The organism is Rhodococcus sp. 1R11 (genome assembly GCF_004563845.1).
Classification (GTDB): Bacteria; Actinomycetota; Actinomycetes; order Mycobacteriales; family Mycobacteriaceae; genus Rhodococcoides.
Window position 1 is genome coordinate 54,720 of sequence record NZ_SPNG01000015.1, and the last position, 84,400, is coordinate 139,119.

An 84,400-nucleotide genomic window follows, 5' to 3' on the forward strand; every position below is an offset into this window, starting at 1 on the left:
GACCCGGTACACCGACCCGACTTTCGCGAGGCTTACCCGCGACGACGTCGAGATCCACTTGTGGGCCGCCGACGACGACAGCTGGAATACCCGTTCAGACCGTGCGGCATGGCCGGTATGCAGCGGAGCCGAGACGTTCCTTGCCGGCACAGCCAGCTGCCGCATCGCCGTGGACGAGATCAACGACCTTTACGCCGAGATGTCCCGCGCGGGAGTTCTCCATCCCGCAGACGCGGGTCGTCCCGTCTCGACGGACTGGGGAACGACGGAGTTCGCAACTGTCGACACCGACGGCAATCTGATCACTTTCCATACCAATGAAAAAAGCCAACACGAGCCCGCCACGGCAAGCAACGGCGCACCCTGACCCCACCCTCGAGCAGAAACTCGATGACCCGGACGCCCGTCGATGCGCTACGCGTGTGAAATAAGCGCATGCTCGACACGTCCACCCGCGCGCAGTCAGGCCACGGTCAGATAGATCAGTGCAATGTTGAGTGCGACGACGATTCCCGCGATGAGCCATGCCGCGTATGCCGTGATCCGGTGATTGACATCGCCGCCCATCAGGATGCGGTCCGAGGTGAACCGCACCAAGGGAATCAACGCGAACGGGATACCGAACGACAGTACGACCTGCGAGACGACCAGTGCCCGACTGGGGTCGACTCCTGCTGCCAGAATTGCCAGTGCGGGAACAAGTGTTACCAGTCGTCGCACCAGAATCGGAATGCGCTTACGTAGTAGGCCGTCCATGATCATCGCGCCGGCGTACGCCCCGACCGATGTCGATGCAAGGCCCGAGGCCAGCAGGCCCACCGCGAACAGCAGTGCTACCACCGGCCCCAGAGTGTCCCCTACTGCTGCGTGGGCTCCTTCGATGGAATCGACGCCCTCGCGGCCCCCCAATGTCGATGCCGCCAACAGCAGCATCGACATGTTCACTGCACCGGCCAGCAGCATCGCCAACCCGACATCGATCCGGGTGATCCGCAACAACCGCTGACGGACAGGCCCTGCCTCGGGGTGTCCGTGCCGGTCACGTGCAAGGCCGGAGTGCAGGTACACCGCGTGCGGCATGATCGTCGCACCGAGCATCGCGGCGGCGATCAACACGCTTTCCGCGCCGTCGAACCGCGGAATCAGACCGGCCGCGGCCTCGGTGAACGATGGCGGTTCCACGACGACGCTGGCAAGAAATCCGACGGCTATGACACCGAGTAGCCCGAGAATCACGAACTCGAAGGGCCGTTGGCCCCGCCGATCCTGGACCATCAGCAAGATCATCGATACGGCCCCGGTGATGAGGCCGCCGATCAGGAGCGGCAGGTCGAAGAGCAAGAAGAGGGCGATCGCACCGCCGACGATTTCGGCGAGGTCGGTCGCCATGGCAACCACCTCTGCTTGCCCCCAATATGCCAGTCGCACAGTCCTGCTCGACTTCTCGCGAACGACTTCGGGCAGTGTCATTCCGGTGACGATGCCGAGTTTGGCGGAGAGGAACTGCACGAGACCGGCCATCACATTCGCGGCAACGATCACCCAGACCAGCAGGTATCCGAACTGCGCACCGGCACTGACATTGGAGGCGACATTGCCGGGGTCGACGTAGGCGATCGCTGCGACGAAAGCGGGTCCGAGCAGAACGAGGCCCGACCGAAACCTCGAGGGCGGCCGAGACGATCGGCGCTGCAGCACAGACATGACCACACCCTCCGGCACCAACAGTATGTCAGGACCCTGAAAATATAGTTCGGCTACCCGAACAATGCAACGCGGCGTGGTGGTTCGGCGACATCTCGATCAGATGGGCAGGACCACTGCACTGACGAATTCGTTGCGGATCCAGGCGATGAACAATCCCCACACTCCGGTCAGCAGCGCGATGCCGACGGCGATCATGATGACACCGCCCGCGACCTTGATCTTCTGTGAGTTCCTCCGAAGCCACCCCACCCCGCGCATCGCCGAACTCGAACCGAACGCGAGGACGACGAACGGTAGGCCGAGCCCCATGCAGTACGCGACGATGAGAGTGACCCCGCGAGCTGCGGTTGCACCTTCGGTTCCTGCTGCAACAGACAGAACGCCGGCGAGGGTGGGGCCCAGACACGGTGTCCAGCCGAGCGCGAACACACCGCCGAGCAGCGGCGCTCCAGCGAGGGACGAGATCTGCTGAGGTGCGAATCGGGTGTCGCGTTGCAGAACGGGTATCAATCCGATGAACGCCGCACCCATGATGATCGTGATGACGCCGCCGACTCGTTGGAGCACTTGCTCGTTGATGCGCAAGGTGCCGATGACTCCGAAGATCGAGGCTGTGGCGAGGACGAAGACGATCGTGAATCCGGCGACGAACAACGACGCTGCGCCGGCCACACGCCAGCGATTCGCCAGCTCCGTCGACGACGTGCCGGTGGTCGAGGTGCCGGGCGATCGGGTCTCGGCTGATTGGGCGTCGGCACCGGCGATTCCCGCCAGGTAGGACAGGTATCCCGGCACCAGCGGCACCACGCACGGGGAGGCGAACGAGACCAACCCGGCGAGCATGCATGCCGCGATCGCGAGCAGAAGGGGCCCGCTCGATGCCGCGTTCTGGAAGGCCGACCCGATGTCCTGGGCGAGAAGAGTCGTCATTCCGCGGCTATCCGTTCGACGACGGGAAGGAGATCGTCGGTGAGCAAGGCGCGCATGAAGACCGCGGCCACGCGGTGCTGACGGTCGAGTACCAGCGTCGAAGGGATCACGCTGGTCGGGTAGTTCCCGCCGAGAGCGATCAGGGTCCGCATCGAAGGGTCGTAGATCGAGGGGTAGGAGACGTCGTTGTCGACCACGAAGTCCTGCGCTTTGTCCTTCTGTGGATCTCTGACGTTGAGGCCGAGGAACTGCACGCCGCGCTCGCGGGTGGTCTCGTAGACCTCTTCGAGGTCGTCGGCTTCGCCGCGGCAGGGGCCACACCACTGACCCCAGAGATTGATCACCACCACCTTGCCGTCGTAGTCCGACAGAGCGGTCGTCTTGCCTTCCTCCATCAGATCGGGGCCGGCGAGTTCGCCTATGGTACCGCGTGTTTCGGGGGGATCGTAGACGATGTCGGTTCGACCGCCGGGGGCGACGAAGTCGAAGCTACCTCCCGTGGATGCAGCCTGTGCGCCGTCGGAGCATCCGGAGATCAGTAGTACGACGGCAAGAATCGATCCAATTGCCGCGGTGGGCGTGGTGCCTTGACGGCGCGCACCGACCCGCGCAGGGAAAAAACGTGTCATGAGGTGAAATCCTTTACTGCAGTGCGGATCTGGTCTGTCGTCTCGAACACTGTCGGGTCGGTGACGCGCTCGATCGTTCCGTCCGGGTGGAGGAAAAAGCTCAGGGGAAGGACCGGCGGTGCCGAGAGCGCGTCCAGGACGCTGCCGCCGTCGATGTAGTTCGGATAGCGGACGCCCAGTTGCGTGAGCAGCGCGGCCGCGTCCTCGGGTCGGTCCTCGACGTCGATTCCGATGACTGGGATCGCGTCGGGTTCTGCGGCGTAGGCATCGAGTACGGGCATCTCGGTGCGGCACGGGCCGCACCAGGATGCCCACAGGTTGATCAGCGTCGCCTCGCTGCCGAGAACATCGGCGAGATCGACATAGCTGTCGCTGCCGATGCAGCGCGCTATCACTCCCGCCAGCGGACCGCCTTCGCGTGGTACCGGCGGCGGACACATCGGTAGCGCTGTTGCTCGTGCCGCGTCATCCGGCGGGCGGGACAATGTGGGTTCGGGTCCGACCGGAGCGACATTGTTGGCGATGACGTCGGACGGGCCGCCCTCGACGCCACCGGAGCGGGGCCACAGTGCGACGATCGATGCAACGACAACGACGAGCATGACGATCGACCAGCCGCGCGTCATCGCCGTGACCTTCTTTCTCGAGAGGGCGGCAGAGGGGCGAACGGTACGTCGCGGATCATAGGAGCGTGGACCAGTACGACCAGAAACGCTGCGCGATCAGGGCGATGAGGACGAGAAACCACACGGTCAGCGGAATCGAGTGATTGCGAATCAGCGAGTCAAGCCGTAGCCGAAACCATTGCCCAAGAGCGGATTTCGACCTGGCGCGGTCGAGGTTGCGCAGCGTGACGTACCAGAAGACCGGTACGGTGACCGCCCACACCGCCATGCAGTACGGGCACAGGGCGCCGATCTCGTACAGGCTCTGCGCGATCAGCCAGTGCACGAAGACTGCGGCAGCAGTGACACCGACCTGCACTGCGCCCCAGAACCACTGCGCGAACATCGCACCGGCGAGAAGGGCGGCACCCACTGCCGCCACGACGGCGAAGCCTGCGATCCCGAGAAGGGAATTGGGAAATCCTAACGCAGACGCCTGCGGGGTGTCCATCACCGATCCGCAGTTGAGCACCGGGTTGATGCTGCAGGTCGGGGCGTAGGCGGGATCGAGCGCCAGAGCGAACTTTTCTACCGTGAGCACGAACGCGGCAGTCAGGCCGATCAGGCCGCCCACCAACAGCAGCCAGGGCAGGCTCCGGCCGAACGAACCACCGGGTCGGGTCTCGGCCGCTGGAAGGTCAGCCGAGTGCAGCGTCGAGGGCATCGGCGAGGTCTCCGTAGGTGGTGGGTTCGATCTTGGTGCCGTTGAGGAAGAACGTCGGGGTGCCCTGCACGCCGAGCGCGATCCCGTCCGCGACGTCGGCCTCGATGCGCGCGAGCGTCGCAGGGTCGGTGTAGGCGGCATCGAAGGCGCTCATGTCGAGCCCTTGCTCGACGGCGAAGCTGCGGAACAACTCGTCCTGCGGAACCTGCTGTTCGCCCCACTGCGCCTGCGTTTCGTACATGCGCTGATACATCGCCTCGAATCCGCCCTGCTGGGCCGCGGCCTCGACTGCGCGTGCGGCTCGTTCGGCATTGAAGTGGGAGGCGATCGGAAAGTAGCGGGCCACGAAGCTCACCCGGTCGCCGTACTCTTCACGCAATTGCTCGATCGCCGGGTAGGCCGATCGGCAGGCCTCGCACTCGAAGTCGAGGAACTCCACGAACGTGACCCGGCCGTCGGGCACCGAGTTCAACCGATGACTGTTCTCGCGCACCGCAATCGAGGCAGGGTCGGTCGCGGCCTGCTCGGCGGCGGCAGCATCCGGAGACCCCGATCGATCCACCACCAGAAATACAGCCAACGCGGCGGCGAACACGATCACCAGGGACAAGGAAATCTTCAACGCTCGGCTCATACAACTACCTTCTCGATTCGTTCGGACTGATCAATGGGCCCGATATGGGCGTTTCGACTCGCTGTGACACTAACAATCGTACGAACGTTGACCGGCGGGCATTCCCTAACGATCGCATGATTGTTAGATTGTGCCCATGGCCTTGGAACCTCTGGACTCGTGCGATCTGTTGTGTATGGACCTCCCTCACGCCGAGAGGGTTCGCGCTACTCTGCCCGCGCTCGGCGATATCGAACCGGTCGCCGACGCTGCCCGAGCATTCGGCGACCCCACCCGACTGACCATCGCGCTCGCGTTGAACGCCGGCGGGCAGATGTGCGGCTGCGACATCGCGTGGATCGTGGGACAGAGCCAGAAGCTGGTCTCCCACCATCTCCGCAAACTCAAAGCCGCGGACGCCGTCACATCGAACAGAGAGGGAAAGTTGGTCATGTATTCGCTCACCGACCGCGGCACCCGACTGCTCGCGACACTGACCGAGGTACTGCCCACCGCCTCGGCCACCACCGAAGTCACCGGGGTCGATCATGGCTGACGCGTGCTGCGGACCTACCCCGGCAGCGCCGACCACCGAATCCACTGCTGACGGTGCGGGCACGGGAGGTCCGGCTCCGACCGATGCACTCCCGAGGTTGTGGCAGGTCCGCGAGCTGCAACTCGCCTCGGCCGCCGCGATCATCCTGGGCGCATCGTGGTTGCTCGGTCGAACGGGTGCCGATGCGGTTGCGACCGTCGGCGCTCTGATCGCTGCCGCGATCGCCGCCGTCACCTTCGTTCCCGCGACGGTGAGAAATCTGCGACACGGACGCATCGGTGTCGGCACGCTGATGACGATCGCGCTCCTCGGTGCCATCGCATTGGGCCAGATCCCCGAGGCCGCGATGCTCGGCATCTTGTTCTCCGTCGCCGAGGGACTCGAGGAATACGCGGTCACCAAGACCCGTCGCGGACTGCGCGCACTCCTGTCCTTGGTGCCGCCGACGGTATCTGTCCTGCGCGGTGGAACCGAGCAGGCCCTGTCCCCCGACGAGGTCGTGATCGGGGACATCATGGTGCTGCGGCCGGGTGAGCGAGCTGCCACGGACGGCACCATCGCTCGCGGTTCGACGAATCTGGACGTATCTGCGATCACCGGCGAGTCCGTGCCCATCGAAGCCGGTGTCGGTGACGAGGTGCATGCCGGTGCCATCAACGGCGGCGGGGCCATCGAGGTCACCGTCACCGCGCCGGCATCGGAGAGTTCGCTTGCTCGCATCGTCCGCATCGTCGAACAGGCCCAGGACCGCAAAGGGGCCGGCCAACGGCTGGCGGACCGTATCGCACGTCCGCTCGTGCCCTCGATCATGATTCTCGCCGTACTCGTCGCCGGCGTCGGTGCGGTGCTCGGTGACCCCATGTTGTGGCTCGAACGCGCACTGGTGGTCCTGGTCGCGGCATCACCGTGCGCGTTGGCCATCTCGGTGCCGCTGTCGGTGGTGGCGGCGATCGGGGCTGCGAGCCGCAACGGGGCATTGATCAAAGGCGGTGCAGCAGTGGAAGAGCTGGGCCGCATTCGCGTCGTCGCCTTGGACAAGACCGGCACCCTCACCGCAGGACGACCGGAGGTCGTCGACGTCGTCACCGCTGCGGGAATCAGCCGCGACGACGCGCTGGCCGTTGCTGCTGCGCTCGAAGCGCGCAGCGAGCATCCACTCGCCCGCGCCGTACTGGCCTCCGTATCGACCGTCGCGGCAGCCGATGATGTCACTGCCATCGCCGGGCACGGCCTGACCGGCACCCTCGACGGAGCCGCGATCAGGCTCGGGAAACCGAGCTGGTTCGACACACACCCCAGCTCCGAGGAGTTCCACGCCGACGTCGCTCGTCTCCAAAGCAGCGGTGCCACAGTCGTTCTCGTCGAACGCGCCGGAGTTCTGATCGCTGCGATCGCCGTCCGCGACGAACTGCGGCCCGAGGCCGCCGAGGCTGTCCGCCAACTCACCGCGCTCGGTATCGACACTGCGATGCTCACCGGCGACAACGCGCTCACTGCGCAGGCTCTGGCGACCCAGGCGGGCATCACCGCCGTCCACGCCGAACTACTGCCCGAGGACAAAGCGGCCCTGCTGACCGACATCGCGGCCGGACGCAAGCTTGCCATGGTCGGCGACGGCATCAACGACGCTCCCGCCTTGGCGACCGCAGATGTCGGTATCGCCATGGGCGCGATGGGAACCGACGTTGCCATCGAGACCGCCGATGTTGCCCTCATGGGGGAAGACCTCCGGCATCTACCGCAGGTGCTGGCCCACGCTCGACGCGCCCGGCGCATCATGATCGAGAACATCGCCTTGTCGATTGCCATCATCGGCGTGCTCGTCCCACTGGCTGCTACCGGTGTCCTGGGCTTGGCCACCGTGGTGCTCGTCCACGAACTCGCCGAAGTCCTGGTCATAGCCAATGCGATTCGCGCCGCCCGCACCACGCCCTTGGACGGTTTCGTGCCCCCGCCCGCGGCGTCCGGTGCCCTCAACGTAACGATCGCGCCCGCAGCGGCCTTCGCGGATGCCTGCTGCGCTCCGGCTCCGACGCCGAGGAACACCGCACCTGCATCTGGGAACCTACTGGCCTCCACCACCGCAACGTCACCGTCGGCGATCGGAGCAGACGATGGCAGCTCCGGGTGCTCGGATGGATGTACCTGCTGCACATCGACCCCCGCGTACGGCGAACTCTTCCGCGGAAAGAGGTAGAGACCGGTGAGCGGTGATCGAACTGCACGCAGGCTCTACGGGATAGAAATGACCGCAGCAGCAGGGGCATCGACAACAGAGGTGCGCTGGTACCACCTCGAACGAGCACACATCCTCTCGCAGCCCTATCCGTGGTTGCATACTCGCAACCACGCCGCGATGTTGAAAGCTGCGGTGACAGAACATGATCGGCGCGAATCCTGGGGCCAGTTGATTCGGATCGTGGTCGCTGCTCCAGGATCGTGGTCGGGGCGATACCCGGCCGGTAACACCGGCCGGGTCGAGGCGGGACTGATGTCGCCGATGCCCATTCCGCAGGACCTTGCGGACGCGCTGGGGGGCACGTAGCGGGAGTCATCAGTTCAGGCCTGCGTAGGAGTGCAGGCCTGAGACGACCATGTTGATGATGAACAGGTTGAACAGCATCGCCACGAATCCGGCGATGTTGATCCATGCTGCGCGGGTGTTGCGCCATCCGCTGGTGGCTCGGGCGTGCAGGTAGGAGGCGTACACGATCCAGGTGATGAAGGAGACCGTTTCTTTCGGGTCCCAGCCCCAGAATCGGCCCCATGCGGCTTCGGCCCAAATGGCACCGAGGATGACGCCGACGCCGAAGAGTGGAAATGCGAAGATCGTGGTCTTGTACGCCAGGATGTCCAGTGTCTGCGCGGAAGGCAGACGGGCGACGATTCGGCTCATTCTGCTCCCCGAGGCCTCGGGATGCTTCATGCGGATCAGGAACAGCGCGCTCGCAACCCCGGAGATCAAGAACACCCCGCTGCCGAGCGAGACGATCGAGACGTGCACCGGCAGCCAGTACGACTGCAGTGCCGGTACCACCGGTGCTGCGTTGGCGTACAGCACGGTGCCAGCGACGAACAGGAGGATCAACGTCGGCACCAGGACGAACAACCACAGGGTGCGCAGTTGCTTGGAGCGCAGCACCACCAGTGCAGCCAGTACACCGGCCGCGCAGGTGACCGAGACGAATTCGTACATGTTGCCCCACGGCGGGCGGCCGGCGGCGATCCCGCGAAGAACGATCGACCCGACATGCAACGTCAGCGCCACCATCACCAGCCCGAGTCCGGTACGGCCCATGCGTTCGGACGGAACCCGCCGGGGTGCGTCGGGAATGCGACCAGGCGTCGACGATGTCACTGCGATCACCCGCGTGCGCAGTCGCTCCATATTGTGCAGCTCCGCGCTACGGGTCGACGCGAGCTGACCGAGGAATGCGATTGCTGCGAGGAGATAGACCACGAAGGCGGTCTCGAAGCTGATGTCGCTCCAACGAGCGAGGGTGTCGTCGATCGGCATGGTGCTACACCGTTTCTCTGTCGTGGGTCTCGGAGTCGCTCGGGGTTGCCTGCGGCCAGATCTGTGACCGGAGGGTCTGGAATTCGGGTCCCCAGCCGGCGTGATCTGTGCGAGCCAGGCCGCCCATGTCCACTCGCGAGAGACCGGGTTCGCCAAGGTGGGCCCGGAACCAGATGCGACGGCGTGTGATGACCAGGGACACCAGCAGTCCGGTCATCATCGTGACCGCGAACACGAGCACCCACCGCTGCGCGGGGTCGTATCCGACCTGCAGGTTCGCGAATTCCTTGGCACCGTCGAACCGGACGAGAGTGCCGTCGGAGAGGGTTGTCGATTCTCCGGGCCGCAGGTTGACCCGGTCCTGCTTGACCAGCCGACCCTGGTTGATCATCTCCTGGTCCAGGGAGAAGATCGACTGCGGGATGCCGGTGTCGAGACCGGTGTCGCCCTTGTAGATGTCCACTGCCACAGCGGGATCGACCAATTCCGGGAAGCGAGAGGAGAGCAGATTCCCGTTGAATTGCGCGGTGGGCGCGAAGAGTCCTTCGATGGCGATCTGGCCTCGGCGGCGTTCGTCGGCGGTGGCGTAGGTCCCCCCGGGTGGGTCGAATCGCAGCGCGCCGCTGCTGAGGAACGTGGTGGCGTCGTCGGGGCGGAACTGCAGGGCTTCGGTGCGGGTCTGGCCGTCGGGGAAGGTGACGGTGAACTCGGGGGCATAGCCGTGTCCGGTGAGGTAGATGCGTTCGTCGCCGAGCCGGAGAGGTTCGTTGACTTTGAGTTGATAATCGCGCCAGGTGTCGGCGGCGATGTCGTCGGCGCTCTGGTAGGAGATGTTCGAGGTGAACATCTCGGCCTGACCGTTCTCGAGGTAGTCGGCGGTGAAGTCCTTGACCCGGATACAGAACGGCTCGAGTCCGGTGCCGTCAGTGCTGTTGCCAGCACGGAAGGAGTCGTAGACGGCGGGAGAGGTGTTGCAGAAACCGGGTCCGTTGTCGGCGATGACGATGACCGAGCCTTCGTAGCCGAACAGTTTGCCGATGGCGATAGCGGCGAGCAGACCGATCAGCGAGAAGTGGAAGAGCAAGTTCCCGGCCTCGCGGGTATAGCCCTTCTCGGCCGAGAGAGTCAGTGCCCCATCGGGCTCGGGCCGAACGACGGTACGCCACCCTTTCAAGTGCGGCGCGATGTCGGCAATCACCTTCTCGGGGTCACCGGCGAGGGTGCCCGAATGATGCAACGGTAGTCGAGTGAGATTTCGGGGCACTCGAACAGGTTGTGCGCGAAGAGCTTTACCGTGCTCGATCAACCGCGGAGTCAGACAGCCGATCAGCGACACGAACAGCAGGACGTAGATCGCGGTGAACCAGGAACTTGCAAACACGTCGAACAATTCCAGTGTGTCCATCACCGGCCCGAGAGCCGGGCGCGCGGCGATGTAGGCATCGACGGCCTGGGTATTGAGATTGCGCTGCGGCAGCAGTGCGCCGGGGATTGCTGCGGCGGCGAGAAGAAACAGCAGCACCAACGCTGTACGCATCGACGTCAGTTGTCGCCACCGGTTGCGCAGCATCGCCACCGTTCTGCGCACCAGTCTCGGCGAGTGCGCACCGGGGTGTTCGTCGATCGTCATCTCCGCACGCCCTTCACCGACCACCATCTAAATACTACGCGACATAGTAGTTTGCGGGTTCGGTGCGGTGGGGCGTGGTCGGCGCAGCAGCGAGAACGCCAGTGCCGCAACAGCGCCGGTGGCGGCAATCCATTCCGGAACGCTGCCGGTGATCGTCGCCGGGGTGAGCGTGGTGCTCAGTGACACCTCGGTGACGACAGCTGCGGGGGTGAACAGCTCCGTGCGCTCGACGACCTCCCCGCGTGCATCGATGACGGCGCTGACGCCGCTGGTGGCCGAAACGACGACGCTGCGCCCGTGTTCGACCGCTCGTACCCGCGACATGGCGAGTTGTTGATAGGTCATGTTCGTCCGACCGAAGGTGGCGTTGTTGGTCGGCACTGCGATCAGCTGGGCACCGGCGCGAACGGAGTCGGTGAGCAATGCGTCGAAGGCGACCTCGTAGCAGGTGGCCACCGCCACGGGCACTCCGGCGAGGTCGACGACGCCGTTGCCCTGACCCGGAACGAAGCGTCCTGCTTGGGCGGCGTAGGGAGAGAGTGCGGTGACGATCGTGCGGAGCGGCAGGTATTCGCCGAACGGCACCAGTTGCCGCTTGTCGTGCCTCTGCCCTGGGCCGGTGACCGGATCCCACACGATCGAGGTGTTCGTGGTGGTGCCGTCGCCCTGGCGTAGTACCGTGCCGACGAGAATGGGCACACCGACGGCGCGGGCCGCGGCGTCGATACGTGCGGCGGCATCGGGGTTGCGCAGGGGGTCGATGTCGGAGGAGTTCTCCGGCCAGATGACCAGATCGGGTGCGCGTACGCGGCCGGAGTCGATGTCGTCGGCGAGCTCGATGGTGCGCTGAACGTGGTTGTCGAGCACCGCTCGTCGTTGGGCGTTGAAGTCGAGACCGAGCCGCGGGACGTTGCCTTGCACCAAGGCGACGGTGACCGTGTCCTGCTGCGGCGGAGCGAACAGTGGAGCTACCACCGTGAGCGCCCCTACAGCAGTGGCCGCACCGATGCACGACGCTGCTGCAGTTCTGCGGGTGATGCGATCGGAAGCGATGGCACCGGCCAGAGCGGACCCGATCAGCACCACGACGAACGACAACCCCGGCGCGCCGATCAACGCAGCCAGAGGCAGCAGCGGCCCGTCGGATTGACCGAATGCGATGCGGCCCCAGGGGAATCCGCCGAACGGGATCCTAGATCGTGCCGCTTCCATCGCCACCCAGGCGCTCGCCACCCAGACCGGCCCCCACGGCAGTCGCGACATCCGATCCGCTACTGCGCCGAACATCGCCACGAAGAGGGCTTGAACCACGGCCAGCGCCAGCCACGGCACCGATCCGACGTACTCCCCCACCCACGGCAGCAGAGGCACGAAGAACGCCGAGCCGGCAACGAAGCCGTAGCCGGCCCCCGCACGCGCCCCTCGCCCGCGCACAGCCAACAGCAGCATTGCAAGTGCTACCGGAGCGAGAAACCACAGATCTAGGGGCGGGAACGTGGCGTACAACATCAGCCCGGATGAGGCAGCCGCGAGGAGCCGGATCCAGGCACGGACTCCGTTGCTGCCGGTCACCCACCGCGCCCGGTTCGGGTCGTCGCCGGGTCGTCGAGGTCCGGGTTCTGTGTCAGGAGCGGCCCTCATGACGACATGAGCGTGCAGCCGGTACCGGAGAAATCTCTGCCGTTCATCAACTACTATGGTGCATAGTATTTTATGTGATGGCAACTCTGCGGCGGTGACCGATCCCCTTCCGTCGACACCCAGCACCTGTCCGAGGTACACACCCGAGAACGAGGATCCGTGAACCGCTCCCCCACCACGTCTCCCACGCGGCTGCGTGCTTACGCAGTGACTCTCGTGCTGACATTGGTCGTTACCGCGCTGACCGTCGACTACTGGGCGCAAGAAGCATTGGTCGGCTCTCCGATCCCACTACCGATCCTCGAATTGCGACTCGCCTTCAACCGCGGAATGGCCTTCAGTCTGGGCAATTCGCTGCCCCTATGGGTGATCGTGTCGGTCACGGCGACGATCACCGCCGGGGTCGCGGCCTACGGATGGCACAGCGCTCGGCACGGGGAGCAGTGGACCACGGTGGCGCTGGCGTTGATCCTCGCCGGCGCGCTGTCCAACGTTCTGGACCGGCTTGTCGACGGTGCGGTCACGGACTACTTTCACACCGGTTGGTGGCCGACATTCAACCTCGCCGACATCTACATCACCTGCGGGGTGGTGCTGATGATCGGGGCGGCACTGTTCACGCGAGAGGCCACAAAGATTACCCCTCGGCCCGCAGTGCCCGACAGCGCCGAATCGTGAACGTGCATGAGATACCTCGGCGGTCGAATCGAATGCCCTGCAGTGCAGACACATTCGCGACAGGACAATCTTGCTGATTCGCTCGAACAGTGAGAGTGATCGACACCGGAACGGCTCGAAACATATTCGACCACAACCACCGACAAGCGATCGTCGCCTCTCGCTCACCGAGGCGCACCGAGGCGCACCGAGGGGAACCTGCTGCATGAGCGACAACATCCCGGCGCTACCGCGCCGTATTTTTCTCGCTACGAGCTGCGCTACAGCGTGCCTGGCTGCCGCCGGATGCAGCGTCGGCGAAGCCCCGTCCGGTGAGGACACCGCTTCCGACGGTCCCATCACCTTGTCGGTGAACGATGTTCCTGTCGGCGGTGGAATCGTGCTCGCCGACCGGCAGGTCGTCGTCACCCAACCGGAACCCGGTACCTTCCGGGCCTTCTCGGCTATCTGTTCTCACCAAGGGTGCACAGTGAACCGAGTCCGCAACGGCACGATCGAGTGCCCCTGCCACAACAGTGCCTTCTCGATCACCGACGGGGTGGTCGTGCGCAGCCCCGCTACCGAGCCACTGCCGAACCGCGCCGTGACCAGAACCGTAGATACCCTCACAGTCGACTGATCCATCACCGGGCGGCCGAACATGCGAGGTGGACGGGTTCGGGGTGAACGGTGTCGACCGGGCCGATGTGCGGCAATCGAGGACCCACTCTGTGCCCCCACCCGACTGGTGCCGGTTCGGTACATCGCTGCCGTGTCGACGACAGCACGGCGTGCCGATCGCGCACCGGGTCGAGACCTGCCTACCAGAGACCTGCCTACCAATTGACCTCTCGGCAACGGCCTTCGCCTTCCTGAGGTTCGACCTGCACAGTGGCGTGTTCGAGACCGAACTCGTCGCGGAGAACCTGCTGCGCTGCAGCGAGCACCCGGGGTGTCTCGGCCTCCGGGGCGACCGTCAGATGCGCCGAAGCGACCTCCATCCCCGACGTCAGTGTCCAGATGTGCAGATCGTGTACCTCTTCGACATCGTCGACACCGGTCAGGGCCTTTTCCACGGCGGCGACATCGATGCCCGACGGAGCGTGTTGCAGCAGAATTCGTACGGCATGACGCCCCAGAGTGAATGCACGCGGCAAAACGAACAACCCGATGGCGACCGCGATGACCGGGTCGGCGTACCGCCACCCGAACACGACGGTGACCAGTCCGCTGACGAGCACTCCGATCGAGCCGAGCATGTCCGCCATCACCTCCAGATACGCACCCCGAACATTGAGGCTCTCTTTCGCACCACTACGCAGAAGGAGGAACGCGATCAGGTTCATGGCCAGACCGAGCAGCGCCACCAACATGACCGGAATCCCGGGCACCTCCGGTGGGTTCGTGATGCGTTGCGCGGCTTCGTAGAGAATCCACCCAGCGACACCGAAGAGCAGCACTGCATTGAACAGAGCCGCGAACACTTCGGCTCGATACAGTCCGAACGTGCGGCCGGTCTTGCGAGACTGCCGCTGTGCGAGTGTGATCGCCACGATCGCCATCAAGACCCCGAACACGTCGGTGAACACGTGTGCGGAATCGGACAACAACGCCAGCGACGAGGTGGACAGACCCACTACCACCTGCGTCACCAACGTAACCGCCCCGAGACCGACAGCAATCCACAGTCGCCCGAGGTGCTTACCGGACGCGCTCGCCGGCGATCCCGGCTCTATCCCGTGGCCATGTCCGTGTCCCATCGTGGGTACCCCTTCTCGGCGAGATTCGATAACAGGAACACAACATATTGCGATATGCGCATATATGCAAGTGTTGTGTTCGCCGGAAGCTGCTGCCCGCGGCCGCACTGCGTCGGCGCAGAACTATGATTCGTAGTAGTTCGATCTCGGTTGCGCGACTCGGTCGCGCAGCCGTGCCGATATTGCCGGCCGACAGTTGTCCCGCCACACATCATCCACGTAAGGGGTGCCGCGTCATGGCCACCGACGACATGGCCACCGAAGCCGCACTCTCGACCCGCGGTCCGGTGAATCGACGCTCCGGTTCGCAGGTGATGCTGCTGTGGGCCGCGATCGCGGCAGTGGTGGCCGCTGCGCTCGCGGCGTTGTCGACGTCGCAGGCGCTGATTCTGCTCGGGCTTCCCGATCCGGGACCGATCACGACCTACGGTATTCCGGCGCTGACCGCGCTCGGAGAGGTAGCCGCGGTCGTGGCGGTGGGGTCGTTGCTTCTCGCAGCGTTCCTCGTTCCTCCCCAAATGTCGGGTGTGCTCGACATCGACGGGTACATCGCCGTCCGCACCGCGGCGAAGGCCTCCGCAGTGTGGGCGGTGTGCGCAGCGGCGTTGGTGCCGCTGACACTCTCGGACGCGTCGGGTCAACCTGTCGGATCCGTTGCGGCGCAACCGGTGCAGTTCCTCGGTGCGATCGGCGATGTCGAGGCCTCCACTGCATGGGCCATCACCGCCGCGATCGCGGCGATCACCGCCGCAGCATGCGCGGCAGTGTTGCGGCATCGATGGACCCCCGCCTTGTTCGCCCTGTCGATGCTCGCGTTGATCCCGCGCGCGGTCACCGGCCACTCCTCGACCGGCGGCAATCACGACATCGCGACGAACTCGTTGATCCTGCACATCCTCGCCGCCGCACTGTGGGTGGGCGGACTCCTCGCACTTCTCGCTCACGCGCTGCGCGGGGGTGGACACCTTGCCGTCGCGACCCGCCGCTACTCGACGCTCGCTCTGGTTGCGTTCGTGATCATGGCGGTCTCCGGAGTGGTCAACGCTGCCGTGCGAGTACCCGTGACGTCGCTGTGGGATTCGACGTACGGCGCTCTGATACTGGCGAAGATCGCAGCCCTGGCGATCGTGGGGACCCTCGGGTGGATACAGCGACGACGAACGGTCGGCGCTCTGGCCCACGATCCCGAGAACCGCAGATCCCTGATCACGTTGTCGATGATCGAGACCCTCGTTCTCGTCACCACCGTGGGCCTGGCGGTCGCACTCGGTCGCACCCCCCCGCCCCCGCCGCAGAACGCCTCGCTACCTCAGGCGCACGAAGAAGCCTTGGGCTACGTGTTGGACGGCCCGCCCACCGCAGCGCGGTTGGCGTTCGAGTGGCGTTTCGACCTGGTGTCCGGCTCCGCGGCGGTGATCGCGGCCGTCCTGTACCTGGTGGCCGTGCGGCGCCGCCGGCGGGCAGGCCTGCCCTGGCGGCGGCGGTGGACCGCGAGCTGGTTGATGGGCACTGCGGTGCTGCTCGTGGCGACCTCGTCCGGGGTCGGGCTCTACAGCCCGGCGATGTTCAGCGTGCACATGGCGGGACTGACCGCGGTCGCCATCGCCGTGCCGTTGCTGTTGGTCCTCGGCCGACCGGCCACCTTGTTCGCCTCGGTCCTGCCGACCGCGCCGGCAGCCGACGCACCGGGCTCGCGCGAATGGCTCCGGGCTGCATGGCACAGCCGAGCAGCCCGGATCGCGATCCACCCGTGGGTCAGCACCACGGTGTTCCTGAGCAGCTTCTACCTGCTCTACCCCGGCGGAGTGTTCGACACCGTCGCCGACTCGCATGTGGCACACATGGTGATGAAGGGCTGGTTCCTGACCGTCGGGATGGTGATGTTCTGGGGCACGGTCGGCGAAGACCCGGTACCGAGACCGATCGCGGGACTGACGAAGTTGCTCGCGAGTATCACCGCGTTGGCCGGGTTCGCATTCTTCCTCGTCGTGACGATCGATCTCGAGACCGCGCTCGGAGCGAGCTTCTACAGCGGACTGCGTCTGGATTGGAACGCAGACCTGCTGGCCGACCAGCGGCGCGGCGGCACTCTTGCGTGGGGCATCGGCGAGTTGCCGTTGCTCGCTGCCGCGGTTCTCGCCGCGGTCCGGTGGTCGGCGGCCGACGAGAGCGCTGCACGGCAACGAGATCGCCGAATCGACGATCAAGGCGATACCGAACTCGAGGCGTACAACACCATGCTCGGTGGCCTGTCCTCTCGGCGGGATCACCCCTGATACCCGAAGAATCCGTTCTCGGTCAGGGTCGCCGCAGCCCGCGGGATGTCCTCCCAGGACCGTGACCAGCGGTATGGGCGAATCCGGGTCGAGTGGGATGGAAAAACTATGCTCGATAGTAGTAACCTGTGGCCTGACCGTCACCATTTCGTTATCTCGAGCGAGGCCTCGGCCTCGTAGCCACCAAGGATTGTGATCTTGGCCCGACACCGCACACCCGATCCGATCGACGACGACTGCGCAGCGACGGCGCGCGGCGGCGTGATGTCGATGCCCGTCGGCACCAGGCCGCTGGCGCTCACCGATCGCCCCCGTCATCGACGGGCCGACTTCGCACCCTCACGTTTCGTGACCGAGTCGCCCGCCGATGCCGGGTACTCCGAGACTCTGCCGGAGTACGAGCGCACGCCCTCGGCGCAGACGCCCGCACCGGATGGAACCGCTCACGCGGTCAGCGACGCCTGGGACACCGCGGGCGCGGGCGCTACCGCGTCGATGTGGGCGGCGCACGTGGCCGGTCCGGACGAGACGACGCACAGCGAGGGTGACCGCGATGTAGTCCAGCCCGTGTCGCGAAGTGCTCGCCGCGGACTTCATCGCCGCCGGGTGCCGAAGCCGGGTGGCCGCGCCATCGCTGCGTCGGTCGCGGTCGGTGCCTTTCTTTCCGCGGCAGCGACGGCTCCGAACACCGGGTCGCAGGACAGTGTGGCGCTCAGCGCTGCGAGTATCGATCGACCTCCCGCCGGCGTCCTGCCGCCGAGCCCGGTCGTTGCCTCACCCCCGCAGGTGTTGCAGTTGCCCGATCTCGACGTCGGCCGACTCGCGCAGCGCATGACCGAGCAACTCGCCGAGGGGGGAGTTCGGGCGGCGGAGCGCGCAGCACGCGACGCCGAGGCGCGGCGCCCGCTCTCGGTGGTGCCGGTCTCGGGCACATTGACCTCCAGTTCTGGGCCACGTTGGGGGACAACGCATTACGGACTCGACATCGCCAACACGATCGGGACGCCGATCGTATCGGTGACCGACGGCGAGGTCATCGAAGCAGGTCCGGCGCAAGGGTTCGGCCTGTGGGTGCGTATACGTCAGGACGACGGCACGATCGGGGTGTACGGCCACATAGACCAGGCGCTCGTCACCGCCGGTCAACGCGTGAAAGCCGGCGAGCTCATTGCTACGGTAGGCAACCGAGGCCAATCCACCGGACCCCACCTGCATTACGAAGTGTGGCAACCCGACGGTGCCAAGTCCGACCCGACGGCGTGGCTGTCGGCACGCGGAGTCGATATCAGCTGACACGACAAGGAAGAAGAACTGGCGATGAAAAGGCTCGGTGATCTCGAAGCGGAGGTGATGAACGTGCTCTGGGAATGCGATGGACCGCAGTCGGTCCACGACCTGCGTGAACTCATGGCCGACAGAAACCCCGCCTACACCACGATCCTGACCGTCGTGACCCATCTCCACGAGAAGGGGTGGGTCGAGCGGACCAAGCAGTCACGCGCGTACCTGTACTCCCCGGTGCAGTCGCGCGCGGAGGCCACCTCGCAGGCGCTGCGCGAAATCCTCGACACCAGTACCGATTCGGCCGCGGTGCTGATGCATTTCGCGAAAACCGTCACCGACGACGAGCTCGACGCTCTGCGGGGGAACCTGCCGGACGTGAACCGGTGATCGTCGCGCTGGCGTTGCTCCTCGCTGCGATCATCGCGGCCGTCGCCCTGCCGCAGCCGTTGACCTCTCTCACCCGCACCGTGAGCCCCACTCTCGCCTTGACCGCATGGATCGGCAGCATCGCCGGGGTGCTGTTTCTCGTGGGATCCGCGGTGACCGTGTTGCTCTGGCCCGGCCATGCGCCCGCCGAGGGCATGGTCGAACTTGCCGTCCGCTGTCTGGGATCGCTGCAACACGCGGCGCAGCCGTGGATCGGGGAAGCTGTAGCCGGGGCATCGGTCGTCCTCGCGGCGTCGGCGTCGGCGCGCGTCCTGCGCTCGACTCGCCGTCAGCTTCGAGCCCGGTCCAAAGTCCGCGACTATCACCGCGATGTCATCGCCGTCGTCGCGCGCACGGACCCCGGACCCGAACCGATCATGTGGCTCGACCACCCGCTCCCGCTGGCCTACAGCATCGACGGTCGCCCCGGCTACGTCGTGGCCACCGAAGGCCTGCTCGCCCATCTCGATCCCGATCAACAGCGAGCTGTGATCGCACACGAACGTGCCCACCTGCGCGGGCGACACCACCGCATCGTCAACATCTGCGAGATCCTGGCCAAAGCACTTCCTCGCGTTCCCCTGTTCGCCGCAGCACCTGCAGCGGTGCGGGTTCTGGTCGAGGTCGCAGCCGACCGGACCGCGGCCGCGGTCACCAGCGCCGACACTGTGCGTTCGGCACTGTCGACGGTCTCGCAGGCGCATTCAGCGCGGCCACTGTGGGCACTGGGCCTGATCGGGGACTCGACCGCCGCGCGGTTGCATCACCTCGACACGAGCGCGCAAACACCGAGCCGAACCGGAGCAGGCGCTTACGCTGCCGCCGCCGTGCTGCCGCTCGTGGTGCCGGCCGCCATTGCAATCCTCACCCTCAGTGCGGTCTCCGCCGCAGCGTGCGCGGTCCTGCTGACTTGAACCACCCCTAAATACTATGGTGCATAGTATTTGAGCTAGGCTGTCGGACGCGTCCTGTAATTCGCGTGCGATTCGAAGGTGGTTCCATGACGGCGCTGACATCTCCTCCGGCTGCGCCGGCGGTTCGCCCCTATCCACCCCGCGGGGCACGCAAGGGGTCGTTCCTGCACACGATGGTCACCACCACCGATCCGAAGGTCATCGGATTGATGTACCTGGTGACCTCGTTCGGATTCTTCCTCGTCGGCGGCCTCATGGCCTTGATCATGCGCTCCGAACTCGCCGTTCCGGGAATGCAGTTCCTCTCCAACGAGCAGTACAACCAGCTCTTCACCATGCACGGCACGATCATGCTGCTGCTCTACGCCACCCCGATCGTCTTCGGCTTCGGCAACTACATCTTGCCGCTGCAGATCGGCGCACCCGATGTCGCCTTCCCCCGGCTCAATGCCTTCTCCTACTGGCTCTATCTGTTCGGCGCACTGGTCACCACCGCCGGGTTCATCAGCCCCGGCGGTGCCGCCGACTTCGGCTGGACCGCGTACACCCCGTTGAGCAGCGCCGTCTACTCCCCCGGTATTGGATCCGACCTGTGGATCGTGGGCTTGCTCGTCGCAGGCCTGGGCACCATCCTGGGCGGGGTCAACATGGTCACCACCGTGGTGTGCCTGCGCGCACCGGGAATGACGATGTTCCGCATGCCGATCTTCACCTGGAACATCCTGGTGACCTCGATCCTGATCCTGCTGGCGTTCCCACTGCTGACCGCAGCACTGATGGGCCTGCTCGCCGACCGTAAACTCGGCACCCACATCTTCGATCCCGCCAACGGCGGAGCGTTGCTCTGGCAGCACCTGTTCTGGTTCTTCGGTCACCCCGAGGTCTACATCATCGCGCTACCGTTCTTCGGCATCGTCTCGGAGATCTTCCCGGTCTTCTCCCGCAAACCCATCTTCGGGTACAAGGGTCTGATCTACGCCACCGTCGGCATCGCAGCTCTGTCCATCGCGGTGTGGGCGCACCACATGTATGCCACCGGCGCCGTGCTGCTGCCGTTCTTCTCGTTCATGACCTTCCTCATCGCCGTGCCGACCGGGGTGAAGATCTTCAACTGGATCGGCACCATGTGGCGCGGGCAGGTCACCCTCGAATCCCCCATGCTCTTCTCCATCGGATTCCTGATCACGTTCGTCTTCGGCGGGTTGTCCGGAGTGCTCCTGGCGAGCCCGCCCATCGATTTCAACGTCACCGACACCTATTTCGTCGTCGCGCACTTCCACTACGTCGTCTTCGGAACGGTCGTGTTCGCGACCTATGCGGGGATCTACTTCTGGTTCCCGAAGATGACCGGCCGCATGCTCGACGAACGACTGGGCAAGTGGCATTTCTGGATGACGTTCCTCGGATTCCACGCCACCTTCCTCGTTCAGCACTGGCTCGGAGCGCAAGGAATGCCGCGCCGCTACGCCGACTATCTCCCGTCCGACGGGTTCACCACCCTCAACCAGGTCTCGACCGTGGGATCGTTCGTTCTCGGAGCCTCGACGCTGCCGTTCATCTGGAACGTCTTCAAGAGCTACCGCTACGGCGAAGTGGTCACCGTCGACGACCCCTGGGGATTCGGTAACTCCCTCGAGTGGGCGACCAGTTGCCCACCACCGCGGCACAACTTCACCGAGATGCCCCGAATCCGCTCCGAGCGGCCGGCGTTCGAGCTTCACTATCCGCACATGGTCGAACGCATCCGCGCCGAGCAGCACGTCGGTGGCCCGCACTCGGATTCGATCGCGCCCTCGGAAGTGATCACCGAAGCCATCGCCGGCCGTGAACGATCCGATCCGCCGGACCCGGTGAAATAACCATCGCCGCAGAAGTGACCCACCGCTAAACCGCCCTCCCTACTACTATGTCCCGTAGTTGTTGGGTCGGGCTCGATACAGAGGAGTACCCCACGTGAGACGTCTGATGCTGATCGCTGTGATGATCTGCGGGACAGCATTGTTCGCTGCAGCGCCGGCGTCGGCGCACAGTGAGCTGGTCAGCTCCGACCCGCCCGCCGATGCCACACTCGAGTTCGCGCCGATCGGTGTCGGTCTGGTGTTCAACCAGGACATCAACGAATCGTTCGCGACCATCAGCGTCGTGGGTCCTGGCGACACTCAGTGGGCACAGGGAACGGCCACGGTCGAGGGCCCCGACGTATCGGTCCTGCTCCAGGACGGACTCCCCAACGGGGAGTACACCGTCGGCTACCGTGTCACCTCCGCGGACGGGCACCCGATCACCGGGTCGTACGGTTTCTCCGTCGACGTTGCGGCGACCGCCACCCCTCAGGACGCCGCTGCACAGCAATCGCAGAGCGGTGCGACCTCGACCTCGCCGACTCCTGCTACCACGGCAACGCAGCCCTACGATCCCAACAATCCCTCCGCCAGCGAAGACCGGCCACCGAAACAGAACACCATGATGCTGCTCTCCATCGTGGGCATCACGGTTATCGCGCTCGCCGCTATCGCCCTGACCCTGGTGATCCGAGGCAAGAACAAACAATGACAGGGTGCCGATGAACATCGCTGCCGTCGATCCCCCACAGGCTCCCCCGACGCTGGCAGCGCTACTGAGCTGGGATCTTCCACCGCTCCCGATCCTGCCGATCGCCGGCATCGTGATGGCCGGGCTGTACTGCTGGGGACTGATTCGGATCCAACGCCGCGGTATCGAATGGTCGCGCGGGCGCAGTTTCAGCTTCCTCATCGGCTGCGCGGCGCTGGTCCTGGTGACCGGACTGCAGATCGAACGCTACGGCTACAGCCTGTTCAGCGTGTTCATGTTCCAGCATCTGACGTTGTCGATGCTTGTTCCACCCTTGCTGGTGGTCGGCTCCCCTGGACGGCTACTGCTGCGGGCCACCTCCCACTACGGCGTCGGCCGATGGGTACTCATCGCCGCCTTGACAGGTTTGCGGAGCCGCGCCGGGCGCATCGCACTACATCCAGGTCTGACGATCCCGCTGTTCCTCTTCAGTTACTACGGCCTGTATCTGTCGTCGATCTTCGATGTTCTCGCGGTCACAGTCATCGGCCACGTGTCGATGGAGATCTTCTTCTTCGCCAGCGGGCTGCTGTTCATCATCCCTGTGCTCGCCGTCGGCCCCCTCCCCGTTCGGCAGAGCAATCTGGGCCGTTTGTTCGACCTGTTCGTCGAGATGCCGCTGCATGTGTTCTTCGGTGTCATCTTGATGATGTCGAGCACCCCCATGCTGGCCACATTCGCCTTCCCACCCCCGGACTGGGGTGTCGATCCGGTAGCCGATCAGAAGCTCGCCGGAGCGCTGGCGTGGTCCTACGGTGAGCCGGTGGCATTGCTGGTCGTGCTCATCTTCTGTATTCGGTGGAACCGGGACGAAAAAGAGGAATCGGCTGCCGCGGACCGGCACGCCGAAGAGGACGGGTACAGCGAACTCAACGCCTACAACGATTTCCTGAAAAAGATCGGTAGCGAGACCAGTCAACGCACCTGAGCTGTCGCGGCCGTCCTGCGCTCGGGGACTGCCGCGACCTCATCGCCTGATCGCGCTTACTGGCAAGGGCACGATCGGGCGCATTCATCGCGCACGTGTGCCCGCCCCGATTCTGGCTCCCCGCTCACCGAGCCAGGCTTGCGGATCGACCTTCTGCCCCGCGGGAGATGTGGTCTCGAAATGCAGGTGCGGACCCGTCGAATTACCGCGGTTCCCGACCTCTGCAATCCGATCGCCCTTACGGACGCGCTGACCCACCGTGACCGAATTTCCGTTGTTGTGCCCGTAGGTGGTGATCGATCCATCGTCGTGTCTGATCCGAACCCACAGCCCGAAGCCCTGCGCGGGCCCGGCGCTGATGACAGTCCCGTCGGCCGCGGCGACGATCGGCGAGCCCAGTGAGTCGGCGATGTCGACACCGCCGTGTTGTGTCCCGCTCCGGGTGCCGAAGTTCGAGGTGACCAGTCCACCGCTGGGTGCGACAGCAGACGCAGTACCTCGGGAGGTGGCCGAGCCACCGGACGTGGAACCTCGCTGCTGTGCTGCATCAGGAACAGAATCTTCGGGCGCAGTCGTCTCAGGCACACTCGTCTCAGGCGCAGTGGTGTCTGGCACGGGCGAATCGCGGCCGGTGTTGCCCGTCACCGGATCCTGTTCCCCCCCTCGGTCGCCGTCGTGCGGGACCGCGGGGTCGAGGGCGTCGACCTGGAGCGATGTGGCGATACGAAGGGCCAGGAGTGGGTCGAGAGTAGCCAACGGGGCCAGGCAGGACAGGGACTGCGCCGGGGCATTCGACACTCCTCGGGCGATGGCGTCGACGATGCATCCTGCCGACGCGGACACGGGGCCGGCGGTGTCCGCGATGACACCGCCGGCCTGGGCGGCGGCCCACGACGAGGATGCGAAAGCTGCGAGATCTGCCACCGCGATCGGATCGGTACCGATTGTCGCGGCCCGATCGGCCAGGCGGATCAACCGGCTGACGGCGTCGGCGGTCTGCTGACCTTCGACCTCGTCCCCGGACTTCGCGGCCGGTTGACCCGGATTCGCTCCGGCTACCGGGGCGTGCAGGAACACCGCACCGAGTGCGACACCGACGATCACGTATGTCCGCGCACCTCGGCATGCGCGACGTCGACCGCCGCTCGGCGTCGTCTTTCCCGCGTTGTTCACGTGGTCACCCTTCTCGTTGAATGCCGGTCGCGACCGCAGTGGATGCCGTGTCGGCCGTGGGTCAGTGTTGCGTGGTCCCATCGACACCACAAGCCCTTCTGTCACACGCTCGACTGAATTCATCGCTGTTTCGCCTATCGCGTCGGCGTCGAAAGTGAGTGCATTGCACAGTAACTCGACGATTCGACGCCGTTCCATGCGTGCCGGTGCCGGTCATGGGGGTCATCCCAATCGTTATTACTATGCAACATAGTATTTCGATATGGGCGTCAGCTCTCCGGCAACGGTGAGACCCCGTGTGCGCTCAGTAGGGCATCGATCTGACCGACCTCGGCGGTTTGGGTCGAGGCGATCGAGCCTGCGAGCGCGGCGACAGCGGGAACTGTCGCGTTCGCCGCTCCCTGCTCTGCCATCGGGATTCCCCCACGATGGTGGCGGCGGAGCAGTTGCAGATACCGGCCGTCGAATTCTTCGGCGTTCATCCGGCGAAGTGCCGTCAGCTCGGCGGTACTGGCCATGCCGGGCATCGACCTCGCGTCCTGTCCGCTGTCGTTCGCGGACGCGCTCATGTCCATCGGGTGACCCTCTGTCGAGCTGGCCTCGGTCATCCACGTCATCGGCGGGCCGTCTGGCAGATATGGCCTGTCCCACAGTGTCAACCAGCCTTGCATAGTGCCGACTTGGCTCTGCTGCGAGGTCAACACGTCGAAGGCGAGGGTCCGGATGACCGGATCCGTCGAGCGTCCCAACGCCATCGCCGACATCTCGATCGCCTGGTTGTGATGGAGCGACATGTCCTGCGCGAAACCCACATCCACCGAATCCGATGCGGGTACGGCCACTCGTGCGCCGTCCGGTGTGAGCAGTACGCCGATGAGGACGCCGGACAGGACGAGGGCTGTCACCGCCAAGCCGATGAGCAGTGCCCTGGGCCTGGATCTGGGTCCCGTTTCCGCGGCGTCATTCTGTGCATCGTCGATCTGGGCATCGTCGGTCCGGCCGTGCACGGTCATCGACTCCCCTCCCCCATCGGCGCTGGCGCACTGTCGAGGGCCGGGTCTTCCTCGAGGGGCACCGCGTCCGGTCCTGGCTCGCTGGCGTCGAACGGCGGCGGGTTGTCGGGATCGAACGCGCCGGGAATGGTCGAGCAACTGGCTCCGCTCTCGGGGTGGGTCGAGGGGTTCTGTCGCAGAGCAGCGACGAACTGAGTGATGCGCCGGTCGGAGGCATTGTCGAGCTCGAGTCGATGACCCCACGACTGCAGCGTGATCGGTGCCGTCAGGCCCGGGTAGGGCGACATCATCGTGTAGGGCTCGCCCTCGACCCGCCCGGCGAGTGAACCGACCTCGTCGGAGGAGACCCGGTTCGGGTCGTACGTCACCCACACCGCCCCGTGTTCGAGCGAATGAACCGCGTTCTCGCTGCGTAGCGGGACGGGGTACACCACTCCGGTACACGTCGCCCAGGTCTGGTCGTGAGGGCCGCCGAACGGCGGACTCCGATCGTAGGCAACTCTCTGAGCTGGTTCGACGTGCCGCGCTGCCGGATACTCGACCTCGACGACGCCGTCGATGCCGCGCGAGGGGTCCGGGTCGTCGGCGGTCGGCGCGAACCGCTCGGCCTGATTGCGTTCGAGGACGCGGGGGGCCAGGTTGTATCCGATCGCACCGACGAGCACGACGATGACGACACCCGCGCCGATCACCGTCCAGGGAGCGCGTACGCCCCCGGGCACTCCGGCTGGGCGTGATCGCCGAGTCGAGCTCCGTCGGCCTCGGGCGGGGTTTCTGCTGCTGTTCATATTGCTCCTCCGTCAAATACTATGCACCATAGTATTTGATGGAAGGTCCAAGAAAGTCCCTACGCACGACAGGACGGCCCATGCCGGTGTTCCGCGCACCCTCAACTGCTCGCGGGCAGCTTGCCCTTCATGTACTGGCGTACAACGGTGCACGCCTGCTCTTCGTGTGTGTCGCCGCAGGAGTACTTTTGGCCGTCGACGCGCTGACGAGCCTTGACATTTCCTTCGTGTTGGTTCTTCTTGGCGCACTTGCAGCAAGCCTGCCGCTGTCGGCACTGACCCTGAGGAAGCTTCGCCGAACCATCAATGCGGACATCGAAGCAGTCGATCGCACGCGCTCGATCAAGAAACGAGGCCCCGCGGCGGGACGACCCGGCACCGACAAACCGTGACGTCGGCGTACGGACTTCGGCGTTGGCGTTGGCGTTGGCGTTGGCGGATCGTCCGTGTCGGTCACTGTTCGCCAACCCACTCGATGGGTGCTTCGGCGTCCGGCTCGATGTCTAGTAGTTCCAGGGTGCGGTGCATCAGAGCCTCGATTCGATACTCGAGATCGTCGACGAGGTCAGGCACATCAGCCAGAGCGGCGTGGGCACGGCCGCGGGCTTCGACACCGATTCGGTAGTAGTCCGAGCCTGGTGCAGCTGACACCGGGTGCGGTGGTGGGACGGTCACGTCCGTTTCCCGCTCGCCACGACCGCGTCGCCACGACAGGGGCGGGCGCGGGTCGTGCCGGGGCGGTCGCCCGGAGCGGTGAGCAGCGATGACCGCCCCGACCGCTGCCGGGGTCATCGGGTCGGCGGGGAACGGCATGTGACCCCACCGGTCGATCGGAACGGCGACGGGGCCTGGACGCACCGGCCACCTGGACATATCGGGAAAAGTGTCCCCCTGTACGTGCTCTGTGAGTAGTGCCGTCGAGGGGTAGCGATCCGAGAACCGCAGGACAGTACGCCAGCGTTCCCAGATCTCGGCGGGGTTGAAGCCTTCCGACTCATCGGCTGCGATCCAGATACTGTGCCGCCCATCGATCCACACACCATCGCCGTCGACTGCGATGTCCGAGCGATCGAGCGACGCAATAGCTCTGTGCGACAGGCCAGCTCCGGACAGCAGAAGTAGAACTGCGTCCCTGCGGCCGAACAGCGCCTGCGTCGATCCCAGGAAGGGCAGCGCTGTGGCCAGTTCCCGGTAGTGTTCGGCGCGACGTGCCACGCGTGCGGTCCGTCCGGAGTCGAGCGCCATACGCAGCGCTGCCGCACGCCCGGGCGGGGTGTGACCGGCATCGAGATGTCGGCGGTTGATCGCGGCGACCCTGCGGAGCTGCACAGGATCACTGGCTGGATTACCGGTCAGGAACTGCGCCAACGTCATAGCCGAGGCAGGGAGTGGCTCGACGTCGGTTGCGGCGCACCAGTCGGCAAACAGTGACCACTCGTAGCGGTAACCGCTCGGCGGAGTAGCGCTGCGTTCGGGCGACACGGTCAATGACGCTACCCACCTGCACCGACACCGCTGAGTCGAAACACTCAAAACTCGTTTCCCGCCAGAGCAGATTCCGACCATCCCCGGGGGTGCTGCGCCGGTCTGGCGCAATATTGAACCGCCGAACATGCCCAGGGATGGAACTGACCACGCGCGGTTGGGCGGCGAGTTCGTGTTGCGTGAGCACGCAAATCACACCCCTGGGTGGGCTTGTCACTGTCGTCGGCAGGCGAGGGCCAGGCGGCAGTTCGATTGCTCCCGAAGTGAATACGAAGACCGAAGAGCCACCGAGTGAGCTGCACCTCATCGACTTGCGGCACCGTCCACAGCCCGGAGACTCGAAACATGACATCTTTTGTGGCGCTCAGCCGCGAAACAGCCATCGGCGCGGAGGCTCGACTGTCGTGGATACTGTCCGCGCTGGCCGGAATGGTGGGTGCTGTCGCATTTCTGCATTCGGCGGGGTATTTCGTGACGTTCATGACCGGCAACACCGAACGCGCCGTCATCGGCCATTTCGGCAGTCCGGAAGGAAAGCCCGTTGCACCCGGCGCATCGCCGTGGGCCGCACTGGCGTTGATGGGTGCCTTTCTGGCGGGAGTGGTGATCGCGTCGATCTGCCGCCGCCGATACTGGTCAAATCACCCGCACGGAGCAACGGTTGTCACGACCATCGCGCTCGCCGTGGCAGGACTCATCGACATCGGAGTTTCCGGCTGGTCGTCCGACGGCGTAGATTTTTATCCCATTTTGTTGGTTGCGTTCGCCCTCGGCGCGCTGAACACTGCATTCACGAAACGAGAAGAAACCTACATTCCCCTGAGCTACGTCACCGGCACCGTCGTCAAACTGGGCCAAGGGATCGAGAGACACCTACTGGGAGGCGGTACCTACCTCGACTGGCTTTGCTACGCAATGCTTCTCGGCTCCTTCGCAGCCGGAGGTGCAGCCGGGGCTCTGATCGGTGTCGTGATCACCGGACCTCAAGTACTCCTGGTTACCGCAGCCATCAGCCTGCTGGCAACCATCTTCACCTTCACCCACACCGAGCGACGATCCCTGTGGGGATAGGCCCTCTTCCCGTCCGGCGAAAATCTACGGGTCCGCACTCCCGAGACTGTTCTGCTCGAACCGGTTGAACCCGCCCGGACTCGACCGACGTAACACTGGCGCAACGTGAACCGATCGGTTCGGACGTGTGGAGAGGATGCTCGGCTCGATACACATCATTTCTCACTTGGTCCTGATCTCGATGCCACGCGTCAGCGATGCCGTTAGTTGCATCGGATGGAGTTGCGCTCGGCCGTCACGGACCGAGTTCGGTGACGGCGTTGCCGACGAGCGGAGCGTTCTCGCGGGCATAGATTTCGACCAGGCCCGGGGTGGCGTGTCCGGTTTGACGCATGATCGCGTGTGCGTCGGCGAAGTTCCAGATCAGGCCGTCGGTGAGGACGACGTCGGCGTTCTTCCTGGTGTCGTTGTGGAATGGCGCAGAGGGAGTCGTCGACGCCGGCAGCGAGCTCGACTTCAAGATCTACAGCAACCAGAGTTCGGTTGCCCCGGGTGGATTGCGGTCCTGCTCGTGCGCCAGCCGCGCGGTTCTGCGCGACAACGACAACTACGACCACAATGCTCGCGCCGAAGTCAGCGTGAGCATCCAAGGCCAGCAGGGCTTCTGGTACTTCTACGTGCGTAGCCCCGTCGCGCACCGGGACGGCCCGCCCGCCGGCCAGGCGACGATCTACCGGTTCCGGCCGGCGGACCATTTGTCCGGCGACTCACTCGGTGGGGACCACTCGTTCTAGCAATCAGGTGTGGGATGCGACAAGATCGTGGTCGCATCCCACACCTGTGCATGACCTTCGGATGGAGAACTGGTTCAGATGGCCGACTACACGTTGCTCCTCCCTGCGTCCGGACTCGTCGCGCAGTACCGCAGTGACGACGACACGATGCGCGTGGTGCCGGCCGCTGCCGTCGACAGTGACCTGGATTGGGGCTCTACGACCGACCTTTCGACGACCGACCCGGAGTCGTTTCCCTTCGAGCTGAAACAGCAGGTGTGGCCCGGTGACGCACCTGGACCTACCTGGTGGGTTCTGATCACTTCTTTGCCGCCCGCAGTCGGGGTGAAAGCGCATGCCGTCGACGGCGAGGAGCTCGCGGTGCTGAGAATGGGTCCGGTGACGGTCATCGAATGGGTGAGCACCCCGAAGACCATCATCGTCACAGCGGGGTCTCATACCCACAAAATCTCGCCGTTTCGTTCGGGATCTCGCGGCCCAGCCGCGTACTCGTTCGACGAGAAGCCCAAGTCGGAAGACGACAATGGGGTGGATTTCGGAAGACTGGACTGACCGCTACGGGTACCCGGCATGCCGGGGACGCAACGCCTCTCAGACGCACCGTCCCACATCAAGTACGCACTCCATATGTGCCTCTACACAACACTTCTCGCGCATTCGTTCGATAGCGAGTGGAGGGGCAGCCTCTTTCTGGTGGGCGGTAACGTCAGCGTCGACCGCTCACGTTCCCGTCGGCCGATGCGGAGGCCTCTGCTGCCGGGTCGGTGGTCGGTGCCGGCGTCGCCGCCACCTGAGTTCGGCCTTCGCCACGAGCGGAACACGCATAAGCCGTTTGGGTAGTCGACCTCGATACGGTCCAACCCAGAGTGGGCTTTGGAAGTGCCCATCGGCCCACTTCTGCCATGCGTAGCCGTCCGAGTCGGTGAAGCCGACGTTCGCTCTGAGTTTGTCGTTACCGTCGACCGGGTAGGGATCGGGCTCCGCGAGAAGGAGTTCGTCGTAGTTCAGAGTCGCTCCGGGTTCGACGGTGTGTGCGCCAGTGAAAGGCGTTTGACCAGGCTTGACGTACTGACTATCGACCCACAAGGTTACGGCCGTGATAGGTCTGTCCCCGTGGTTTGTGACGCTGCTCTGGGCTCGCACGACGCCTTCGCCCGCGCTCTGGATGTGCGTCGGTGAGACGGTCACAGCTTCGACGTGTCGCTGCATTCTTTCGCGTACTTCTCTCCGCGATTTGCGGACGTTGTGCACTTGAAAGCTGACTGTTGCCACCAGTGAGATGACAGCAACTATCAGGGAACACACTGCAATCTCAGTGGGCGTCATTGGAAACTCCAGTCCGGCTTTGGTGTGCGGCTTTCTCGAAGTGGCGATAGAGGGTGCGTTTGCTGACCCCGAGTGCGTCGGCGATGTCACCGATTGTGTTGCCTTGGTTCCGCATTCGCGTTGCCTCCCGCTTCTTCGTAACCGTGAGTGCAGGTGGGCGGCCGCCGACCTTTCCTCGTTCGCGGGCTGCTGCGAGGCCGGCGTGGGTGCGTTCGCGGAGTAGTTGGCGCTCGAAGCTGGCGAGGGCCCCGAAGATGTGGAAGGTGAGTTCTCCGCCGGCGGTGGTGGTGTCGATCTGTTCGGTGACCGACGCGAACGCCACTCCCCTGGTTTTCAGGTCTGCGATGAGTTCGATGAGATGTGGGAGGTTGCGGCCGAGTCGGTCGAGTCGCCAGACGGCGAGCACGTCGCCGGGCAGAAGGACGTCGAGGAGTTCGGTCAGTGCCGGCCGGGTGGTGGTGGATCCGCTCGCGGTGTCGGTGAAGATGCGTTCGCAGCCGAAGGCGCTCAGGGCGTCGCTCTGTAGGTCGAGGTTCTGTTCGGCGGTTGAGACCCTGGCGTATCCGTATTTGTGGCCCACGATGGTTCACTGTGCCACAACTCATCGGTTTCAATGTTTTGACATGCGCGGGTTTCGCGTACGTTTTTGGCACTACTCAACGGCTGGTCGACGGATCGGCTGATTGTCAGTTTCAGAAGACGACTGCACTAGTTCAGAAGACGACTGCACTTACCCACCACACGGGAGCGCCGGTCAGTAGCATTCATCCCGCCGAGCTACGCGTACAACCACCATATAGAACAGCTTCTGTGATCGAAAAGTCCTCGATCTACCAGTGAACATGATTGCCCTCGACACGTCGTGTGTGTTCCCTTGGAGTCTTTGACTTTGACGTAGCTCGTCACCGGTATGTTGAGTGCGCTTGTGCGCCAGACGTTCTATGCGTTCGATTCGAAGTATCCCGATTCACTCTCGACCTACTGCAGTGGGGTTAAATTGGGTGGCGCAGTTCATGTTCGAGTGTGGTCTAGTCGACTGCGTGTCGATGCGGCGTGGCAATGAACCTCGGTTCCGAGCCTGGTGCCCGCTCTGAGTTCGACGACAATGCTGTGTTCGGCGAAATGTTCAGCGTCTTGGTGACGCCGTGTGCCACGTACCCGTGTTGAGAAGATCGCGGTGGTCGGCGGATCGGGAATACCGGGCTTGATACGCGAACACAGGTGTCCAATCCGACCCGTTGCACGGCCGGTGCCGTCGTGGCCGGTGCCGTCGTGGCCGTTAGTCGAGCTCAACAACCGGGTTCGGTTGTTGAGCTGCAGCGCTGGCACATAGACACCTCGGCCTGCTGACCGAGAATCTCGAACGTACATCGGATCTGCTTGGGTCGATCCCTGGTCAGGCTATAGTGGTGTCCGGCGATGGATCTCCGCCGAGACCGCCCCGTAGGGGGTTGTCTGAACCGCCCCAACCCTGGGGCTGATGGCTCCTTTCCCTGAGTGGAAGGAGTCTGTCCATGAACGGCCATCACGACCCGAATCCGACCCTACCGGTCGATCCCGACAGTGCGCCCCCAAGCCCGCTGCATGCGCGAGCGTCCGCGATCGCCGCCGTCGGTGTCGGTGGATTGGTCGGGGCCCCGCTCCGATACCAACTCGGACTGTGGTGTTCCTCTGCCGCGAGTGGCTGGCCGGTGACGACCTTCGCTATCAACATCGTCGGGGCGTTCCTGCTCGGAATGCTGCTGGAGGGATTGGCTCGCCTGGGCCCGGACACAGGGTGGCGGCAGCGGGTCCGGCTGTTGGTGGGCACCGGGATGCTCGGTTCGTTCACTACCTACAGCACACTGGCCGTCGATACCGATCTGTTTCTGCGCAGCCATCAGTGGTGGGCCGCCGGCAGCTACGCGGCCGGCACCGTACTGGTGGGTCTGGTCGCCACCACCGCCGGAATCGCGATCGCCGCGCGACTGCGGACACGGCCCGCGGAGGCAACACAATGACGACACTCTGGATCGCCTGCGCGGGCAGTGCAGGGGCGATCGTCCGTTTTGTGCTCGACGGGGCCATCAGGCACCGCCGGGCGTCGGATTTTCCCTGGGCGACAGCGATCATCAACGTGACCGGATCACTGCTCCTCGGATTCGTCACCGGACTGATCCTTTTCCACGGACTACCCCAGGAACTTCAGCTGATCGTGGGCATCGGTTTCTGCGGCGGGTACACCACCTTCAGCACCGCCAGTTTCGAGACGGTGCGGCTGATCCAACGTCAGAAGTACATCGCTGGCGTGTTGAACGCGGTCGGCACCCTGCTGGTGACTGTCGTCGCCGGCGGTGCCGGTCTCGTCCTGGCTTCCGTATGAGGAGAAAACAATATGAGGAGAAAACAATGACCGAGGACGATCCCAGCCACGCCTCCTGCGACGACCTAGGGGACTGGCGCGCTCCGCTACAGGTGGACGGCCCCGCCGCCTCGGTAGAACCGGTGTGCCACCTGGTCGTGGGGTTCGACCGGCACCCAGCAAGCCACGCTGCCTTGACCTACGCGATGGACCTTGCCGGTCGACTGAACGCGTTCCTGCATGTAGCGCACATCGTCGACACCGATGACCTGCCGATCGACCCGGACAGCGACGACTGGGAACAACGCATCGCCGACGCTGTCGAACAAGAGCGCCGCGAGGCATGCGCGATGCTGGCCGCCATCCCCGGGAACTGGGCGTTCTACTCGAGGCGGGGCAACCCGGCTCGACTGTTGACCACGATCGCCGACGCCAACGACGCCCTGATGATCATCATCGGTACCACCCGCGGCGGGATGATGTCACTGGTGGAGAGGGCCGTCGGCGAATCGGTGTCCGCGACACTCGCCCGCCACGCCCACCGCCCGGTCCTCCTCGTCCCCGCTACCGATAGGCAGCATAGTGACGCAGCCCAAACACGCCGGTGACCCATCCGCCGCACCGGGTTCCCGCCGCGCGCTTCCAGAAAGAAATCCACCGAACCGCCACGACCATCGATGGGGGGCGTGTCGGTTCGTTGTCGCGTTCGGGACGGTCAGCATGCTCGCGGACTTCGTCTACGAAGGTGCCCGCTCGATCACCGGCCCCCTCGCCTCGCGGGGGGCTACCGCCTTCGTCGTCGGGGTGTGGTCACCGCATCCGACGAGGTCGCAGCGCTGATGGTGCGCTCGGTCTCCGGCCCGGTGGCATACACCAAGCCGCCGCTTCTGGGCGTCGACGTTTCCGGTTACGCCCACCCCGTCATCGCCGTGCACTTCCTCTGGATCGCCGGCGCACTGGCGCGTCTGCGTTCTCGTGATCGACGAACGGAGCGGCAAAGCCATCCGTTCCCCAGCCGAAAACCGATCTGCTCTACGACATTCGATTCCCGCGTCGCTCACCGTCGTTCCCGCAATCCAGGTCATCGCAGTGGCCGCCCTACTCGCCACCGGTCGTCGCCGCACCTGGCACCCCACCGTCCATCCCACGCAACCCAACCAAGGAAAGTCACCTATGTTTCCTGCTCGTCCGTGGATTCGGCCGTTTGCCGCCGCTCTGCTCGCATTTGCCGCACTGCTCGCCGCCGGCACTCTCGCCTCCACCACTGCTGTGACAGAGGCGGGTCTGCGGTTCCACGACCGTATCGCCCTTCATCGCGCCGGCTGGGCCACTGCCCTCGCCGAATTTGTCACGGACTGCGCACAACCGGTCGTCGGAATCGTGGTGGCGATCGGTATCGCCGCATGGCTCACGTGGAGAGGCCGACGGGTCGACGCGGCATGGGCCCTGGCAGTGATGGCATCTACCCTCGTCGTGTCGACAATCGCGAAATACAGCATCCGCGAACCCCGTCCCCCGCAACGGTTCTGGCTGATTCCTCCCGACACCGTGTGGTCGTTCCCGTCTGGACATACAGCGGTGGCTGCGGCCATGATCGGGCTTGTGGTCCTGCTCACCGCTCGGGCGCACGTAATTGTCCGGCGGTTGGCCCGCACGACATCAGTGCTGTTCGCGCTCGCCGTCGCTGCCTCCCGGCTGTACCTCGGCGTACATTTCCCGCTCGACGTCGCCGCGAGCATTCTTGCCGCCAGCACTGCGCTCCTCGCACTGTGGACCATGTGGTCGATCCCTCCGGTCCGACACTGGGTCAATGTCCGGCTCGGACCGACCCCTCAGGCAGCCTCACCCGACTGATCGCGGACCCACTCCGACTCCGAGCACTACGTGACGGGAAGGTGAATACAAGTCCGCCGTCGACCGTCCGCGGCTGGTAGCGCAGGTGAGGATCGTTGCCCACAACTCGATACCCTCAGGTTGGTCAGCCGTTGAGAGCGTGCACGCCGACGGGGCCTTCATCTCGCTGAGAGGCGTCAGGTCTAGACGGATGAGCGCCCGGACGTCCGGGCGCGGTCTCGCTGGGAACATGGCCCGACGTTAGCCCCAGCACCTGCGTGGAAGGTCAAGGATTTGACCTTCCACCCGACTCGAAGGTTTATCCTCGTGCGCATGTCCGCTCTGCGCATTTCACAGCTGTCATCGGCGACCGGCGTCCCGGCGACCACGCTACGGTTCTACGAAAGCGAGGGCCTGCTCCCGGCGGACCGTTCGGCGAACGGTTACCGCGTTTACGACGACCGCGCTCGGCAACGCTTGGCGTTCATCACCGCCGCCAAGAGCCTGAACCTGTCGCTGCCGGAGATCAAACTTCTCCTTCGTGTCTGGGAGAAAGACTCCTGCGCAGCAGTCAAAGCCGAACTCGGCCCCGCCATCGAGTCCCACATCGCGCACGCCAACGAATCGATCGCTCAATTGACCGCTCTGCGTGAGAGTTTGACCGACGCGCTGGCCCGGCTCGGGGACACACCCGACGCGCCGACGCCATGCAATCCGGACTGCACCTGGCTGATCTCAGCGAACACCGCGGTGGGCACCGCATGAACATATCGAGCACCACCTCGGTGGTGGCGTGGCTGGAGAAGTTCCAGATCCCGCTCTACCTGCTGGCCCTGCTCATCGGTGGCGGTGTCGGTTTGGGTGCGCCGTCGTCGGCGCATGCGTTCGAGATTGCTATCAATCCGGTACTGATCGTGTTGCTCTACGCTACGTTCCTCGCGGTTCCGTTCTCCGCCATCGGCGCATCGCTGCGCGACGGCACATTCTTGCTCAGCGTCGTAGTACTGAATTTCGTGCTCGTTCCAATCGTCGTATTCGCTCTGACCCGGTTCGTTGCTGCTGATCAGGCGGTACTCGTCGGTGTGCTGTTGGTGTTGTTGGCTCCCTGCATCGACTACGTCATCGTCTTCAGTGGGTTGGCCGGTGCAGCGTCGGAACGGCTCCTCGCGAGCGCGCCGCTGTTGATGTTGTTGCAGATCGCGTTCCTGCCGCTCTACCTGTGGTTGTTCGTCGGGTCCGAGCTGGTGGAGATCATCGACATTGCACCGTTCGTCGAAGCGTTCGTGCTGTTGATCGTTGTTCCTCTGGTGTTGGCGGCCCTGACGCAAGCACTTGCGCGTCGTCGGCGTATCGGCACCCAGATCATGGATGTGATGGCCGCGGCGATGGTGCCGGTCATGATGGCCACTCTTGCCGTCGTCGTGGCGTCGCAGATCGACGCAGTCCGCTCCGAAGGCTCCCAGCTGTTTGCCGCGGTGCCGATCTTCGTCGCGTTCCTGGTCATCATGGCGGTTGTCGGATGGGCGACGGCCAGAGTGACCCGCCTGGACGTCCCGGACGCTCGGGCCTTGATCTTCTCCGGTGCCACCCGAAATTCGTTGGTCGTTCTGCCGCTGGCGCTCGCGCTGCCACCAGCACTGTCTCTTGCTGCCGTGGTCGTGGTGACGCAGACACTGGTGGAGCTGATCGGAATGGTCGCCTACGTCCGACTCATCCCCTGCCTTGTCCCAGCTCACGCTGCGAGAGCACCGGTGAAGTTCGAAACAACTCGCACGAACCAAGGCAATCCTGGGTGACGAGAACTGGATAAAAGCAGGTGGCGTCAGTGAGGGTGAACGAACCACGGGATCCAGTGCCGCGACCCCGTTCCACTTCCCGCGAGCATTGAGCATCGAATGGGGACTTTTCCGGCAAACGCGCCTGTGGGCTCCGCGCCCGCTACGACTGCAGTCTCTACGCTGGCACCGTGCCCCTGCCGACCCATGTGACCGACCTGATCAGCTACGAATTATTGCTGTCCGTCGCCGAGCTGGGAAGCATCGGACGCGCAGGGGAGGCGCATGACATGTCGCAGCCAGCGGCGAGCGCACGCCTGAAAGCACTCGAAAGCCGCATCGGGGTAGCACTCCTGCATCGCGGGCAGCGAGGTGCCACCCTCACCGCAACCGGCGAACTGGTCGCCGGCTGGGCCGAGCGCGTCATCGCCGAAGCCGCCGAGCTCGCCACGAGCATCGCAATGCTGCGCACCGACCGCCACAGCCACATTCGTATCGCCGCAAGCCTCACCATCGCCGAATACCTCATACCGCGATGGCTCATCACACTGCGCTCCCACGACACTTCCATCACACCGACTCTCACCTCCGGAAACTCTGTCGACGTAGCCGCATCGGTGCTCGACGGCCGCGCCGACATCGGATTCGTCGAAAGCCCCGATCTGCCCAGCGGACTCCACTCGAAGGACGTTGCCCGCGACGAACTCGTCGTCGTCGTCGCCCCCGATCATCAATGGGCTCGACGAACGATCACGGCGAGCGAACTGGCCGCGACACCGCTGGTCACCCGCGAACCCGGGTCCGGCACACGTCTCGCGCTCGAACGTGCGCTCCGGACTGCGGGCCCACTCGCCGCGCCACTGCTCGAGGTGTCCTCCACCACTGCCATCAAAGCTGCCGTCATCGGCGGCCTCGCACCGGCCGTACTCAGCTCCCTCGCGGTATCCGCCGAGATCGCCGCCGGAACGCTGGCCCGCGTTCACACAGAGGGGCTCGACCTGCGCCGGTTCCTGCGTGCCGTGTGGCCCGCGGGCCGTGAACTGCGAGGACCGTCGAGCGACCTGCTCGTCGTCGCCCTCAAATCCCCGCAGTCATAACCTGAGGTTGGGACCGGCCAGGTAATCGGTGTCTACCGGTGACGACTGTGTGCGAGGACGCTGGAAGTCATGACCACGACAGCTCTGCACCGCTCCTCCATCACGTCTCGGCGCGGCGACGATACCGAGCGGCCGCGCAAGTGGCCGGTGCTCTCCGACCTCGACCACCCGAGCCAGATCTTCGAACACATCACCCCCAACTGGTTCGCCTCGGTCATGGGCACCGGTATCGTCGCCAACGCCGCCGCCACCCTGCCCGCCCACATCCCCGGACTGCACGTGTTCGCAACGATCGTGTGGATCGCAGCGTCGGTCGCCTTGATCACACTCTCCGGTGCCTTCGCAGTGCACTGGATCCGACACCGGCAGTATGCGCGTGAGCACGCCGCGCATCCGGTGATGGTGCAGTTCTACGGCGCACCCCCCATGGCGCTGCTGACCGTCGGTGCCGGGACGATGCTGCTGGGCAAAGACGTCATCGGAGCGGCGCCCGCAACCGTGATTTTTGCCGTCCTGTGGACCGCTGGCACAGCCCTCGGGCTGATCACCAGCATTCTCGTGCCCTACCTGATGATCACCGCCCACGATCACCAGACCGCCGTCGCACTCCCGGCGTGGTTGATGCCCGTCGTACCGCCGATGGTGTCCGCCTCCACCGGTGCGCTGCTGCTCCCTCATATCGCGGATGGGCAATGGCGCCTGGCCATGCTGTCCGGTTGCTACGCGATGTTCGGGCTGTCACTGATCATCGGAATGCTGACCATGACGCTCATCTACGGACGGCTCGTCCACGGCGGAATCCCGCCGGTCCAGGCAGCACCGACGGTGTGGATCACCCTCGGCATGATCGGTCAATCGATCACCGCCGCGAACCTGCTCGGCAACGATGCACCCTTGGTGTTCACCGGCGAGACCGCCTCCGTCGCAACCGGCCTGCACGTGTTCGGCATTCTGTACGGACTGACGATGGGCGGCTTCGGCGTCTTGATGTTCACCCTCGCAACCGCCCTCACCATCCATGCCGCCCAGAAGGGACTGACATTCTCACTGACCTGGTGGTCGTTCACCTTCCCCATCGGCACCTGCGTCACCGGTGCCACTGCCCTCGGCGGCGCTCTGGGGTCGGCCGCGGTCGAGGCCCTTGCAATCGGACTGTATGCGGCCTTGCTCGCAGCCTGGGGCACAGTCGCCGCCCACACTCTCCGCGGCAGCGTGCAAGGAAAACTTTTTCAACCCAGCTGAACCGACCGCCGGGTAGTACCCACTCGGAACGCTGATACCGAACGAACAGCGTTGATCCAATCGACCACTGACCCCGGAAAGGACTCACGATCACGATGAACACACCGAATGCAGACACACCGACTTCCGATACCCCGAGACGGGGCAGCCGCGGACGCGTCTGGGCACGAGTCACCGAAAATTATCTGACCTGGCTGTTGCTGATGGCGGGAACAGCTGCTGCGGGGGCCTTTCTCACGGCCCTCGCCGGCGGGTTCGAGGGCTGGACCGTCGTCGCAGCGATCGTGACAGTGGTGCTGTTCGCGGGATGTTGGTTCTCATATCGAGACGGTGCACGCCGGGGTGCCGCCGAACCACACATCATCCAGTACCACCCCGACAGCCCGGACGAGGTGATCGACATCGACACCGACACCGGCGAACGCCAGCCCCACCAGGACTGACCGGTCGGAGGCAGCAGCAGCACGATCCGCCCTACCTCAGCACAGTGCGGGGTTCAGGTGCCTTCTCCAGGTGCGTTGCGACCGACAGTGCTGCGTTGATCAACCGCTGGCGAGCAGCCGCCGGTGCGTGTGCGTTGCGAGCCGAGGGGTGCGGTGCCGCTATCACCGGGAGGAGGCGGGTGGGAGCAGATGCAGTGATGACGCGCATGTAGCCATCGAGAGCCTTCGCACCAAGAACGAAAACCACCTCCAGTTTCGGCAGCAAGGCCATAAGCTCGCCGACATATGGGCCCGCCTCACCGAGAACGGATGCCGTCGGCGATACCGGATGACCGGCGTCATCGAGCACTGCCCACGGCACAATATTCCACTTGACGCACTGCACCCGGTCGATACCCGCGTCGGCGAACACCGATTTCAGCACGGGGTTCGTTCGATCTGGATTGTCGAACGAACACATGTTGGTCCCGCCCGGACGTATCGTTTTCGGCCCCGGAGACTCCAACAGCACCAGACAGCGAGCCGCGTCGCCGCCGTCGTCGGGATCGAACAGTGGAATGGACCGTGCAGTGTCGATCCTCCATCGCAACACCGACGCATTGAGTGAGCGGACCGGGGCATCGTGCGCTCGGGCGTGCTTTCCGGACCACACGTCATCATCTGTCATACGCCGCACTCACTGCTGACCCACGCCACACGTACTGCTGGCCATGGGGAAACGCACCGTGAGCCGTAGACGCCAGCTCTCGGTGGCTCGCCTCGACGACCACTGCTGAGCGTTTGACGACTCCGCTGCCTGAACACACCTATGAGATAACCACGACAGGCCGTGTGGTGCCTATTGCACCCGTCTTCTCATCGACTTCGATTCCAGATCAGGTCGGATACCCCCTAGGGTACTTACATACCCCCCTTGGTATATGCCACAGTGGGTACCGAACCGACCGAAAGTATGCACGACTTTTCTGGAATGAGTCCGGAAAACGAGCGACGGACCGATGCGGTGCGGCGAACGCAGAGCCAGCGCGTTCGGACTCGGATGTCGATCCGGGGTACGTCGTCAGCGTCCCGATCTCACTCGACCGCGGTCCAGCCGTTCGGGCGGCCACGCGACCGACACGCTGTCCGAGGCACCGCATCGAAACCTGCCCGTGTCCGTGACGACTCGGTCTCAGCGAGAGGCCCGCGCGATCGTGTTGCCCGCCGGATCGTCGATCACGATCGAGTGGATGTCCTCGACAGAAAGGGACGTTGCGCCGGTCACCGCTGCTGCTCGGCTCGCGGTGACCGACCATTGAGCTGCTTGTTGTCGAGTCCCGTCGTTGCCGACCACTTGCAGAGTGAGGATGCCTGCGCCGGGGAGTTGTTGAACGTCGACGTCGATCGATGTGCCCCAGGCTTTCGTGGTGAGCTCGAGGTCACCTGTGGCCCCGACGGTGCTCGACAGAACGAGCGGGCGGGCACCCGCATCGTTCACCGTTGTCGAATCGTCGGAGCGGGCGAGGGTACTGAGCGGGACGATCGCCGCAGCGACTCCCAGAACGAGGGTCGCCGACACCGCAGTCCACACTCGCCGCCGCCTCTTCTCGGAGGTCCGTTGATGCCTCATCGCGCTCAGCAGGTGGTCGAGTCGCTGGTCTGCACCGGCCGTCGAGTGCACCGGTGAGAGATCTGCTGGCTGCCTGCGACGTCGAAGCACTCCTGCGACGGGTGCCAGGACGTCGATTTCGGTTCGGCAGGCAAGGCAGTCGTCGAGGTGTCGTCGTACCGCTGCTCGGTCGTCGCGCTCGAGTCCGTCGAGTACGTACGCCCCGAGCAGTGGTCGGATCTCGTCGTGCGCTGAGCTCATGGAATCAATCCCAACTCGTCGAAGATCCGGCGTAGGGCACGCACAGCGTAATAGGAGCGGGACTTGACCGTGCCGACCGCGATATCGAGGTGCGCGGCCACTTCGGAGACGGTTCGACCCTCGTAGTAGATGAGCACGATGACTGCTCGATGCTCCTCGGACAACCGACGCAGCGACTCGTCTATGAGCCACCCGTCGAGGACCCCGCCCAATTCGTCGTCGATGCACTCGGCGGCGAGTGCGATCTGATCGTGGACGAGAGTCGGCCTGCTCGTGCTCGCCCGCCACTGATCGGTGAGTACGTTTCGCGCGATGGTCATGAGATAGGACCGCGTCGATGCTGCCGTCACATCGATGCGGTCGATCCCGCGCCACGCGCGCAACATCGTCTCCTGGACGATGTCCTCACACTGCTCGCGGGTCTGGGTGTAGCGGCTGACGAATCGAGTCACTGCGTGCTGGTGCTCGCGGAAGAGCGCCGACATGGCGACTTCGGACGCATCGACGAGCTGGTGGTTGTGCTGTGAGCCGGATTCGACACCGTCCACCTAACTGCCCGAGCCGGAAGCGGCATCGGTGAAACCGGTCGTGGCGGCGGCGACCATGTCGAGAACAGGATTGGTCGGCGAGATCGAATGCCGAGCGGCGAGTACACGGATATCGGGGTGAGCCACGTGAACGATCCCTTCGGCATCCTGCCACGCCACGTATCGGGCGGGGAGGTCGATCCCCATGGTCTGCTGCGCTCCGACCAGCGCAGTCGAGACCGCAGGATTACCGACGTAGGTGACCATGGTGGGCCTCAGAGGTGTCTCGGCAGCGGCGGACGCGAGATCGACGGTTGCGACTGTGGGCTGATTCTTGGCCGCGAACGCTGCCTCGTATCGGGCAATGGACGCTGCAACCGATGCATCACTGGTCTTCTCGACCAGGTATCCCGGCGCTGCGGACACATCGGTGCCCTCTGCGGCGGCCGCCGAGGATCCCGTCGCATCGGACGCGGTCGATGCCGAGCCGGCCCGGAGTCCGTCGAGGGCGTCGGACGAGACCGGGATGCCTGCGAGCGTCGCGATGTACTCGGCGGAGTTGTATGCCAGAAACACCGTTCCGTTGGCGGCCTGCCAGACCAGGTACTTCTGTGGAAGGTCGATCGCGGCCCGTTGGTCCGCGGCGATCAACGGCGACGCCGCTTTCGGATTCCCCCCGATCACCACGGTGGTCGGGCGGATCGTCTCACCTGCTCCCTGTGCCAACTTCTCGAAATCCACAGTGGCTGCCACAGCTCCCGCCGTCTCCAGCGCGCGCTGTACCCGAGAGACCGTGTCACTCACAGAGTAGTTACTGGCGTACACCACCAGTCCGGGTTCGGACGGTGCCACATCGGGTGTCGCAGCCTTCGCGTCCGCCGACGTGGACACCGGAGTGCTCGACACCGCCACCGAACCGGTGGGTTCGGTGGAACCGCACCCGGCGAGGGCGATCACCGCCGCCGACGCGAGCAGCGACGTTGCCATACGGAACCTTGAAGTGCTCATCACGTGTCCTGTCCTCGTGCCCACGCCAGCGGTGGGCTTCACTGTGGTGTACGCACACCGAGCCTGAGGGGTTCACCCGAACCGAAGTTCCCTCCGGCGATTGCTCCCGGAATGTCGGTGCACCGGAGGGCGACACAGTCGAGTTCACGCAAGCGGAGATCTGATCGATCGGTTCACCCCGGTCTCGTCGAGCGTCTCCACGCCACAGAAGCGGCCTGAACGGGTGCAGGGACCATCTTCGCGGCACGAACGGCCGACCTCACGGCGGCACTTCTGCCTCGACGAATTCGAGAAGCCGCTTCAACAGTGAATCCGCACGCTCTTCGACGTCGTCGAGCGTCGAATCGACGCCACCGAGTAGCTGGTGTGCGTCTCGGCGTGCCCGAGTCCCGTGTTCGTAGTAGCCGGGGTCGAGTAGCGAAGCCGAGGCGGGCTTGGGTACGAGATCTGTGCTCGGCTGCCGTGCCTGCACCGAATGGTGTCGGTGCACAGGTGCTCGTCCGTCCAGGTGCGCTCGAACGATGTCGGCGACCGCATGGGCGGTAAGTGCAGTCGCAGTCAGCGGGGTGTGACCCCACCGGTCGATTGCGGTCGACAGCGGCTGTCGACCGGCCGGATCGACGTACCGGTCGAATCCGCTGAGCCCGGTACCGCCCACGGCATCGAGAGCGTCGGCGAGCATTCGAGTGTTCGGGTACCGCGTGTGATGGCCCAGCACCTCCAACCAGCGCTGGAACACCGTCCGCGGCGAGATACCCGTCTCCATCAGTGCGAGAGGAGTGACGGTGCGAACGCCGCGGCCTGTGTCGATACGAAGGGCATCGATCCTCGGATCGGCGGTGACGTCGCAGGGCCGCAGGGCCGCGATCTGGGTGTACGGCAGACCGGTCGAGGCAAAGACCAGGACGAGGGCGTCTCGCCGCGCGAACAGTTCGGACGGCCAACCGGATTCGGGGAGGCGCGCGATGACGCCGCCGATCACGGCTGCCAGCTCGTGCAGGCGCGCCGTACGCGCCACGTCCAGCGCAGCCCGGACGACCTCCGCACGGCCCGGCTGGGGTAACAGGTGCCGGGAATGGGCGGCGTCGATCACCGCGATCCGGCGGCGCTGGGTCGTGGACGCCGCGGGGTGCGCCGAGAGGAACCGAGCAAGTGAATCCGGGGAGGCCGCCAGTGGTGTTTCGTCATGGGCGGTGCACCAGTCCTCGAACAGTGACCACGTGTGCCGATCCCGCTTCGGCACCGCCACGTTCGTGATATCCGCTGGTCGAATCGAACCGGTGCAGTCGTCGTGGTCAGCATCTACCCCGGTCGCCCTATCGGCGTTCACGGGTGAAGTCACACGCCCGGTCATAGACCGAGTTCGGTGACCGCGTTGCCGACCAGAGGGGCGTGCTCGCGGGCATATGTCTCGACCATTGCGGGTGTGGTGTGCCCGGTCTGGCGCATGATCGCATGTGCATCGGCACCGTTACGGAAGGCTTGGGTGACGAATCCTGCCCGCAGGGAATGGCCGCCGAGCTGCATGACAGTCTCGGGGTCGTACCCGGCGTGAGCTGCGCGGCGGCGGATCGCCGCATGGACCGCTGCCCCGGACAACACAGTGTCGGAGAGGTTGCCGTTCTTGCGGACAGACCGGAACAGCGGCGACCGTTTCTCGGCGGTCGGCAGGGTGCCGCGGCAGAGATGGGAGTCGAATTGTGCTGCGCGAGAAAGCAGTCGAATGACGGCGGCTCTGCCCCCGGTGTCGAACGCGGCGACGATCTGCAGCCATCGCACCCACGCGCAGACCGGGCAGGATTCGTGGCAGTCGGTGAACGGAAGCGCTTTCACCGTTCCGATGCCGGTTCCGTCCTGGTCGGTCTTCGATCTTCGGATCCGTACGTGCGCACCGTCGAGACGGTCGCGGCGCACATCGCGGCATTCCAGCGCTACGAGTTCGCTGCGTCGAAATGCGCCGGTGTATCCCATCAGCAGCAGCGCGGTGTCGCGGCGTTCGAGCACCTCCGACGCCCACCCCGCTGTAGTGCGTCGGGCGTGGTCGACGATCGTGGTGATGTCGGAGGTCAGCAGCGGTGCGCGCGGGTTGCGGGGCCGCTCCCCCGCCGACGCGTAGTCCCGCCGGATACCGGCGAGGGTGGCGCGCACCATCTCGTGCCCGCACGGGTTGTCGTGTCCGGTAGCGCGGTGGCGGTCGGCGATCGCCGCAATCCACTTGCCGAACGTCGCGGCCGCGTACGCCCGCGTCCCGTCGACGGTGAGCGTGTCGGCCGCGGCGACGAGGTAGGCCGCCACTGTCGCGGGATGCGCCGGCAACGCGTGGTGCCCGGCGACGGTGCACCAGGTCTCGAAGCGTCGCCACGCCGAGGTGTAGGCCCGGCGGGTACCGGTCGAGCGGGACGCGGCCATGGAACGCTCGATCCGAGCAGCAACCTCGGGCGGTAGGTCTGGAAACACCGCCGCGGCACCCGGCACGACAGCCGGGATCGTGGTCGGGCCGTCTACGAGCTGGCGATCTGTCATGGCTGGACTGTAGCGGGCCCTCCCGACAGACTTCTCAGGCCGAAAGCACGCTGAGCAGGCGTTTCCGCGGAGACGGTGCGGGAAGGAAAATTCTCGTCGGTCACCGCACAAATAACGTTGGTGACTATGACCCCGGCGCGAAAACGGGCTCCTCTGCTATCGCCGCGTGTGCGTCGCGTGTGAAGTGACACGCTGGTTGTCCAATTGACAGCCTTTCTGGCCAATCGTGACCAGGGCATGTCCACTCCTGAAGACCGCCCGCATGAAAGCTCCCCACGGCCGCGCTAGCTTCCTTGTCATCGCCGCAGGTCCAGACCCCCTCATCGCCAACACGAGGACGGGCTCCGGCTGGTCTTCACGTTGGACAACTTCACTGACAACACGCGCAGAGACCGAAGATTTTCGATCATTGGACAGGTTATTTGGCACCCGACCAGGCATTCCCCCAGCAACGCGGTGGACAACTACCTGGTCCGATTGGACAACTTCGGTGTCACTTCACATCGCGGACGACCCCGCTCCATCGGGCGAGAGCTATGTCGGCGGATGGTGCAGCGGGATCCCGTGGTCAAGGAACAGTTGCACCGTCTCATCCAGCTCCGCCGCGGTGCGGCACCCCATGCGCAGGAAGTTGTACAACGAACTGGCGGATGCGGGATCGACACGCGCCGCCGCGATGGCGGCCTCGGCCGCAGCGTGCGCGTCAGCCCACAGGTCGCGCTCGGGTGCGGGATAAGACGAGCGCGTCGGAGCTGTCCCGGGATCGACCGGCTCATAGGGTCGTGGGCTCAGCAGAGATGCGTGCGCACCGCCGGCATCGATCTCACCGCTCTCGACCAACGCAATGGCGATCGCCGCGGCCTTGAGGACTTTCGCCTGCTCGTCCCAGTGCAGGTCCTCGAACGGAACCCACGCGGTCCGCAACGGGCGAGAACGACCGGCGGCCTTCCAGATCGCAACGAGCCTCGTCGCCCACCGTCCGGTGCGAACCAGTGGCGAGGACACTTCGTCGACGACGGTGCGCAGAAGCCGGAACCACACTGCGGCATGTACCCGGCCTGGGCCGAGTTCCACCCATCCCGTCGTCAGGGCCTCGGTGCTGCGCCGATCGAGGTCCGTGACCGCCGAGGGAACCGGAACGGGCGAGACCCGTTCGTCCGAACCGAACCGGACCTGATCCCAGAAGATCGCATGACCAGGGAAAACAGAGCAGGGTTCGAGTCGACAACGGTGGTCGAGGCAGCTGCTCAGCACCGGATATTGCTGCAGCAGAGCCATGTTGATACCAGCAGTGGATTCGAGGCTGTCGACACATGCCGGGCATGCCCGACTACGCGGAGTGCTCGCCCACGGCAACCATGCCTCGCTCGTGGGTGTGCGACGTCGTCGATCCTCCCTCGCGAGGTCGGCCGGTAGCAGGATCGAGAACTGGTGGACGTAGGTGTCGAAGTCGCAGCCGGCGGGGTCGGTGCTGTCGAGCAGCCACGGTGTCCACCCCGCCAACGTCATCATCCGCACCCTCTCTACCGGGACTGCACCGCGACCGGCCAGCTCGGCAAGTATCGGCTCCGGTGTGTAGCGGTCGAGATCTTCGACAGCACAATCGATTTCGAGTTCTGCAAGAAGGTCAGAGGGCCTGATGTGCGGATACAGCTCGCATATCCGGGCCAACCATGACGAGAGGACCTCACCTGGCAGTGGCTGCGGGTGCAGCGGCCACGGGCGAACGTACGCATCACCGGGCATCGGTGCGAGCCGCGCGTTCACGCGAGGTGGCGTTCGAACTGGCGGCGTCGCTCCGTGGGGCCGAGGTACGGAGTGCGCGTGAGCACCGATGAGGTCATCGCTTCCTCTCCGCTGTCGACGGCGGTCACTGCTGCGGCAGTGAGCAACGTTGCCAGTTCACCGATGGTGCCCTCGGAGCGAGTAAGGAGGTAGTCGGTCATCTCCAGTGATGTCACGTGCGAGGGTTTGCGGAGGGGGAAGCTCGTGCTGAAGCTGGCCAGCAGTGATCTGGTGTCGGCAGTGTTGGTCCAGACCGGCAAAGTCATGGGATGGAATCGATTCTCCAACTGGGGATCGGTCCGGATGGCGAGGTAAGCATCACGGGTGCCGACAGCGACAAGAGGAATGCGTAGTTCGTTGCCCAAAAACCGCAGCACGTTCAAGAATTCGCGGCGCACGTTGTCGCGGCCGGCGAGAACATTGTGGAGCTCGTCGATGATCAACATCCGTACGCCGGTGACGCGGAGCAGCATCAATGCTTGCTGTTCGAGTTCGTGGACCCGATTGCGGGGCCTGGTCGGTGTTCCCAACGCTGTGAGCAGTGCGAGGTAGAACCGGCCGGGTGACGGGTCCGGGGGCATCTGCATGCACAACACCGGTATCTGCTCGCGATCGGACAAGCTGATCGGCGGATGAGTGCGCCGGAACTTTTCGATGATCATCGACTTGCCGTTGTTCGTCGGACCGAGCAACAGTAGGTTCGGCATACGCTGTCGGTCCGGCCACGACAACAACGTCTCCAGATGGTCGATGACCGTACGGGCCTGCGGATACCCAATCCACCTCTCCGACCGGATCAACCGGATCCTGTCCGCGTCGTCGAGTGCGGCGAGCGGACGAACCGACTCCCGCAGGTGCCCCAAATCCTCACCGGACGACTCGGTGGCTTCGTCGCTGCTTCCTGTCGATGCGGTCATCGGCTCACCATTCCTCGATATCGCTGAAGACCGGCGTTGCGGTGCCGCCGTCCGCTCGAGGCTCCACCGGCGGGTAGATCGCCGGGATCGGCGCAGACGCGGCGCCGGTGAGATGCATGCGGCGGGCACGGTTGCGCCGGGCTTTGCGGGTGGCTTTCTGCGAGCGGTCGGTGACCTCGCGCATCTGCTCGATCATCGAAAACAGTGCGCCCTCATCGACGTTCGACCGACCTTGTTCGCGGAGACGGGTGATAGCAGCTCTGTGCTCCCACAGTGTCACCGCGGGATGTGACATCGTCCGGTACGGCACCTCGACATAGCCGGCACCGTCTGGTTCGAGGACCCAGATTCTGCTCAAATCGCGTGGGTCACGTCGTATCACGAACCGCCCCAGATCCTCTCGCCGCGCAACCCACGGTTTGAGCGCGTTCGAGAAGTAGTGCACGTGATCGAGAACGAAGCCCGTACGCGTCAGACGTCGCCGGATGACGGGAAGAAAGTCCACCAGGAACGCGGTTTCGCCGAGCACCACACGAGGGGCATGACCAACTGCGGCGACCCCGCCGGCCCACACCGCGGCCGGAGTGTTCCCGATCCCTGCGTGAACACTCGCGTGATACGAGGCTATGGCCAGGACCAGCCAGCGTTCCAACTCACGCAATGTCAACGCCGCATGCTTGTCCGAGTCGTAGCTTCCTCGGTCCGCTGGGTTCGAGAAGGTGGTCCCAGGCAGCTCGTGCACCGCCGTCATCGCCGTCCCGATGATGCGTTCGACGATCCCGCCGTAGTGCGGTCGGCCCGGAGGACGGTATTCGAGGGTGATGGCGTGCTGGGCGCATCCGCGGCGCAGCGCTTCGCTTTTGAACTCGGAGGCGTTGTCGAGATACAACTGCTTCGGCTTCCCTGCCATCGGCCACTGCACCTGCTCAGCGAGCTCGCATGCCTCCAGCCATGTCTGCTTCTCGCAGCACACGCGGCCCAGGCACAACCCGACCGATATCGACGACGGCGGCTCCAAAGTGACGACGAACCCGAGTACGGAACGGCTGAAGACATCAATGGCGATCGTCAGGTAGGGGCGACCGATCGGTTGCCGCTCGTACTCGTCGACGATCATCACATCGACGACGGTGTGGTCGATCTGGACCTGATCGAGAATCCCCGCAACTGTCGGTGGACTGTCGCCGGCGGACTGACGCGGGCGGGCGGCATCGGGTCCTCCGCGGGACCTGGCCACCGATGCCGGATGGAGGGCGGCGATTCGTGCGGTGACGGTGTTTCTGGCCGGCACTGGCAGACCCGCGCGGTGACACGCCAGCGCGATACGTCGATGCAGCGCAGCGACACTCAACTTCTGGCGATGAAGAAAATATCGGGTGAGATGGTCGCCGATCAATTCCTCAACCTCAGCCGCTACTCGGCTGCGGCCACGCCCACCCGACGAGACCTTCGTCAGAAGATCGGTGACTGTCCCCGTCCCGTTCCTGAGCCTGCCGATCAACGTGTAGACCCGCCGCCTGGATAGTCCCAAGCGCTGCGCTGCAGCGTCGACCGCTTCCGAACGCACCGGATGCATCTCCAGCAAGGGAGCCAGGACACCGAAACGGGCCTCGGCCTGGGACCACCGCTCCCCCGACGCTGTCAGCACACCGGTCTCCACGATGGCGAGCTTGTCGGGGTCCATCACAAGCCTCCCCTATCACCGAGAGCCGAACGCGACCGTGCACCGCACTTCTGACATCAGAATGTCAGAAGACACGTGCACTCACCCTCGAAACGCCTGCAAAGAGTGCAGCCGTCTTCTGAAACTGACAGATTCGATGTAACGCAAACCATCGTTTAAGTACACTCATGGAATGAGGATTGGTCTCGCACGTGTGTCCACTCGCGATCAGCACCCGCTTGCGCAGGAGGACGCACTGAAAGCGGCCGGATGCGACGAAGTGTTCACCGATCACGCCTCTGGGGTTCTCGCGCGACGACCTGGTCTCGAGAAAGCACTGTTGATGGCTCGGGCCGGCGATCAGATTGTCGTCACGAAACTCGACAGGCTCGGTCGTTCACTGTCCAACCTGATCGAGCTGGCAGAGCTACTGCGTGAGCGGCAAATCGATCTCGTCGTCCTCGACCAGGGCGTCGACACTTCCACGCCGGTAGGACGCATGTTCTTCTCCATACTCGGTGCGATTGCCGAGTTCGAGCACGCTCTGATGTCGGAGAGGACGGCCGACGGCCTCGCTGCCGCTCGCGCTCGGGGACGTACCGGTGGACGGAAGCCGAAACTCGGTGCGCGACAAGTACAGATGGCTCGCACGATGTACGAAGAGCGCGGAGCCGACGGCAAACGTGCGTACACGGTCGCTCAGATCGCCGATGAATTCGGGGTTACCCGGCCAACGATTTATCGGAATCTGCGAGCTCCGTCGATGCACCAGTCTGAATCTGTGATCAGCCAATGAGCACATTAGACCACCCAATGCTGTCGATCTGGGACAGTTCATCTGTGGACCGCGTCTCGCAATACTCATCCTCCTGGGATCGCGGAGGACAGCGGTACCACCCGATACAGGAAGCACGGCTACATCCGTGGGCGTCCAAAGCTGCAGCTACCTTGCCTGGCGCGAGCAACGGCGTTCTGCTCATCTCCGAAATGATCGGTCCTATCGGCATCCCGGATTTTACGGCCGTCGTAGGCGGAAAGTCTCAGATCACAGCCCGCTTAGCATCCGGAATCGACCCGATCACCAGCCCAATGGACTGCCAACTGCTGGCCAGCCTGTACTCAAGTCGACCCAGACGTCTAGAGACAATTGCCCACGAGCTTTCGGCAGACCTCGAAGCGCTACAGAGTCGACTAGGTGTGCTCGAAAGAAAGGGGGCCGTCCAGCAGCTGCGCAAAGGTCTGTACATACGCGAATCGGCTATGACGCCCGGTGGAACCTTGTACGCCATCGAAGCGAAGATAGGCAACTGGAGGCGGGCAGTACGCCAGGCCCGTGGGTATCGCACGTGGACAAACAACTACGTTCTGATACTCGACGAAGTTGGCGAAAAAGGCCGCCAGGCGGTTCTAGCGGATATAGAGGCAGATAGGGCCGGTCTAGTGATGGGCAACAAGTGGGTGCGCAAACCGTCGCCTCGACTGCCATCCAAAGTCAATCAAATTCTCGGGTTCGAGCACCTGATGGCAGGGCTGCGAGATCACCATCCCTCGTCGACTACGAACTGGTCGACACCAGCTAATAAGGGATCGATCCACTGAGATGCCGCCGAGGTACATCCGGTTATACGTTGCACCTCAACCCATTCCGCTCGTGCGGCCTGCAACCTGTCTCGATAGCGATCAACCCGAGCTTTTCCAGTCAACAGGTTCAGTTCTTCGATGATCGACGTCAAAGTACGCGCGTGATGACTGAAGACATTTCCCGGGCCGCTGGCAATGATTCCCTGCGTCAGCCGCTCGGCACGCGAAAGGTCTTGGTCCAGAAGCACGCTGTATTCGTTGGGCATCAGAGCACCGAGGAGAATCTCCAACGTACGTCGCTCGAACCATCGTCCACCATCAGATCCGCCGTCGCGAGAGGCGTAGTCCGGGTACGCACAGATTCGTTGCCGGACGTCCCATCCAGTTCCCACCGTCGTCGCCCCCGCCGCTACAGCAGGAAGCGCCTGAAGATCACCATGACCGATGATGACCTCGTATTCCTTGCTCAGCGCAAACACTGTTCGCATCAGACCAGCCACCTCGGTCGGGGAGACCACCGAAGGCCATGAATTTTGGGGTCGAGCAACGGTGAGCAACCACCCGGCTGGTTCCAACTGATCCAACAGGCCCATGTGGGCGTCGAGCTCGTTTCCTGCCGACCAGAAGTGAGTGTCCCCCACTACTGACACCCAGACATCGCGCCCGCGTCCCTCTTCCATCGCGATCCGAGCAATCTCGTAGGCATGTTGGCTGGTGGAGCTCTGTGCGCTGTGCAGGAGCCGCGTCGGAGCAAGAAGCGGGGCCGACATCGCGGTCTGGATTGCAAACACGCGCCGAACATGGTCGTGGATCTCCGGTTCTGTCCCGAGCGATCCGCGGCCGGCAGACCACAAGTCCCACTCGTCGTAATACCGGAAGTCGCCGACGTCAGGCATGTCCAGGGCGTGAGTTGCAGCGTCGAACCAGATTTCACCACCGTTGTCACGGATTTTTTGGACCGTAACTGACGCATCGGGCTTGTACCCGGTACCTGACACCGGCGAGGAGAAGGGCGATAGAACGCCCCCACGCGCATGTCCGGCAATTACAGCCCTCGACGTCCAACTAGCCATCGTGTTTCGGGCGGTGTCGTGAATCAAGATGCTCATGATGTCACCTCGACAAGCGCCTCGCGTAGCCGCTTTGCATTCCGGTATCTACGCACAGGTTGCGGATGAAGGCATCTCTCGATTACCTCGGATAACGGTGTCGGAAAATCTGTCCGCAACGTTCCAAGCGGGGTGTGCTTCGCAACGACGAGACGGTTCACATAGTCGATCTCGTCGCCAAGGTACGGAATTGGCGGTGCACCCGTTGCTGCCAGATACATGAGCGCACCTATCGCGAACACATCCGAGGCTGGTGTAGGACCTGAGTAAGCCTGCAGATGCTCGGGCGTCATGAATCCTGGCGTACCTGGCTGTCCGCCGACCGTGATGCCACTCCGTAGCGTGTGCTTAGCGAAGCCCGGGTCCATGACCTTGTATCTCCCATCGACCAGACGACGAATATTGTTCGCGCTGAGGTCTCGATGAATTACTTTCTGTTCGTGGAGGGCTCCTACGCCAGCTGCTACCGCAAGACCCATGGCACCTACGTCGTCGAAGGTCCATTTCGTACCTACGAGGTCACCCAAATCCTCGCCGTCCAAGTACTCCTCAAGCCAGAACGCACCATCGATACTTGAATCTGTATCTGCGAGAACCTCCAGCCCGGATCGAACCTCCACGACGTTGGGATGCTTCGTATCCGCCAACAACCCGAACTCCCGACGTTACCTCTCAAGCGCTGTTGGGTCGGACGCACCGACTTGCACCAGCTTCAGGACCCGTTCCTGGCCTGATTGGTCGACCAGAGCAACTGTCTTTTGACCGCCTGATTTCAACGATCTCTTGACAGTAAGCCCAAGCTGCGAGCAGGCTGCGGCCTGCAAATCGTCGAGGTTCCTCACAAATCAGACAGTACTAGGTAGCCGCCGGAGTGGTCTGTTTTGTGACCCAGTGGCGCAAGTAGCGATAGGTAGTCGTGCACACCCCGACGACCCGTGCCAGAAACGATCGTTTCTGTCACGGTCGTCACCAATTGCCAGAGCGCGACGTTCAGGGTGGGGATCAGACCTGGCACACACACCTCGCCCTGCACCCACCTCAGAGGGACACCGCCAATACCCCCGGCGCTAACGATCTATGGCTCGAACTACAGGCAGCTTTAGATGCTCGTTTTCAGCCCAGTAAGCAGGTCTACGCACTGAAACATCTGCAGTTCAAGCCATTTGACCGCTTGCGAGAAGAGGGCGGTAGTGCAGATGGTTTGTTACGTAAGTGTTTTAAGTTTCCGTTGTAAACCTGTGTGACTTCGTTGAAGATGCCGTGAGCGGACCGATCGGGAACCGCACTGCGAGACAAGGAGACCCCATGAATATTTCGTCGAGACCTATGCGGCCTCCACAGCTCAGACGGCAAACTGTCGCTCGCTCGTTCCTCACGGCCAGTACAGCAATGTTGGTCGTGCTGTCGAGTGGGTCGATAGCACTTGCACAACCCACCACGACAGCACCACCGACAACGACGGCCGTGGCCCCGGATGCTCAGCAGCAAACGGCATCGCCGACGGAACAGTGTGCAGCACCGGTGCCCACGACAACCACGTCACCGACAACGACTCCCCAGACGACCACCACGTCGACTTCTCCTACCCTGGCCTGCGAGACGACGCCCGCTCCGTTGGGCACGACTGTCCCACCTGAAACCCTTTCGTCCACTGTTCCTGAGTCCGCGCCTGAACTGTCCCCGTCGACAGCGACAGATGCCGCACCTAGCGCGGAGAAGATCCCGTATACCGGGCTGCCGACCGAGAACCCCAACGACACTGTCATCCCGGGAAAAATGCGTTCTGATCGCGAAGAACTACCGGAGGGTTTCACGAAAGAAGACGCCGATAAGGCCGAGATCTTCGAGGCTGAGCTCCTCAAGAAGAAGTCGATGCAGCGTGGAATGAGCGCCTTGGCCGCACCGACCGACTGCAGACCCTACTGGCCAGCTGTGAATGTTCAGGTTTGCGGCGAGATCCGAGTCAAGTACGACTCCCTCGGCGGTTCGACCAGTTTCCTCGGGCCCCCAACTGCCAATGATGTCGCGAACCCGGACAACTACGGTCGCCGCCAGACCTTCTTCAACGGACCTATCTACTGGTCTCCTGCTACCGGTGCACATCCTGTGGTCAACAGTTTCCTGTTCCGTTGGGGGCAGAACAACTACGAAGCCGGAAGGCTGAAGTACCCCACCACCGATGAGATTGTGCTCCCTGACGGCGGTCGCCGACAGGAGTTCCAGCAGGGTGCAATCTACGTTGCATTTCAGAACGCCGTCGGTTCCGTTATTCTGAACGGCCCAATTCGGGACAAGTGGAATACAGTAGGTGGATCGGCACCAGGAGGAAGCTTCCTGGGATACCCGATCGAAGACCAAATCGCTCCACTGCCCGACGGACTCGGGCAGATGGCACGCTTTCAAAATGGCGTGATCTACTGGTCACCTGCAACCGGCGCTTATCCCGTCACAGGTCACATACTGAACAGCTGGGCGGAGACTGGCTACGAAACTGGGCAGTTTGGGTACCCAACAACTGATCAAATTACCACCCCGGCGGCAGTGTTCTCGCAGACTTTTCAGGGCGGAACTATTGATATTCAGGCATCGCCAGTTCTCCAACTTCAGATCGCCAGCGGCGGATACTGCGCTTTTACAATTAACAACGACAGGATGCATATATCAACATCCAAGAAAGGTGGTGTAGTCGTTCCGCCAACTGCTTCGAGCCATGGCTGGTGGGAACCCTTAGTAAATTGCCCCCCAAATGCGCGGGCCAATCTGCGAGCGAATCTGCAATACCTCGATGCCAATGGGAACTGGCAAGATCGCGCAGACTCATTCAATACAGAAACAAACCGACGCCCCGGAAGTGGTAGCACCACTTGGGTCGCCGCCAACTCCCGATGCATTCACCTCGGCCCGAGAACCTGGAGGATTGCCGTCGACGCAGCCCTAGTTGGTGCGGCAGATGTATACTCACCGAAGCACTACGGGAATGCCATCGAGCTCAAGTGCTCGTGATCCACAAAGCGAATAGGTGAGAGAATGCTGGCGACGGGCGAACTGTTCATTTCCGTATTTGGCAACGCCCGTCGCCAGCAATCTATAAGCGAACTTTCCTCTGGCAACCCGCATCAAGTTTTCAGTACTTACGCGAATATCCTCGGGTGGGGCGGGTCGGAATCGTCGGATGAGGATTCAAATGACACTACCCTGTGGTATATAGAAGAGGCGGGTGGCGACTGGGATAACAACCAAATTCGGTCAGATTCCGACTGTTTATTATGGGTTCAAGTTGGCATGCCATACAGGACAAAACGCAACATAATTCCCATTATGCAAATAGTCGCTTGTACCGAAAAGACGTGGATACGCATGGGATTCGACATCCCATCGGGTGTACAATTAATGATTCCTCTCGGATGTGGTCCAATAGATAAACCTAGCTGGATAGCGCCGCTTTTTGACCTTCACGAGACGCACGGCTCCGTTTCTACGATTCTATACGAAATAGAATTCGGGGAAAACGATTCATGTGTTCGTTTTGCAAACAAAATTATCGAGGAAGCCAATCGCGATTTAGCGAGAGATGGCATCCGGTTTGAACCACCACGGATCATCGACGGTACGGAATACCTTTTGCAGGAGCCCGGTGAGATGTCGCGTGATCTGTGGATGGGTCATAGCTCAGCGCGAATAAGGACCAAGGTGTACATCCCCGAAGAATTTTCTTTTGACGTAGCTGGACACATTGCAAAGCATGTGGCCAGGTCGTGTCAGAAGCTTGGGATCAACAATCACATTCTAACATCCGCGTCCCCCACTTAGCAAAATGCGTATAGCATACTGGACTGACTAAAACCTAAGCAGGTACTTGAATTGATCGCAAAAGTTATTTTTTCCGCAGCATTTGGTTTCATATTATCACTAGCAGTAAGCATATTTACACTGTGGTCGGTGTTTAACTCCATGGCTCCCGAAAGTTTCGAAATCTCACATTATTCCGAAGAACCGTCGACGGTAGGTGTTGCTTTATATGTCCCGTGGGAATTGGCAGCCGTCCCGGTCGCCGGTGCCATTTTCGGTGCGTTACTTGGATTTTTATTGACGCGAAGAAAGTCCCCTACCGTCGAGGGCTAGTTGTAATGCGCAGGCACGTTGTGGACGGCGAGGCGGCGACAGATAAGTGAGGACCTCCGGTATCGGTGTGGCTACCGGGGACAGCGCGTCAACGAACTCGGCGTAGTTGGCCAGGTCGTCCGGTAAGCCGGTTCGAGCTGGCGGGTATGGAGGTACTTTGCCCTGCGCGGTGCCGGCCGACGGCGTCAGCCAACATCGGGCGGTCTCCGCGGAGTCAGAGCGATACTCCTCGAAACGGTTGCACTTCCTTTGCCAGTAGCGACTGCCAAAAACGTTCGTTTCTGTCACCCCCTCGCTCCGCACTTCAACCGATGTCAGTTTCAGAAGTGGGCGTCATGTTTTCCTGGGGTTTCACCTCCGATTGCAGTGGTCTTCTGACATTCTGAGTGCAGAAGTGGACTGCACAATCGGTCACCTGGGTCGGGTGTTCGGAGGCTGCAATGGATGCGGAGAAGTTCGACGTCGTCGAGGCTGGTGTCTTGACCGCGTCGGCCGAGCAGTGGGAGCAGGCACGGGCACGGTTCGCAGTGCTCAACGAGCTGATGAATCGATCCGCGATCGGTACCTCCGCGGTCGAGGATGCAGCGCAACAGTTGAGTGTCTCGCCCCGGCGGGTGTACGCGCTGCTGTCCATACTCCGGAATGGGGAAGGGGCGGTTACCGATCTACTGGTCTCCGCGCCCGCAGGCGGACGTGGACGCTCCCGCGTGCCAGACGAGGTGGAAGACGTGATCACCGAGCACATCAACCGTGAATTCCTGGCTCGTCAGAAACTCAGTGTCGCTGCACTACATCGTCGTATCGCGCAGGCCTGTCACCGCGCCGGACTCCCGATCCCAGCCCGCAACACAGTCAATGCCCGGATCGCAGCAATGCACCCGGGCCGTGTCGCACGCTCACGTGGCGGACCGGACGCCGCCAGGTCGCGGCAATCCGCGGGCGATGTCCCGCCGCCGGTGACGGCCGTTCTCCAGCAAGTACAGATCGATCACACCGTGGTCGATCTGATGATCGTCGACGAATACGACCGGGCGCCGATCGGACGTCCTTATCTCACGATTGCCATCGATGTCCTCAGCCGCTGCATACCTGGGTTCGTGGTAACTCTCGATCCGCCGTCCGCAGTGTCGGTCGGGTTGTGTCTGGGCCGGGTGTGCTCGGACAAAAGCGTATGGATCGACTCTCTGGGCCTCGGCGCGGATGTGCGGTGGCCGATGGCCGGAAAGCCGCACCGCCTGTACATCGACAACGCTTCCGAGTTCAAAAGTGAAGCGCTCCAGCGCGGTTGCGAGCAACACGGCATCGACCTCGGCTACCGCCCACCCGGCAGGCCGCATTACGGCGGGATCGTCGAACGCATCATCGGCACCGTCATGACCCAGGTCCACGAACTCCCCGGCACCACATTCTCGAACCCAACTCAGCGGGGCAGCTACGACTCGGATAGTAAGGCGGCGTTGACGTTACGAGAACTGGAACGCTGGCTGGTCCTGGCGGTCGCGGCGTATCACGCAGAGGTGCACACCGGCCTCCGGCAGAGCCCGGCTGCGCGGTGGACCAGCAGCACCGACGCTGACAGTGCTCTGGCGAGCTCGACGGTGGTGGACGAGACCGCATTCCTGGTGGACTTCCTTCCCGTCATCCGCCGTCGCCTCACGCGGACGGGGTTCGTCATCGACCACATCCAGTACTTCGCGAACGCTCTGAAACCGTGGATCGCCCGACGAGAGACCCTGGGCCAGTTTGTGATCCGCCGGGACCCACGAGATCTGAGCAGGGTGTGGGTCCTGGACCCCGACAGCGGCGGCGGATACATCGAGGTGCCGTATCGAACGATGTCACATCCAGCGGTGACCTTGTGGGAACATCGCGCAGCAGTGACACGACTGCGCGAACACGGCCGAGCACATATCGACGAACACGCCTTGTTCTCGATGATCGACAAGATGCGAGAGATCGCAACATCGGCGCAGAAGGACACCAGACGGGCTCGACGTAACCGCAGTCGTCGTGCGCACCTGAGCAGCGTCGTGACATCACCGAACGCGATGGGCCCGCCCGAGCTTGGCCCAGGCACCGACGACGTGTCGGTTCCGATCTTCGACGACATCGAAGAATGGTGAAACGGTGAACAACGACCCCCGAATCACGCCCGCAGGCGACGGCGACGACCGTAGCTGCCAAGACATCGACCCCGGTAGTGCGGACCTCAACCATCTGCGCAGTTCGGTCAGACCGATCGCGGTTCTCCCTGCCGCGCAACGCATCAGGCACATTCGCACGGAACGGTGGATCGGGTATCCGCGTGCACGGTCGGTGATCGAGCACCTCGAGACGTTGCTGGGGTGGCCGGATCGGCAACGAATGCCGAACCTGCTTCTGATCGGACCGACGAACAACGGCAAGTCGATGATCATCGAGAAGTTCCGGCGTGCGCACCCTGCGGTCACCTTGCCCGACCGTGAGCAGATACCGGTGCTGTGTATGCAGATGCCCCCGGACCCAGCACCCGGACGGTTCTACCTGGCGATGCTCGCGGCACTCGGAACGCCGATGCGCCCGCGAAGCCGCGTTCACGAACTCGAACAGCAAGCGGTTACGCTGCTGCGAGCGACCGGGGTGCGGATGCTGATCATCGACGAGCTCCACAATGTTCTTGCCGGCCGCGACAACGTGCGCCGAGAATTTCTGAACCTGTTGCGGTTTCTTGGCAACGAGCTGCGGATCCCTCTCGTCGGAGTCGGTACCCGAGAGGCGTACCTCGCTATCCGCAGCGATGGGCAGTTGGAGAACCGTTTTCACCCCATGACGCTGCCGATCTGGACCAACGACACCGACACCCGCTCCCTGCTGGCGAGTTTCACCGCCAGCTTCCCATTGCGTGCGCCCTCGCATCTGACATCGGCGGAGATGACCGACTACCTCCTCACCCGGTGTGAGGGCACCATCGGCGAACTGGCCACGCTGTTGACCGCGGCCGCAGTGACCGCATTAGAGGCCGGAGAGGAAGCGATCACCTCACAGGTGTTGACGCAGACCGTCTACTCCGGGCCTACCGAACGCCGCCGCCACTTCGAGCGGCACCTGGCATGACAATTCCATCCGATGCCCCTGCAGCGCACACAGCGCTCGCCCACAGTGCGTATCCGCGGTGGCCCCTTCACCCGCAACCACTACCTGGTGAGACTCTGATGTCGTGGCTGGCCCGGACCAGCGCACTGTATTCGTTGATCAATACAGCGGACCTTCTCGACGGGCTCGGCTTCGAGAGTCCGGGCGTGGACCTGGACCGCTACACACCCGAGCCGGTGCTGGACGCCCTCGCCCAGAGGAGCACCTGTGCGGCGGAACGGCTGCGTGAGATGACGCTAGCGGGGTGCACGCCCTGGCTCCTCGACAGCACCGACCCCGCCGAATGTGACTTCGACACCTACGCCCATCAGTTCTCTGTCCTACTACCGGCGGGTCTGGCGATGGCAGATCGACGTCGACGCGCACCGCCCGCCGGCATGTGGCTTCCCTGGGTGAGCAAGCTCGATACGCGGGCATGTCCCTTGTGTATCGACGACCTCGACACAGACGCCGATATCGCGGTCATGATGGCTCATCAGTACCCGATGCTGACCAGCTGCACGAAACATCACTGTCGACTGGAATTCTGCAGTGTCGTACCCGGCAGGCTGGTCTTCTGGGAGAGGACACCAGCAGGCTCGGACGATCACGCATCACCGATACCGGTACCGGCAGTCGTCGCAGAAATCGACCGGCGCACCGCCGCCGCATTGACGAGCGGGTCGGTCGAGCTCGGCGCGGGCCGTGTTCATGCCGCAGTGTGGTTCAGGCTGCTGCGTACCGTCGTCGACGAGGTATCGACGCCGCTGGTCCGCACCGGATGGTGGGCGAAGCCACTGAGCGCGATCTGGAAGTCCACCGGCCATTCTCGCCCGCTCCGGACATCATGGGTTCCGTTCGAGCAACTGCGGTGGGACGAGCAAGCGAAGGTTTTGTTTGCCGCCGCGACCGCGATCATCGCGGTGGAGAACGATGAGATGGCCGCGAGCGGTGCTGATGCCTGCTTGCTGCGGCCGCGACGGTACGAGCCGGTCGATCCGGGGACCGCTCCGACAAGGTCTCGCAGTCCGGTACCCGCCCGCAGCGCTTGGGACGGTGTGATTGCGGCGATCGATGCCGCTGTCGCCGCCGCCCGCGTCGACAGCGACGCCGCCCGATCTCTGTTCGGATTGGCGAGAACGGGTTGCCGCACCGAAGAAGACATCGATGAGCTGGCCTATGCCTTCGTCGAGCTCGGCATCCGACTGGACTGGGACTGAAGCGCGCATGATCACCCCACGTTTTTCTACGCCCGCTTTTACGCGGGAATCAATCGCCTCCTGTAGTCACCCACGGTCTGTGTGCGGTGACCGACGAGAATTTCCGTTCCCGCACCGTCTTCGTCTAAATCCCTGCTCAGCGCGTTTCAACTCGAAAGAGCTGTCGGGGGTGCTCGCTACAGTCCCTGTCATGGCAGATCGGCAGCTAGGTGAGGTCCTGGACACGGATTCAGTCGTCCCGGTGAGGAGTGCGGAGGTGTTTCCGGACCTGTCGGGCGAGGTCGCCGCTCGGATCGAACGGTCGATGGCGTCGGCACGGTCCGGTGCTACCCGCCGCGCCTACGATTCGGCGTGGCGACGCTTCGAGACCTGGTGCACCGTCGCCGGGCACCACGCGTTGCCGGCGCATCCCGCTACGGTGGCGGCCTATCTCGTTGCGGCTGCCGACACGCTCACCGTCGACGGGACGCGGGCGTATGCGCCGTCGACGTTCGGCAAATGGATCGCGGCGGTCGCGGACCGCCACCGCGCTACCGGCTACGACAACCCGTGCGGGCACGAGATGGTGCGCGCCACTCTCTCGGGTATTCGGCGGGATTACGCGTCTGCGGGGGAGCGGCCCCGTAACCCGCGCGCACCGCTGCTGACCTCCGACATCACTACGATCGTCGATTACGCGCGTCGAGGTGGGGCCGGGTGGGCGTCGGAGGTCCTCGAACGCCGCGACACTGCGCTGCTCCTGATGGGCTACACCGGCGCATTCCGCCGCAGCGAACTCGTAGCGCTCGAATGCCGCGATGTCCACCGCGACCGCCTCGACGGCGCGCACGTACGTATCCGCAAATCGAAGACCGACCAGGACGGCACCGGAACCGTGAAAGCACTCCCGTTCACCGACCGCCACGAGTCATGTCCGGTCTGCGCGTGGGTGCGATGGCTGCAGATCGTCGCAGCGTTCGACACCGGCGGCAGAGTTGCTGTCATCCGAATACTTTCCCGCGCAGTGGAATTCGACTCCCATATCTGCCGCGGCACCCTTCCTGTAGTCGAGAAACGGTCCCCTCTGTTTCGGTCCGTCCGCAAGAACGGCAACCTCTCCGACACAGCCCTGTCCGGAGCCGCGGTGCACGCGGCGATCCGCCGCCGCGCTACTCGAGCTGGATACGGCCCCGACACCGTCGCCCAGCTCGGCGGGCATTCCCTCCGTTCCGGCTTCGTCACGCAGGCCTTCCGCAACGGTGCCGACGCGCATGCGATCATGCGCCAAACCGGGCACACCACACCCGCAATGGTCGAAACATACGCTCACGAGAATGCGCCACTGGTCGGCAACGCCGTCACCGAGCTCGGCCTATGACCAGGCACCCGACCGAACCAGTGAGCGGCGACGGGACGACAGGGGTAGATGCTGACCACGACGACCGCCCTTGTCCGATACGTGCATCGGACATCACGAACACGTCGATACCGAGGCGGGATCGGCACACGTGGTCACTGTTCGAGGACTGGTGCACCGCCCATGGCGAACCCCCATTGGCGGCCTCTCCTGAGTCACTTGCTCGGTTCCTGTATGCGCACCCCGCCGCGCCGACGACCCAACGCCGCCGGATCGCGGTGATCGACTCCGCTCATCATCGGCATCTATTACCTCCTCCAGGGCGCGCTGAGACCGTCCGGGCTGCGCTGGATGGGGCCCGCACGTCGCGCCTGCAGGAGGTGGCAGCCGTGATCGGCGGAATCATCGCCCGACTCCCCGAATACGGTTGGCCGTCAGCGTTGTTCGCGCGCAGAGACGCGCTGATCCTCACGCTCGCTACGACAGGTCTGCCGTACACGCAGATCGCGGCCCTGCGGGCATGCGATGTCACCGCCGATGCGGGTCTCGACGCCCTTCGCATCGAGACAGGCCGCGGCGTTCATACCCTCACCTCCCTCGCGCTGGCGGGGACGGGCATTTCTCCGCGCACGGTGTACCAGCGCTGGTGTGAGGTGCTCGGCCATCAGGCCCGGTATCCGAGCACCCGAATGCTCGCCGACGCTTTCGATGCCGTGGACGGCACCGGGCTCGGCGGATACGACCGGTATTTCGACCCGGCCGGTCAACATCCGCTGTCGACTGCGATCGACCGGTGGGGCCACACCCCGTTGGCTGCGACCCCGCTGACCGCCCGTGCGGTAGCGGGCATCGTGCGAATGCACTGGGACGGAAGGGCACCCACCCACCTGCAGCCCACTGCGCGGTCACAACATCCGGAGCAGATCGCGGCACCGGATCCAGTACCGCGGGTTCTACTCGACCCCGGCTACTACGAACGCGGAACGCTTGCGCGTAGACACGCCCACGGTCTTCTCGACGACGTGGACTCTGTCCTGGCCGATGTCGAAACCCGCGCGGACAGCCTGTTGGAAGCTCTCGTCGACTTTCTCGAATCGGAGACCGCACGCGTGCCGGCCGACACCGTCGAGTGACTAGTGGTTGGTACTCGGGTTTGCACACACTCTTCTTCTCACGGCAGGGAGGCGGTGACGTCTCAGAAATCTCCGAGATGAAGATCGATCAGGCCGCGAACGAACGAGGCATCGATCTCGACCCCGTTCTGCGGGGTCTACGTCGAATCCGGGTCGTCTGAGAGTCGGGGATTTCGGAAATCTTTCGGAGAGCGTCCGGTCCAGCGTTTGAAGGCGTGAGAGAAGTTGGCGAGGTCGCTGTATCCGAGTTCGGTAGCGATCTCGCTGACCGAAACCGATCGGTCGAGGAGCCGTAGCATCGCGCGCTCGTACAGCAGCGAGTGGCGCACCTTGCTATAGGTGGTTCCTTCTTCGGCAAGCCGCCGTTTCAACGTGCTACTCGACATCGACAATGCTTGTGCAACATCATGGTTGGTTCGCTGTCCGAGGTCCTTTTCCAACTGTTGCCTCACCTTCTCGGCGGATGACATGGACCCACTCCGCTGGGCGAGTGTTCGCTGCAGATCAGCGATAGCGAGACGATATGCGAGGGGGTCCGAGAAGCGACAAGCCTTGTTGAGGGTCTCCTCGGGTACGTGGACGAAGGAAATCGGAGCGTCGAAGAACCGGCGATTCGCCCCCGGACCTTCGTCGTGGCTCACCTCGGCCGGCTCCGGCCAGCTCAGATGGAGTGTCACCGGCGATATGTCACCGGCGAGCATGTCCAGCAGTCGTAGTAACGCCGACCCACCGTAGGTGATGACCAAGCAGTCCAGTGCGGAATCGCCTGTGTGCGCAGTGAGCCCGACGATCAGACCGTAGTCGCCGGTGTGGAACTGCGACTTCAACGCCGTGGAGATCAATGGTAGGTATGTCAGGAGATCGACGATCTCGGCGACCGAACCAGCGCTGATCAAAGGTGAACTCAGAGGCCCGAACGATGTCAACTGGGCCTGCTCGGCAAACGCAAATCCGAGTCGAGTGGCCTGGGCGATATCGAGTTCGGGATAGACCTCCCGAAACCACCGTATCGGTGCCTGAACGTCATGCTGAATGAGCGTCGCTTCACTGGTTCCTTCGCGGTGCATGATCACACGAAGCCGCGCGGCGGCGTCAGGGTCGAGTGCGCGGCGTTCGAGCAACTGAACGAACGCAAGCGGTGGCACGCCCTCGTCGCTCAGCTTCACGGTGACCCCTTTGACCCGAATTCACAAGTTTATGACTCCACCGAACATAGCCGTCACCCGCGTTTGCGACGACACTTTCGTCAATCACGCCGGAAAACGAGGAGTTGACATGGCAGCTGTAATTTTCGTCGCCCACGATGGTGAGAAGCACGAGGCGGCTCTGGTCGAAGGTCGCTCGCTGATGCAGATTGCAACCGACAATGCTGTGCCGGGGATCGATGGAGACTGTGGGGGCGAAACGGCCTGTGGCACCTGCCATGTGATCGTCGACCCGCAGTGGTCAGGAGAGGTGGGTCTGTCCGGCGCCGACGAGGAGGAGATGCTGGCGATGAACCCCGAGCGTGAACCCACGTCTCGGTTGTCGTGCCAGATGGTGGCCTCGGAAGCGTGGGATGGCCTGATCGTTCGAACACCTGAATTCCAATTGTGATGTGCGAAAGGCAGGCACGACAGCATGAAAGTTTCTGAGTCGATCGCCGACAAGGTCCAGTCGACCATCCCGATAGGGCTGCAGATCCAGGGCGCTCATTTGTACGACAAGACCCGACGGTGGGTGACTGGCACGAATGGCAAGAAGATCTTCGTCGAAAGTCCCATCCCACCGGTCGAGGATGTCGAGCTCGCCGACATCGACCTCAGTAACCCCTTTCTTTACAGACAAGGGCGGTGGCAGTCGTACTTCGAGCGCGTGCGGAACGAGGCACCGGTGCACTACCAACCCAATAGTCCGTTCGGCCCGTTCTGGTCGGTCACGCGCCATGCCGATATCGTGGCCGTCGACAAGAATCACGCTGTGTTCTCGGCCGAACCGTTCATCGTCATCGGCGTTCCGCCCCGGTTTCTCGATATCGAGATGTTCATCGCGATGGACCCACCACACCACGACAAGCAGCGCGCTGCCGTCCAGGGGGTTGTCGCACCGAAGAACCTCCGGGAGATGGAGGGACTGATCCGATCGCGCGTACGGGAGGTATTGGACGACCTCCCCTTGAACGAGCCGTTCGACTGGGTGCAGAATGTCTCGATCGAGTTGACAGCTCGGATGCTCGCAACTCTTCTGGATTTCCCCTACGAACAACGCCGCAAACTCGTCTACTGGTCCGATTTGGCAACCTCGATGGAGCAAGCCAACGGTGGGCCCTCGGACAACGACGAGGTGTTCGAAGGCATGCGTGACATGGCCCGTGGCCTCAGCGCTCTCTGGCATGACAAAGCAGCCAGGAGGTCTGCAGGGGAAGAGTCCGGTTTCGATCTGATCACCATGTTGCAGAGCAACGAGGACACCAAGGATCTGATCGATCGTCCGATGGAATTTCTGGGCAACCTCGTCCTGCTGATCGTCGGTGGCAACGACACCACGCGAAACTCGATGAGCGGTGGCGTTCTTGCGTTGAACCAATTCCCCGACCAGTTCGAGAAATTGAAGGCCAATCCCGATTTGATCCCCAACATGAACTCGGAAATCATCCGATGGCAAACACCCTTGGCGTACATGCGCCGAATCGCCAAAGCCGACACCGTTCTGAACGGACAATTCATCCGCAAGGGTGACAAATTGGTGATGTGGTATGCCTCGGGTAACCGCGACGAACGCGTTTTCGAGAATCCTGATGATTTCATCATCGATCGTGCCAATGCGCGCAATCACATCGCGTTCGGATTCGGTGTGCACCGGTGTATGGGCAATCGGCTGGCCGAAATGCAGCTGCGGATTCTGTGGGAGGAGTTGCTTCCCCGCTTCGAGAACATCGAGGTCGTCGGCGACCCCGAGTATGTTCAGTCGAATTTCGTGCGGGGCATCAGCAAGATGATGGTGCGCCTGACGCCTACTTCCAGCGTATGACATCGCAACGGGCGATCATCGTCGGCGCAAGCCATGCTGGGGCACAACTGGCAGCTAGTTTGCGCCAAGAAGGTTGGACAGGCGACATCGTCCTCATCGGTAACGAGTCTGCCGCTCCCTATCAACGCCCCCCGCTGTCGAAGGCATACCTGGCGGGCAAATGCGTACTCGACGATATCGCCATTCGCAGCACGGACTTCTACTCCAAGCAAGGTATTCAGCTCCTGAACGCGCAGGTGGAGACCATCGTTCGGTCGGAAGGCAACGTCGTTCTCGACACCGGGGAGAAGCTGGCCTACGACAAGCTCGCGCTGTGCACGGGAGCCCGCCCTCGTCGGCTCACCGTTCCCGGGGCCGATCTCCACGGGGTCTACTACCTGCGCACCGCAGCGGACGTCGAGAGGATACGTATGGCCACCGGCCCTGGCCAGCGGGTGGTGATCGTCGGAGGCGGCTACATCGGACTCGAGACAGCGGCATCGCTGCGCGCACTGGGCGTACAGGTCACAGTCCTCGAGGCAACTGGGCGTGTGCTCGAGCGGGTCACTGCTCCCGAGGTATCGACGTTCTTCGAGCGGATACATCGCGAACAGGGAGTCGACATCAGAACGAACGCGATGGTTCAGGGCCTGTCCGGTGACCGTGAGGTTCGTGAAATCACCTTGGCCAGCGGAGAATCGATCCCCGCAGATCTGGTCATCGTCGGTGTCGGCGTCGAGCCGAACACCGACCTCGCCGCCGATGCGGGTCTTGTCATCGACAACGGCATCGTGATCGACGATCACACTCGGACCAACGACCCCGACATCATGGCGGCGGGGGACTGCGCGAGCCACGACATGGCCCGTTACGGCCGTCGACTACGGTTGGAGTCCGTCTCGAGCGCAGGAGAGCAGGCCAAAGTCGCTGCGTCGACCGCCTGCGGGAAGTCCAGAAAAATCGAAGCGTTGCCGTGGTTCTGGTCGGATCAGTATCACTTCAAGCTGCAGATCGCCGGCCTCAACACTGGATACGACGAAGTGGTTCTCAGCGGTGACCCCACCCGCGACAGTGATTTCAGTTGCTTCTATCTCCAGGCCGGTGAGCTCATTGCCGCCGACTGCATAGGTCGCCCGCGCGAGTTCATGTACAGCAAACGGGTGATCGCCCAGCGACTCCCCGTCCAACGCGAAGACCTGATGCTCGGCGGACTCGCGCGCAACTGACCGATCCTTCGGTCGTTGTGCACACAACAGCAACCGGTTTGCTCAGAGAAGGGAACATCAGCGATGACCATGACAGACCGCCCGCCCGGAGCACATACTACGCAGCCACCACACGCATACCTGGGAGCAACGGACTTCCTCGACATCGAGCACGAATCCGTGCGGGCGTTCACCGCCGCGGCAATCGGAGATGCGAGCAGCGACCGTGACAAGGCCAGACGCCTCTTCGCCGCCGTCCGCGACCGAATCTGGTACGACCCATACACCGTGTCGGACGATCCGGCCCACTATCGAGCGAGCTTCGTCCTCGAGGCCGGGCGCGCTTACTGCGTCCCGAAGGCGGTGCTGTTGACCGCAGTGTGCCGGGCGGCGGGTATCCCAGCACTGCTCGGCTTCGCCGACGTCCGAAATCACCTGCAGACCGAGACGTTGCGCACGCTGATGGGCGGCACCGACCTGTTCGTCTACCACGGCTACAGTCGCCTCTACATCGAGGGCCGGTGGTTGAAGGCCACGCCGGCATTCAATGTCGAGTTGTGCGCTCGTTTCGGCGTGCCGCCAGTGGAATTCGACGGCGATCGCGATGCTCTCATGCATGCCTTCACCGCAGACGGAGCCCAGCACATGGAGTATGTCCGCGAGCGAGGAGTCTTCGACGACCTACCCTTGAACGCGATCTTGACGGTGCTTCGGCACGCCTACGGCCCCACGATCTTCACGGGCGCTCACCCACTCGATGATGTTTTCACCGGCCGCACCCGGCCGGACGAAACTCCCGGGGATCGAAACCTTCCGCGGGAGTCTCGATGAACACAAGCGGTGAGAACATACGCGCCGAACCCCGTATCGCGGCCGACTGCCGATCGGTCGGAGCTCTCTCCGCGAACAATCGCGATCGTGAACACTCGGACCGCCTCGGACACCTTCGAATCGGGTGAGCCGATACCTGCTGGCAGAGCTGTGCCACATGACTGTCTCGTCGCCGCGGCCGTGGTAAGGCCGACACCGGAAGTTGCACCGAACAGACGAGACTCGCTCTGCCGCTGGAATTGCGGCTGCGGGCGATGAACGACCGATCCGAACGCCTCCCCGGGCACGAGACGACGCGCGATACCCATATCCCTCTCCCGTGTGCGCAGCCGCTACCGCGAGAGCGGGCCGACAGGCGTCTACCGATGTCTCTCATCTATGCAAGGAGCGCAGCAGATGACAAACAACGCACCTCACACCCCCGCCAGGACCGTGGCGATCACAGGTGGAGCTCGCGGCATCGGCTATCAGACAGCGAAGGAGTTGATTCGACGAGGCCACCGGGTCGCCATCGGCGACATCGACGAGGCACGTGCGAAGGAGGCCGCCGCCGAACTCGGGGTGAAGGTCGTCACCCGACTCGACGTCACCGAACCTGACTCGTTCACAACGTTTCTGGACCTGGTCGAACGTGAACTCGGACCCCTCGACATCCTGATCAACAACGCGGGCATCATGCCTACCGGCCACGCCCACGAAGAGGACGATGCAGTAACCCGGCGTCAAGTCGAGATCAACGTCCTGGGTGTCATCTTCGGGACCAAACTGGCTCTTCAGCGCATGCTGCCGCGCCGCACCGGACACATCATCAACACTGCGTCATTGGCCGGCGAGCTCGCGGTACCTGGTTTGGCGACCTACTGCGCTACCAAGTTCGCAGTCATCGGATTCACAGAGGCCGCACGACTGGAGTACCGCAAGTCAGGGGTTCGACTGTCCACAGTCCGCCCGACGTTCACCAACACCGAACTCGTCGCCGGAACCGCCGGCGCAAAGGGATTACGCAACGCCGAGCCGGAGGAAATCGCCCGCGCGACAGCAGATCTGATCGAGAATCCACGCCCCTTCGTCCGCGTCACCCGTCTCGCAGGCGCAATGGTCGCGGCGGTGAAATTCGTCCCCCGGCGGCTGGCGACCGGACTGGGTGCGGCCCTGAACACAGATTCGGTGTTCCTCGCGGACGTCGACATGACTGCTCGCCGAACGTATCTCGACAGAATCCAGAACAGCTGAGCATGCCGACACGCGCGCTCGACCAACCACCCGAAAGGCAGCCACAGTGACCCCCACGACTCTGATCGAGAACTATCCCCACCGGATGGGAGGGCACTGCGGGTCAGGTGCAATGCGAGACCTTCTCCAGTGGCACGGTCTGGGATGGGACGGACCACCCGACGAGGGGTTGGTGTTCGCACTGGGTGGTGATCTCGGTTTGTCCTACCTGCGATCGGACGACCTGGTCCCACCGATGTACCTGGTCGGCCGCGGTGCCGACTTCGAGATCGACTTACCGCGCAGGCTCGGCGGACAAGTCGAGGTTCTCACGACCGACGATCCCGGTGAGGGATGGTCATGGGTTCGCGACGACATCGATGCGGGAAGACCCAGTCTGGTCTGGGCCGATATCGCTGAGCTGCCCTACTTACGGGTGAAACTGCAGATGAGTCGCCACGACATCGTGGTGATCGGCTACGACGAGATCGGGGGGACTGCCTCGGTCGTCGACAACGATCGGGCCGACGTGCAGAAGATCCCGCTCGACGCGCTGGCTCGGGCGCGATCTTCCACCTCGTTCCCGCAACCGACACGTCACTGCACGTACCGAATCACGTGGCCGCAGACACTGCCGCCCGTGTCGACTGCCGCGGCCGCGGCCTTCGCCCGATCCGCCGCCAGCATGCACGCCCCATCGACACCGGGAATAGCCGACCACATACCAGCAGCCGGTGCCGACGGTTTGGCCGCGGTCGACCAGCTGGCAACCGACGTCAAGAGCTGGGTCGACCTTCCGCCCGATGACCTCGAGACGCTGCTGTTCAGTCTCGGTATCTTCATCGAAAAGGCCGGAACCGGAGGCGGGCTCTTTCGTCGGCTTCTCGCCGACGGCTGTACCGAGATTGCACGTCTGACCGGTGATCCCGCTACCGCAGACCTCGCGGTGGCCGCCGATCACTGCGCCCAGGCCTGGACCGAAACTGCCCGCGCCGGAACACAACGCGGTCTCGATGTACGAACACGCGCAGCTGCGGTGGCCGTGTCGGCTGCCAGACTGTCGGAACTCGAGCTGATCCTGGTGGAGTCCCTGGAGTCTGCTTCACGCTCGCTGTCCGCCATCACGAGATGATGCCCACCGTCGTTCGATGGCGCGCGGTACACGGGGCGCATCGCACTGTGCTGCAGCTGTCGTCGCCGACACCGTACGCCCTGGCGACCTCACTGATCGGCTTGGAAGAGTCGATGACCTCTCGGCACAGTTCGTCTTTGAACTCGGTGCTGAAAGATCGACGCGATCTGCTCATGCTTGTAGATCCCTATTCCAAGCGGGTCTAGTGTCCGAATCCCTGGGCCGATCAGATCACGACGCCAGCCACTGGGCTGCGGGGTGGATGACCCTCATCTGCAACCTCGCCGACGTTTTCAACGCGCGGTTCACTTCTGACATAGTGCAGTTTATCTATCGAAACTAACAGCGGTGCAGGCCGAGCGCACGATGACGCGACAGACTCGGCACAATTTTTTTTCACGACAGAGAGGTCCGACCATGAAAAGAGTTCCGGACGAGGTCAGCGGGTCGGCCGGCCCGGCTGTCGAGAACTGGGCGCGCTCGTTCTGGAGCACGAGTTTCGACTCGCCTGATCTACCGCCCCACCACCCCGACTGTCTTGGTTGTGGGCCGCAGAACCCGCACGGCCACGCCCTGTCGGTCCAGCGTGACGAGAACGGCGTGGTGGCTCACCATGTGTTCGATCAACGTCATGTCGGGGCACCCGGGATAGCACACGGAGGCGCGGTGGCGACCGTTCTCGACGATCTGTTCGGCTTCCTGCTCTACACAGTGGGTGAGCTCGCCGTGACGCGGCGTCTCGAGCTCGACTACCTGGCGCCGGTTCTGCTCGGCACTCCATACGTATTGCGTGCTGCCGTTCGGTCTCGTGATGGGCGCAAACTGGATCTCACGGCCACGATGGACGATGCGCAGGGCCGCTCGGTAGCCACCGCTACTGCCCTGTTCGTGGTGGTCGAGGTCGAACACTTCATGCAGTCCCAAGCCCGAGCCCAACTCCGGGCCACGGACACGAATCACACCGAAGAATAGACACCCTGGCCGACCTTCACCGACGTCCATCACCCGCGGTGGCTGTCGTACGGCTGCGTCTACCTGGCGCAAAGACGGCGAGGACGAGTGCCCCAGCGGCGGTCAGCGCCGCCAACGACAGTGTCGCCTGACCACTTCCGTGTACGAATGCGGCTCTGGCGAACTCGGCCAGCGGCTGACCAGCTGGTCCTGCGCGGTCGGCGACCTGTAACGCGGCGGCCAGAGAATCGGCCACCGGACCACGGGCAGGCTCGGGTAGCTGGGGCAGAGCCGGCTGAATGTGCTGAACGTAACCGGCCGCGAGCACGCTACCGGCTACCGCAATCCCAATCGCGGCACCGATTTCGCGAGCTGCGTCGTTGACCGCGGCAGCCACCCCGTGCTTGGCCTCAGGAGTGTCCGAGACGATGGCGAAAGTCGCAGGGGCGGTACACAACCCCAAACCCGCACTCATGATGAGCAAGGGCCACAGCAGGTCAGGGTAAGTCGCCGCGACGGTCAGTCTGCTCACCATCACCAGTCCCGCCGCGATGGTGAGCAGACCTACAGTGGTCATCACCCGCAGCCCAACAATGTTCGACAGCCAGGGTGCAATCACCGAGATCACGATGAGCGGCACGACCATAGGGGTCAACGCCAACGCGGCGGTGAGCGGTCCATAACCGAGAATCAACTGCAGATACTGCACCAACAGCAAGAACACCCCGAAGGTCACCAGAAATTGGATACAGACAGACAGCGCGCCGGCACCGAAACCACGGCGGGCGAACAACCGGACATCGAGTAGGGGTGCCGAGGAACGTAGTTCTACGACGACGAACACCGCAACCGCAAACAAGCCCACCGCAGTGCTGATGGCGACGAGCGAATCCGACCAGCCACGGGCCGGAACCTCGATCACAGCGAAGACGATCGCCCCGACCGCGACAACTACGGTCACCGCGCCCACCCAATCGACCGGTGGATGCTCCTGCTGGCGGGACTCCGCGATACTGCATGCCAACCCGGCCAGAACCGCTCCGGCGACGGTCAACCCGACGAACACCGAGGTCCACGACCACTGCTCGAGCAGCACACCAGCCCCGAGGATGCCCAGGACCGCCCCGGATCCAGCAACCCCGGCCCACACACCTACAGCGCGGCCGCGATGCGCCGGTGGAAATCCCGCGGTCAGTATCGACAGCGTCGAGGGCATGACCAGCGCCGCACCCGCCCCAGCCAACGCGCGAGCAGCGATCAGCCACGCCGGGTCGGCGAGAAACAAGGGCAATGCCGACGCGAAAGCGAACAACGCCAACCCCGCCACGAGCACCCCCCGGCGACCGTACCGGTCACCGATCGCACCGGCAGGCAGAACGAAGCACGCCAAAACCAACGTATAACCGTCGACTATCCAGGTCAGTTGGGCTTGCGTCGCCCCTGTCGCGACCGCGATCTGGGGCAACGCTGAATACAATGCTGCCATTGCGGCCACCACCAACGCGACTGCCATGCACGACACAATCAACATCCACCACTGGGCACCGCTCCATCGAGCGACGCTGGCAGAGTCGGATCTACGTTCGTTCAACGGCCAGCCTCCCAGTTCGAGACTGATCGTCTCGGTTCGAGACTATTAGTATCACAACTCTGCGGGTGTGACAGAATGATCAATCGAGGACATGTCTTGTCAGTCAAATGGAGCGGAGCCCGTTCATGGTCGACCCTCTCGTTGCAACCGAGGGCTCGGCCGACCCCCGGCTGGCGCGCTCACGTAACCGGTTACTCGAAGCGGCCGGTCAGCTGCTGTCCACCGGCGGTGTGGAGGCGGTCACCGTGGAGGCGGTCACCCGCATGTCGAAGGTTGCACGTGCCACTCTGTACCGACATTTCGGAAGTACCACTGACCTGCTCGCTGCAACCTTCGAGCGACTATTACCCCCAGTCGACACCGATATCGATACCGGTCCGCTACGTGAACGTCTGATTTCGTTGCTCACCACCCAAGCCGACCTCATCGACCAAGCTCCGGTGCAGATGACCACGCTGGCCTGGCTGGCAATGGGGCCCGTCAACAGCGGCGACGCCAGCCGGCGCGATCTCGATCCTGGCGCGGTGGTCTCGCTTCGGGCCCGTGTCATAGAGCAATACCGCAGGTCCCTGGATCAGATCCTGACGGCGCCTGACGCTCGCGCTGTGCTCGGCGAGATCGACACCACCTTCGCCCTCATTCAGCTCCTCGGACCGATAGTGTTCGCTCGCCTCACAGGACTGCGCCACATCCACGCCGACGACTGCATCCAAATCGTCGACAACTTTCTCGCCGCCCATGCCGCAAGTGTCCGATCGAGCACTTCGCGCGACAACAGCCGTCCATGGCCGGCCGCGGCGCTAGACCCGCAGCTCACCGACGGCCAGTAAAACTTGATGGGAAATTTCACCATCAATGCGCTATCCAGTCAGGGATCGCAGCGCTCACTGGATAAGGCCGGACGTGTGCTCGAGAACTCGGAGTTGCACTGCAGTGCACTTCTGACATCGTGCAGCCGTCTTCTGAAACTGACAACCGATCCGTCCACCAGCCGCCGAACCGTGCCACAAACGTAGGCCGAACCTCACGGCCCATACGATCGGGACAGTGAAGGCGTCTCTTTGCGTTACAACGGTTTCCGTGGTGGCTTTTGGGCGCAGGTTCAGGTTGACGAACGGTCCCCGAGCGATTAGTCAATTCCCCCTCTCAAACGCGACTGAATGGTCTTCTTTGTGGCTGATGTGCTGCTTGTTTCCACTACGAATTGGCAAGGAGTGATTAAAGATGCTTAGAGCGGCCCGATCGGGAGCCGCACTTTCGGAGAAGGAAGCATCCCAATGACGATTTCTTACAGACCCCCGCCACCCCGGCGTCGAGCCCTGTCCACAAAACGGTCGTTCCTCATCGCCAGCACCGTCGCGCTGACGATGCTTACTGGCACCAGCGGGGCCATGGCGCAGCCCTCGACTACTCCAGCCACCCCAACACCGCCGATCTCCGAGACTTCGCAACCTGCGTCCGCCCCTGCGCCTTCCGAGCTTGCCCCAACCACCGCAGCTCCATGTGCACCATCAACAACCCCGACGACAACCGCACCATCAACGACCACCACCACTCCTACCGCCCCAACGACAACCACAACAGTGGCCCCGACCCCAGCATGCGACACTGTCCCCCTGTAGCGAGCTCGTCCTCTCCTACGCCAACGACCACTACGACACCGGCAGCAGACCCACCCTCCACGAACAAGAAGATCCCGTACACCGGGCTCCCGACCGAAAACCCCAACGACACCGTCGTTCCGGGAAAGATGCGCTCCGATCGTGAAGAATTGCCAGAAGGATTCACCAAGGAACAGGCCGACCAAGCCGAGATCTTCGAGGCTGAGCTGCTCAAGAAGAAGTCTATGCAGCGTGGAATGAACGCATTGGCTGCGCCGACCGACTGCATGCCCTACTGGCCGACGCAATTCCAGGTGTGCGGTGAGATTCGAGTCAAGTACGACTCCCTGGGCGGCTCGACCAGCTTCCTGGGACCACCCTCCGCGAATGATGTGGCGAATCCCGACAATTACGGTCGCCGACAGACATTCTGGAATGGCCCTATCTACTGGTCGCCCGCAACCGGTGCTCACCCCGTTGTCAACAGTTTCCTTAACCGGTGGGGCGTGCACCAATACGAGGCTGGACGGCTCAGATACCCCACCACCGACGAGATCGTGCTACCAGACGGCGGCCGTCGTCAGGAGTTCCAGCAGGGGGCAATCTACGTCGCCATCCAGAACGCAATCGGCTCTGCCATCTTCAACGGCCCACTACGCGACAAATACAACGCAGTCGGAGGGCTCACCCCAGGCAGCAGCTTCCTCGGCTACCCCACCGAAGACCAACGGGGCCTGCCAGACGGCCAAGGACAGATGGACCGCTTTCAAAAAGGCGTGATCTATTGGCATCCCCAGTATGGAGCACATCCAATATCAGGCGTTATACTTTCGGACTGGCAGATGGACGGTTTCGAGACCGGAAAGTGGGGATACCCAGTAAGTGATGAGGTCGATATACCATCAGGCCGTGCCCAGGACTTTCAACGCGGTCAAATCGACTACGGAATCCGAACCTCTGCTTCCGCGCCCGTAGCGAAGAACTTCTACGACTGCTACGTCGACCTTTACGGCCCAGCGACAAACACTCGTACAACCTGGATGAACAGCGTATTCTCCATCAGATGCGCCGACCCAAAACAGAGAGTATATGTCACGATCAAGATAATTTCCAAGAACGTTTCGGGTGCGGGGTCCGAAACAGTCAGAACCAAAGAGCAGGGAATTGACGGGTCATATCTAACCAATAATCAGTTTGGGGAGGTAAACAATAGTGCGTACTGCCAGAATTCCCAAACCTACAGAACGCGAGTAGATTTCACGGTCACCAACGCTGACGGTGGCACGCTCCAGGGTGCCATTCGATCCGCGAACTACGATGAATATGGTTGCCGATCGAAACCCGCCAACTGCCCCCAGATAGCGAGCCAAGCCGACTGTGAAGCCGCGACTACAGCGTTCCTTTACCCGGTCGCGAAAAATTGGGCGGCGTACCCAGGACTGGCGGGCGGCTCCATTTACAACAACTCCACTGGTGCCCTTCCTACTCCGATCGGGCAGTATCGCGAATACGATATCTACCCGCGTAGGTCCAATCCGGACGGTAGTACACCTGGTCAACGGATCGTCATCGACACAGGGGGCTATGGCACTAACTCGTGGTACTCGCCGGACCACTACGTCTCGTTCACCAACTTCAACGTCCCGAGGTTTCCCTGACCACAGATGAGCTGGTAGATCTCCATTCCAGCCATCAATAGAACCATCCGTCCATAATGGAGGGGTCGCAAAGTCACTGCCCCGGCACAGAAAGGCGACCATGAACCGTAGCCAACGATCGACCCCTCCATTTTGGGACCTGGTGAACTCGCTCGCTGCACCTCACACCGGAATTCTGCCAGCCGGTGATAGGTGGAGCGAAGACTGCTGTTTCAGGATCTATCCGGGCTTACCAAGCGTCCGCACAGCTGTAGCGGAGGCCGCTACAGCACCGGGTCAACCTGCCACCCACACCGTCCTTGTCCAAGGCCGCCGCGCACGCACGGTTGCCGAGCTGACGCGATCCTGGGGGGATGCTCTGGAATTCCCCAGCTATTACGGCCAGAATATGGACGCCTTCGATGAATGCTTCAGAGATCTTCTGGACATCGAAGAGGGAGGCCTGGGAAGCCGATTCGGATTCGGACGACCAGGACGAGACGTCAGTCGCGTAGTTCTGACAGTCATGGACGCAGATCAACTGCTGACCGACGACTCGCTGTTTGGGCTCGCTGGGCTTATGGGTCACCTGCAGCGGCTGTATGACGAAGTTCGCGAAAATGGCAGGGCGTCGGCAGACCTGCGCCTCGTACTGCACCCAAACCACAGCGACAACGTTCTGAGCACCTTGCACAGATTTACGTAAACAGCCCTGAGTGATTAGGGCTCTCGTGAACGGCGAAGGCTGCCTGCTCGCCGACAGATGCACGGACTGCGCTGCGCAGGATGCGGTAGTCGGTGCCTCAGAAACGACCGTTTCTGAGGCACCGCTGCGAAGACTCTCGACTGTGAAGTCGCTAGGACGAGGTCATCTTTCGTGTTGGTTGTCGACTGTTACGTTCTCGCGGTCGCAGCGCAGATCCCCGGTCTAAGATCGGTCTGTGCAAGCCGCCATTGCTTCTATGAATCTGCCCTCGGGTCCCGTCGTTCGTTTCTACAGCAGCCCCGAGAACTATCGGGACACGCCAGTGCGGACGGCTGATCCGAAGAAGCCGATCAAGTTTGCGGTGGGCTCGCCCGGTCGCCGATCAGGATTGTGGCGAATCTGGTCTCCGAAGAATACGGCCGATATCTACGTTCAGCCCCAATCAAACGAAAGCCTTGCGAAGGTTAGTCTTCATGAATCGGGAGATTGGCGCTGCCAGGTATTGTTCGAGAAGTTCGATAGTGCCGATCTTCGCTTGGTAAATTTGCCTGACGAGTCCAGTCGGATAATTGATCAATGGACGCAACACCCACCGTTCGCCGACGGGTGGACTGACGCCTTGACTGTCATGGTTCCGGGTGTCGACGTCGTAGATGTTCCGGGGGATGAAGTCAAAAAGATGCGGACCATTTATTGGACCGCTGAACCACCGTTGGGGGAGGCCGCGGAATTTCGCATTACCCTCATCGAAAAAGAGCATTCTGCACTGCTCTTCGACTGGCCCACGTCCAAGAGACTGAGCGTCATCGGAGCTTATCGTGTCGTGACCGGTGCCACTGTCGTGGTTACTCATCACCGCACCGAGCTGACGCACAAGGTCAGCCAAGCACTCACTCGCGTCCGGGCTGAGCAATACGCACGAGTCCCGTCTGATTTCTCGATCTCTGCTGAAACCGGCCCTAGAACTGTCGCCACGACGCATTTCGCTGACGGTTACCGGGTCTACTATGACCTGGCCCTCACTGGGCCACCGCACGCTACCTGGTCGTGAGTCGGTACTGAGCCCTCTCGCAGTTCCGTGAGCGTCAGGAATGCCCTGTGACCCTGCCGCCCAGGCCGTACGAGCCCGTCGCCACCAACGTCGGCTTGCTACTCCCTTGCCTCACGGATCGGCGCCCCTCGGAAACCTTCGTTTCTGGGGAATCAATCCCTACTCAGGCAGACGGTTCAATCGCTGCTCCAGTTACCGATCCAGGAGATTGTAAGAAGGTGGGGCCCGGCGTGATGCTCACGGTCGGCGCAGGTTCATCCTCGTCCCATCCGGGGATTCGCGCCGGAAACCAACGAACCACTAGCAAACGATTTCGTTGTTCATCGAGCGACACAGGCTGCAGGCATCTGTCAACGAAGCCATCAGGCACTTTCAGTTGCGGGCGCGGAAATTCGAATTTCCCAGAAGGCGATAAGAAGAACTCCAAATACTGGCTGCTGCGCCACATCACGTCGGGTAGTTCGAGCACAATCGACCGCCCTCCTCCCCTGTTCAGCGACCTTGTGTAGGGCTCCATCTGCGCCGGCGGCTTGGTCAGTAGAGTTTGAATTCTGACTGGACTGACAATGTCCTCAGGCGGCACCATTTCGATGTCGCTCACGCGGGCCGCCCCGCTGCCGGTTGCCTGCACGTGCATTCGCCCAGACTGATGGTATGAGAACTTTGCTGAGACTCGTGGCATGCTCTCCCAGTCCTCAGGGATCGCGAAGGTTTCAGTCGTAGACCCACCTTTGACGAGCTCGCCCCCGTAGTCCAAGACCGGCGTACCGCTGCCCCAGTACAAATCGAACGGTTCCTTGAACTGAAACCATGAAACATACCGAACTTCGTCAGTTTCGACGTTCTTGAAGAACAGTCGAATTTGCTTGAAGCTTCCCACATTGCTCCTTCCGCTCCCGAACATGGCCACGTGCACCGCTTCGTCCGTTGATAATGGCGCAGCCAATAGAGTTCGGCGTCATTGACGGTCGATGTAGCAGTAAGTCGCGTCCCTTAGTTTAGGGGCGTTTCCAGCGCTCGGCGCAGGCCTGCAGCTGGTGTCGTCCGCTCCCCCGTTTCGGCGTGAGCGTGAAGGTATTCGTCGGTGGCTGCTGCTCTGATGACTGTCTCGACGGTGTCCGCGAAGTGGTCCGCCAGGTCGGTCTGGCGGCTGCTTACAGGGGTCATCTCGGCGAAGATGCGGTTCCCGGCGAGGGCGGCGACAAGGAAGTTCGTGAACCGCTCTGCGGTGAACTCAGGTCGCAGGTACCCCGCTTGTTCGGCCCTCGCTGCATGGTCCCGGATTGCGGCCTCCCACACGTGGGACGGGCGCTGTAGCTCGGTTGATGGTGGGTCGAGCGCCAGTTTCATTTCGGCACGGCCTGGTCGTCCGGTGGCGACGGCTGCGATGTCATCGACGATTCCAGCGATGGCGTCGAAGGGATAAGTCTGTTCGCTGTGCCAACGCTCGACGATGGGCGTGTACACCGATCGCACGTCCTCCAGTACGGCTTCGGCAAGGGCGTCCTTGGATCGAAAGTGGAAGTAGAGAGCGCCTTTGGTGGATGTGGAGTTGGCGATAATGCTGTTGATCGACGCGCCGGCGTAGCCGCGGTCGGCGAACTCGTGTGCGGCGGCGGTGAGGACTGAGGCGCGGGTCTTGATGGCTCGTTGCTGTGTCATCGTGTCGCCTCGGCGTAGGCGACTGGAGCAGCACTATCGGGCTTGGCATGAGACGGCGGGGGGTCGTGCGGGTCTCCCTCGACCACCTCGTTTTGCTGGGTCGGGGTCTCCTGCGGGGTTGCTTTGGAGGCTGCGAATTTCTGTTGAAATTCGACCCATTTGTCGTATCGATCCGCAACGGTGCTGGGAACAACGCGCATTACATCAGCGGTTTTGTTGAACTTGCCCATTGCTGTTGGGTGATTTAGGTAGACGTCGGCGGTGTCCCAGACGACCTGGGGAAGGTCCCCTCGTTCGGCTATGTACGCCTCGAGCTGCTCGGCGTCAGTGGGTGGTAGGACAGGGCCATTTTGTGCCTCTGTGCCGCCGGTGGATGTAGTGGCTGACTGCTCGGCGGCGGGCGCGTCGGTGTCTGACGGTGTCGTTGGAGTACGGCGGTGACGCGGTGCGCTGATACCGATGGACATCATTTCGCACATGGTCATCACCATCAGGGGCGCAAGTGCTCCGAGTGCGGCGGCGACTCCGGCGTTGAGATCGGTGACGGTGAGGACAGCGTGGTAGGCGTTGCCTGCCATGCTTGCCCGCCCAGCGAGCGTGTAGACGGCGATGATGAAGCGCCGGCCGACGACCGTGGCCCTGTCGGTGTGTTGCGACAGCAAGACGCGGAAGATGCCGGCTACGAGGATCGGCCCGTCGAGGACTACGGGGATCACCCACGCGGAGTCACCCAGCCGTGCCATGGCCGCGAGGTCGTAGAGGGTGGAAAAGCTGAGCTTGAAGCTTGATGCGGTCACAGCGATGGCCACGATGAGGCCGATACCGAGTGCCCACTTGATGATGGCGGGGTGTATTTCGGCTGGCTGGCTGATGCTGTGAGGGTCGATGCCTGATGGTTCGGTGGGTTGGTCGGCGTTACGGTGGTTCATAGGTCACAGCTCCTTGAGTTGTCTGTGGCCGCCCGGCCCCGGTGGTGTGTCCGCACTACCCGGGGCCTCACGGGATGAGCAGGTCAGGGCATCCGCCGTCGGTATCCGCTAGGGGCCGCACTGACGCGACGACGAACTACAGTTCTGCATTTCGTGTTTCTATGTTTCGGGCGGCTATGAAGATCGGTACTTCTCCCGCAATCGACGCCGATGCGGCAATACGCAAGATCGTGACGACGAAGCGACGGCCCTTAATCGTGCGATTATCTGTGTGGTTGGACAGCGCAATGGCTGTCACTGTTGACGAGACAATTGCGCCCTCGAGCACGACTGAAATCCTCCACGCTTCGCCGGGACCTATTCCAGCCATCACCGCGAGATCACGTACACAGCGAAACTGAGCCAGAAGGACGCCCCGGCGATAGCTACTGTCAGCGCAACGGCTGTTGCGAGGGCCCATTGCGATATCGCTGGATGGAGCGCAACGACGTCTGACGGCTTCGTTGTCAACGGGGTTGCCGCGGAGTGTGATCGGCTCATCGGATTCTCGGTCCTCGTGCGAGGGGGCCCGTTCGTTGAGGGAACGGCGCACCGTCGTTGAATCTGTTGCGCAACAACTCCAAGTAGTCTTCGATTGCCGCGTTGACGAGGTCCGACGGGCCCCGTGGCGCGCCGGGCGTCGCGGACAGCGCTTCGGCTGCGTTGAGTAGATCGTCGACGGTGGACTGGTAGAGGTAGTACGAACGCTTCTGTTTTGCGTTGTCCGGTGACGGTTGCGCTACGGTCTCGGCCGACGAAACGGTGTCGGGTGGGTACTGCGTATGCTCCGGCGGATCGACTGGGCTCGACCCGGCGAGTGCGCTCTTCATCCGTTCGGGGCGGGCCATCAGGGGTGTCCGTTCGTGAGCAGCGCAAGAGTGTCGCGATAGATCGTCGACAGGCTGCGAGATTGTGTTGTCCCCCAGTCGACCAGGCTGGCTTGGGCCTCCATCGAGTCTTTAATGACAACCCGCTTGGGAACGGCGTCACCGAGGATGTTGATGCTCGCGGCGATCTCAATCAATTGTTCTCGACCGCTGATCGTCGCGATCTCGTGAAGGTTGACGATCGCACCGAGCATGTCGAGGTCCGGGTTGTAGCTGCGCTTGACTGCATCGATGGTGCGCAGCAATCGCGCGAGTCCATTGGCTGAGAACAGTGCGGACTGAGTCACGACGACGGCGGCGCGCGCTGCAACAAGGGCGTTGATAGTCAGCAGATCGAGGCTAGGTGGGCAATCGATGAGGATCACGTCGTGGACGCCTCGTACGACGGCGATTGCGTCACGCAGACGCCGTTCTCGGCCCGCGCCGGCAACGACCAATTGATCGCGGACATAGGCCAGGGACTCGTTTCCCGGCGACGTGGGTACCAGGTCTACGCCAGGCCAGATGGTGGGGACGACAGCATCGGCGATGGTCGCGTTCGACGACTCGGCGAGTACGTCGGCAACACCGACATCGTCGCTCTCTAGCTCGGTCCTGGTCAGGACCGTGCTGGCGTTGCCTTGCGGATCCACGTCGATAACGAGTGCTCGCTTCCCCGCTTGGGCAACAGCGTAGGCGAGGTGAAAGACAGTGGTCGTCTTGCCCACTCCGCCCTTCTGGTTGCAGAACGCAAAGATGTCAGCGGGCATCGTGGGTCTCACTTTCCATGGATGAATGGGACGAACTGGGGGTATGACGGGAATGGGATGTCATGCACGCCTTGGAACCGAGGGATGAGTCGTGCCCCGTAGAAATGTTGGATGTATTGCAGGTAAGGGGCTCGATTCGCGAGTCTGGTCCCAACGGTGACAGGCACGCCATAGTGGTATGAAAAGCGTTTACTACCAATGCATCCCGGGTGTGAGTGACATCCCTTGTGTGCATGGGAGGTGTGACCACCGCAGGACGTATGACATCCGTCGCCAGCGAGTCATCTGAGGCACTCTTTGCGGGTAATTCAGGTATGGGACTGCCGGGGAACGCCCCCGTACCGCTAGCGGGATCGGCCTGCACCAGCGGGCTGATGCGCTCGTGTCCAAGCAACCAAGTGTGTTGCCCTGGTTGCGTGTTCGAGGATTTTGCGTACACAACGGATACGAGCAAGAGTGCGGCAAGGACTGAAAAATCGAGGTCTGAATGACGGTTCGCCATGCCAGGAAACTCTGTAATGTCAGCATTGCAGATCGGTCGAGAACTCAACTGGTACCTCCATAGTGGTGACGTATGAAAGACAAGGGACTTCGTTCGTTCCCTCCGGACCCCCCATGGCCCCTGAGCCAATTTCCGCACCCACGTTGTCCGCTCCACGCCCGATAGCCCCGCGCCTCGATGGGCGCGCGGCTAATCGGTATCGCCACCCGTTCGATGATCAGTCGAGCTGGCGGTGCCTCGGGGCCGGTCTCCGAGGATTTACAAAGGGTGCACAGGCCGGCGGCAGGCTGGTTGTTCGTCGGGCTCTGCCAGAAAACGACGCTGCGACAGCGACTGCGGGCGGACGTCAACGGCACGGAGGACCCACGCAGGGGTACGGCGTACGCAGACAATCGCGTAAGCAGCTTGTACGCAGATGGATTCACCGAGACATGGGTAAATCCAGCCTCCACTCATCCGCGCTTCAAGTCGACAACATCTCGAAGCAGAACTAGGTCATGAGTGCAGCAAAACGCCTTGTGAGGCGCGTCAGGACCGATTAGTATCCGTGGGTGAAACTCCTTCCTGCAAGGTGGGGATTTCGAGGACGCCCTCGGCACCGGTGCTCGTAACACCGGAACTCGCCGGGGGCGTCTCTAGTTCGTACGGGTCTGCGGTGCGAGGCATGTCAGGCAACGCCCGAGCTGACGCGTGCCGCCTCCTCCAGTCCGACGATGTACTCGTCAATGGCCGTGTCGGGAATCAGCCGGCGCTTACCGACCTTGACACTGCGAATCTCACCGGCCGCAAGCTTGTTGAACAGGTTGGAGCGTCCGAGACCCGTCCGAGCCATCGCTTCCTGGACCGAATACAACCGTCGAGACATGGTGTTTCCTCTCCGCACTTTGTGTATCGACACCACAATCGCGCACCCGGTTGAGCCCCGTCCATGTGGTTCCACCACAAGGTATCAATTCAGTAGCGCTGCCACAACACATACGAAAAATCAGCTAGACTGCGTGCTTATGACACAGTCTTGGGCTGAACAACTAGTGGCCCGCGTCGCCGGCGAAGTTCGGCGGCTCCGAGGTAAGGAGCACTCGGCACTGTCAGCGGCGAAGCTTGCGGATCGCACCGTCGATATCGGATTCGGG

Annotated in this window: 78 protein-coding genes, 2 pseudogenes and 1 riboswitch (1 of these 81 running past the window's edge); of the genes and pseudogenes, 44 read left to right on the plus strand and 36 right to left on the minus strand. The window is 63.1% G+C overall.

What is annotated here, in order from left to right; translation table 11 throughout:
• Positions 1 to 367 carry the 3' portion of a VOC family protein gene (locus E4P29_RS22425; protein WP_135047277.1) on the plus strand. Its footprint begins 86 nt before the window's first position, so only the last 367 of its 453 coding nucleotides appear in the window; its start codon lies off the left edge, out of view; it ends in the stop codon at positions 365 to 367.
• A gap of 95 nt (positions 368 to 462) precedes the next feature.
• On the opposite strand, the gene E4P29_RS22430 is transcribed toward E4P29_RS22425, so the two are convergent.
• The 6 genes from E4P29_RS22430 to E4P29_RS22455 all read right to left on the minus strand — a co-directional run bounded on the left by E4P29_RS22430 (position 463) and on the right by E4P29_RS22455 (position 5,229).
• Positions 463 to 1,704: an Nramp family divalent metal transporter gene (locus E4P29_RS22430; RefSeq protein WP_135047278.1), complete on the minus strand. Its 1,242-nt coding sequence runs from the start codon at positions 1,702 to 1,704 to the stop codon at positions 463 to 465.
• 99 nt (positions 1,705 to 1,803) lie between these two features.
• A complete protein-coding gene (locus E4P29_RS22435) occupies positions 1,804 to 2,637 on the minus strand; it encodes a cytochrome c biogenesis CcdA family protein (protein ID WP_135047279.1) in 834 nt (277 codons plus the stop codon).
• Complete coding sequence (locus E4P29_RS22440; protein WP_135047280.1) at positions 2,634 to 3,266, minus strand: TlpA disulfide reductase family protein; 633 nt, start codon at positions 3,264 to 3,266, stop codon at positions 2,634 to 2,636. The genes E4P29_RS22435 and E4P29_RS22440 overlap by 4 nt, the downstream gene beginning before the upstream one ends.
• Positions 3,263 to 3,892, minus strand: coding sequence for a TlpA disulfide reductase family protein (locus E4P29_RS22445; protein ID WP_135047281.1), 630 nt, complete (start codon positions 3,890 to 3,892; stop codon positions 3,263 to 3,265). The genes E4P29_RS22440 and E4P29_RS22445 overlap by 4 nt, the downstream gene beginning before the upstream one ends.
• Positions 3,893 to 3,947: 55 nt before the next feature.
• Positions 3,948 to 4,595, minus strand: a complete 648-nt coding sequence (locus E4P29_RS22450; RefSeq protein WP_135047282.1) for a vitamin K epoxide reductase family protein — start codon at positions 4,593 to 4,595, stop codon at positions 3,948 to 3,950.
• On the minus strand, positions 4,570 to 5,229 hold the full coding sequence (locus E4P29_RS22455; RefSeq protein ID WP_032370897.1) for a thioredoxin domain-containing protein: 660 nt from the start codon (positions 5,227 to 5,229) through the stop codon (positions 4,570 to 4,572). The genes E4P29_RS22450 and E4P29_RS22455 overlap by 26 nt, the downstream gene beginning before the upstream one ends.
• A gap of 136 nt (positions 5,230 to 5,365) precedes the next feature.
• Here E4P29_RS22455 and E4P29_RS22460 point away from each other — a divergent pair, with 136 nt between their 5' ends.
• From E4P29_RS22460 to E4P29_RS22470, 3 genes are read left to right on the plus strand one after another with little or no spacing between them, the layout of a single operon-like run.
• Complete coding sequence (locus E4P29_RS22460; protein ID WP_135047283.1) at positions 5,366 to 5,764, plus strand: metalloregulator ArsR/SmtB family transcription factor; 399 nt, start codon at positions 5,366 to 5,368, stop codon at positions 5,762 to 5,764.
• Positions 5,757 to 7,961, plus strand: coding sequence for a cation-translocating P-type ATPase (locus E4P29_RS22465; protein WP_094634695.1), 2,205 nt, complete (start codon positions 5,757 to 5,759; stop codon positions 7,959 to 7,961). The genes E4P29_RS22460 and E4P29_RS22465 overlap by 8 nt, the downstream gene beginning before the upstream one ends.
• A 6-nt stretch (positions 7,962 to 7,967) precedes the next feature.
• Positions 7,968 to 8,309, plus strand: a complete 342-nt coding sequence (locus E4P29_RS22470; RefSeq protein WP_256986478.1) for a DUF3703 domain-containing protein — start codon at positions 7,968 to 7,970, stop codon at positions 8,307 to 8,309.
• A gap of 9 nt (positions 8,310 to 8,318) precedes the next feature.
• On the opposite strand, the gene ccsB is transcribed toward E4P29_RS22470, so the two are convergent.
• From ccsB to lnt, 3 genes are read right to left on the minus strand one after another with little or no spacing between them, the layout of a single operon-like run.
• Entirely contained in the window at positions 8,319 to 9,281 is a 963-nt protein-coding gene (gene ccsB / locus E4P29_RS22475) for a c-type cytochrome biogenesis protein CcsB (protein WP_094634696.1), read from the minus strand.
• A 4-nt stretch (positions 9,282 to 9,285) separates the two neighbouring features.
• Positions 9,286 to 10,911 (minus strand): cytochrome c biogenesis protein ResB, encoded by a 1,626-nt coding sequence (locus E4P29_RS22480; RefSeq protein WP_179274839.1) that lies wholly within the window; start codon positions 10,909 to 10,911, stop codon positions 9,286 to 9,288.
• 27 nt (positions 10,912 to 10,938) lie between these two features.
• Positions 10,939 to 12,420, minus strand: a complete 1,482-nt coding sequence (gene lnt / locus E4P29_RS22485) for an apolipoprotein N-acyltransferase (protein WP_245154457.1) — start codon at positions 12,418 to 12,420, stop codon at positions 10,939 to 10,941.
• A gap of 291 nt (positions 12,421 to 12,711) precedes the next feature.
• Here lnt and lspA point away from each other — a divergent pair, with 291 nt between their 5' ends.
• Positions 12,712 to 13,230: a signal peptidase II gene (lspA, locus tag E4P29_RS22490; RefSeq protein WP_094634698.1), complete on the plus strand. Its 519-nt coding sequence runs from the start codon at positions 12,712 to 12,714 to the stop codon at positions 13,228 to 13,230.
• A 205-nt stretch (positions 13,231 to 13,435) separates the two neighbouring features.
• Positions 13,436 to 13,849, plus strand: coding sequence for a Rieske (2Fe-2S) protein (locus tag E4P29_RS22495; protein ID WP_057479439.1), 414 nt, complete (start codon positions 13,436 to 13,438; stop codon positions 13,847 to 13,849).
• A gap of 196 nt (positions 13,850 to 14,045) precedes the next feature.
• On the opposite strand, the gene E4P29_RS22500 is transcribed toward E4P29_RS22495, so the two are convergent.
• On the minus strand, positions 14,046 to 14,969 hold the full coding sequence (locus E4P29_RS22500; RefSeq protein ID WP_032370892.1) for a cation diffusion facilitator family transporter: 924 nt from the start codon (positions 14,967 to 14,969) through the stop codon (positions 14,046 to 14,048).
• Positions 14,970 to 15,205: 236 nt separating this feature from the next.
• On the opposite strand from E4P29_RS22500, the gene E4P29_RS22505 reads away from it, so the two are divergent.
• The 7 genes from E4P29_RS22505 (at position 15,206) to E4P29_RS22535 (ending at position 23,389) form a co-directional block, all read left to right on the plus strand.
• Complete coding sequence (locus tag E4P29_RS22505) at positions 15,206 to 17,245, plus strand: cytochrome c oxidase assembly protein (RefSeq protein WP_135047284.1); 2,040 nt, start codon at positions 15,206 to 15,208, stop codon at positions 17,243 to 17,245.
• 198 nt (positions 17,246 to 17,443) lie between these two features.
• Positions 17,444 to 18,538, plus strand: a complete 1,095-nt coding sequence (locus E4P29_RS22510) for a M23 family metallopeptidase (protein WP_245154456.1) — start codon at positions 17,444 to 17,446, stop codon at positions 18,536 to 18,538.
• Between the two features lie 24 nt (positions 18,539 to 18,562).
• On the plus strand, positions 18,563 to 18,916 hold the full coding sequence (locus E4P29_RS22515) for a BlaI/MecI/CopY family transcriptional regulator (protein WP_057479441.1): 354 nt from the start codon (positions 18,563 to 18,565) through the stop codon (positions 18,914 to 18,916).
• Positions 18,913 to 19,869 (plus strand): M56 family metallopeptidase, encoded by a 957-nt coding sequence (locus E4P29_RS22520; protein WP_094634700.1) that lies wholly within the window; start codon positions 18,913 to 18,915, stop codon positions 19,867 to 19,869. Before E4P29_RS22515 ends, E4P29_RS22520 begins: the two co-directional genes overlap by 4 nt.
• Before the next feature lie 86 nt (positions 19,870 to 19,955).
• The gene (ctaD, locus tag E4P29_RS22525) at positions 19,956 to 21,728 is read left to right on the plus strand and encodes a cytochrome c oxidase subunit I (protein WP_052054829.1); all 1,773 of its coding nucleotides are present in this window, start codon (positions 19,956 to 19,958) and stop codon (positions 21,726 to 21,728) included.
• 94 nt (positions 21,729 to 21,822) lie between these two features.
• Positions 21,823 to 22,422, plus strand: a complete 600-nt coding sequence (locus E4P29_RS22530; RefSeq protein WP_135047285.1) for a copper resistance CopC family protein — start codon at positions 21,823 to 21,825, stop codon at positions 22,420 to 22,422.
• Between the two features lie 10 nt (positions 22,423 to 22,432).
• On the plus strand, positions 22,433 to 23,389 hold the full coding sequence (locus E4P29_RS22535) for a cytochrome c oxidase assembly protein (protein ID WP_032382576.1): 957 nt from the start codon (positions 22,433 to 22,435) through the stop codon (positions 23,387 to 23,389).
• Between the two features lie 84 nt (positions 23,390 to 23,473).
• Here the strand turns inward: E4P29_RS22535 and E4P29_RS22540 are convergent, their stop codons facing one another.
• From E4P29_RS22540 to E4P29_RS22550, 3 genes are all read right to left on the minus strand, one after another.
• Positions 23,474 to 24,562: a M23 family metallopeptidase gene (locus tag E4P29_RS22540; RefSeq protein WP_235581815.1), complete on the minus strand. Its 1,089-nt coding sequence runs from the start codon at positions 24,560 to 24,562 to the stop codon at positions 23,474 to 23,476.
• 269 nt (positions 24,563 to 24,831) lie between these two features.
• Positions 24,832 to 25,575, minus strand: a complete 744-nt coding sequence (locus E4P29_RS22545) for a DUF305 domain-containing protein (RefSeq protein ID WP_057479447.1) — start codon at positions 25,573 to 25,575, stop codon at positions 24,832 to 24,834.
• Entirely contained in the window at positions 25,572 to 26,363 is a 792-nt protein-coding gene (locus E4P29_RS22550; protein ID WP_057479448.1) for a DUF3105 domain-containing protein, read from the minus strand. The genes E4P29_RS22545 and E4P29_RS22550 overlap by 4 nt, the downstream gene beginning before the upstream one ends.
• An 80-nt stretch (positions 26,364 to 26,443) precedes the next feature.
• Here E4P29_RS22550 and E4P29_RS22555 point away from each other — a divergent pair, with 80 nt between their 5' ends.
• The gene (locus tag E4P29_RS22555; protein WP_008720486.1) at positions 26,444 to 26,755 is read left to right on the plus strand and encodes a DUF4229 domain-containing protein; all 312 of its coding nucleotides are present in this window, start codon (positions 26,444 to 26,446) and stop codon (positions 26,753 to 26,755) included.
• A gap of 61 nt (positions 26,756 to 26,816) precedes the next feature.
• Here E4P29_RS22555 and E4P29_RS22560 read toward each other — a convergent pair whose 3' ends face one another.
• Positions 26,817 to 27,845, minus strand: a complete 1,029-nt coding sequence (locus E4P29_RS22560; protein WP_053068873.1) for a hypothetical protein — start codon at positions 27,843 to 27,845, stop codon at positions 26,817 to 26,819.
• A 348-nt stretch (positions 27,846 to 28,193) separates the two neighbouring features.
• Between E4P29_RS22560 and E4P29_RS22565 the strand changes: the two genes are divergently transcribed.
• The 3 genes from E4P29_RS22565 (at position 28,194) to E4P29_RS22575 (ending at position 30,205) form a co-directional block, all read left to right on the plus strand.
• A complete protein-coding gene (locus E4P29_RS22565) occupies positions 28,194 to 28,919 on the plus strand; it encodes a YoaK family protein (RefSeq protein WP_048320416.1) in 726 nt (241 codons plus the stop codon).
• A 332-nt stretch (positions 28,920 to 29,251) separates the two neighbouring features.
• Positions 29,252 to 29,653, plus strand: a complete 402-nt coding sequence (locus E4P29_RS26130) for a hypothetical protein (RefSeq protein ID WP_057479449.1) — start codon at positions 29,252 to 29,254, stop codon at positions 29,651 to 29,653.
• Between the two features lie 78 nt (positions 29,654 to 29,731).
• Positions 29,732 to 30,205 (plus strand): hypothetical protein, encoded by a 474-nt coding sequence (locus E4P29_RS22575; RefSeq protein ID WP_032382580.1) that lies wholly within the window; start codon positions 29,732 to 29,734, stop codon positions 30,203 to 30,205.
• Positions 30,206 to 30,965: 760 nt separating this feature from the next.
• Here E4P29_RS22575 and E4P29_RS22580 read toward each other — a convergent pair.
• Complete coding sequence (locus tag E4P29_RS22580) at positions 30,966 to 31,559, minus strand: recombinase family protein (protein ID WP_057479451.1); 594 nt, start codon at positions 31,557 to 31,559, stop codon at positions 30,966 to 30,968.
• An 826-nt stretch (positions 31,560 to 32,385) separates the two neighbouring features.
• A riboswitch (Fluoride riboswitch) is annotated at positions 32,386 to 32,476 on the plus strand.
• Between the two features lie 17 nt (positions 32,477 to 32,493).
• Here E4P29_RS22580 and E4P29_RS22585 point away from each other — a divergent pair.
• The 9 genes from E4P29_RS22585 (at position 32,494) to E4P29_RS22630 (ending at position 39,710) form a co-directional block, all read left to right on the plus strand.
• Positions 32,494 to 32,979, plus strand: coding sequence for a CrcB family protein (locus tag E4P29_RS22585; RefSeq protein WP_027494245.1), 486 nt, complete (start codon positions 32,494 to 32,496; stop codon positions 32,977 to 32,979).
• Entirely contained in the window at positions 32,976 to 33,341 is a 366-nt protein-coding gene (crcB, locus tag E4P29_RS22590) for a fluoride efflux transporter CrcB (protein ID WP_027494244.1), read from the plus strand. Before E4P29_RS22585 ends, crcB begins: the two co-directional genes overlap by 4 nt.
• 26 nt (positions 33,342 to 33,367) lie before the next feature.
• Positions 33,368 to 33,928 (plus strand): universal stress protein, encoded by a 561-nt coding sequence (locus E4P29_RS22595; protein ID WP_027494243.1) that lies wholly within the window; start codon positions 33,368 to 33,370, stop codon positions 33,926 to 33,928.
• Positions 33,929 to 34,295: 367 nt separating this feature from the next.
• A complete protein-coding gene (locus E4P29_RS22605) occupies positions 34,296 to 35,174 on the plus strand; it encodes a phosphatase PAP2 family protein (RefSeq protein WP_051364869.1) in 879 nt (292 codons plus the stop codon).
• 312 nt (positions 35,175 to 35,486) lie between these two features.
• Positions 35,487 to 35,918: a MerR family transcriptional regulator gene (locus E4P29_RS22610; protein ID WP_027494242.1), complete on the plus strand. Its 432-nt coding sequence runs from the start codon at positions 35,487 to 35,489 to the stop codon at positions 35,916 to 35,918.
• Positions 35,919 to 35,938: 20 nt separating this feature from the next.
• Complete coding sequence (locus tag E4P29_RS22615) at positions 35,939 to 36,949, plus strand: bile acid:sodium symporter (RefSeq protein ID WP_027494241.1); 1,011 nt, start codon at positions 35,939 to 35,941, stop codon at positions 36,947 to 36,949.
• A 170-nt stretch (positions 36,950 to 37,119) separates the two neighbouring features.
• Complete coding sequence (locus tag E4P29_RS22620; protein WP_230074817.1) at positions 37,120 to 38,025, plus strand: LysR family transcriptional regulator; 906 nt, start codon at positions 37,120 to 37,122, stop codon at positions 38,023 to 38,025.
• 69 nt (positions 38,026 to 38,094) lie between these two features.
• Positions 38,095 to 39,267, plus strand: coding sequence for a TDT family transporter (locus E4P29_RS22625; protein WP_080729195.1), 1,173 nt, complete (start codon positions 38,095 to 38,097; stop codon positions 39,265 to 39,267).
• 95 nt (positions 39,268 to 39,362) lie between these two features.
• Positions 39,363 to 39,710: a hypothetical protein gene (locus tag E4P29_RS22630; protein WP_051364864.1), complete on the plus strand. Its 348-nt coding sequence runs from the start codon at positions 39,363 to 39,365 to the stop codon at positions 39,708 to 39,710.
• 31 nt (positions 39,711 to 39,741) lie between these two features.
• Here E4P29_RS22630 and E4P29_RS22635 read toward each other — a convergent pair whose 3' ends face one another.
• The 9 genes from E4P29_RS22635 to E4P29_RS22675 form a co-directional block, all read right to left on the minus strand.
• Complete coding sequence (locus E4P29_RS22635) at positions 39,742 to 40,377, minus strand: uracil-DNA glycosylase (protein WP_051364861.1); 636 nt, start codon at positions 40,375 to 40,377, stop codon at positions 39,742 to 39,744.
• Between the two features lie 504 nt (positions 40,378 to 40,881).
• The gene (locus tag E4P29_RS22640; RefSeq protein ID WP_027494239.1) at positions 40,882 to 41,559 is read right to left on the minus strand and encodes a zf-HC2 domain-containing protein; all 678 of its coding nucleotides are present in this window, start codon (positions 41,557 to 41,559) and stop codon (positions 40,882 to 40,884) included.
• Positions 41,556 to 42,107: a sigma-70 family RNA polymerase sigma factor gene (locus E4P29_RS22645; protein ID WP_027494238.1), complete on the minus strand. Its 552-nt coding sequence runs from the start codon at positions 42,105 to 42,107 to the stop codon at positions 41,556 to 41,558. The genes E4P29_RS22640 and E4P29_RS22645 overlap by 4 nt, the downstream gene beginning before the upstream one ends.
• On the minus strand, positions 42,108 to 43,073 hold the full coding sequence (locus tag E4P29_RS22650; protein ID WP_027494237.1) for a DUF302 domain-containing protein: 966 nt from the start codon (positions 43,071 to 43,073) through the stop codon (positions 42,108 to 42,110). It abuts the gene before it with no gap.
• A gap of 280 nt (positions 43,074 to 43,353) precedes the next feature.
• Positions 43,354 to 44,343, minus strand: a complete 990-nt coding sequence (locus E4P29_RS22655) for a hypothetical protein (protein WP_052059180.1) — start codon at positions 44,341 to 44,343, stop codon at positions 43,354 to 43,356.
• Between the two features lie 101 nt (positions 44,344 to 44,444).
• Positions 44,445 to 45,617 (minus strand): site-specific integrase, encoded by a 1,173-nt coding sequence (locus E4P29_RS22660; protein WP_027494235.1) that lies wholly within the window; start codon positions 45,615 to 45,617, stop codon positions 44,445 to 44,447.
• 534 nt (positions 45,618 to 46,151) lie between these two features.
• Positions 46,152 to 47,384, minus strand: a complete 1,233-nt coding sequence (locus E4P29_RS22665; protein WP_229745858.1) for a TniQ family protein — start codon at positions 47,382 to 47,384, stop codon at positions 46,152 to 46,154.
• The gene (locus E4P29_RS22670; RefSeq protein WP_121113358.1) at positions 47,381 to 48,319 is read right to left on the minus strand and encodes a TniB family NTP-binding protein; all 939 of its coding nucleotides are present in this window, start codon (positions 48,317 to 48,319) and stop codon (positions 47,381 to 47,383) included. The genes E4P29_RS22665 and E4P29_RS22670 overlap by 4 nt, the downstream gene beginning before the upstream one ends.
• A gap of 4 nt (positions 48,320 to 48,323) precedes the next feature.
• On the minus strand, positions 48,324 to 50,003 hold the full coding sequence (locus E4P29_RS22675) for a Mu transposase C-terminal domain-containing protein (protein WP_094648402.1): 1,680 nt from the start codon (positions 50,001 to 50,003) through the stop codon (positions 48,324 to 48,326).
• 172 nt (positions 50,004 to 50,175) lie between these two features.
• Here E4P29_RS22675 and E4P29_RS22680 point away from each other — a divergent pair, with 172 nt between their 5' ends.
• On the plus strand, positions 50,176 to 50,778 hold the full coding sequence (locus E4P29_RS22680) for a recombinase family protein (RefSeq protein ID WP_135047286.1): 603 nt from the start codon (positions 50,176 to 50,178) through the stop codon (positions 50,776 to 50,778).
• Between the two features lie 742 nt (positions 50,779 to 51,520).
• Here the strand turns inward: E4P29_RS22680 and E4P29_RS22685 are convergent.
• From E4P29_RS22685 to E4P29_RS26135, 3 genes and pseudogenes are all read right to left on the minus strand, one after another.
• Entirely contained in the window at positions 51,521 to 52,459 is a 939-nt protein-coding gene (locus E4P29_RS22685) for a hypothetical protein (protein WP_135047287.1), read from the minus strand.
• Between the two features lie 209 nt (positions 52,460 to 52,668).
• Positions 52,669 to 53,325 (minus strand): annotated as a pseudogene (locus E4P29_RS22690) (protein kinase); the annotation flags it as partial.
• Positions 53,326 to 54,150: 825 nt separating this feature from the next.
• Positions 54,151 to 54,294: a hypothetical protein gene (locus E4P29_RS26135; protein ID WP_167735584.1), complete on the minus strand. Its 144-nt coding sequence runs from the start codon at positions 54,292 to 54,294 to the stop codon at positions 54,151 to 54,153.
• A 154-nt stretch (positions 54,295 to 54,448) separates the two neighbouring features.
• Here E4P29_RS26135 and E4P29_RS22695 point away from each other — a divergent pair, with 154 nt between their 5' ends.
• From E4P29_RS22695 to E4P29_RS22725, 7 genes are all read left to right on the plus strand, one after another.
• Entirely contained in the window at positions 54,449 to 55,675 is a 1,227-nt protein-coding gene (locus tag E4P29_RS22695) for an LGFP repeat-containing protein (RefSeq protein WP_135047289.1), read from the plus strand.
• A 24-nt stretch (positions 55,676 to 55,699) separates the two neighbouring features.
• On the plus strand, positions 55,700 to 56,482 hold the full coding sequence (locus E4P29_RS22700) for a hypothetical protein (RefSeq protein WP_135047290.1): 783 nt from the start codon (positions 55,700 to 55,702) through the stop codon (positions 56,480 to 56,482).
• Between the two features lie 752 nt (positions 56,483 to 57,234).
• Complete coding sequence (locus tag E4P29_RS22705) at positions 57,235 to 58,917, plus strand: Mu transposase C-terminal domain-containing protein (RefSeq protein ID WP_032389201.1); 1,683 nt, start codon at positions 57,235 to 57,237, stop codon at positions 58,915 to 58,917.
• Positions 58,918 to 58,981: 64 nt separating this feature from the next.
• Positions 58,982 to 59,887, plus strand: a complete 906-nt coding sequence (locus tag E4P29_RS22710) for a TniB family NTP-binding protein (RefSeq protein WP_032364243.1) — start codon at positions 58,982 to 58,984, stop codon at positions 59,885 to 59,887.
• Complete coding sequence (locus E4P29_RS22715) at positions 59,884 to 61,125, plus strand: TniQ family protein (RefSeq protein ID WP_052047645.1); 1,242 nt, start codon at positions 59,884 to 59,886, stop codon at positions 61,123 to 61,125. Before E4P29_RS22710 ends, E4P29_RS22715 begins: the two co-directional genes overlap by 4 nt.
• Positions 61,126 to 61,315: 190 nt before the next feature.
• On the plus strand, positions 61,316 to 62,482 hold the full coding sequence (locus E4P29_RS22720) for a site-specific integrase (protein WP_032364181.1): 1,167 nt from the start codon (positions 61,316 to 61,318) through the stop codon (positions 62,480 to 62,482).
• A gap of 368 nt (positions 62,483 to 62,850) precedes the next feature.
• Positions 62,851 to 63,594, plus strand: a complete 744-nt coding sequence (locus E4P29_RS22725) for a recombinase (RefSeq protein ID WP_230591063.1) — start codon at positions 62,851 to 62,853, stop codon at positions 63,592 to 63,594.
• Between the two features lie 137 nt (positions 63,595 to 63,731).
• Here the strand turns inward: E4P29_RS22725 and E4P29_RS22730 are convergent, their stop codons facing one another.
• Positions 63,732 to 64,760 (minus strand): AraC family transcriptional regulator, encoded by a 1,029-nt coding sequence (locus E4P29_RS22730; RefSeq protein ID WP_052047647.1) that lies wholly within the window; start codon positions 64,758 to 64,760, stop codon positions 63,732 to 63,734.
• Between the two features lie 109 nt (positions 64,761 to 64,869).
• Between E4P29_RS22730 and E4P29_RS22735 the strand changes: the two genes are divergently transcribed.
• The 6 genes from E4P29_RS22735 (at position 64,870) to E4P29_RS22760 (ending at position 70,962) form a co-directional block, all read left to right on the plus strand.
• Entirely contained in the window at positions 64,870 to 65,190 is a 321-nt protein-coding gene (locus tag E4P29_RS22735; RefSeq protein WP_024793405.1) for a 2Fe-2S iron-sulfur cluster-binding protein, read from the plus strand.
• 24 nt (positions 65,191 to 65,214) lie between these two features.
• Positions 65,215 to 66,603, plus strand: a complete 1,389-nt coding sequence (locus tag E4P29_RS22740) for a cytochrome P450 (RefSeq protein WP_032364182.1) — start codon at positions 65,215 to 65,217, stop codon at positions 66,601 to 66,603.
• Complete coding sequence (locus E4P29_RS22745) at positions 66,600 to 67,808, plus strand: FAD-dependent oxidoreductase (protein ID WP_032370840.1); 1,209 nt, start codon at positions 66,600 to 66,602, stop codon at positions 67,806 to 67,808. Before E4P29_RS22740 ends, E4P29_RS22745 begins: the two co-directional genes overlap by 4 nt.
• Before the next feature lie 69 nt (positions 67,809 to 67,877).
• Positions 67,878 to 68,618 carry a transglutaminase domain-containing protein gene (locus E4P29_RS22750; RefSeq protein ID WP_032370982.1) on the plus strand — a complete coding sequence of 247 codons (741 nt, stop codon included), beginning with the start codon at positions 67,878 to 67,880 and terminating at the stop codon, positions 68,616 to 68,618.
• A 396-nt stretch (positions 68,619 to 69,014) separates the two neighbouring features.
• Entirely contained in the window at positions 69,015 to 69,851 is an 837-nt protein-coding gene (locus E4P29_RS22755) for an SDR family oxidoreductase (protein ID WP_032364247.1), read from the plus strand.
• A 46-nt stretch (positions 69,852 to 69,897) separates the two neighbouring features.
• Positions 69,898 to 70,962, plus strand: a complete 1,065-nt coding sequence (locus E4P29_RS22760; RefSeq protein ID WP_032382558.1) for a BtrH N-terminal domain-containing protein — start codon at positions 69,898 to 69,900, stop codon at positions 70,960 to 70,962.
• 58 nt (positions 70,963 to 71,020) lie between these two features.
• Here the strand turns inward: E4P29_RS22760 and E4P29_RS26475 are convergent.
• Positions 71,021 to 71,137 (minus strand): annotated as a pseudogene (locus tag E4P29_RS26475) (transposase); the annotation flags it as partial.
• Between the two features lie 242 nt (positions 71,138 to 71,379).
• Between E4P29_RS26475 and E4P29_RS22770 the strand changes: the two are divergent.
• A complete protein-coding gene (locus E4P29_RS22770) occupies positions 71,380 to 71,934 on the plus strand; it encodes a PaaI family thioesterase (RefSeq protein WP_032364186.1) in 555 nt (184 codons plus the stop codon).
• Positions 71,935 to 71,950: 16 nt separating this feature from the next.
• On the opposite strand, the gene E4P29_RS22775 is transcribed toward E4P29_RS22770, so the two are convergent.
• Positions 71,951 to 73,444, minus strand: a complete 1,494-nt coding sequence (locus tag E4P29_RS22775; RefSeq protein WP_080731822.1) for an MFS transporter — start codon at positions 73,442 to 73,444, stop codon at positions 71,951 to 71,953.
• A gap of 185 nt (positions 73,445 to 73,629) precedes the next feature.
• Between E4P29_RS22775 and E4P29_RS22780 the strand changes: the two genes are divergently transcribed.
• From E4P29_RS22780 to E4P29_RS22800, 3 genes are all read left to right on the plus strand, one after another.
• Complete coding sequence (locus tag E4P29_RS22780) at positions 73,630 to 74,334, plus strand: TetR/AcrR family transcriptional regulator (RefSeq protein ID WP_032364248.1); 705 nt, start codon at positions 73,630 to 73,632, stop codon at positions 74,332 to 74,334.
• 671 nt (positions 74,335 to 75,005) lie between these two features.
• On the plus strand, positions 75,006 to 76,763 hold the full coding sequence (locus E4P29_RS26140) for a ribonuclease domain-containing protein (protein WP_167735585.1): 1,758 nt from the start codon (positions 75,006 to 75,008) through the stop codon (positions 76,761 to 76,763).
• A gap of 920 nt (positions 76,764 to 77,683) precedes the next feature.
• Positions 77,684 to 78,499 (plus strand): hypothetical protein, encoded by an 816-nt coding sequence (locus E4P29_RS22800; RefSeq protein ID WP_135047292.1) that lies wholly within the window; start codon positions 77,684 to 77,686, stop codon positions 78,497 to 78,499.
• Positions 78,500 to 78,662: 163 nt separating this feature from the next.
• On the opposite strand, the gene E4P29_RS22805 is transcribed toward E4P29_RS22800, so the two are convergent.
• From E4P29_RS22805 to E4P29_RS22835, 6 genes are all read right to left on the minus strand, one after another.
• Positions 78,663 to 79,379 (minus strand): hypothetical protein, encoded by a 717-nt coding sequence (locus E4P29_RS22805; RefSeq protein ID WP_135047293.1) that lies wholly within the window; start codon positions 79,377 to 79,379, stop codon positions 78,663 to 78,665.
• A 113-nt stretch (positions 79,380 to 79,492) separates the two neighbouring features.
• Positions 79,493 to 80,161 (minus strand): TetR/AcrR family transcriptional regulator, encoded by a 669-nt coding sequence (locus tag E4P29_RS22810; RefSeq protein WP_135047294.1) that lies wholly within the window; start codon positions 80,159 to 80,161, stop codon positions 79,493 to 79,495.
• A complete protein-coding gene (locus E4P29_RS22815) occupies positions 80,158 to 81,090 on the minus strand; it encodes a DUF2637 domain-containing protein (RefSeq protein WP_135047295.1) in 933 nt (310 codons plus the stop codon). Before E4P29_RS22815 ends, E4P29_RS22810 begins: the two co-directional genes overlap by 4 nt.
• Before the next feature lie 536 nt (positions 81,091 to 81,626).
• Positions 81,627 to 81,977, minus strand: a complete 351-nt coding sequence (locus E4P29_RS22825) for a hypothetical protein (protein ID WP_135047296.1) — start codon at positions 81,975 to 81,977, stop codon at positions 81,627 to 81,629.
• Positions 81,977 to 82,765 (minus strand): AAA family ATPase, encoded by a 789-nt coding sequence (locus E4P29_RS22830; RefSeq protein WP_135047297.1) that lies wholly within the window; start codon positions 82,763 to 82,765, stop codon positions 81,977 to 81,979. Before E4P29_RS22830 ends, E4P29_RS22825 begins: the two co-directional genes overlap by 1 nt.
• A gap of 1,169 nt (positions 82,766 to 83,934) precedes the next feature.
• Positions 83,935 to 84,132 (minus strand): excisionase family DNA-binding protein, encoded by a 198-nt coding sequence (locus E4P29_RS22835; protein ID WP_032368532.1) that lies wholly within the window; start codon positions 84,130 to 84,132, stop codon positions 83,935 to 83,937.
• Between the last annotated feature and the right edge of the window lie 268 nt (positions 84,133 to 84,400).

Excerpts from the sequence above, each read along its gene's own strand:
- E4P29_RS22625 (WP_080729195.1), top strand. The coding sequence starts at position 38,095 with ATGACCACGACAGCTCTGCACCGCTCCTCCATCACGTCTCGGCGCGGC.
- E4P29_RS22675 (WP_094648402.1), bottom strand. The coding sequence starts at position 50,003 with ATGGACCCCGACAAGCTCGCCATCGTGGAGACCGGTGTGCTGACAGCG.
- E4P29_RS22610 (WP_027494242.1), top strand. The coding sequence starts at position 35,487 with ATGTCCGCTCTGCGCATTTCACAGCTGTCATCGGCGACCGGCGTCCCG.
- E4P29_RS22720 (WP_032364181.1), top strand. The coding sequence starts at position 61,316 with ATGGCAGATCGGCAGCTAGGTGAGGTCCTGGACACGGATTCAGTCGTC.
- ccsB (WP_094634696.1), bottom strand. The coding sequence starts at position 9,281 with ATGCCGATCGACGACACCCTCGCTCGTTGGAGCGACATCAGCTTCGAG.
- E4P29_RS22770 (WP_032364186.1), top strand. The coding sequence starts at position 71,380 with ATGAAAAGAGTTCCGGACGAGGTCAGCGGGTCGGCCGGCCCGGCTGTC.
- E4P29_RS22835 (WP_032368532.1), bottom strand. The coding sequence starts at position 84,132 with ATGTCTCGACGGTTGTATTCGGTCCAGGAAGCGATGGCTCGGACGGGT.
- E4P29_RS22595 (WP_027494243.1), top strand. The coding sequence starts at position 33,368 with ATGACCGAGGACGATCCCAGCCACGCCTCCTGCGACGACCTAGGGGAC.
- E4P29_RS22640 (WP_027494239.1), bottom strand. The coding sequence starts at position 41,559 with ATGAGCTCAGCGCACGACGAGATCCGACCACTGCTCGGGGCGTACGTA.
- lnt (WP_245154457.1), bottom strand. The coding sequence starts at position 12,420 with ATGTTGTACGCCACGTTCCCGCCCCTAGATCTGTGGTTTCTCGCTCCG.
- E4P29_RS22535 (WP_032382576.1), top strand. The coding sequence starts at position 22,433 with ATGAACATCGCTGCCGTCGATCCCCCACAGGCTCCCCCGACGCTGGCA.
- E4P29_RS22700 (WP_135047290.1), top strand. The coding sequence starts at position 55,700 with ATGCTGGCGACGGGCGAACTGTTCATTTCCGTATTTGGCAACGCCCGT.
- E4P29_RS22680 (WP_135047286.1), top strand. The coding sequence starts at position 50,176 with ATGAGGATTGGTCTCGCACGTGTGTCCACTCGCGATCAGCACCCGCTT.
- E4P29_RS22480 (WP_179274839.1), bottom strand. The coding sequence starts at position 10,911 with ATGACGATCGACGAACACCCCGGTGCGCACTCGCCGAGACTGGTGCGC.
- E4P29_RS22775 (WP_080731822.1), bottom strand. The coding sequence starts at position 73,444 with ATGTTGATTGTGTCGTGCATGGCAGTCGCGTTGGTGGTGGCCGCAATG.
- E4P29_RS22815 (WP_135047295.1), bottom strand. The coding sequence starts at position 81,090 with ATGAACCACCGTAACGCCGACCAACCCACCGAACCATCAGGCATCGAC.
- E4P29_RS22500 (WP_032370892.1), bottom strand. The coding sequence starts at position 14,969 with ATGGGACACGGACATGGCCACGGGATAGAGCCGGGATCGCCGGCGAGC.
- E4P29_RS22545 (WP_057479447.1), bottom strand. The coding sequence starts at position 25,575 with ATGACCGTGCACGGCCGGACCGACGATGCCCAGATCGACGATGCACAG.
- E4P29_RS22715 (WP_052047645.1), top strand. The coding sequence starts at position 59,884 with ATGACAATTCCATCCGATGCCCCTGCAGCGCACACAGCGCTCGCCCAC.
- E4P29_RS22555 (WP_008720486.1), top strand. The coding sequence starts at position 26,444 with ATGCCGGTGTTCCGCGCACCCTCAACTGCTCGCGGGCAGCTTGCCCTT.
- ctaD (WP_052054829.1), top strand. The coding sequence starts at position 19,956 with ATGACGGCGCTGACATCTCCTCCGGCTGCGCCGGCGGTTCGCCCCTAT.
- E4P29_RS22740 (WP_032364182.1), top strand. The coding sequence starts at position 65,215 with ATGAAAGTTTCTGAGTCGATCGCCGACAAGGTCCAGTCGACCATCCCG.
- E4P29_RS22460 (WP_135047283.1), top strand. The coding sequence starts at position 5,366 with ATGGCCTTGGAACCTCTGGACTCGTGCGATCTGTTGTGTATGGACCTC.
- E4P29_RS22695 (WP_135047289.1), top strand. The coding sequence starts at position 54,449 with ATGCGTTCTGATCGCGAAGAACTACCGGAGGGTTTCACGAAAGAAGAC.
- E4P29_RS22635 (WP_051364861.1), bottom strand. The coding sequence starts at position 40,377 with ATGACAGATGATGACGTGTGGTCCGGAAAGCACGCCCGAGCGCACGAT.
- E4P29_RS26140 (WP_167735585.1), top strand. The coding sequence starts at position 75,006 with ATGTGCACCATCAACAACCCCGACGACAACCGCACCATCAACGACCAC.
- E4P29_RS22550 (WP_057479448.1), bottom strand. The coding sequence starts at position 26,363 with ATGAACAGCAGCAGAAACCCCGCCCGAGGCCGACGGAGCTCGACTCGG.
- E4P29_RS22670 (WP_121113358.1), bottom strand. The coding sequence starts at position 48,319 with ATGACCGCATCGACAGGAAGCAGCGACGAAGCCACCGAGTCGTCCGGT.
- E4P29_RS22440 (WP_135047280.1), bottom strand. The coding sequence starts at position 3,266 with ATGACACGTTTTTTCCCTGCGCGGGTCGGTGCGCGCCGTCAAGGCACC.
- E4P29_RS22495 (WP_057479439.1), top strand. The coding sequence starts at position 13,436 with ATGAGCGACAACATCCCGGCGCTACCGCGCCGTATTTTTCTCGCTACG.
- E4P29_RS22445 (WP_135047281.1), bottom strand. The coding sequence starts at position 3,892 with ATGACGCGCGGCTGGTCGATCGTCATGCTCGTCGTTGTCGTTGCATCG.
- E4P29_RS22650 (WP_027494237.1), bottom strand. The coding sequence starts at position 43,073 with ATGGCAACGTCGCTGCTCGCGTCGGCGGCGGTGATCGCCCTCGCCGGG.
- E4P29_RS22435 (WP_135047279.1), bottom strand. The coding sequence starts at position 2,637 with ATGACGACTCTTCTCGCCCAGGACATCGGGTCGGCCTTCCAGAACGCG.
- E4P29_RS22685 (WP_135047287.1), bottom strand. The coding sequence starts at position 52,459 with ATGCCTGACGTCGGCGACTTCCGGTATTACGACGAGTGGGACTTGTGG.
- E4P29_RS22465 (WP_094634695.1), top strand. The coding sequence starts at position 5,757 with ATGGCTGACGCGTGCTGCGGACCTACCCCGGCAGCGCCGACCACCGAA.
- E4P29_RS22755 (WP_032364247.1), top strand. The coding sequence starts at position 69,015 with ATGACAAACAACGCACCTCACACCCCCGCCAGGACCGTGGCGATCACA.
- E4P29_RS26130 (WP_057479449.1), top strand. The coding sequence starts at position 29,252 with ATGATCGCGTGTGCGTCGGCGAAGTTCCAGATCAGGCCGTCGGTGAGG.
- E4P29_RS22455 (WP_032370897.1), bottom strand. The coding sequence starts at position 5,229 with ATGAGCCGAGCGTTGAAGATTTCCTTGTCCCTGGTGATCGTGTTCGCC.
- E4P29_RS22515 (WP_057479441.1), top strand. The coding sequence starts at position 18,563 with ATGAAAAGGCTCGGTGATCTCGAAGCGGAGGTGATGAACGTGCTCTGG.
- E4P29_RS22505 (WP_135047284.1), top strand. The coding sequence starts at position 15,206 with ATGGCCACCGACGACATGGCCACCGAAGCCGCACTCTCGACCCGCGGT.
- E4P29_RS22745 (WP_032370840.1), top strand. The coding sequence starts at position 66,600 with ATGACATCGCAACGGGCGATCATCGTCGGCGCAAGCCATGCTGGGGCA.
- crcB (WP_027494244.1), top strand. The coding sequence starts at position 32,976 with ATGACGACACTCTGGATCGCCTGCGCGGGCAGTGCAGGGGCGATCGTC.
- E4P29_RS22705 (WP_032389201.1), top strand. The coding sequence starts at position 57,235 with ATGGATGCGGAGAAGTTCGACGTCGTCGAGGCTGGTGTCTTGACCGCG.
- E4P29_RS22830 (WP_135047297.1), bottom strand. The coding sequence starts at position 82,765 with ATGCCCGCTGACATCTTTGCGTTCTGCAACCAGAAGGGCGGAGTGGGC.
- E4P29_RS22430 (WP_135047278.1), bottom strand. The coding sequence starts at position 1,704 with ATGTCTGTGCTGCAGCGCCGATCGTCTCGGCCGCCCTCGAGGTTTCGG.
- E4P29_RS22660 (WP_027494235.1), bottom strand. The coding sequence starts at position 45,617 with ATGACAGATCGCCAGCTCGTAGACGGCCCGACCACGATCCCGGCTGTC.
- E4P29_RS22735 (WP_024793405.1), top strand. The coding sequence starts at position 64,870 with ATGGCAGCTGTAATTTTCGTCGCCCACGATGGTGAGAAGCACGAGGCG.
- E4P29_RS22575 (WP_032382580.1), top strand. The coding sequence starts at position 29,732 with ATGGCCGACTACACGTTGCTCCTCCCTGCGTCCGGACTCGTCGCGCAG.
- E4P29_RS22450 (WP_135047282.1), bottom strand. The coding sequence starts at position 4,595 with ATGCCCTCGACGCTGCACTCGGCTGACCTTCCAGCGGCCGAGACCCGA.
- E4P29_RS22565 (WP_048320416.1), top strand. The coding sequence starts at position 28,194 with ATGACATCTTTTGTGGCGCTCAGCCGCGAAACAGCCATCGGCGCGGAG.
- E4P29_RS22825 (WP_135047296.1), bottom strand. The coding sequence starts at position 81,977 with ATGGCCCGCCCCGAACGGATGAAGAGCGCACTCGCCGGGTCGAGCCCA.
- E4P29_RS22750 (WP_032370982.1), top strand. The coding sequence starts at position 67,878 with ATGACAGACCGCCCGCCCGGAGCACATACTACGCAGCCACCACACGCA.
- E4P29_RS22810 (WP_135047294.1), bottom strand. The coding sequence starts at position 80,161 with ATGACACAGCAACGAGCCATCAAGACCCGCGCCTCAGTCCTCACCGCC.
- E4P29_RS22630 (WP_051364864.1), top strand. The coding sequence starts at position 39,363 with ATGAACACACCGAATGCAGACACACCGACTTCCGATACCCCGAGACGG.
- E4P29_RS22780 (WP_032364248.1), top strand. The coding sequence starts at position 73,630 with ATGGTCGACCCTCTCGTTGCAACCGAGGGCTCGGCCGACCCCCGGCTG.
- E4P29_RS22585 (WP_027494245.1), top strand. The coding sequence starts at position 32,494 with ATGAACGGCCATCACGACCCGAATCCGACCCTACCGGTCGATCCCGAC.